110 protein-coding genes, 1 tRNA gene and 1 pseudogene (1 of these 112 running past the window's edge) are annotated in these 115,343 nt (G+C 54.5%); 58 read left to right on the plus strand and 54 right to left on the minus strand.

Annotation, left to right across the window (positions count from 1 at the left end; translation table 11 throughout):
* Nucleotides 1–273: 273 nt before the first annotated feature.
* From H7U06_RS00005 to apaG, 3 genes are all read right to left on the minus strand, one after another.
* Nucleotides 274–1,050 carry an enoyl-CoA hydratase gene (locus H7U06_RS00005; protein WP_175624200.1) on the minus strand — a complete coding sequence of 259 codons (777 nt, stop codon included), beginning with the start codon at nt 1,048–1,050 and terminating at the stop codon, nt 274–276.
* Between the two features lie 52 nt (nt 1,051–1,102).
* Nucleotides 1,103–2,284: a murein transglycosylase A gene (locus H7U06_RS00010; protein ID WP_175624201.1), complete on the minus strand. Its 1,182-nt coding sequence runs from the start codon at nt 2,282–2,284 to the stop codon at nt 1,103–1,105.
* Between the two features lie 157 nt (nt 2,285–2,441).
* On the minus strand, nt 2,442–2,816 hold the full coding sequence (gene apaG / locus H7U06_RS00015) for a Co2+/Mg2+ efflux protein ApaG (RefSeq protein WP_175624202.1): 375 nt from the start codon (nt 2,814–2,816) through the stop codon (nt 2,442–2,444).
* Nucleotides 2,817–2,986: 170 nt separating this feature from the next.
* Between apaG and rpe the strand changes: the two genes are divergently transcribed.
* The 6 genes from rpe to trpC all read left to right on the plus strand — a co-directional run bounded on the left by rpe (nt 2,987) and on the right by trpC (nt 8,498).
* Nucleotides 2,987–3,652: a ribulose-phosphate 3-epimerase gene (gene rpe, locus H7U06_RS00020; RefSeq protein ID WP_175624203.1), complete on the plus strand. Its 666-nt coding sequence runs from the start codon at nt 2,987–2,989 to the stop codon at nt 3,650–3,652.
* Between the two features lie 71 nt (nt 3,653–3,723).
* The gene (gph, locus tag H7U06_RS00025) at nt 3,724–4,350 is read left to right on the plus strand and encodes a phosphoglycolate phosphatase (protein ID WP_254873135.1); all 627 of its coding nucleotides are present in this window, start codon (nt 3,724–3,726) and stop codon (nt 4,348–4,350) included.
* A gap of 183 nt (nt 4,351–4,533) precedes the next feature.
* Entirely contained in the window at nt 4,534–6,030 is a 1,497-nt protein-coding gene (gene trpE / locus H7U06_RS00030) for an anthranilate synthase component I (RefSeq protein ID WP_175624204.1), read from the plus strand.
* The gene (locus H7U06_RS00035; protein WP_076592547.1) at nt 6,031–6,594 is read left to right on the plus strand and encodes an aminodeoxychorismate/anthranilate synthase component II; all 564 of its coding nucleotides are present in this window, start codon (nt 6,031–6,033) and stop codon (nt 6,592–6,594) included. It begins immediately after the preceding gene.
* 43 nt (nt 6,595–6,637) lie between these two features.
* Nucleotides 6,638–7,672 carry an anthranilate phosphoribosyltransferase gene (gene trpD, locus H7U06_RS00040; RefSeq protein WP_175624205.1) on the plus strand — a complete coding sequence of 345 codons (1,035 nt, stop codon included), beginning with the start codon at nt 6,638–6,640 and terminating at the stop codon, nt 7,670–7,672.
* 25 nt (nt 7,673–7,697) lie between these two features.
* Nucleotides 7,698–8,498 (plus strand): indole-3-glycerol phosphate synthase TrpC, encoded by an 801-nt coding sequence (trpC, locus tag H7U06_RS00045; RefSeq protein WP_175624206.1) that lies wholly within the window; start codon nt 7,698–7,700, stop codon nt 8,496–8,498.
* A 53-nt stretch (nt 8,499–8,551) separates the two neighbouring features.
* On the opposite strand, the gene H7U06_RS00050 is transcribed toward trpC, so the two are convergent.
* From H7U06_RS00050 to H7U06_RS00060, 3 genes are all read right to left on the minus strand, one after another.
* The gene (locus tag H7U06_RS00050) at nt 8,552–10,351 is read right to left on the minus strand and encodes a M61 family metallopeptidase (RefSeq protein WP_175624207.1); all 1,800 of its coding nucleotides are present in this window, start codon (nt 10,349–10,351) and stop codon (nt 8,552–8,554) included.
* A 142-nt stretch (nt 10,352–10,493) separates the two neighbouring features.
* Entirely contained in the window at nt 10,494–11,216 is a 723-nt protein-coding gene (locus H7U06_RS00055) for a DsbC family protein (protein WP_175624208.1), read from the minus strand.
* A gap of 43 nt (nt 11,217–11,259) precedes the next feature.
* Nucleotides 11,260–12,450 carry an FAD-dependent monooxygenase gene (locus H7U06_RS00060; RefSeq protein WP_175624209.1) on the minus strand — a complete coding sequence of 397 codons (1,191 nt, stop codon included), beginning with the start codon at nt 12,448–12,450 and terminating at the stop codon, nt 11,260–11,262.
* Between the two features lie 128 nt (nt 12,451–12,578).
* Between H7U06_RS00060 and H7U06_RS00065 the strand changes: the two genes are divergently transcribed.
* Nucleotides 12,579–12,654 (plus strand) — tRNA-Phe (locus tag H7U06_RS00065).
* A 152-nt stretch (nt 12,655–12,806) separates the two neighbouring features.
* On the opposite strand, the gene H7U06_RS00070 is transcribed toward H7U06_RS00065, so the two are convergent.
* Nucleotides 12,807–13,853, minus strand: a complete 1,047-nt coding sequence (locus H7U06_RS00070) for a GlxA family transcriptional regulator (RefSeq protein ID WP_175624210.1) — start codon at nt 13,851–13,853, stop codon at nt 12,807–12,809.
* Nucleotides 13,854–14,076: 223 nt separating this feature from the next.
* Here H7U06_RS00070 and H7U06_RS00075 point away from each other — a divergent pair, with 223 nt between their 5' ends.
* The 4 genes from H7U06_RS00075 (at nt 14,077) to H7U06_RS00090 (ending at nt 17,110) form a co-directional block, all read left to right on the plus strand.
* Entirely contained in the window at nt 14,077–15,183 is a 1,107-nt protein-coding gene (locus H7U06_RS00075) for an S-(hydroxymethyl)glutathione dehydrogenase/class III alcohol dehydrogenase (protein WP_175624211.1), read from the plus strand.
* 20 nt (nt 15,184–15,203) lie between these two features.
* On the plus strand, nt 15,204–16,055 hold the full coding sequence (gene fghA / locus H7U06_RS00080; protein ID WP_175624212.1) for an S-formylglutathione hydrolase: 852 nt from the start codon (nt 15,204–15,206) through the stop codon (nt 16,053–16,055).
* A gap of 178 nt (nt 16,056–16,233) precedes the next feature.
* Nucleotides 16,234–16,650 (plus strand): YidB family protein, encoded by a 417-nt coding sequence (locus H7U06_RS00085; protein WP_175624213.1) that lies wholly within the window; start codon nt 16,234–16,236, stop codon nt 16,648–16,650.
* A 145-nt stretch (nt 16,651–16,795) separates the two neighbouring features.
* Nucleotides 16,796–17,110, plus strand: a complete 315-nt coding sequence (locus H7U06_RS00090; RefSeq protein ID WP_175624214.1) for a PsiF family protein — start codon at nt 16,796–16,798, stop codon at nt 17,108–17,110.
* A gap of 101 nt (nt 17,111–17,211) precedes the next feature.
* Here H7U06_RS00090 and H7U06_RS00095 read toward each other — a convergent pair whose 3' ends face one another.
* Entirely contained in the window at nt 17,212–17,370 is a 159-nt protein-coding gene (locus H7U06_RS00095) for a hypothetical protein (protein WP_175624215.1), read from the minus strand.
* Nucleotides 17,371–17,808: 438 nt separating this feature from the next.
* Here H7U06_RS00095 and H7U06_RS00100 point away from each other — a divergent pair, with 438 nt between their 5' ends.
* The 7 genes from H7U06_RS00100 to prmC all read left to right on the plus strand — a co-directional run bounded on the left by H7U06_RS00100 (nt 17,809) and on the right by prmC (nt 26,284).
* Nucleotides 17,809–18,498, plus strand: coding sequence for a response regulator transcription factor (locus H7U06_RS00100; protein WP_011979443.1), 690 nt, complete (start codon nt 17,809–17,811; stop codon nt 18,496–18,498).
* Between the two features lie 31 nt (nt 18,499–18,529).
* A complete protein-coding gene (locus tag H7U06_RS00105) occupies nt 18,530–19,957 on the plus strand; it encodes a FecR domain-containing protein (RefSeq protein WP_175624216.1) in 1,428 nt (475 codons plus the stop codon).
* A 21-nt stretch (nt 19,958–19,978) separates the two neighbouring features.
* Nucleotides 19,979–22,348 carry a CHASE2 domain-containing protein gene (locus H7U06_RS00110; protein WP_175624217.1) on the plus strand — a complete coding sequence of 790 codons (2,370 nt, stop codon included), beginning with the start codon at nt 19,979–19,981 and terminating at the stop codon, nt 22,346–22,348.
* Nucleotides 22,349–22,430: 82 nt separating this feature from the next.
* Nucleotides 22,431–23,720 carry a glutamyl-tRNA reductase gene (hemA, locus tag H7U06_RS00115; RefSeq protein ID WP_175624218.1) on the plus strand — a complete coding sequence of 430 codons (1,290 nt, stop codon included), beginning with the start codon at nt 22,431–22,433 and terminating at the stop codon, nt 23,718–23,720.
* A gap of 105 nt (nt 23,721–23,825) precedes the next feature.
* Complete coding sequence (prfA, locus tag H7U06_RS00120; protein ID WP_175625166.1) at nt 23,826–24,908, plus strand: peptide chain release factor 1; 1,083 nt, start codon at nt 23,826–23,828, stop codon at nt 24,906–24,908.
* Nucleotides 24,909–24,965: 57 nt separating this feature from the next.
* Entirely contained in the window at nt 24,966–25,439 is a 474-nt protein-coding gene (locus H7U06_RS00125; RefSeq protein WP_175624219.1) for a disulfide bond formation protein B, read from the plus strand.
* A complete protein-coding gene (gene prmC / locus H7U06_RS00130; protein ID WP_175624220.1) occupies nt 25,439–26,284 on the plus strand; it encodes a peptide chain release factor N(5)-glutamine methyltransferase in 846 nt (281 codons plus the stop codon). Before H7U06_RS00125 ends, prmC begins: the two co-directional genes overlap by 1 nt.
* 11 nt (nt 26,285–26,295) lie before the next feature.
* Here prmC and H7U06_RS00135 read toward each other — a convergent pair whose 3' ends face one another.
* The 8 genes from H7U06_RS00135 to H7U06_RS00170 all read right to left on the minus strand — a co-directional run bounded on the left by H7U06_RS00135 (nt 26,296) and on the right by H7U06_RS00170 (nt 34,195).
* Entirely contained in the window at nt 26,296–26,814 is a 519-nt protein-coding gene (locus tag H7U06_RS00135) for a TlpA disulfide reductase family protein (RefSeq protein WP_175624221.1), read from the minus strand.
* 88 nt (nt 26,815–26,902) lie between these two features.
* Nucleotides 26,903–28,882: a M48 family metallopeptidase gene (locus tag H7U06_RS00140; RefSeq protein WP_175624222.1), complete on the minus strand. Its 1,980-nt coding sequence runs from the start codon at nt 28,880–28,882 to the stop codon at nt 26,903–26,905.
* A 47-nt stretch (nt 28,883–28,929) separates the two neighbouring features.
* Complete coding sequence (locus H7U06_RS00145; RefSeq protein WP_175624223.1) at nt 28,930–29,520, minus strand: LemA family protein; 591 nt, start codon at nt 29,518–29,520, stop codon at nt 28,930–28,932.
* A gap of 113 nt (nt 29,521–29,633) precedes the next feature.
* A complete protein-coding gene (locus tag H7U06_RS00150; protein WP_175624224.1) occupies nt 29,634–31,151 on the minus strand; it encodes a BCCT family transporter in 1,518 nt (505 codons plus the stop codon).
* An 81-nt stretch (nt 31,152–31,232) separates the two neighbouring features.
* The gene (locus tag H7U06_RS00155) at nt 31,233–31,892 is read right to left on the minus strand and encodes a BON domain-containing protein (RefSeq protein ID WP_175624225.1); all 660 of its coding nucleotides are present in this window, start codon (nt 31,890–31,892) and stop codon (nt 31,233–31,235) included.
* Complete coding sequence (locus H7U06_RS00160; protein WP_175625167.1) at nt 31,885–32,481, minus strand: phosphoheptose isomerase; 597 nt, start codon at nt 32,479–32,481, stop codon at nt 31,885–31,887. Before H7U06_RS00160 ends, H7U06_RS00155 begins: the two co-directional genes overlap by 8 nt.
* A 54-nt stretch (nt 32,482–32,535) precedes the next feature.
* Entirely contained in the window at nt 32,536–32,907 is a 372-nt protein-coding gene (locus tag H7U06_RS00165) for a YraN family protein (protein ID WP_175624226.1), read from the minus strand.
* Between the two features lie 7 nt (nt 32,908–32,914).
* On the minus strand, nt 32,915–34,195 hold the full coding sequence (locus H7U06_RS00170; RefSeq protein WP_175624227.1) for a penicillin-binding protein activator: 1,281 nt from the start codon (nt 34,193–34,195) through the stop codon (nt 32,915–32,917).
* 12 nt (nt 34,196–34,207) lie between these two features.
* On the opposite strand from H7U06_RS00170, the gene rsmI reads away from it, so the two are divergent.
* Nucleotides 34,208–35,131 (plus strand): 16S rRNA (cytidine(1402)-2'-O)-methyltransferase, encoded by a 924-nt coding sequence (gene rsmI, locus H7U06_RS00175; protein ID WP_175624228.1) that lies wholly within the window; start codon nt 34,208–34,210, stop codon nt 35,129–35,131.
* A 29-nt stretch (nt 35,132–35,160) separates the two neighbouring features.
* Here the strand turns inward: rsmI and H7U06_RS00180 are convergent, their stop codons facing one another.
* From H7U06_RS00180 to H7U06_RS00205, 6 genes are all read right to left on the minus strand, one after another.
* Nucleotides 35,161–36,180, minus strand: a complete 1,020-nt coding sequence (locus H7U06_RS00180; protein WP_175624229.1) for a septal ring lytic transglycosylase RlpA family protein — start codon at nt 36,178–36,180, stop codon at nt 35,161–35,163.
* A 64-nt stretch (nt 36,181–36,244) separates the two neighbouring features.
* Nucleotides 36,245–37,348 (minus strand): rod shape-determining protein RodA, encoded by a 1,104-nt coding sequence (rodA, locus tag H7U06_RS00185; protein WP_370458584.1) that lies wholly within the window; start codon nt 37,346–37,348, stop codon nt 36,245–36,247.
* Nucleotides 37,349–37,356: 8 nt separating this feature from the next.
* Nucleotides 37,357–39,264 carry a penicillin-binding protein 2 gene (mrdA, locus tag H7U06_RS00190; protein WP_175624231.1) on the minus strand — a complete coding sequence of 636 codons (1,908 nt, stop codon included), beginning with the start codon at nt 39,262–39,264 and terminating at the stop codon, nt 37,357–37,359.
* Between the two features lie 42 nt (nt 39,265–39,306).
* Nucleotides 39,307–39,822, minus strand: a complete 516-nt coding sequence (gene mreD, locus H7U06_RS00195; protein ID WP_175624232.1) for a rod shape-determining protein MreD — start codon at nt 39,820–39,822, stop codon at nt 39,307–39,309.
* Complete coding sequence (gene mreC, locus H7U06_RS00200; RefSeq protein ID WP_175624233.1) at nt 39,819–40,811, minus strand: rod shape-determining protein MreC; 993 nt, start codon at nt 40,809–40,811, stop codon at nt 39,819–39,821. Before mreC ends, mreD begins: the two co-directional genes overlap by 4 nt.
* A gap of 154 nt (nt 40,812–40,965) precedes the next feature.
* The gene (locus H7U06_RS00205) at nt 40,966–42,009 is read right to left on the minus strand and encodes a rod shape-determining protein (protein ID WP_011979422.1); all 1,044 of its coding nucleotides are present in this window, start codon (nt 42,007–42,009) and stop codon (nt 40,966–40,968) included.
* A 250-nt stretch (nt 42,010–42,259) separates the two neighbouring features.
* Between H7U06_RS00205 and gatC the strand changes: the two genes are divergently transcribed.
* The 3 genes from gatC to gatB all read left to right on the plus strand — a co-directional run bounded on the left by gatC (nt 42,260) and on the right by gatB (nt 45,623).
* The gene (gene gatC, locus H7U06_RS00210; protein ID WP_175624234.1) at nt 42,260–42,562 is read left to right on the plus strand and encodes an Asp-tRNA(Asn)/Glu-tRNA(Gln) amidotransferase subunit GatC; all 303 of its coding nucleotides are present in this window, start codon (nt 42,260–42,262) and stop codon (nt 42,560–42,562) included.
* Nucleotides 42,563–42,635: 73 nt separating this feature from the next.
* Nucleotides 42,636–44,093: an Asp-tRNA(Asn)/Glu-tRNA(Gln) amidotransferase subunit GatA gene (gene gatA, locus H7U06_RS00215; RefSeq protein ID WP_175624235.1), complete on the plus strand. Its 1,458-nt coding sequence runs from the start codon at nt 42,636–42,638 to the stop codon at nt 44,091–44,093.
* A 69-nt stretch (nt 44,094–44,162) separates the two neighbouring features.
* Nucleotides 44,163–45,623: an Asp-tRNA(Asn)/Glu-tRNA(Gln) amidotransferase subunit GatB gene (gene gatB / locus H7U06_RS00220; protein WP_175624236.1), complete on the plus strand. Its 1,461-nt coding sequence runs from the start codon at nt 44,163–44,165 to the stop codon at nt 45,621–45,623.
* 65 nt (nt 45,624–45,688) lie between these two features.
* Here the strand turns inward: gatB and H7U06_RS00225 are convergent, their stop codons facing one another.
* On the minus strand, nt 45,689–46,294 hold the full coding sequence (locus H7U06_RS00225) for a DUF4124 domain-containing protein (protein ID WP_175624237.1): 606 nt from the start codon (nt 46,292–46,294) through the stop codon (nt 45,689–45,691).
* A gap of 26 nt (nt 46,295–46,320) precedes the next feature.
* Nucleotides 46,321–46,986, minus strand: coding sequence for an orotate phosphoribosyltransferase (gene pyrE, locus H7U06_RS00230; RefSeq protein WP_124573154.1), 666 nt, complete (start codon nt 46,984–46,986; stop codon nt 46,321–46,323).
* 195 nt (nt 46,987–47,181) lie between these two features.
* Here pyrE and H7U06_RS00235 point away from each other — a divergent pair, with 195 nt between their 5' ends.
* From H7U06_RS00235 to H7U06_RS00245, 3 genes are all read left to right on the plus strand, one after another.
* Complete coding sequence (locus tag H7U06_RS00235; protein ID WP_175624238.1) at nt 47,182–47,964, plus strand: exodeoxyribonuclease III; 783 nt, start codon at nt 47,182–47,184, stop codon at nt 47,962–47,964.
* Nucleotides 47,965–48,143: 179 nt separating this feature from the next.
* Nucleotides 48,144–50,105, plus strand: a complete 1,962-nt coding sequence (locus H7U06_RS00240) for a PhoX family phosphatase (protein WP_175624239.1) — start codon at nt 48,144–48,146, stop codon at nt 50,103–50,105.
* Between the two features lie 155 nt (nt 50,106–50,260).
* On the plus strand, nt 50,261–51,415 hold the full coding sequence (locus tag H7U06_RS00245; RefSeq protein WP_175624240.1) for an MFS transporter: 1,155 nt from the start codon (nt 50,261–50,263) through the stop codon (nt 51,413–51,415).
* Nucleotides 51,416–51,419: 4 nt separating this feature from the next.
* On the opposite strand, the gene opgC is transcribed toward H7U06_RS00245, so the two are convergent.
* From opgC to H7U06_RS00265, 4 genes are all read right to left on the minus strand, one after another.
* Nucleotides 51,420–52,550 (minus strand): OpgC domain-containing protein, encoded by a 1,131-nt coding sequence (opgC, locus tag H7U06_RS00250; RefSeq protein WP_175624241.1) that lies wholly within the window; start codon nt 52,548–52,550, stop codon nt 51,420–51,422.
* 103 nt (nt 52,551–52,653) lie between these two features.
* Nucleotides 52,654–53,823 carry a putative sulfate/molybdate transporter gene (locus H7U06_RS00255; protein ID WP_175624242.1) on the minus strand — a complete coding sequence of 390 codons (1,170 nt, stop codon included), beginning with the start codon at nt 53,821–53,823 and terminating at the stop codon, nt 52,654–52,656.
* Nucleotides 53,824–53,841: 18 nt separating this feature from the next.
* Nucleotides 53,842–54,870: a DUF6352 family protein gene (locus tag H7U06_RS00260; RefSeq protein WP_175624243.1), complete on the minus strand. Its 1,029-nt coding sequence runs from the start codon at nt 54,868–54,870 to the stop codon at nt 53,842–53,844.
* Nucleotides 54,871–54,925: 55 nt separating this feature from the next.
* Nucleotides 54,926–55,507, minus strand: a complete 582-nt coding sequence (locus H7U06_RS00265) for an SAM-dependent methyltransferase (RefSeq protein WP_175624244.1) — start codon at nt 55,505–55,507, stop codon at nt 54,926–54,928.
* 191 nt (nt 55,508–55,698) lie between these two features.
* Between H7U06_RS00265 and H7U06_RS00270 the strand changes: the two genes are divergently transcribed.
* The gene (locus H7U06_RS00270; RefSeq protein WP_175624245.1) at nt 55,699–57,039 is read left to right on the plus strand and encodes an MFS transporter; all 1,341 of its coding nucleotides are present in this window, start codon (nt 55,699–55,701) and stop codon (nt 57,037–57,039) included.
* A gap of 3 nt (nt 57,040–57,042) precedes the next feature.
* Here the strand turns inward: H7U06_RS00270 and metW are convergent, their stop codons facing one another.
* Nucleotides 57,043–57,648: a methionine biosynthesis protein MetW gene (gene metW, locus H7U06_RS00275; protein WP_175624246.1), complete on the minus strand. Its 606-nt coding sequence runs from the start codon at nt 57,646–57,648 to the stop codon at nt 57,043–57,045.
* Entirely contained in the window at nt 57,645–58,802 is a 1,158-nt protein-coding gene (locus tag H7U06_RS00280; RefSeq protein ID WP_175624247.1) for a homoserine O-acetyltransferase, read from the minus strand. Before H7U06_RS00280 ends, metW begins: the two co-directional genes overlap by 4 nt.
* Before the next feature lie 470 nt (nt 58,803–59,272).
* On the opposite strand from H7U06_RS00280, the gene H7U06_RS00285 reads away from it, so the two are divergent.
* The 5 genes from H7U06_RS00285 (at nt 59,273) to H7U06_RS00305 (ending at nt 63,887) form a co-directional block, all read left to right on the plus strand.
* On the plus strand, nt 59,273–60,112 hold the full coding sequence (locus H7U06_RS00285; RefSeq protein ID WP_175624248.1) for a glycosyltransferase family 2 protein: 840 nt from the start codon (nt 59,273–59,275) through the stop codon (nt 60,110–60,112).
* Nucleotides 60,113–60,124: 12 nt separating this feature from the next.
* Nucleotides 60,125–61,420 carry an O-antigen ligase gene (locus H7U06_RS00290; protein ID WP_175624249.1) on the plus strand — a complete coding sequence of 432 codons (1,296 nt, stop codon included), beginning with the start codon at nt 60,125–60,127 and terminating at the stop codon, nt 61,418–61,420.
* Nucleotides 61,420–62,391: a glycosyltransferase gene (locus H7U06_RS00295; protein WP_175624250.1), complete on the plus strand. Its 972-nt coding sequence runs from the start codon at nt 61,420–61,422 to the stop codon at nt 62,389–62,391. Before H7U06_RS00290 ends, H7U06_RS00295 begins: the two co-directional genes overlap by 1 nt.
* Before the next feature lie 324 nt (nt 62,392–62,715).
* A complete protein-coding gene (locus tag H7U06_RS00300; RefSeq protein WP_175624251.1) occupies nt 62,716–63,306 on the plus strand; it encodes a chromate transporter in 591 nt (196 codons plus the stop codon).
* 20 nt (nt 63,307–63,326) lie between these two features.
* Nucleotides 63,327–63,887 carry a chromate transporter gene (locus tag H7U06_RS00305; RefSeq protein ID WP_175625168.1) on the plus strand — a complete coding sequence of 187 codons (561 nt, stop codon included), beginning with the start codon at nt 63,327–63,329 and terminating at the stop codon, nt 63,885–63,887.
* Between the two features lie 36 nt (nt 63,888–63,923).
* Here H7U06_RS00305 and ptsP read toward each other — a convergent pair whose 3' ends face one another.
* From ptsP to H7U06_RS00345, 8 genes are all read right to left on the minus strand, one after another.
* Nucleotides 63,924–65,672, minus strand: a complete 1,749-nt coding sequence (gene ptsP / locus H7U06_RS00310) for a phosphoenolpyruvate--protein phosphotransferase (protein ID WP_175624252.1) — start codon at nt 65,670–65,672, stop codon at nt 63,924–63,926.
* Nucleotides 65,673–65,753: 81 nt separating this feature from the next.
* Nucleotides 65,754–66,023, minus strand: coding sequence for an HPr family phosphocarrier protein (locus H7U06_RS00315; protein WP_175624253.1), 270 nt, complete (start codon nt 66,021–66,023; stop codon nt 65,754–65,756).
* A gap of 24 nt (nt 66,024–66,047) precedes the next feature.
* A complete protein-coding gene (locus tag H7U06_RS00320; RefSeq protein ID WP_175624254.1) occupies nt 66,048–66,455 on the minus strand; it encodes a PTS sugar transporter subunit IIA in 408 nt (135 codons plus the stop codon).
* Between the two features lie 63 nt (nt 66,456–66,518).
* Nucleotides 66,519–67,475 (minus strand): glutathione synthase, encoded by a 957-nt coding sequence (gene gshB / locus H7U06_RS00325; RefSeq protein ID WP_175624255.1) that lies wholly within the window; start codon nt 67,473–67,475, stop codon nt 66,519–66,521.
* Nucleotides 67,476–67,618: 143 nt separating this feature from the next.
* The gene (gene gshA, locus H7U06_RS00330; RefSeq protein WP_175624256.1) at nt 67,619–68,917 is read right to left on the minus strand and encodes a glutamate--cysteine ligase; all 1,299 of its coding nucleotides are present in this window, start codon (nt 68,915–68,917) and stop codon (nt 67,619–67,621) included.
* A gap of 227 nt (nt 68,918–69,144) precedes the next feature.
* Nucleotides 69,145–70,548, minus strand: coding sequence for an ammonium transporter (locus H7U06_RS00335; protein ID WP_175624257.1), 1,404 nt, complete (start codon nt 70,546–70,548; stop codon nt 69,145–69,147).
* A 10-nt stretch (nt 70,549–70,558) separates the two neighbouring features.
* On the minus strand, nt 70,559–70,897 hold the full coding sequence (gene glnK, locus H7U06_RS00340; RefSeq protein ID WP_011979395.1) for a P-II family nitrogen regulator: 339 nt from the start codon (nt 70,895–70,897) through the stop codon (nt 70,559–70,561).
* Nucleotides 70,898–70,923: 26 nt separating this feature from the next.
* The gene (locus H7U06_RS00345) at nt 70,924–71,664 is read right to left on the minus strand and encodes a TorF family putative porin (RefSeq protein WP_175624258.1); all 741 of its coding nucleotides are present in this window, start codon (nt 71,662–71,664) and stop codon (nt 70,924–70,926) included.
* 232 nt (nt 71,665–71,896) lie between these two features.
* On the opposite strand from H7U06_RS00345, the gene H7U06_RS00350 reads away from it, so the two are divergent.
* From H7U06_RS00350 to H7U06_RS16350, 4 genes and pseudogenes are all read left to right on the plus strand, one after another.
* Complete coding sequence (locus tag H7U06_RS00350; RefSeq protein WP_175624259.1) at nt 71,897–72,136, plus strand: accessory factor UbiK family protein; 240 nt, start codon at nt 71,897–71,899, stop codon at nt 72,134–72,136.
* Nucleotides 72,137–72,266: 130 nt separating this feature from the next.
* Complete coding sequence (locus H7U06_RS00355; RefSeq protein WP_175624260.1) at nt 72,267–72,641, plus strand: aminoacyl-tRNA synthetase; 375 nt, start codon at nt 72,267–72,269, stop codon at nt 72,639–72,641.
* A gap of 67 nt (nt 72,642–72,708) precedes the next feature.
* Nucleotides 72,709–73,170 carry a Rid family detoxifying hydrolase gene (locus H7U06_RS00360; RefSeq protein ID WP_217703418.1) on the plus strand — a complete coding sequence of 154 codons (462 nt, stop codon included), beginning with the start codon at nt 72,709–72,711 and terminating at the stop codon, nt 73,168–73,170.
* 101 nt (nt 73,171–73,271) lie between these two features.
* Nucleotides 73,272–74,787, plus strand: a pseudogene (locus H7U06_RS16350) (YifB family Mg chelatase-like AAA ATPase).
* Between the two features lie 152 nt (nt 74,788–74,939).
* On the opposite strand, the gene H7U06_RS00375 reads toward H7U06_RS16350, so the two are convergent.
* Genes H7U06_RS00375 through H7U06_RS00385 form a run of 3 tightly spaced genes read right to left on the minus strand, consistent with a single transcriptional unit; the run spans nt 74,940 to nt 76,326 of the window.
* Nucleotides 74,940–75,227 (minus strand): hypothetical protein, encoded by a 288-nt coding sequence (locus tag H7U06_RS00375; RefSeq protein ID WP_175624261.1) that lies wholly within the window; start codon nt 75,225–75,227, stop codon nt 74,940–74,942.
* A 38-nt stretch (nt 75,228–75,265) separates the two neighbouring features.
* Complete coding sequence (locus H7U06_RS00380; protein WP_124573109.1) at nt 75,266–75,511, minus strand: hypothetical protein; 246 nt, start codon at nt 75,509–75,511, stop codon at nt 75,266–75,268.
* 29 nt (nt 75,512–75,540) lie between these two features.
* Nucleotides 75,541–76,326: a 5'-3' exonuclease H3TH domain-containing protein gene (locus H7U06_RS00385; RefSeq protein WP_175624262.1), complete on the minus strand. Its 786-nt coding sequence runs from the start codon at nt 76,324–76,326 to the stop codon at nt 75,541–75,543.
* Nucleotides 76,327–76,674: 348 nt separating this feature from the next.
* Here H7U06_RS00385 and H7U06_RS00390 point away from each other — a divergent pair, with 348 nt between their 5' ends.
* From H7U06_RS00390 to H7U06_RS00435, 10 genes are all read left to right on the plus strand, one after another.
* Nucleotides 76,675–78,381, plus strand: a complete 1,707-nt coding sequence (locus H7U06_RS00390; RefSeq protein WP_175624263.1) for a methyl-accepting chemotaxis protein — start codon at nt 76,675–76,677, stop codon at nt 78,379–78,381.
* A 116-nt stretch (nt 78,382–78,497) separates the two neighbouring features.
* Nucleotides 78,498–79,052: a hypothetical protein gene (locus tag H7U06_RS00395; protein WP_175624264.1), complete on the plus strand. Its 555-nt coding sequence runs from the start codon at nt 78,498–78,500 to the stop codon at nt 79,050–79,052.
* A gap of 102 nt (nt 79,053–79,154) precedes the next feature.
* On the plus strand, nt 79,155–79,499 hold the full coding sequence (locus H7U06_RS00400) for a DUF1840 domain-containing protein (protein WP_175624265.1): 345 nt from the start codon (nt 79,155–79,157) through the stop codon (nt 79,497–79,499).
* 331 nt (nt 79,500–79,830) lie between these two features.
* Nucleotides 79,831–81,141: a 16S rRNA (cytosine(967)-C(5))-methyltransferase RsmB gene (rsmB, locus tag H7U06_RS00405; protein ID WP_175624266.1), complete on the plus strand. Its 1,311-nt coding sequence runs from the start codon at nt 79,831–79,833 to the stop codon at nt 81,139–81,141.
* Nucleotides 81,142–81,241: 100 nt separating this feature from the next.
* Nucleotides 81,242–81,781 (plus strand): DUF4390 domain-containing protein, encoded by a 540-nt coding sequence (locus H7U06_RS00410; protein ID WP_175625171.1) that lies wholly within the window; start codon nt 81,242–81,244, stop codon nt 81,779–81,781.
* Nucleotides 81,778–84,075, plus strand: a complete 2,298-nt coding sequence (locus tag H7U06_RS00415) for an ATP-binding protein (protein WP_175624267.1) — start codon at nt 81,778–81,780, stop codon at nt 84,073–84,075. The genes H7U06_RS00410 and H7U06_RS00415 overlap by 4 nt, the downstream gene beginning before the upstream one ends.
* Nucleotides 84,076–84,132: 57 nt before the next feature.
* Nucleotides 84,133–84,849: a response regulator gene (locus H7U06_RS00420; RefSeq protein WP_175624268.1), complete on the plus strand. Its 717-nt coding sequence runs from the start codon at nt 84,133–84,135 to the stop codon at nt 84,847–84,849.
* Entirely contained in the window at nt 84,846–85,223 is a 378-nt protein-coding gene (locus tag H7U06_RS00425; protein WP_175624269.1) for a GTPase, read from the plus strand. Before H7U06_RS00420 ends, H7U06_RS00425 begins: the two co-directional genes overlap by 4 nt.
* A 173-nt stretch (nt 85,224–85,396) precedes the next feature.
* Nucleotides 85,397–85,654 (plus strand): DUF3567 domain-containing protein, encoded by a 258-nt coding sequence (locus tag H7U06_RS00430; RefSeq protein WP_124573092.1) that lies wholly within the window; start codon nt 85,397–85,399, stop codon nt 85,652–85,654.
* 79 nt (nt 85,655–85,733) lie between these two features.
* Nucleotides 85,734–86,408, plus strand: a complete 675-nt coding sequence (locus H7U06_RS00435; protein ID WP_175624270.1) for a tRNA (guanosine(46)-N(7))-methyltransferase TrmB — start codon at nt 85,734–85,736, stop codon at nt 86,406–86,408.
* Between the two features lies 1 nt (nt 86,409).
* On the opposite strand, the gene phnN is transcribed toward H7U06_RS00435, so the two are convergent.
* On the minus strand, nt 86,410–87,792 hold the full coding sequence (phnN, locus tag H7U06_RS00440; protein ID WP_175624271.1) for a phosphonate metabolism protein/1,5-bisphosphokinase (PRPP-forming) PhnN: 1,383 nt from the start codon (nt 87,790–87,792) through the stop codon (nt 86,410–86,412).
* 233 nt (nt 87,793–88,025) lie between these two features.
* Here phnN and H7U06_RS00445 point away from each other — a divergent pair, with 233 nt between their 5' ends.
* Together H7U06_RS00445 and H7U06_RS00450 are read left to right on the plus strand one after the other, a co-directional pair.
* Entirely contained in the window at nt 88,026–88,685 is a 660-nt protein-coding gene (locus H7U06_RS00445; protein ID WP_175624272.1) for a hypothetical protein, read from the plus strand.
* 207 nt (nt 88,686–88,892) lie between these two features.
* Complete coding sequence (locus H7U06_RS00450) at nt 88,893–89,660, plus strand: class II glutamine amidotransferase (RefSeq protein WP_175624273.1); 768 nt, start codon at nt 88,893–88,895, stop codon at nt 89,658–89,660.
* A gap of 36 nt (nt 89,661–89,696) precedes the next feature.
* On the opposite strand, the gene metH is transcribed toward H7U06_RS00450, so the two are convergent.
* From metH to rocD, 3 genes are all read right to left on the minus strand, one after another.
* Nucleotides 89,697–93,455, minus strand: a complete 3,759-nt coding sequence (gene metH / locus H7U06_RS00455; protein WP_175624274.1) for a methionine synthase — start codon at nt 93,453–93,455, stop codon at nt 89,697–89,699.
* Nucleotides 93,456–93,650: 195 nt separating this feature from the next.
* A complete protein-coding gene (locus H7U06_RS00460) occupies nt 93,651–94,526 on the minus strand; it encodes a dimethylarginine dimethylaminohydrolase family protein (RefSeq protein ID WP_175624275.1) in 876 nt (291 codons plus the stop codon).
* Nucleotides 94,523–95,749 (minus strand): ornithine--oxo-acid transaminase, encoded by a 1,227-nt coding sequence (gene rocD / locus H7U06_RS00465; RefSeq protein WP_175624276.1) that lies wholly within the window; start codon nt 95,747–95,749, stop codon nt 94,523–94,525. The genes H7U06_RS00460 and rocD overlap by 4 nt, the downstream gene beginning before the upstream one ends.
* Before the next feature lie 131 nt (nt 95,750–95,880).
* Between rocD and H7U06_RS00470 the strand changes: the two genes are divergently transcribed.
* Complete coding sequence (locus H7U06_RS00470; protein WP_175624277.1) at nt 95,881–96,348, plus strand: Lrp/AsnC family transcriptional regulator; 468 nt, start codon at nt 95,881–95,883, stop codon at nt 96,346–96,348.
* Between the two features lie 3 nt (nt 96,349–96,351).
* Here H7U06_RS00470 and H7U06_RS00475 read toward each other — a convergent pair whose 3' ends face one another.
* The 3 genes from H7U06_RS00475 to def form a co-directional block, all read right to left on the minus strand.
* Nucleotides 96,352–96,765: a COG3650 family protein gene (locus H7U06_RS00475; protein ID WP_175624278.1), complete on the minus strand. Its 414-nt coding sequence runs from the start codon at nt 96,763–96,765 to the stop codon at nt 96,352–96,354.
* 42 nt (nt 96,766–96,807) lie between these two features.
* The gene (gene fmt, locus H7U06_RS00480) at nt 96,808–97,758 is read right to left on the minus strand and encodes a methionyl-tRNA formyltransferase (RefSeq protein WP_175624279.1); all 951 of its coding nucleotides are present in this window, start codon (nt 97,756–97,758) and stop codon (nt 96,808–96,810) included.
* 96 nt (nt 97,759–97,854) lie between these two features.
* The gene (gene def, locus H7U06_RS00485; protein ID WP_175624280.1) at nt 97,855–98,391 is read right to left on the minus strand and encodes a peptide deformylase; all 537 of its coding nucleotides are present in this window, start codon (nt 98,389–98,391) and stop codon (nt 97,855–97,857) included.
* A gap of 177 nt (nt 98,392–98,568) precedes the next feature.
* Here def and H7U06_RS00490 point away from each other — a divergent pair, with 177 nt between their 5' ends.
* The 6 genes from H7U06_RS00490 (at nt 98,569) to H7U06_RS00515 (ending at nt 105,487) form a co-directional block, all read left to right on the plus strand.
* Nucleotides 98,569–99,669 carry a LysM peptidoglycan-binding domain-containing protein gene (locus H7U06_RS00490; protein WP_175624281.1) on the plus strand — a complete coding sequence of 367 codons (1,101 nt, stop codon included), beginning with the start codon at nt 98,569–98,571 and terminating at the stop codon, nt 99,667–99,669.
* A 19-nt stretch (nt 99,670–99,688) separates the two neighbouring features.
* Nucleotides 99,689–100,807 carry a DNA-processing protein DprA gene (dprA, locus tag H7U06_RS00495; RefSeq protein ID WP_175624282.1) on the plus strand — a complete coding sequence of 373 codons (1,119 nt, stop codon included), beginning with the start codon at nt 99,689–99,691 and terminating at the stop codon, nt 100,805–100,807.
* A 226-nt stretch (nt 100,808–101,033) separates the two neighbouring features.
* Complete coding sequence (locus H7U06_RS00500) at nt 101,034–101,510, plus strand: DUF494 family protein (RefSeq protein ID WP_011979366.1); 477 nt, start codon at nt 101,034–101,036, stop codon at nt 101,508–101,510.
* Between the two features lie 226 nt (nt 101,511–101,736).
* Nucleotides 101,737–104,370: a DNA topoisomerase III gene (locus H7U06_RS00505; protein WP_175624283.1), complete on the plus strand. Its 2,634-nt coding sequence runs from the start codon at nt 101,737–101,739 to the stop codon at nt 104,368–104,370.
* 120 nt (nt 104,371–104,490) lie between these two features.
* Nucleotides 104,491–104,835, plus strand: a complete 345-nt coding sequence (locus H7U06_RS00510) for a DUF4870 domain-containing protein (RefSeq protein ID WP_175624284.1) — start codon at nt 104,491–104,493, stop codon at nt 104,833–104,835.
* A 73-nt stretch (nt 104,836–104,908) separates the two neighbouring features.
* Nucleotides 104,909–105,487 (plus strand): peroxiredoxin, encoded by a 579-nt coding sequence (locus H7U06_RS00515; protein WP_175624285.1) that lies wholly within the window; start codon nt 104,909–104,911, stop codon nt 105,485–105,487.
* On the opposite strand, the gene H7U06_RS00520 is transcribed toward H7U06_RS00515, so the two are convergent.
* The 5 genes from H7U06_RS00520 to H7U06_RS00540 form a co-directional block, all read right to left on the minus strand.
* A complete protein-coding gene (locus H7U06_RS00520) occupies nt 105,488–105,982 on the minus strand; it encodes a methylated-DNA--[protein]-cysteine S-methyltransferase (protein WP_175624286.1) in 495 nt (164 codons plus the stop codon).
* 28 nt (nt 105,983–106,010) lie between these two features.
* Nucleotides 106,011–107,513, minus strand: coding sequence for a DNA-3-methyladenine glycosylase 2 (locus tag H7U06_RS00525; RefSeq protein WP_175624287.1), 1,503 nt, complete (start codon nt 107,511–107,513; stop codon nt 106,011–106,013).
* A gap of 99 nt (nt 107,514–107,612) precedes the next feature.
* The gene (locus tag H7U06_RS00530) at nt 107,613–108,080 is read right to left on the minus strand and encodes a hypothetical protein (RefSeq protein WP_175624288.1); all 468 of its coding nucleotides are present in this window, start codon (nt 108,078–108,080) and stop codon (nt 107,613–107,615) included.
* Nucleotides 108,081–108,143: 63 nt separating this feature from the next.
* Nucleotides 108,144–108,395: a DUF1289 domain-containing protein gene (locus H7U06_RS00535; protein WP_175624289.1), complete on the minus strand. Its 252-nt coding sequence runs from the start codon at nt 108,393–108,395 to the stop codon at nt 108,144–108,146.
* 91 nt (nt 108,396–108,486) lie between these two features.
* Nucleotides 108,487–110,808 carry an FdhF/YdeP family oxidoreductase gene (locus H7U06_RS00540; RefSeq protein ID WP_254873099.1) on the minus strand — a complete coding sequence of 774 codons (2,322 nt, stop codon included), beginning with the start codon at nt 110,806–110,808 and terminating at the stop codon, nt 108,487–108,489.
* Between the two features lie 282 nt (nt 110,809–111,090).
* On the opposite strand from H7U06_RS00540, the gene H7U06_RS00545 reads away from it, so the two are divergent.
* Together H7U06_RS00545 and H7U06_RS00550 are read left to right on the plus strand one after the other, a co-directional pair.
* Entirely contained in the window at nt 111,091–112,563 is a 1,473-nt protein-coding gene (locus tag H7U06_RS00545; protein WP_175624291.1) for a PLP-dependent aminotransferase family protein, read from the plus strand.
* A gap of 168 nt (nt 112,564–112,731) precedes the next feature.
* A complete protein-coding gene (locus H7U06_RS00550) occupies nt 112,732–113,013 on the plus strand; it encodes a helix-turn-helix domain-containing protein (protein ID WP_175624292.1) in 282 nt (93 codons plus the stop codon).
* 3 nt (nt 113,014–113,016) lie between these two features.
* Here the strand turns inward: H7U06_RS00550 and H7U06_RS00555 are convergent, their stop codons facing one another.
* Entirely contained in the window at nt 113,017–113,481 is a 465-nt protein-coding gene (locus H7U06_RS00555; RefSeq protein WP_175624293.1) for a GNAT family N-acetyltransferase, read from the minus strand.
* Between the two features lie 494 nt (nt 113,482–113,975).
* On the opposite strand from H7U06_RS00555, the gene H7U06_RS00560 reads away from it, so the two are divergent.
* Nucleotides 113,976–115,124, plus strand: coding sequence for a TRAP transporter substrate-binding protein (locus H7U06_RS00560; RefSeq protein ID WP_175624294.1), 1,149 nt, complete (start codon nt 113,976–113,978; stop codon nt 115,122–115,124).
* Between the two features lie 114 nt (nt 115,125–115,238).
* Nucleotides 115,239–115,343: the 5' end (the start) of a TRAP transporter small permease subunit gene (locus H7U06_RS00565; RefSeq protein ID WP_175624295.1), read on the plus strand. 522 nt of this gene lie beyond the right edge of the window; 105 of the gene's 627 nt are visible here — the first part of the coding sequence; its start codon is at nt 115,239–115,241; the stop codon falls past the right edge of the window.

Below are 115,343 nucleotides of genomic sequence, written 5' to 3' on the forward strand. Positions count from 1 at the left end.
TTTTCGTCAACATCTTTTTGATTTTATTTTTAAAAGATTTTTTAACTAACTCTTCTAAAAACTACTTCAAAAAGACTCGCTTCTAAACCACCGAAACGACCTTCGAAAACCACCACTTCTACTCCCCATCACAACCACATTTCAGCTCGCTTACTGCGCGTTTCGCTGCGTGTTCTGCGACGGGAGCCGAACTATAGCAAAGCTTCTTTGGGGTTGGCAAGCGCTTTCCTGAAATAATTTTGAAATACTTCAAATTAGTTTTTTCAGGTGCTATTAACTGTTCTTGAAATGAGGTGCGCGCTTCTCTATAAACGCTTGCATACCTTCCTTCTGATCCGCAGTAGCAAAGGTGCTGTGGAATAAACGGCGCTCGAACTGCACACCTTCTGCCAGCGTCGTCTCGTATGCACGGTTAATAGACTCTTTGACCATCATCACCATAGGCAGAGACATATTGGCAATGACTGTAGCCGCCGCCAATGCTTCTTCATGCAACTTATCAGCAGCCACTACGCGCGAAACCAAACCCGCACGCTCTGCTTCCGCCGCATCCATCATGCGCGCCGTCAGGCACAGGTCCATCGCTTTCGCTTTCGATACTGCGCGCGGCAAACGCTGCGTACCGCCAGCACCAGGAATAATGCCGAGCTTGATTTCAGGCTGACCGAACTTGGCCGTGTCTGCGGCGATGATGAAATCGCACATCATTGCCAGTTCGCAACCACCGCCCAATGCATAACCGGCAACTGCGGCGATGACCGGTTTGCGCACACTGCGGATTTGCTCCCAGTTACGCGTGATGTAGTCGCCTTTATATACATCCATATATGTATAACTCGCCATCGCGCCGATATCGGCACCTGCGGCAAAGGCTTTTTCGCTGCCAGTAATGATGATGCAACCGATATCGTCATCACCATCGAAGGATTGCAAGGCCAGGCCCAGCTCATCCATTAGTTTGTCATTGAGCGCATTCAGCGCAGCAGGGCGATTCAAGGTGATCAGGCCTACCTTGCCGTGGATTTCGACCAGAATATTTTCGTATTGCATGGAATCGCTCCTTATATAAGTACGCTCAACTGCACTAAATACTATTCAGACATCACTTTGGTAATAGCACCCACATCGTACCGCGCTGCTTCATGCGACCTGCCTGCTCCCCCGCCTGCGCGCCGAAACCCCAGAAGAAGTCGGCACGCACTGCATTCTTGATCGCGCCGCCGGTATCCTGCGCCATCATCAGGCGTTGCAGTACGGCATTGCTGTTGGGCTGAGTGGTCGAGAGGAAGACCGGCGCGCCCATAGGTATATATTGGGGATCGATGGCAATCGAGCGCTGCGGCGTCAACGGCACACCCATCGCGCCTTTCGGCCCGACAGTCGGATCAGCGATCTTTTCTTCCTTGAAGAAAACATAGCTAGGATTCGCATTCAGCAATTCCTGTTGGCGGGTCGGATTGGCAATAACCCACGCTTTAATGCTTTGCGCCGAAGCCTGATCCAGCGTCATCTCACCTTTATCCACCAGGTAACGGCCTATGGATTTATACGGCTGACCATTCTGATCGGCATAGGCGACACGCACGGTTTCCTTGCCATCCGCCAGTTGCACGCGGCCGGAACCCTGGACTTGCAGGAAGAAAGCCTCAATAGGATCGTCCACCCACAGGATTTCCTTACCTGCCAGCGAATTCGATTGCGCCATTTCAGCACGCGACGGATAAGCCACTACCTTGTTACCAACCAGACGGCCCCGCAGACGCATACCTTTGAGCTCCGGATAGACGCTGGCCAGCTCAATAGTCAGGATATCGTCCGGCGTACGGTGCAAAGGTGTCTGGTATGGGCCGCCGCGTTTGCGTGAACCGCGCAGCAGCGGCTCATAGTAGCCGGTGACCAGGCCATTATCCGAACCGTCCGGATTACGTACTTCGTAGGGCGCGAAGTAAGTTTCAAAGTATTGGCGGATGGCTTCGCTATTTTTAGTGTCAACATTCGCAGCTGCAGTACACGCGTTCTTCCAGTTCACCCGACGTATCAGCACCGAGCACGATGCTGCATAAGCAGGCCATGCTTCGCGCAGATTATCCTGACGCCATCCCGGCAATGCCGCATAAGTAGTCGGGCGCAGAGTTGGCCCGATCTCGGTTTTCGGCAAATCGCCCGGAGTAACTGTCGGTTTAGGCGGCACCACGACCGGCTTTTCCGGCGGCGGCGGCAAGGTGGAACAGGAAACCAGGCCGAGCAAGAGGGATGCGAGTAAACTAAGACGGATAAATGACATAGGGGTGATAAGCAATGTGGCTACTATTGGTTGAAGCGGGAATCGCGCTGTTTTTACTGTTCTTTATAGTGTGGTGGACCATGTTCTCCGGCAGAAAGCCAACACAGCCACCAGCACAAAAGTCTTTACCGCCGACCGAAGACGAGAAAAAACAGGATTAATGCAGAGTACGCGGCAGGGACAACACAAACTCGGGGATCTTGGCCTCGAACTTTTCACCATCCTCGGCTACACAGAAGTAATCTCCAGCCATGGTGCCTTGCGGCGTCGCCATCGAGGTACCACTGGTGTACTCATACTGCTCACCCGGCTGCAACAAAGGCTGATTGCCGACCACACCCAGGCCACGCACTTCCTGTACATGGTTGTTTGCATCAGTAATCACCCAATGGCGCGAAATCAATTGCGCCGCGACCTGTCCTGTATTCCTGATCGTCACTGAATACGCAAATACATAATTGGAACGAGCGGGATCGGACTGCTCCTCCAGGTACTGCGTATTAATAGTCACGGTAAATTCATAAGATGCCATTTGATTCCTTTTGCGCTGCAAGTTCCCTTGCTTCTTGTATATGTCGTTGTTGCACCGCCATGCCCATATATATAGAGCAACAAGCCATTGCACACGAAATTCCCGGCGCATGCAAGGCAGGCGGGCGGAGTCACGGGTAAAATAGCGGCTTCTTTAGCAAAGTCACGACCATGCCTAACTACCGCATCGCCCCCAGTATTCTATCCGCCGATTTCGCCCGCCTTGGCGAAGAAGTACGCAATGTCGTCACTGCCGGCGCCGATATCATCCATTTCGACGTGATGGATAACCATTATGTGCCTAATCTGACCATTGGTCCGCTGGTCTGCGAAGCGATACGCCCGCATGTGCAAGTACCTATCGACGTGCACCTGATGGTCAAACCGGTTGATCGCATTATTCCCGACTTTGCCAAGGCAGGTGCTAATATCATCACCTTCCATCCGGAAGCGTCCGAGCATATCGACCGCACCCTGCAATTGATTCGTGATAACGGCTGTAAAGCTGGCCTGGTGTTCAATCCGGCAACGCCGTTGAATCACCTCGAACACGTCATGGATAAGCTGGACATCATCCTGATGATGTCGGTCAACCCAGGCTTCGGCGGCCAATCCTTCATTCCACATACGCTGAAGAAGATCGCAGCCGTACGCAAAATGATCGATGAATCCGGCCGCGACATCATGCTGGAAGTCGATGGCGGCATCAAAATCGACAACATCGCAGCTGCGGCCGAAGCAGGCGCAGATACCTTTGTCGCTGGCTCCGCTATTTTCGGCAAGCCGGATTACAAAGCCGTGATCGATGCGATGCGCAGCGAACTGGCGAAAGTCTGAGCTTGAACGCAGTGACTGAAAACCAACTGTTGCACGGCATACGTGGTGTCATTATCGATCTCGACGGCACCATGCTGCATACCGCGCAAGATCTGCACATTGCCGTCAATCGCATGCGGGCCGGACTCGGCCTGGCACCGCTGGACCTCGACACCGCCATCAGCTTTGTCGGCAAGGGCGCAGAAAACCTGGTGCGCAAGACCATAGGCGTCGATTTCTCGGAAAGCGAAGTCGAACTGCGCTTCAAGGAAGCAATGGCCTTGTTCGAGCAACATTACTTTGACGTCAATGGCGAATTTGCCACTGCGTATCCCGGCGTGCACGAAGGTTTGCAGGAAATGAAGCGCAAAGGTTTGCGCCTGGCCTGCGTCACCAACAAACCCATCGCTTTCACGCTACCACTGCTGAAGAAGACCGGCCTGCATGATTACTTTGAAATCATTTACGGCGGTGATTCCTTTGCGAAAAAGAAGCCCGACCCCATGCAATTGCTGCAAGTCTGCGCTGATTTTGACCTCGCACCGGAGCAAATAGTCGCCATCGGTGATTCGATCAACGACTCGCAAGCCGCACGGGCCGCGGGTTGCAGGGTACTCGCGGTACCGTATGGCTACAACCACGGGCAGGCTATACAAGACGTCGATTCGGATGGTATAGTTTCTTCGCTGCTGGAAGCAGCTCATCTAATTTCATCATAAACATCATGTTTCTCAACAAAAAACGACTCGCATCACCAGGCGCCCATGAGGCCTGGCTATGGCGACGCTGGCAAAACTGGTCTTAAACACCAATTGCCGCTGATCGTCTGCGCCCATTGCGCGATCAGCAACGTTTTTTGAACTACCACGCCGCTCGACTACAATAGCGGTCCGGAGAGAAACATGACTGAACTCGAATTCAAATCGTTGGCCGCGCAAGGCTACAACCGTATTCCACTGATCGCCGAAGCTTTCGCTGATCTGGAAACACCGCTCACGCTCTACCTGAAACTGGCGCAAACCCAGAATGGCGGGAAGAATTCCTTCCTGCTGGAATCTGTTGTCGGCGGCGAGCGTTTCGGTCGCTATTCCTTTATCGGCCTGCCTGCCAACACACTGATGCGCAGCTTCGGTACGCGCATAGAGGTTGTTAAAAATGGCGCTGTCATTGAAACCAAGGAAGGTAATCCGCTCGATTTCATCGCGGAATTCCAGGCACGCTACAAGGTAGCCATCCTGCCCGGCATGCCACGCTTCTGCGGCGGCCTGGCTGGTTACTTCGGTTACGACACGGTACGCCACGTCGAGAAACGCCTCGCGCATACGACACCGAAAGACGATCTGGGTCTGCCGGAAATCCAGTTGCTGCTGACGGAAGAGCTGGCTGTCATCGACAACCTGTCCGGCAAGCTGTACCTGATTGTATATGCCGACCCGACCCAGCCAGAAGCATTCAGCAAAGGTCGTCAACGCCTGAAAGACTTGCGCGCCATGTTGCATCGCGCGGTCGAATTGCCGATCACTACTGCGTCGGTACGCACTGAAACCGTACGCGAGTTCGACAAGGAATCGTATCTGGCCGCGGTTGCCAAAGCCAAGGAATACGTGATGGCAGGCGACCTGATGCAAGTGCAGATCGGCCAGCGCATCAAGAAACAATACGTCGATTCGCCGCTCACGCTGTACCGTGCGCTGCGTTCGCTGAATCCTTCGCCGTATATGTATTTCTACAATTTCGGCGATATGCAAATCGTCGGTTCGTCACCGGAAATCCTGGTGCGCAACGAAACCATTTCCGAAGAGAAGAAAAAAGTCACCATCCGTCCGCTGGCAGGTACCCGCCCACGTGGCGCGACGCCAGAGAAAGATGAAGCGCTGGCAAAAGAATTACTGGCTGATCCGAAAGAGATCGCCGAACACGTAATGCTGATCGACCTGGCACGTAATGACATAGGCCGCATCGCCGAAACCGGCAGTGTGCAAGTCACCGACAAGCTGGTCATCGAAAAATACTCGCACGTACAGCACATCGTTTCCAACGTCGAAGGCACATTGAAGTCCGGCCTGTCGAATCTGGACGTGCTGAAAGCAACCTTCCCGGCAGGTACCCTGTCCGGCGCGCCGAAAGTCCGCGCGATGGAAATCATCGACGAACTGGAACCAACCAAACGCGGCATCTATGGCGGCGCTTGCGGCTATCTGTCCTTCGGTGGCGAAATGGATCTGGCGATTGCGATCCGCACTGGCGTCATCAAGGATGGCATGCTGTATGTACAAGCGGCAGCAGGGATCGTCGCCGATTCGGTGCCCGAGATGGAATGGCAGGAAACCGAGAACAAGGCGCGCGCAGTGCTGAGAGCTGCGGAACAGGTACAAGACGGTTTGGACGGGGAGATTTAAATGTTACTGATGATCGATAACTACGACTCGTTCACCTACAACCTGGTGCAATACTTCGGCGAATTGGGCGAAGACGTGCACACCGTGCGTAACGACGAGATCACACTGGAACAAATCGCAGCGCTGAATCCTGAGCGCATCTGCATTTCACCTGGCCCTTGCACACCGCATGAAGCTGGCGTGTCCGTGCCTATCCTGCAGCAATTCGCAGGCAAGCTGCCTATCCTCGGCGTCTGCCTGGGGCATCAGGCTATCGGCGCGGCATTCGGCGGCAAAGTCGTGCGCGCGCAGCAAGTCATGCATGGCAAGACTTCGCAAATCACACATACCGGCGTCGGCGTCTTCAAGGATTTGCCATCGCCATACACTGTGATTCGCTATCACTCGCTGGCGATCGAACGCGCATCGCTGCCGGACTGCCTGGAAGTTACCGCATGGACTGACGACGGTGAAATCATGGGCGTGCGTCACAAGGAATTCGATATTCAGGGCGTGCAATTCCATCCGGAATCCATACTGTCCGAACACGGACATGCGCTGCTGAAAAACTTCCTCGTGCGCTGAGATGAATAGTGCCGCAAGTCATTTGAATACAGAAAGCACCGTCATGCCGATAACCGAACAAGAAGCTTTAATGCGCTGTATCGATCATCGTGAAATCTTCCACGATGAGATGCTGCATTTGTTCCGCAAGATCATGAGCGGTGAAATGTCGCCGGTCATGATCGCCGCATTGACAATGGGACTGCGCGTCAAGAAAGAAAGCATAGGCGAGATCGCAGCAGCGGCGCAGGTCATGCGTGAATTCTCGACCAAAGTACCGCTGACCGACACCACCAATCTGCTCGACATCGTCGGCACCGGTGGTGATGGCGCCAACACTTTCAATATTTCCACCGCATCGATGTTCGTTGCAGCCTCGGCTGGCGCACGCATCGCCAAGCATGGCGGCCGCAGCGTTTCCTCATCGTCAGGCAGCGCCGACGTACTGGAATCGCTGGGTGCGAATATCAACCTGAAGCCGGAACTGGTCGCCGAATCGATCGCGCAGACCGGCATAGGTTTTATGTTTGCGCCTAACCACCATGCTGCGATGAAGCACGCCGCACCGGTGCGCAAGGAACTCGGCGTACGGACCATTTTCAATATCCTCGGTCCGCTGACCAATCCTGCTGGTGCGCCTAACATCCTGATGGGTGTATTCCATCCTGATCTGGTCGGCATCCAGGTGCGTGTGTTGCAACGCCTGGGCGCGCAACATGCGATCGTGGTCTGGGGCCGCGACAATATGGATGAAGTATCGCTGGGCGCAGCCACCATGGTCGGCGAACTGGTCAACGGTGAAATCCGCGAATATGAAATCCATCCGGAAGACTTCGGCCTGCAGATGATCGCGAGCCGCAATCTGAAAGTAGCCGATTCGGTGGAATCCAAAGCCAAGATATTTGAAGCGCTGGACAATGTAGACAGTCCGGCGCGCGATATCGTAGCGCTGAATGCCGGTACCGCCCTGTATGCCGCTGGCGTCAGCAGCTCCATCGCTGATGGCCTGAGCAAGGCGCGTGCGGCGATTGCATCGGGTGCGGCACGTGCCAAGCTCGAACAATTTGTGCAGGTTACGCAAGCACTAGGCAAAGCGTAAGCTGCCATCCAAGGTAAAAGAAATCATGTCCGATATCCTGAACAAAATCCTAGCCGTCAAAGCTGACGAAGTCGCTGCTGCGAAAAAATACCGCAGCCTGGCCAGTCTGCGCGACGAAGTGGAAAGCAATAAAGAAGCACGCGCAGCGATACGCGGTTTTGAAGCCAGCCTTCGCGCCAAGATTGCAGCAGGACAGGCTGGCATCATTGCTGAAATCAAGAAAGCCTCGCCATCCAAAGGTGTGATACGTCCGGACTTCCATCCGGCCGAGATTGCTGCCAGCTATGAAAAGCACGGCGCAGCCTGCTTATCCGTATTGACCGATGTGCAGTTCTTCCAGGGTTCGTCCGAGTATCTGAAACAGGCGCGTGCCGCCTGTGCCTTGCCTGCGCTGCGCAAAGACTTCATCGTCGATCCATATCAACTGTATGAAGCGCGCTCATGGGGCGCGGATTGTATTTTGCTGATCGTGGCTGCACTGGATCATGGCTTGATGGCAGAGCTGGAAGCCTGCGCGCATGAACTGGGTATGAATGTTTTGGTGGAAGTACACAATGCAGAAGAATTAACGGCCGCGCTGAAACTGAAAACCAAGCTGCTCGGTGTCAACAACCGCAATCTGCGTACCTTTGAGACTTCCTTGCAAACAACGCTGGATTTGCTGCCGCGCATGTCGCCGGACAAGCTGGTCATTACCGAATCCGCGATCGTCACGCCTGACGATGTGAAAAAAATGCGTGACGCCGATGTCCACGCCTTCCTGGTTGGTGAAGCATTTATGCGTGCGCCGGATCCGGGTGTCGAACTGGGCCGCCTGTTTAACTAAGTAGCGTCCAAGTTCATTTCAGGTGCGCGAGCTACGCGCACCTGCCTTCCTTCTCAATCCTGTAGATTCAGCCATGCCTTGCGCAAGCGCTGGGCGCTTACCGGTTTGTCTGCACTTTTCAGATTGACCGCTGGCACATCCGACGCCGCCAGCGCAGCATTGAAGATCATCAATTCATCACGGCGGAAGGCATGTACATCTATCGCCTGACCAACGCGATAACGTCCCAGCAAACTATCCAGATTGGTCGCCGTTACGCGCAAACCATCGATGGCGACCAATACATCTCCGGCTGACAAACCAGCCTTGTGCGCTGCGCCGCCTTCATACACGCCGGCGATCTTGCAGTCATTGCCATCACGTACCGTGCGCATGCCCAGACCCGGTTTCCCATTCTTGCGCGCATCGGCGTAGTCGACACCGAACGGTGCCAGCAATTTGGCGAGCGGAATGTCTTCGGTGCCGCGTACCCAACGATCCAGTATCCGTTTCAGCTTGAGCCCGGTCACGCTGTCGAAAAGTGCATCGACTTCCTCTTCCGTTACACCGCGTCCCGCTTTGCCATCCTGATAGAAGTCACGACCGTACTGCTGCCATAAGGCCAACATCACATCATCCAGCGACTTCTTGCCCTTGGTTTGCTCACGTATGGTCAGGTCCAGCGCCAAGCCAACCAACGAGCCCTTGGTGTAATAGCTGACGATGGCATTCGGTGCATTCTCATCCTGGCGATAATATTTAACCCATGCGTCGAAGCTGGATTCCGCCACGCTTTGCTTGTGGCGTCCGCTGCCGCGCAATACGTTATTAATGGTTTTTGCCACCAGCTTCAGATAGGCCGCTTCATCTATCACGCCGCTACGCACCAGCATCAAATCATCGTAATAGCTGGTGAAGCCCTCGAACAACCAGAGCAAAGGCGTATAGCCTTCCTGCGTCAGATCGTACGGAGCGAACGCCGCTGGCTTGATGCGCTTGACGTTCCAGGTGTGGAAATATTCATGGCTGCACAAACCGAGGAAGGTGCGATAGCCGTCGGTCATTTCCTTCTGACCTTTCACCGGCAGATCGGCACGCGAACAAATCAATGCGGTTGAGGCACGGTGCTCCAGTCCGCCGTAGCCATCACCTACCACCATGGTCATGAAGACATAGCGATCCACTGGTGCTCTATGTGTCTTGGGTTCAAACAGCGAAATCTGCGCTTCACATATTTTTTGCAAGTCTGCACCCAGGCGCTGCAGATCCAGGTTCGGCACACGTCCGGTGAACACCATATCGTGCTGCACACCATGCGCCTTGAAACTCGCCAATGCAAAGGTGCCGAGCTCGACCGGGTGATCGATCAATTCATCGTAGTTCGATGCAATGTAGGAGCCAAAACCATAGCGCTTAGCTTTCAGTTGGCGCATCGCAGTCGCCACGCGCCATTTGGCATAGGCTTCGCCTTGCGGCTTTTGGATATCGACTTCATGCACGCGCTGTTCCTGACCATTCACTTGCAGGAAGACACTGGTGCCATTGAAGAAGCCGTGCGTCTGATCCAGGTGCGCGGTACGCACCGACAAATCCCATGCATAGACTTCGTAGTACACGGTCATTGGACCGGTGCAGACATCCGCCAGCCAGGTGTGCTTGTCCAGCTTGTTCAACGCAACTTCATAACCACCCGATTCAGCGCGGATGCGCACGATGTTCTTGGCGAACTCGCGGATCATGTAGCTGCCAGGTATCCACGCCGGCAAGGAAAAGCGCTGGCCCGCAGGATCAGGCTGGTTCACTGTCACGCTGACTGCGTACAAATGCGCGGCCAGATCTTTCGGGACGATGGTGTATTGGATTGCGTTTTTCATGCTGTGCCGCCGTTAAGTGTAAGTACGCTAGTTTAGCTGCATCTGCCGCAGCGCGCAGAAGAGGCGACTGCATTGCTCAGGATAACGCGCATACAAAAATGGCCACGCAAGCGTGGCCATCTGAGAGTCTGTAGCAGCGTGATTACTGTTTGATCGAAGACAATTTGACTTCCAGTGCCTTCGCATCAATCGCACCCGGGATGCGGGAGCCATCAGTGAAAATAATGGTCGGCGTACCGGTCACACCCATTCTTTGTCCCAATGCCAAAACCTTTTCATGCGGTGTCGTGCATTTATCGGAAGCAGGTGCCGGTGCTTTGCCATTCAGCATCCAGTCATCCCAGGCCTTGTTGCGATCTGCGGAACACCAGACATTGCGCGACTTGGCAATCGAGTCTGGCGACAGGATGTTGTACATAAAGGTATACACGGTAATGTCGTTGATGCCTTCCAGCGTCTGGCGGAAACGTTTGCAATAGCCGCAGTTCGGATCTTCAAACACGGCGATGACGCGCTTGCCATTGCCTTTGACCTGCTTCATCGCGAGTTCCAGCGGCAAATCGCTGAATGCGACCTTATTGATTTCTTCCAGGCGTGCCTTGGTGTAATCCTGATAGGTCTTGGTATCGACGATACGGCCTACGAATAAAAACTGCGCTTTGGCGTCGGTGTAGATAATGTCGCCGTTCACTTGCACTTCAAACAAGCCGGAATAGGGCGTTTTGCTCACAGCCACCACTTTGGCATCTTCGCCCAGACGTGGCTCGATTGCTTTACGTACTGCAGCTTCCTGTGCCGTTTCGGCAAAAGCAGAGACAAAAGCCAAGCCGAGCAATGCTGCTACGGCAGCCTTGAATAATTTCATATTGATTCCGTTTAAGATTTTTTAGCTGGAGTTACTGATACTTTTACAGGGACTTGCCCAGTGCGTGGCCTATCAGGCGCCTTTTTAAGACAGGCAACTGGTTCACCAAGTTCAAACCAAAATTACGCACCACACGTACAGGCTCCAGATCCGTGCCGAACAGGCGAGCCAGGCCATCCGTGGTTAATTGCATCAGCAGTATATCTTCCTTGCGGGCACGTGCATAACGTGACAACACGCGCGCATCGCCGCAATCTCTATGCTGTCCGCGTTCGCTGACCGCCTTGATCAAACCGGCAACATCTGCAAACCCAAGGTTCATGCCATGTCCGGCCAGCGGATGCACCACATGCGCGGCATCACCGATCAGGGCCACGCGCGGCGCGGTAATCGCATGCGGGCGCAGCAAGGACAATGGGAATGACTTCAGAGCTTCAGGTTGCAAAGGCGACAAGGTGCCCAGCTTGCTTCCTGCCAGTTTTGTCAGGCGCGCAGCAATTTGCGCTAGTGATTCTTTTAACAGAGTATCTGCCAGCCCATCCGGCGCCGACCACACCAGTGACACGCGCTGCCCCGGCAAAGGCAACAGGGCAATAATGCCTTCCGCCGCCGAGAACCATTGATAGGCAACGTCGTGATGCGGCATTTCGCAGGCAAAGTTGGAAACGATGGCACGCTGCCCATACGGACGATAATCAAAATCGATATTGCATTGTGCACGCACCCAGGACTGGCCACCATCGGCACCAACCACCAGCTCAGCACTCAGGGTATCGCCATTTACCAGCTGCACGTTTGCAGCTGTTTCATTCGTCTGCAAGGCAACGGCACGGCCACGTACCACATTCACATTGGAAGCAAACTTCAGGGCCGCATCCAGCGCCTGGTTCAGGTTACGGTCTTCGACTATCCAGGCCAGCGCACCAACACGCGCACCATAGGCATCGAAAGCCAGCTCACCGGCAGTGGCACCGTCGCCATTGACCACCATTGCATCGACCGGTGCCACACGTGACGCATCCAGCGCTTCCCAGACTTTGACTGAAGACAGCAAGGCATGCGCAATATGATTGACGGCATAAACACGCACATCCCAATCGTCCGCGGCCGCAGGGGCCTGGGCTGACGCCGGGCTTAACAAAGTAACCTTCAGTCCGGCCTGCGCAAAACCCAGCGCTGCCGCTTTACCGATAGCCCCGTCGCCGATAATACAAACGTCGCTTTGCACATGCATAAAGCTGGATATCCGTGAAAATAAGAGGGAGAAAACGATTTCAGTGCGCTCATTATAGCGGCTGCCAACAATTTAATTTGCATCTAGTGCTTGCAAATCCCAACAGCTTTGCTATACTTGCGCGCCTTGGCCTGGTAGCTCAGTCGGTAGAGCAGAGGATTGAAAATCCTTGTGTCGGTGGTTCGATTCCGCCCCGGGCCACCAAGAAAATCAAGCACTTAGCCCACCCTCTACGGTGGGCTTTTTGCTTTTTGGCATGTGCGTGCCATTTGCGCATTTTTTGATTTTTCAGTGCTTCGTGTAAAAAATCACCAGAATGGAAAAATATTTTTCCGTCCACAGCGAGTTGCGGCAGCTCATTTAAATTTGCCAACAGGGGCCGGCATTGCACCGGCGTTACCCTCATTAATCCCGGTCGTCGCAAAACGTTCGCGATACACCTTGGGCGTAATCCCGAGTCGCTTTTGAAATACGCGCCGCATGTGGTCATCATCAGTGAAACCGCTCAGCGCTGCGATTTTTTTGATCGGCAAAGCGACGTCGGCCAATAATTGCTTGGCCAATTCGAGGCGGCTCGCCTCTATGAATTCCTGCGAACTCTGCCCGACTTCCTGCTGGAATACGCGCGCAAAGTTGCGTACGCTCATCATCGCTTTTTGCGCCAGCGTCGTCGATGACAAGCGCTGATCAAGGTTTTCCAGAATCCAGTTCTGCACTTCACGAATATTCGGCCTTGCGGTTTTCTGGCTCAGCAAATGCGTACTGAATTGCGACTGGCCACCCGGACGTTTCAGATACACCACCATATCGGTCGCCACGTCGAGTGCCAGTTCACGACCAAAATCTTCTTCGACAAAAGCCAGCGCCAGATCGATCCCGGCAGTCACACCGGCCGAGGTCCACAAGTTACCGCTACGCACAAAGATCGCATTGGCATCAACTTCAATCGCCGGGAATTGCTCCTGCAACATTTGCGCCACGCTCCAGTGTGTCGTCGCGCGCTTGCCTTCCAGCACACCCGCCGAAGCCAAAAAGAAAGCACCTGAACATAGAGCCGCGAGACGATTGATTTGCGGATGAACTGCGACTACCCAGTCGACGATAGGTCCCGCATTTTCCAGTGCTCCCTGGATATTCCGTGCACCGACGATGATGGCGTCATCCGGTAGGGCCAGGCTGCTGACCGCTTTGGCCGCATGCAAGACCATCTGGGTATCTGATTGCACCGATCCAGCGCTGGTAGATACGAAGCGCACATCATAACCATTACCTTTGCGCTGCCGCTGCAGGTGCAGGTTGGCGTATTCGAATACCGACAACGGACCGATGGCTTCCAGTGCCTTGAAGCCCGGATAAATAATGATGTCGACAGTTCTGGGAGCGTGCGGTTTCAATGCATTCATGGCTTGTTGTTCGCAGTACAAATGCGCGGTGTGGATTATTGCCCGGGAGCAGAATGTGCTGCTGCACATCACGGCGGCACAGTGCATCGGCCATTAAATTCGAGTCATTATGGCAGCATTTTCGGCCATTCATGCATAGGCTTTCCCATATATCGGAGTTGATCAATGACAATCACTGACGTTCTTGTACCTGATTCTTTTACCGATAATAAAGAGGCAAAAAATGAAAACCAAAGCAGCCGTTGCGTGGAAAGCAGGCGCGCCATTAACCATTGAAGAAGTTGACCTGGCCGGACCGAAAGCCGGTGAAGTATTGGTCGAAATCAAAGCCACCGGCATATGCCATACCGATTACTACACACTGTCCGGCGCCGATCCGGAAGGTATCTTCCCCGCTATCCTCGGCCATGAAGGTGCCGGCGTCGTAGTCGATGTCGGCCCCGGCGTAACCACACTGAAGAAAGATGACCACGTCATTCCGCTGTACACACCGGAATGTCGCCAATGCAAATTCTGCCTGTCACGTAAAACCAATTTGTGCCAGGCCATTCGTTCGACGCAAGGGCGCGGCCTGATGCCGGATGCGACCAGCCGCTTTTCGCTCGATGGCAAGCCACTGTTCCATTACATGGGCACATCAACATTTTCGAATTACATTGTGGTACCAGAAATCGCACTGGCAAAGATACGCGAAGATGCACCGTTCGATAAAGCCTGCTACATCGGTTGCGGCGTCACCACCGGTGTTGGTGCGGTCGTGTTTTCGGCCAAGGTCGAGGCCGGTGCCAATGTCGTGGTATTCGGGCTCGGCGGCATCGGCCTGAATGTGATCCAGGCAGCAAAGATGGTTGGTGCCGACAAGATCATCGGCGTAGATATCAATCCGGGACGCATCGAAATGGCACGTAAATTCGGCATGACGCATTTCGTCAATCCGAAGGAAGTGGAAAACGTGATCGACCACATCGTGCAACTGACCGATGGCGGCGCAGACTATTCGTTTGAATGCATAGGCAATACCACCACCATGCGCCAGGCACTCGAATGCTGCCACAAGGGCTGGGGCCAATCTTTCATCATCGGTGTCGCTGCCGCCGGCCAGGAAATCAGCACACGTCCGTTCCAGCTGGTGACTGGTCGCGAATGGAAGGGTTCGGCATTCGGTGGTGCACGTGGTCGTACCGATGTACCGAAAATTGTCGACTGGTATATGGAAGGCAAACTGAATATCGACGACCTGATTACCCACACCTTGCCACTGGAGCGCATCAACGAAGGTTTCGACCTGATGAAAAGTGGTGAGTCCATCCGCTCTGTCGTCTTGTACTAAGTCACTGCGCGGAGGCGACAATGCTAGAACTGATCAGCGAACATGGCTGTTACGGTGGAGTGCAGCGTTTTTATCGGCACCAATCGACAGCGATCGGGCTACCGATGCGGTTTTCGATATTCCTGCCTGCACAAGCCAGCGCTGGTCGGGTTCCGGCATTGTTTTATCTGGCGGGTCTAACCTGCACCGAAGAAACCTTTGTCATCAAAGGCGGCGCGCAGCGCGTCGCCGCTGAACTCGGCATGATATTGATCGCACCTGACACCAGCCCGCGCGGTGCGGACGTACCAGGTGAAAGCGATAACTGGGATCTGGGCGTAGGTGCAGGCTTCTATGTCAACGCCACCGAAACGCTATGGCAACAGCATTACCAGATGTATAGCTATGTACTTGAGCTCTATGATCTGGTCATACAAGAATTCCCCATCAAAGCAGACAGCATAGGCATTACCGGCCACTCGATGGGTGGTCACGGCGCGCTGGTGATGGCGCTGCGAAATCCGGATCGTTTTCGCAGCGTGTCGGCGTTTGCACCGATATGTGCACCCAGCCATTGCCCATGGGGCATCAAGGCTTTTTCCGCTTATCTCGGTAACGATCAGCAGGCATGGCGCAGCTACGACGCCAGCGCACTGATACAGGATATGCATACGCCGTTCCCGGACGGCATCCTGATCGATCAGGGTTTAAGTGACCAATTCTTCCCGCATCAATTGCTGCCGGAGTCCTTCGAGACAGCCTGCAAGCAGGCGCAACAGCCCATCACCCTGCGGCGACACGCAGGCTATGACCACGGCTATTACTTCATTTCAACTTTCATCGAAAACCATCTGCGCTTTCATCATCAGAATTTGCAGTCAGATCGCGGATAAGCCACTCCTACCAGCACTATCCATGCCTTACCTCCAGGCAATTAACAATTGTTAATATGTAATCGACATGCCATCTTTTTGATTTAGTATGGCTGACGTGGGGCGCGGACTCGCGGCTCATTTCGTGCGGCCATGATGCCGACACGACGGACATGGTTTGCTATTTTCGGAGGGTGTGATGGGATTACTCGATCAACTGGCAGGGCAGGTAATGGGTTCGCTCGGTGCGCAAAAACAGGATCCGGTAGCGCAAGGCGATTTAATCAACAGCATCATGGCACTGGTGAATCAGGCGGGCGGCGTGCAAGGCTTGCTGGAGAAGCTGCAAAGCGGTGGCTTGGCCGAACAAGTCGCTTCATGGATAGGCACCGGTGAAAACCAGCCGGTATCCGGCGACCAGATCAAGGACGCACTGGGTGCCGACAACATCCAGCAAATCGCACAACAGGCGGGCCTGGCACCGGAGCATGCAACGACCGGCCTCGCCCAGCTCTTGCCGCAAATCATCGACCAGCTCACCCCTAATGGACAAGTCCCGCAAGGTGACTTGCTGGAGCAGGGTCTGGGTATGCTCAAAAGTAAATTTTTCGGCTGATTGAGATGTGCACGGCAGAATTTGTCGTGCGCAGCACAATACACGTCAACTGAATAGAGTTTCAGGTCGTTGTAGTTCAGGCAGCATGGTTGTACCCATAGCTATACTAATAAATGTTTCCGATTCCCTTACTTGAGAGGTTCCCATGAATAAAATTCTAGCGTTTCTCATCTCCGCCGCTTTCGCAGGTGCAGCATTTGCAGCAGATCCGGCACCCGCTGCTCCAGCCAAGGAAAAAACGGCGCAGCAAACCAAGATGACGACCTGCAACAAGGATGCCGAGGGTAAAAAGGGTGATGAACGCAAAGCATTCATGAAAGACTGCCTGAGCGGCAAACCAAAGGTCAGTGCAGCGCAACAGGCTCAGCGCGACAAAATGGCCAGCTGCAACACGGATGCCAAAGATATGAAGGGCGATCAGCGCAAAGCATTCATGAAGACTTGCCTCGCGAAGAAATAATCCCTGCACCCGTCATCTGACGGGCTAAATGACTATGGGCGGAACTGCATGCAGTCCCGCCCATTTTTTATTTCCGCTCAAGAATCAGTGATGCAATCAGCCTATATCGCAAACAGGATTTCGAGGAAGGTAACGGTTCCCAGCGTGACAAGCGGGGCGCCGACCACAAAAGCGGCAATCGGAGCCAGATCGCCATCAGCGTCTACTTTCTTAACGGTAGTATGAACAACGTCGGGTAGGTGAAAATCAGACAGTTTCATGATTGCCTCCGGTTGATTCCTACGTTAACTTTCTCAGAATTGCACTTCCAGTATAGGAAATAAACTGACGGAAACAAGCCGTTTTCTTATTCGGCAACATGCGTCGTCGTTAAAAATGTGAATCCGGCTGCGTCACAATTACGTATAAGAAGAAGACACACATTTTGCGTATGTCACAGAATTTAGTCGCTAAGCAGACGCCGTTTACTGCACTCTTACGCAATTTTTAGGTCTATTTTGCTAGAGCATCAAGGTAATTCACATCAGTTGCATGGGTCGGAAAAAGACTGACATGATGCAAAAAAACCATAAATGCGGAGTATTCCCTCCCGTATTTTGTGAAATATTGTCACATCGCAATCCTTGCAGACCCAGCGTGTGAATACTTTGTTAAATTAGAGCAACGAAATACAACCCGCTGTTCAAAGCGCCAAAATTATGCGAATTGCCGTACTTGATGATGACCGCAGCCAGACAGACTTAGTCTGTCAAGTGCTCAGCGCCGCCGGCCATTTCTGCCATCCCTTCCAAAGTGGCAAGGAACTGCTGAATCAATTGCGTCGTGAAAGCTTCGATATGTTAATTATCGATTGGCAGGTGCCGGATCTGAGCGGTGCCGACGTTTTGCGTTGGGCACGCGAAAAGCTGCCGACCAACCTGCCAGTACTGTTCATGACCAGCCGTTCGGGCGAAGACGATATCGTCGCAGGCCTGGCTGCCGGCGCCGACGATTACATGATCAAACCTATCCGTCGCGGCGAACTGCTGGCACGGGTGCAGGCATTGTTGCGCCGCGCCTATCCTAGCCAAAACCCGATCGAGCAAATCCAGTTCGGCAATTTCATTTTTGAGGCCCGTACCGGCCGCCTGACCATGTCCGGCGCACCGATCGAGGTCACGCAAAAAGAATTTGACTTGGCTTTGCTGTTCTTCCGCAACCTGGGTCGCCCGCTGTCGCGCGCCTATATTCTGGAGGCAGTGTGGGCACGTGATGTAGAAATTCCGTCGAGAACCATGGATACCCATGTATCCAGAGTCCGGAGCAAGTTACAATTGCGTCCAGAACATGGTTTTCGGTTGGCTCCGGTGTATAGCTACGGCTACCGCCTGGAGCAAATGACAGGCTAGTAAGCGCACCAGGGTTGCGCGGAGAACAAGCATGCGCATTACCCTTCAAAAATTGATGTTGGTTCTGGCACTCGCGATAGGGCAAAGCCCTATCGTATGGGCAGCTGCATCCGCGGCTGCGCCAGGCAGCATCACTATCCAGGCTTCCGGCATTACCTATTACGCGCAGGCTGGCGACACCCTGATGTCGATCGCACAGCGCCTGACCACCAAAACCGGCAACTGGGTCGCCCTCGGCACCATCAACCGTATCAACAAAGACAGCAACATCCCCATCGGTACCGGCATCATCATCCCGACCGAATTGCTGGCGGATGAACCGACCGACGCCATCGTGATTGCGCGCAATGGCAACATCACCGCTACCACTGCCGATGGCCGCACCATCACCATAGATATAGGCAGCAAAGTCGCCGAAGGCATGCGCATCACGACCGGCGCGAATAGTTTCCTGACGCTGGCACTGGCCGATGAATCACGCATCTCCGTACCGTCAAACAGCCATGTGTTGCTCGCCAAGCTGCGCAAGTCGCTCTACACCGGCAGCCCGCGTACTGAAGTGAAGTTATTGCGCGGCCGCGTGGTGTCACGTGTTTCCCCCCTTGATGGCAATAAGGGGCGCTTTGAAGTGCGCACCCCGGGCTCGGTCGCAGGCGTGCGCGGCACCCATTTCCGCGTCGGCCTGAATGGCGACAAGGTTGCCACTGAAGTACTGGATGGTCATGTCGCGGTCGGTACACTGCAGGCACCGGAAGCACGCATGCTGGATAGCGTGAAGGGCAATATCATCGCGAGCAATTCCGTCGGCCGCGCGATCGACCTGCTACCAGCCCCGCAATTAGCCAACATGCCGTATCGCCTGAATGGCAATGCGCAGTTCGCGATTACACCTGTCAAAGGTGCACGCGCCTACCACGTACAACTGGCACAGGATGCCGAAACCCTGCACATGCTGGCAGAGACCAAAGGCAACTCACCAGAGATCGTGCTGGAGAATATTCAGGAAGGCAATTACTTCGCGCAAATCTCGGCGATCGATGAGCTGGGTCTGGAGGGCATGCCGCGCACGCTCGCCGTCACCATCAAAAATCGCCTAGCACCGCTGAAGGAATCTGCGATCCAGGGTGCACCGTCGGTATCCAATAACTACAGCAAGGAACTGGAATTGCGCTGGGCCGGCACTGCCACGCAAAAGTACAATATCCAGGTTGCACGTGATCTGGAATTTACCTGGCTGCTTTTCAACAGCAATGTCACCGGCAATGAAGTCAAACTTCCACGCCCATCGTTTGGCACTTACTTCACCCGCGTACAAAGCGTGAATGCAGATGGCAGCAGCAATCCCTACTCGTCCGCACAAACCCTGATCGTTACCGATCAATGGATTATCAATGACGGCCATCCGTTGCGCAGCAAGGAAGCATCGCGCGATAGTGGCCGCTCGGCAGATCGCCAGTAAATACAAGCGCACACAGGACTAATGAAGATCCGCTGGCTTTCTCCATTCGTGCGGCGCCTGGCACTGCGCGAATGGCTGATGCTATTCATAGGCTTGCTGACACTGGCAATCGCATTGGGCTGGCAAAACGGGCTGGGGCGACTGGATCAGTCGCTCTATGATTTATTCCTCTCCATCGACGACAACAAACCGGTACGCGAAGACATCATCATCGTCGCCATCGATGATTACAGCCTCGCCGAACTCGGGCGCTGGCCGTGGTCACGTGATCTGCATACCGACCTGATCAACAAGCTCACCAAAGCCAGTCCACGTGCGATCGGGCTCGATGTCATTCTGTCGGAAACCTCTACCCAGCAAAGCGATCTACAACTGGCCACCGCGATTGCGCAAAACCAGCGCGTCGTCTTGCCGGTCGTCCTGACAAATGCAGGGCAGGGCCTGACTGCAGGCTTGCCGATACCGACCCTGGCCGCATCGGCTCGCGCACTCGGCCATATCAATCTCGAACACGATAGCGACGGCGTGGTGCGTAGCGTGTTCCTGCGCGAAGGCCAGAACGGCAAAAGCTGGCTGCACTTCTCAGCCTCACTCCTGAGCGTAGGCAGTGGCATGCAATACAGCGGCACCGGTGCCTTGCCAGTCGCACCGACCGCATCACTGATCGATACCTGGCAACGTGGTGATCAGCTCTACATCCCTTACGAAGGCGGCATAGGCTACTTCAAGTCGGTACCGTATGTGTCGGTACTGCGCGGTGAAGTGCCGGATGAATTTTTTACCGATAAATATGTGCTGGTCGGTGCCACCGCGCTTGGCATGGCAGACTCTTACCCGACGCCGGTGTCACGCAATTCGGGCGCCATGCCTGGTATAGAAATCAATGCGAATATCCTGGCCAGCTTGCTGGATGGTGAAGAGATCCATATCGCGTCGCCGTGGCAAACTGCGCTGTTCAATGCATTCCCGGTCTTCATGGCCTTGCTCGGCTATTTGCTGCTGTCGCCACGTTTCTCCTTATTCGCGACCGGTATCTGGATGCTGGTGACGCTCGTCACCAGCTACGTCGGATTACGCATGGGTCTCTGGATTGCACCCGCTGCTGCCGTCATCACGCTGATCATTTCGTATCCGCTGTGGAGCTGGCGTCGACTGGAAGCAGCGATTACCTATCTGGGGCAGGAATTTACCCGCCTCGATCAGGAGCCGCATTTACTGCCTGAAGAAAAAACCACTACAGCGGAAAACAAAGTAGCCGACGTCCTTGAACAACGCATCACCGCCATGAAGAACGCGGCACGACGTGTGCGCGATCTGCGCCAGTTCGTATCGGACAATCTGGATAACCTGCCGGATGCGACGCTGGTCACTTCCGTTGAAGGTCAGGTACTGCTGGCGAACAAACATGCGAACGACTATTACAGCTCGCTGGGTATCGACAATGTCCTGGGGCACAACATCCTCGACTTGCTGGCGCAGTTGAAAAACCCGCAGCCGGTCGACCAGGCCACCAATCTCTCGTTTGACTGGCCGGATTTGCTCGACATCCAGCGTTCGCAAACACTCAACAACGGCATCTCGGTACAGGATCACAAAGGACGCGACTTGCTGGTCAAAAGCAGCCCATGTAACTCGGCCGCCAATCTGTTGACCGGATGGATTGTCAGCGTGCTGGACATCTCCACCATACGCGCCGCCGAACGCAGCCGCGATGAAACCCTGCGCTTCCTGTCACACGATATGCGCGCGCCGCAGGCATCCATCCTGGCGCTGCTGGAACTGCAAAGTGAAACCTCATCCGCCTTGCCACAGGCCGAACTCTTTGCACGCATAGAAAAAGCGTCGCGCAAAACACTGGGCCTGGCGGATAACTTCGTGCAATTGGCACGCGCCGAATCGCATGAATACCGACTCGAAGAAGTCGACTTCCAGGACGTGCTGTTCGACGCCACAGATGAAATGTGGTCACTCGCGAAGAGCCGCCACATCAGTGTGGAAATGGAGATCAGCGACGGTGAATACCCGGTCAAGGTCGATCGCACGCTGATGACGCGCGCGCTGGCCAACCTGCTGTCCAACGCCATCAACTACAGCCCCGACCATACCAGCATCATCTGCTCGGTCTGGCTGGACCGCGACGGTCCGCAACCGCGCGTCGTATGCCGCATCCTGGATCACGGCTACGGCATCGCCGAGGCCGACCAGAGCAAGCTGTTCCTGCGCTTCCAACGTGTCGATTTACCGAACCAGCCGCGCCATGATGGCGTAGGCTTAGGATTGGTATTCGTTAAAACAGTCATCGAAAGGCATCAAGGTGATATAAGCTTCATTAGTCAGGCCGGGGTAGGGACCAGTTTCACCCTGATGTTGCCGGTCTGTCACGAAGTCTAGCTGCCCGGTGGCAACAGCCTCGTACCATAGTGCAACAAGCTATAATGTATCGCTATTCACTTATTGAATATTCGTGCCATAAATGCAACTCCTCGCCGTCGGCCTTAACCACACTACCGCGCCAGTCTCATTGCGCGAAAAGGTAGCCTTTCCCGCTGACCAGCTTGGTCAGGCGGTGGCTTCCGCACGTAGCTGGTATGGCCGCAGCGATGCCACGACATATACCGACGAAGCAGCGATCCTGTCGACCTGCAATCGCACCGAGTTATACGCTGCCAGCAATCTGCCGGGTGGTGTGAACGAAGCGATAGATATCACTGCACATTTCCTCGCCGATTATCACAAACTGCCCTACGCGGATCTGCGCCCGTATCTGTACGCGCTGCCGCAAGATAATGCCGTGCGTCACGCCTTCCGTGTCGCTTCCGGACTGGATTCCATGGTGCTCGGCGAACCGCAAATCCTCGGACAAATGAAAGATGCAGTGCGCCAGGCCGAAGCGGCTGGCGGACTCGGCACCTATCTGCACCAGATGTTCCAGCGCACCTTTGCAGTAGCGAAGGAAGTCCGCAGCACCACCGAGATCGGCGCGCATAGCGTCTCGATGGCGGCGGCATCGGTACGTTTATCGCAACGCATTTTCGACAAGATTTCAGAACAGAATGTGCTGTTCATCGGTGCCGGTGAAATGATCGAGCTCAGCGCGACCCACTTCGCGGCACAGAATCCGAAATCCGTCACCATCGCCAACCGCACACTGGAGCGTGGCGAAACCCTCGCACATCGCTTTAATGGCAAGGCAATTCGCCTGGCAGACTTGCCGGATCAACTGGCAACCTACGACATCGTCATTTCATCGACTGCATCATCCTTGCCCATCATCGGCCTCGGCATGGTGGAACGCGCAATCAAGGCACGTCGGCACAAACCGATGTTCATGGTTGACCTCGCGGTACCGCGTGATATTGAAGCCGAAGTCGGTCGCCTGGATGACGTCTTCCTCTACACCGTCGATGATCTCGGCACCTTTGTGCAAACCGGCGTCGAGAATCGCCAGGCAGCAGTCGCACAAGCCGAAGCCATCATCGAAACCCGCGTCCGTTCCTTTATGCACTGGATAGACTCGCGTGCAGTCGTACCGGTGATCCAGGACTTGCATGAGTCCAGCGAAAGCATGCGCATGATAGAACTGGAACGCGCACGCAAGCTGCTGGCCAAAGGTGAAGACATAGACGCCGTGCTCGAAGCCTTATCCAAAGGACTGACTGCGAAATTTCTGCATGGCCCGCAACAAGCCCTGAACAACGCGCAAGGTGATGAACGTGCCCGTCTCGCTGCCTTGCTGCCACAGCTGTTCCGCACCAAGCGCTAGCGACGCTCTTCCCGCCGGTCCGCCCTCGCGCTGACCAACACCTGCATGCTGTCCCTCACAGCGCTGCACATCGCCAAGATCAACCAAACCAGAATTAAAAATATGATGAAACCATCCATGCTCGCCAAGCTCGATCAATTGACCGAGAGACTGGACGAATTGAATGTGCTGCTGACGCAGGAAGATGCCACGTCCAATATGGACAACTACCGCAAGATGACGCGTGAACATGCGGAGCTGGGTCCATTGGTCGCCTTGTATGCCAGCTATCGGCAAGCTGAAAGCGACATCCAGGATGCACAAGGCATGTTGTCTGATCCGGATATGAAAGAATTTGCACAGGAAGAAATTGCCGCCGCCAAAACGCGCATGGAGCAGCTGGAACTCGATTTGCAGAAAATGCTGCTACCGAAAGATCCGAATGACGACCGCAATATCTTCCTCGAAATTCGTGCCGGTACCGGCGGCGATGAAGCGGCACTGTTTGCCGGCGATCTCTTGCGCATGTACACCCGCTTTGCCGAGCGCAATCGCTGGCAGATAGAAATGGTATCGGAATCGCCATCCGAAGTCGGTGGCTATAAGGAAGTCATCGTCCGCATCATCGGCTTCGGTGCGTATTCGAAGCTCAAATTTGAATCCGGCGGCCATCGCGTGCAACGCGTACCGGCTACCGAGACGCAAGGACGCATCCACACCTCGGCCTGTACCGTCGCCATCATGCCGGAAGCCGACGAAGTCGAGGACGTCAACATCAATCCGGCCGACTTGCGCATCGATACCTATCGCGCATCCGGTGCCGGTGGTCAGCACATCAACAAAACCGATTCCGCCGTCCGTATCACGCACATTCCGACTGGCATCGTGGTCGAATGCCAGGACGACCGTAGCCAGCACAAAAACAAGGCTTCAGCGCTGAAAGTGCTGGCGGCACGCATCAAGGATGTCCAGTTGCGCGAACAGCAATCGAAGGAAGCGGCAACGCGTAAATCGCTGATCGGTTCCGGCGACCGCAGCGAACGCATACGCACCTATAATTTCCCGCAAGGCCGCATGACTGACCATCGCATCAACCTGACTTTGTATAAACTCGACTTCATCATGGACGGCGATTTGACCGAACTGACGAATGCACTGGCAGCAGAGCACCAGGCAGAATTGCTGGCTACGCTCGCCGATGCGACCTGATGCAACTATTCCGCTGCAAGCCACTCTTAATGTGCATCCTTTTTTGAGAAACCAGCAATGAAAACCTCCAAACCCGTACTGCTCGCCGTCGCCTTTGTGTCGCTCGCCCTGCTGGCGGTCGCCATGTATCTGCAACATGTAGAAGGCATGCTGCCATGCCCGCTGTGCGTGATCCAGCGCTATGCCTTTGCAGCGATTGCCATCATCTGTCTGATCGCGGTCTACCTGCCACGCGGCGCGGGCAAGATCGCCACCGCGCTGGCGGCTCTGGCAGCAATCGCCGGTGCCGGTGTCGCTGGCTGGCACATCTATATCAAAGCCAATCCAACCGTATCCTGCGGCATCGATCCGCTGGAAACCTCGCTGAACACGATACCGACTGCCAAGCTGCTGCCTTTCCTGTTCCAGGCGGATGGCCTTTGCACCACCGAGTACGCACCGATACTCGGCCTGTCATTGCCACAATGGGCATTGGTCTGGTTTGCCGTGATCGCTACTTATCTGATTTACACCACCATCAAGAAGAACTAATGAGCGTCATGGATGCAAGCGTCGCGACCGGCACCACCATCGCTGCCATCATGCAGCGTGCGCCGCTTGCACAACTGGAAGCACGCATCCTGCTCGCACATGTCACGCAACTCTCGCGCGTGCAATTGATTACCCAGTCGGAGCGCGCGCTGACGGCTGATGAAGCACAACAGCTATCGCAACTATTTGCACGCCGCCTTGCCGGTGAACCTATCGCCTACCTGACCGGGGAACGCGAATTCTTTGGTTTGTCGTTTGACGTCAGCCCGGCCGTGCTCATCCCGCGTCCCGACACCGAATTGCTGGTTGAACTGGCCATCGAACATTTGCCATCTCAAGGTCGTGCACTGGACATGGGTACGGGTTCCGGTGCGATTGCGATTGCACTGGCACATGCACGCCCCGATGCCAGCGTCACCGCGCTGGATGTCAGTGCAGAAGCATTGGCCATTGCCACAAGTAATGCCCGCAAAAATCAGGTCAAGGCAGACTTCCTGCGTAGTGACTGGTTCAGTGCGGTGGAAGCGCAGCGCTTTGATTTAATCGTGTCGAATCCACCCTACATCGTCGCAGGCGATCCGCATTTATCCGAAGGTGATTTGCGCTTTGAACCGGTCGATGCACTGACCGATCATGGCAATGGCCTATCCGATCTGCACACCATCACGCGCGATGCCAGAGCCTATCTGGCACCCAGCGCATGGCTATTGATGGAGCATGGTTACGACCAGGCGGCAGCAGTACGCGAAGCACTGAGTGCACATGGTTACACCGAGGTGCAAAGCTGGCGCGATCTGGCAGGTATAGAGAGAGTCAGTGGCGGCAGATACCGCACGGATAAATAAAGCGAACTACGTCAAGCAGCCAGCGCTTTTTCCAGCAGCTTATGCAGGGCAGCGAAATCGGGTTCGCCGACGTAGCGCTTGATGACGTGGCCATCTTTGTCGACCACCAAAGTAGTCGGCGTCAGTTTGATATCACCAAATGACTTTGCCAGTTCACCCTGGGTATCGAGTGCGATCTGGAATGGCAGTTTGCGTGTCTCTACGAAATTCAATACATAGTTAGGTGGATCGTAAGCCATCGCCACCGCGATGAACTCCAGTCCGTTGTCCTTGTACTTGTTGTAGGTATCAACCATCTCCGGCATTTCCTTGACACAGGTCACACAGGAAGTCGCCCAAAAATTAATCATCACCACCTTGCCGCGCAAATCCTGCGAGGTAAATTTCTTGCCCTGCAAATTGGTAAAGGTCACATCCGGAATCGCATCCTTCTTGGAGACCGACATATAGCCGACCACTGCCAGCGCCACGATAACGAGGGCGGCCAGGATTTTGAGCCAGGTACGCTGAGGTGCGGCAGATGCTTGCATGATCGACAATCCGAAGAATTCAGTGTGCCTATTATAGTCAGGTCCTGCGCTGCATGTTTAATCGAAAATACCGACACATGCAGCAGGTTCAGGACAAGGATGCGGCAGGCCAGCCGGTATTCGTGTACACCGCAGCAACAGCTGGCGGCATCGGTGCTTCCAGTGCGGCGCATATCGCACGCAGCAGGTCGGCCAGGGGCAAGGGCAGCGGTGCCTGTTCACCTGCGATAGCCAGCAAGGATTTGATTAAAGCCGGATTAGCCAGTGGTGCCAGTTGATTCAGTTTATCCAGTGCCAGCTTGATGCTGCCGTAACTTAATGCCTCTATCCCGAGCACATCCTTTTCAGACAGCGCCAGCGTCGGTGATGCATGTGCAGCGCGCATGAATAATGAAGCGACCGCTTCTTTGCGCAAGGGCGCAGCCACATGCGCCAGCAAGGAAAATAAAACCAGGCACTCTGTCTTCAGTTCGTTGACACTCGCATACTTGATCCGCACGGCACGATTCGCTTGTGCCGCCAGGCGTCGTACCAATACCGTTTGCAAAACAAACTCATGCAGGCTCACACGTTTGTCACTCGCAATCATGCGCTGGAATTGCGCCAACATCGCGTCACGCCCAAGCAGTGACAGCTGGCGTAACGCAGGCATCATCAGGTCGAGCAAAGGCAAACGCGCATTTTCAGGCAATTGCCCGACGGCGGTAGCAAGCCGCTTTACCTGTGCAATCTGATGCGGCATATGTTCCCGCAAGGATGACAATTGCGGACTCTGCTCGTCGGCAGGGTTGAGCAAGAGCGCATACAGCAGCAACGGTGCTTCAGCCGGATCATGCGCGACCCTATCTATCTCCGGGCTCAAGCGGATCTGTGCGAGGGTGCCATCGCCATATGCATGCGCCGCCGTCACCGCGATGGCGGTACTGGCTTCCTGCAAGTCTGCACGTATCGCCGTCAATGGCGTGCTGGCATACGCAAGCGCAGGCAAGGCATCGGACGGCACCGGAAAGATACGCGCGTCTGGCACACGTAACTCCTGCTCATCCGGCATCTCCACATCACGACCATAGATACGGCGCAAGCGCTCCTGCAACGGTGGATGCGTAGCAAAAAACCCCGCCATCAAATGGGGCCGCACCGCACTGACGAATAGATGCGATAGCTGCTCCGCATTGCGGTGACCGATGTACGCACCGGAAAAACCCTTGTCACTCAAGGCTGCGATCTTGCGCAAGGCATTGCCAAGACCGTCCGGATTCCGTGTGAACTGGATGGCACTGGCATCGGCCAGATACTCACGCTGACGTGAGACAGCAAATTTGATGACACGGCCAAAAAACAAACCGATATAACCAATCACGAAGAATGCAAAACCAAAAATGAAAGCAATGATGCGAAACACTGTCAGCTTGAAACTGGACTCGATATCATCCGAGTTGTACCAGGCGAACTCCATCGCCTGACGGCCGAAGTCACCCACCATCTCGATACCGAAAGTCACACCGAGCAACTTCAGGTTCAGGCGCATATCACCATTCAGGATATGACTGAATTCATGCCCGACTACGCCCTGCAATTCATCACGAGTGAGACGTGTCAGCGCACCTTGCGTCAACACCACTACCGCTTCATTCGGGTTGTAGCCTGCGGCAAATGCATTGATGGATTCTTCTTTTCCCAATAGATAAACCTTGGGACAGGCAATGCCGGATGCAAGCGCCATTTCTTCCACAATATTGAGCAGGCGACGCTCATGCAGGTCTATCGTATTCGGTGATACATGACGACCACCGACCATGCGTGCAACCGCCTCACCGCCATCACGCAGATTGAATATCTCTATCATGGTGCCGCCGCAAATCAGCAGGACAGTGATGCAGGTATTGGTAAAGAAGAAGCCATGCGGATAATGATGAGCGCCGGTCAGCGGCTGGCCTTGCAGCAATATCCATAGCAAGGCCATCACGATATTCACCGCCAGCACGATGGCGACCACTGCCAGTGCAAATAGCAGCACCAGCATACGGCTCTGCCGTCTGGCGTGATCCTGTTGCTCGAAAAAATTCATTTCGGTTGAATACAGGACTTACATATATTCCGGACAGACATACAGCGTCAGAATGTGACCTTGATGGCTTTGCGCTCTTCCGGGCTCTCAGTCGACTCCAGCAATTCGGCCCTCCGGAAACCGAAGGAATTTGCGATCAGCGAACCCGGAAATTGCTGGATCGCGACGTTGTATGACATCACGCTGTCGTTATAGCCCTGGCGTGCGAAGGCGATGCGATTTTCGGTGCTGCTGAGCTCTTCACTCAACTGCATCATGGTGTGGTTCGCCTTGAGATCCGGATAGGCCTCGGACAGTGCAAAAAACTTGCCGAGGGTGGCGTCAAGCGCATTATCAGCGATCACCATATTTTTGAATGCAACGGCGTCTGCAGGACCGGCAGCAGCTTTCTTGTTCGCATCGACCGCATGATTGCGTGCAGCGATCACGGCCTCCAGTGTTTCGCGTTCATGCGCCATATAGGCTTTGGCAGTTTCGACCAGGTTCGGAATCAAATCATAGCGCCGCTTGAGTTGCACATCGATCTGGGAAAACGCATTCTCAAAGTAATTGCGCAAGGCGATGATGCGGTTATAGACACCGACACCCCAGAAGGCGACGATTGCAACGATAGCAAGTAAAACGAGCACTGCTGTCATGGTCTCTCCATAAGAAAAAGGCCGCGCGACTCGTTGCCGCGCGGCCTCAATATAGCATTGCAAAACGTTAAGTTGCCAGTAGTTAACAATTATTTCGCTAGGTCACCTGCCAGTCACTTACCCAGCAACTGGCGCATACGCTGACGCAGCTCCCTTTCCGCACGTTGTTCTTCTTTCCAGTCTTCGCGCACGGCGCGCCACAAGGAGAGCGCCATCAGCGCAACCACTATCGTGAATGGCAGGGCAAATACGATGGTCGCAGTCTGCAAGGCATCCAATCCGCCAGCCAGTAACAGACTGATCGCAATACCCGCGATCAGTGAACCCCAGATGATCTTGATACGGTTCGATGGATTAGCCTCACCACCCGTACTCATCATGCCCAGCACCAGGATCGCCGAATCACCCGAGGTGACAAAGAAAACCAGTACCAGCAAGGTGGCGACCACCGACATGATCAGGCCGAAAGGCAGTGCATCCAGCATGGTGAACAAAGCCATCGACAAATCTGCCTTGGCGGCCGCAGCTATCGGTACGGCCTGCCAGATTTCCATATGCAAGGCGGTGCCGCCAAAGACCGAGAACCAGATAAAGGCCGCGATCGATGGTGCTATCACGGTGCCAACGATGAATTCACGTATGGTGCGACCATGCGAAACCCGGGCGATGAAGAGACCGACAAAGGGCGACCATGATAACCACCACGCCCAGTAAAACACGGTCCATTCGCCTACCCACTCGCTGTCACGGAACGGCGTCATGCGCAAACTCATGCGCACCAGTTCGCTCATATAACTACCCAGCGTATTCGTGAAGGTGTCGATGATGACGACGGTCGGACCGAGCATGAACACCATCAGGGTCAGCAGTGCCGCCACCAGCATATTGATAGATGACAGCCATTTGACACCGCGTGCCACGCCACTCACGGCAGAGGTAACAAACAGGGCGGTCGCAAGTACGATAATGCCGACCTGCGTATATTTATTGACGCTAAAACCGAATACTGCAGCCAGGCCACCGTTGATCTGCATCGCACCCATACCGAGGGAAGTCGCAACACCAAAGGCAGTGGCAATCACCGCCAGACCATTGAACAGACCTGACATACGTTTGACCGGTTGCCACGGCAACGATTTGGTGGACTCGCTGATCAGCGCCACACCCTCGCGTCGGTATTGAAAGAAGGCGATGGTCAGAGCGACGATGCTATAGACCGCCCATGGATGCAAACCCCAATGGAAGAAGCTGTAACGCATCGCAGTATTCGCCGCCTCCGGCGTACGCGCAATGGTACCCGGCGGCCCCTGCGTGAAATGTGACAAGGGCTCGGCCACACCCCAGAACACCAAGCCTATGCCCATGCCGGCAGCAAATAACATGGCGAACCAGGCCGGCAATGAAAACTCCGGCTCGTCGTCATCCTTGCCCAGCTTCAGGTTGCCGTAGCGGCTGAAAGCAAGGAAGGCGGAAAACAGTACCAGCCCCAATACAACCCACAGGTAGAGCCAGCCAAAATTTTTGGTAATCGCGGCCATCGCGATATGGGAAATCGTGCCCAGTGAAGCCGGGGAAAATATGCCCCACAGGACGACAATCAAGATCAATCCGACAGGAAAAATCAGTTGCATCTTTTCTCTCCCAAAAAGAAAAGCCGCGCAGCAATTTGCTGCGCGGCTTTAATATACACCCCGCAAGAAACAGTGACAGATTTACTGTTTTTGCGCAGGTTGTGATTCCGGCGTAGTTGACAACATGCGATACTCTTCATCGCTAATGTATTCAAATACTTTGACGACCTTTTGCACGCCACTTACACCACGTGCGATATTCGCTGCCAGATCGCCTTCACGTTCCGTTACACGACCCATCAGATACACAATGCCACGTTCGGTCACGACTTTGATCGAATTCGCGTACAGCGTACGATTGTCAACGATAGAGGCCTTTACCTTGCCGGTGATCAGCGTATCGTTGGAACGCGAACCGAAACCGGATGCGCCGGAGACCGCCAATTCATTCACCACCGATTGCACACCTTCAATACGGGATGCTTCACGTGCAGCAGCTTCTTTCGCTGCTTCGCTCGGTACTTCACCGGTCAGCAAGACCTTGCGGTTGAAGCTGGTGACATTCACGTGACCTGCATCGCCGACCACTTTAGGAATCGCGATTTCACCTTTAACAGCGATCGATTTGTCTTCAGTCTGCGCACCCAGCGTACGACGATCGGTTGCCGCCAGCGTACCGGCGACCACACCACCGGCGATCACGCCGAAACAGCCTTGCAGGCTGAATACCATCGCACTGCCCAGCAATACCATCGCAACCGGACGTTTTACTGCGTGCATATAACGTTTCAAATCACTCATTCTCATCTCCTCCAAATAGTGCAACGTCGATGCCGTCACACAAACAATGTATCGTTAATAAATGTACTTCCTGTATCCGTGCTGTCCTGTCATGCGGCACGCAAATATGCACGTCCGCATCGGTCAATAATTTGGCGGTGGTACCACCGCTTTTGCCGGTCAGCGCCACTACGCGCATATCGCGCTCCAGTGCTGCTTCAATCGCGGCGTTGACGTTGGCAGAGTTACCGGAAGTAGACAAAGCCAGCAAGACATCACCCGGCTGTCCATATGCCTGAACTTGCTTGCTGAAAATTTCCTGATAGCTGTAATCGTTACCGATAGCGGTCAGGATGGAAGTATCGGTTGTCAGTGCCATCACTGGCAGCGGTAAACGTTCACGTTCGAAACGACCGACCAACTGCGCGGAAAAATGTTGGCAATCTGCAGCCGAACCGCCATTGCCGCAAGCAAGAATCTTGTTTCCATTAGACAGGGCGCCGAACATTAGTTCCACTGCCTGTTCAATTGGACGTGCTAATGCGGATGCGGATTGGATTTTGAGCTCGGCACTTTCGTGGAAGTGACTGAGTATGCGTTGATTAATCATGGTGTGGGAATTATAGAGCAGTCCATCGCCAAGAGTGGCGCAAGACATGGGATTTCAGGCTTCAATTGCATTCTTCAGCCATGTCATCTCTTTGTCATCAAAAGCGATGACATCGAAACGACAGGGCGGCGGCATGCTGTGACCTTGCAGGTAAATCTGTGCTGCGATAATTAGTCGTTTCTGCTTGGCACTACCGACGCTGGCGGCCGCACCGCCAAATTTGGAATTGCTACGCATACGGACCTCGACAAACACCAGCACTTTTCCGTCTTGCATGATGAGGTCGATTTCACCGCCCTTGCAGCGAAAATTCCGTTCCAGCAGTCGCAAGCCCTGCTGCTGCAAATAGGCCAATGCCTGATCTTCTCCTATTTGCCCGGTGATTTGCTGCGCGGTACGTGGGTGCAGAAAGGCAGGCATGCGCATCAATGACCTACTGCGCTTCGAGTGGCTGCACCATACCTTCACGATAAGTTGCAGCTTGCAGTACACGCTCAAAATAAGGAGCACCACGGCCAAAGCGAACTGTCAGCTTGCCGGTTACGCCATCCAGGCTGAACTCGGTTTGTTTGATCGCGATATTCGCCGCGACACGGTAAGCATCTATACCCAAGGCATACAGGCGCTCGACATCCGGGCTGCTGCGTTGGCCGCTTGCCTTGGCCAGTCGTGGATAAGCCATCACGGCGGCATGATCCGGCTGCAATTGCCAGGGCATGTCTACCAGGCGCACTCCTTCGAGGTCGGTCAGGCGATCTGCACTCGCCCAGTCATCAAGTGCAAACGGATTCAATTGCGAAACGCCGTACATCGTGACTTCGCCGCCTATAGCCAGGCGCAGCTGGATCGCTTGCGCCGCATCGAGTCCGACAAAAATCAGCGCAGGCTTTTCTGCCTGTATGCGTTTCTTCAGTTGAACCAGCGCATTCGCATTCATGAAGCCACCAGTCATGGTCAACTCCAGTACTTCTGCCGTCATGCCGAGCTGGCTCCATTGCGCGGCGAAGGCACTGACTGCACGACGTTGCCACGCCACATTGGTAGACAGCGCGAATGCTTTCTGGCGTGCGCGGTTCTTGCCGACCCAGTTCGCCACCTGGCGCGCTTCATCTTCTATCGACAGGCCCATGACCAGCATATTGGTCGGCACCTTCACTTCGGCTTCACCTGCAGCGTTCAATTGCGTCAGGGCGATGGTCGGCTTGGTGACTGCGTGATTTTGTACGATGGCGGTCGCACCACTGCGTGTCAGCGGGCCAACCACGATGTCATTATTAGCGGCCGCTTCGGTGTATCCGCTCAGTACATCCTGTGCGGCGTCGCCGGTTTCTATGAAATTGACGACGATATTGCCCGGCTCATGCTGATAAGCTGCGATGAAACCGGCACGTACTGCGTCCGACACTTGCGCCAGCGACTCGGAGCGGCGCGGCAGCAACAATCCAATGCGGGTTGGTGGCAGGCGTGTGGTGATAACAGGTACTTCGATCGGTTCAACGATAGGATCATCGAGCGGCGCACTCATCGCTTCCGGCAAAGCCAGGTCGGTTTGCGCCAGCTGCATCCTGTCCAGCGATGACCGCTGGGACTGAATGCCGGTTACACTGGCAGAACTGTCAGCGGCAATGTCGGCAGTTGTGTTTGCCAGCACAGGCGAGCACAATCCGCTGATGAAGCTTGCCAGCACGAACATTCTCGCTAAATTTCCCAACATCCGACTCTCCCAATGACTGAAACAAGCAACAGCCTTTCCACTATCTTGCCGATTATGCACGATGTGTCCAACCAGACCTATCCTCCGGCAACATTATATGTGGTGGCTACCCCGATCGGAAATGCAGGCGATATATCGTTGCGCGCTTTGCACACTTTATCGATAGTCGATGCTGTTGCTTGCGAAGATACGCGCAATACCGGCCATCTGCTGACACGTTACGGCTTGTCCAAGAACCTGATCGCCGCACATCAGCACAACGAGCGGGAAGTGGCAGATAAACTCATCAGCCGCCTGCAGGCTGGCGAACGCATCGCACTGGTGTCTGACGCCGGCACACCGGCCGTCTCGGATCCCGGTGCACGCATCGTCGATGCGGTACGCAACGCAGGTTTACGGGTGATACCACTGCCAGGTGCCTCTGCCGCGGTTACTGCGCTGTCTGCCAGCGGTTTGCTGAATGACCAGTTTTACTTTGTCGGCTTCCTGCCGGCCAAAGCCAAACAGCGTGAAAGCGTGCTGTTCAGCTTGCAGGCCGTGGCCGCGACCATGGTGTTTTACGAAGCACCACACCGGATTACTGAAACGGTGGCAGCATTGGCTGCAGCTTTCGAGCCGACCCGCCACATTGTTTTCGCACGTGAACTGACCAAGCTGTTCGAAGAAACCCACAGATGCACGCTGGCCGAAGCAGTGGCCTGGATCAATGCCGACGCCAACCGGCAAAAAGGCGAATTCGTCGTCCTGTTGGAAGGCGCGCCGAGTGCGGGTGATCAGGATCAAATCGAAGCCGAACGCATACTCGGCATCTTGCTGCAGGAATGTTCGGTGAAACAGGCCGCAGCGCTAGCCGCACAAATCACTGGCCAGAAAAAGAATTCTCTGTACGAGCGCGCTTTACAGATGCGCGACGCCAGCGACCAGGACGAGACCTGACTCGGGCTCAGCCTATCCCGATTGTTTGATCAGCGCTGTACGATAAATGGCTTATTGACGCCGCTTTGCTGTACTTGCAGAGCGGCCGCTGCAGCCTCGTCACGACTGGCAAACGGTCCGCTGTACAAACGATACAGATTGTTCGATGGCTCAACTTTCAATTGCGGCAAGCTGTTCCCCACATCCTGCACCAGGCGAGCTCGCAACGCTTCTGCATTCGCCATTTGTGAATAAGCACCGAATTGCAAATAGAAACCTGTAGGCAATACCGCCGTTGACTGTTGTGCAGCTGCTTCTGTTGCTACTGACGCACTGTTTTGCATCACAGGTGCTGCCAGTGCAACCGCCTCTACCGTCGGCGCCTGCACCGGCGATGCATCGGAAGCGACGCTGGCCGCGCCTTTATTCGCATTAATGCGTTCTATATCAGCCGCGAGCAGGCGTTCCACTTCCAGCTCGGCACTGCCGTGCCCGATGTAACCCAGCTTCAGCGCTGCAGTGTATGACAAATCTATGACGCGGCTTGAATGGAAAGGTCCACGGTCATTGACGCGCACGATGACCTGCTTGCCATTGCTCAAATTGGTAACGCGCGCATACGAAGGAATAGGCAAGGTCGGATGCGCCGCCGTCATCTGGTACATATCGTATGGCTCGCCGGAAGAAGTTTTTTGTCCGTGGAATTTTTTGCCATACCAGCTGCCACGCCCACGCTGCTTGAACGGGCGCTCATCGGCGATAGGGACGTATTGCTTGCCGAACACGACATAAGGCTTGTTACCGCGATTGGCATACGGCTCTATCCGTGGCTCGGCGTCAGGCAGGTTTTCCAGGCCATCAGGAATATCGTCACCCGGGCCGTCATCCTTGTAATAACCACCACGACCGGAACCGGCAGGCGGCAAGACAGGTGTAGTCGAGGAACGGGTGGCAGAGCTGCCGGACGCCGATTTTCCGGCGGATGGTGTAGTAAGCGGTGTAGTACTGCAACCGGCTAAAGCGACGATAGTAGAAATCGCCAGGACTTGTAATACGGTGCGAAATTGCATCGTTTGCTCCTGATGATGACCGCATTGCGCATGCTGCGTGCAATGCAGTCGATAAACGGTGGCATCAGCTTTGCATTAACTTCCTGTGCCGCTGAATGCTCATCAAAATGCCGACGCCCAATCCGAGCGTGACAAAGGCGGTGCCGCCATAACTGAAAAAGGGCAAAGGTACGCCGACGACCGGAAGAATACCACTGACCATGCCCATATTCACAAATGCGTAAGTAAAGAAGATCAGCGTAATCGCACCCGCCAGCAAACGGCTGAACAGGGTCGGTGCATTCGCTGCGATGATCATGCTGCGTCCGATTAGCAACAAATACAGGAACAGCAGCACACAGTTGCCGATCAAACCAAACTCTTCCGAGAACACCGCGAAGATGAAATCGGTAGTGCGCTCAGGAATGAATTCAAGGTGGGCCTGCGTACCATTCAGCCACCCCTTACCAGTGATGCCACCAGAACCTATCGCTATGGTCGACTGGATGATGTGAAAACCCTTGCCCAGCGGATCAGTGGTCGGATCTATCAGTGTCAACACCCGTCCGCGCTGGTAATCGTGCAACATCGACCACACGACAGGCAAACTTGCCCCCACCGCAACCGCAGCTGCAACCAATACCTTCCACGACAAACCGGCGAGGAAAATGACATAGAAACCAGCTGCCAGCACCAGCAGCGCAGTACCCAGATCGGGCTGGCGCATGATCAGGCCGACTGGCGCAATCAGCATCAGGCCTGCCACCAGGAATTCACGCCAGCGTGTCACGCCTTCGCGTTTCTGGAAGAACCAGGCCAGCATCATGGGCATCGCGATTTTCATGATTTCGGACGGCTGCACGACTACGCCAAGATCGACCCAGCGCCGCGCACCATTACGTATCAGGCCAAACTGCGCCACGGCAAGCAAGAGCACGATGCCGGTGATATACAAAGGCACGGCAAAACGCATCAGCGTCTGCGGTGGAATCGCAGCGGCGACCCACATCACGGCAAACGCAATCGCGATGTTGCGCACATGATCTTCCACACGACCAGGGAAATCGATACCGGCCGAATACAGGGTGACGGTACCCACGGTAAGTATCATGCAGACGATCAGCATCAACGGCACATCAAACATCTGGATGTAGGGCTGGACGATTTGCCCGACGGAGCGTCGATTCATCTCATTACTCATTCGACGAATTCCTCCTTCGGCTCATTCTTCGGTTTAGGCGCAGGCTTGTCGTCCGGGCGCTTGCCGAGCAGATAGAAGTCCATCGCCTTCTTCGCAATCGGTGCCGCCGCTGCGCCACCGAAACCACCATTTTCGACGATCAGTGCCAGTGCTATGCGCGGATTGTCGGCAGGTGCAAATGCGGTGTACAGCGCATGGTCATGATGACGATCGGAAATCTTGCTGGCGTCGTATTTCTCGTTTTTCTTGATCGCGATCACTTGCGCAGTACCGGTCTTGCCAGCTGATACATATTCAGCCCGGGCAAAAGCACGTGCACCAGTACCTTCCTTGTTGACGCCCACCATCGCATTCTTGATAACGTCGATATTCTCCTGCTTCAGCGGTATGCGGTAGCTTTCCTTCGGCACGGTCAGCGTACGCTGGCGCGTAGTGCCGTTTTCCAGCATCTTCACCAGATGCGGCTTCATCACGACACCGTTATTGGCCAGGACTGCAGTCGCATGTGCCAGTTGTAAAGGTGTGAAGGAGTTATAACCCTGACCGATACCAATGGAAATCGTTTCACCGGCATACCATTTCTTTTGTTCAGGCTTGCGATAAGCCGCCGCCTTCCATGCGGTAGACGGCAACACGCCGGTGCGTTCGAAACGCAAATCGATGCCGGTCTTTTGACCAAAACCAAACGGTTTCATGAAGTCATGGATCGCATCGACGCCGAGGTCGTTCGCCAACATGTAGTAATAGGTGTCGCAGGATTGCACGATGGATTTGTACATATCGACAAAACCGTGCCCGCCTTCTTTATCGTCGCGGAATTTATGGTTACCAAACCAGAAATAACCCGGATCGGAAATCGCATCCGACGGCTTGCGTTTCCCCAGTTCCAGGGCTGCCAGCGCCATGAATGGTTTGTAGGTCGAGCCTGGTGGATAAGCACCGGACAAAGGACGATTCAGCAAAGGATGGTCAGGCGAGTTATTCAGCATGTCCCAGTTTTGCTGATCAATCCCCTCCACAAACAGGTTGGGATCAAAGGTCGGCATCGAAACATACGCCAGGATGTCGCCGGTAGATGGCTCAATTGCAATCAATGCACCGCGACGATCACCAAAAGCCTGTTCCACCACCTTCTGCAATTCGATATCGATAGACAGGATCAGGTTATCGCCCGGTGTCGCAGCGGTACGCGACAAGGTCCGGATAGGACGACCACCGGCCGACACTTCCACTTCTTCGTAACCGGTGCGACCGTGCAGCTTGTCTTCGTAACTCTTTTCTACGCCTTCCTTGCCGATGTGCTCAGTGCCGCGGTAGTTGGTCGCGTCATCACCCTCATCGATTTCCTTGGCTTCACGCTGATTGATACGACCGATATAACCGATGACATGTGAAGCAACCGAACCGAGCGGATACTGACGGAACAGGCGCGCCTGGATTTCAACGCCGGGGAAGCGATAACGCTGTGCTGAAAAACGTGCCACTTCTTCATCCGTCAAACGCACGCGGATAGGTGAGCTGCCAAGCTTGCGTGATTCTTCCTGCAGCTTTTTGAAACGACGCCTGTCCTTGGGCTGGATATCGACCAGCGTCGCCAGCTCATCAATCAGCGTTTCAAGATCACCGTTGATTTTCGAGGGCGTGATTTCCAGCGTATAAGCGGAGTAGTTACGCGCCAGCACCACGCCATTGCGATCCACGATCAGGCCGCGATTCGGTACCACTGGCACGATGGAGATGCGATTGTCTTCTGCCTGTGCGACGTAATCGTTGTGTTTGTATACCTGTAACCAGATAAAGCGCGCCAGCAGACAGCCGAACAAAATGAACACCACAAAGCCCGCGACCGACAGCCGCAGGCGGAAGAGTTGTAGTTCGCGTTCGGTATTTTTTAATTCAGTCATGCGGGTTCAAATACCGGCTAAACATCAGGTCAGGGCAACCGCTTACAGCGGGCGCGTATCGTCGCGATTAATTGCGCGACGTTGAGGTGCCAGCAGAATCCAGGTCACCACCGGCCACATCAGGGCAGCCACGGCGCTCTCGGCAAAATACAGCCAGCCCGGGAAATTCCCGCCGACAAACAGACGCACGATGAGCTCGATGATCTGCGTCATCAACAACAACAGGAAGACATGCAAGGCTTGTGTCCCCATCGGAAACCACAGCACACGGCGGTGGATCATGATCGCGATGTAAGACAACAAGGTGTATGCCAATGCATTCTCGCCCAGCACCGCCGCATCATGTACGTCCATCAGGATGCCCATCGCGAAAGCGACGCCTATGCCCACCTTGCGTGGTTGATGCATGCTCCAGAACACCAGCAGCAATGCCACAAAATCAGGCACACCTATCCATTGTCCCCACGGCAGCAGATTCAGCAAAAATGCCACGATCAGGCTCAGCGCAATAAACGCCGGGCTCGCAGGCAACAATATGTAATGAGGCTGGTGGTTCATCGCGGTGCACTCGCTGGCTGCGCTGGTGGAGGAGGCGCGGGTTGTAGATCTATACCCCTGCCCGAAGTTCCATTGGTACGACTGGCAGCGTGACGCAAAATGCCGGCCTGCTTCGCATTCTTGTCTTTCGCATCATCCGGTGCGCGCGGCGCCAGTTTGTTTTCCGTTAACAGAATCAATAAATGACGGTTACGATCTATCCCTGCGCTGGGCTGGCAGATGATGCGCGCAAACGAATCAACCGATTTGTTTTCCACCTGCGCCACCGTCGCAACGGCCAGGCCGGGCGGATAAATGCCGTCGATACCCGAAGTCACCAATACATCGCCCTTCTGGATATCTGCATTGGTCGGCATGAAGCGCAAATCAAGCACATTGGACTGACCACGACCATAAGCAACACTGCGCAAACCGTTACGCACCACCTGCACCGGGATCGCCTGGTTCTTGTCTGTCAACAAGGTGATTTCTGAACTGAAAGGGAATACCCGTGTTACCTGCCCGACCACACCAACATGATCTATCACCGGCTGACCAAGCGCGACGCCATGCTGGGTGCCACGATCAAGCACAATCTTGCGGGTAAATGGGTCACGCGTGTCATACAGGATTTCGCCAAGTACGGACTTGACCGGGAGGCGCTCGCTGGTACCCAGCAATTCACGCAACTGGGTATTTTCAGCCAGCAGTTGCTGACCTTGCTGCAAATTGCGCGCGTTGAGAATTTGCTGTTGCTTGAGCTTTTCGTTTTCCTTCTTGATATCGGAAAGCGAAGTGAAATAATCGCCGACGTAATAAAGCGCGTCACGCGGGGCAAGGGCGACTACCTGCAGTGGATAGAGTGCTGTCGAGATGACCTGGCGCACCACTGCGAGTGAGCGCATATGTGAATCCACTCCCAGCAGCACCAACGCAATCAAGGCGAAGAACACCATCTTTGCACGTGCCGAGGCACCTTGTTTGAAGAGTGGTGGTGGGCTGTATTCCATGTATTACTTGTTGGCGAACCTGCCGAGGATATCCACAACAAACTGCGCTGCCGGAACATTGCGTCCGGCAGCGGCAGCCTGTGTTTCAAAATATTGTGCTTTCATGACATTGTTCATGTCAGCCAGTCGAATGGGTAATGCGGTTAGAGGGCGATTACTCGTAAGAGAAAATCGAACCCAGCTTATCCATGCGCTCCAGCGCCATGCCAGAACCGCGCACCACGCAAGTCAACGGGTCTTCCGCCACGATCACAGGCAAGCCCGTTTCTTCCATCAGCAGACGGTCCAGGTCGCGCAGCAAAGCGCCACCACCGGTCAGCATCATGCCTTTTTCAGCAATATCGGCACCCAGCTCTGGCGGAGTTTGTTCCAGCGCGTTCTTCACGGCGGAAACGATGTTGTTCAGCGGATCGGTCAGTGCTTCCAGGATTTCGTTGCTGGAGATGGTGAACGAACGTGGAATACCTTCGGACAGGTTACGGCCCTTGACTTCCATTTCACGCACTTCGGAGCCCGGGAAAGCCGAACCGATCTCTTTTTTGATGGCTTCAGCGGTTTGTTCGCCGATCAGCATGCCGTAGTTGCGGCGGATGTAGTTGACGATCGCTTCGTCGAATTTATCGCCACCGACGCGGATCGAGCCTTTGTAGACCATGCCGCCCAGCGAAATGATGCCGACTTCAGTGGTACCGCCACCGATATCGACCACCATCGAACCGGTTGCGTCGGATACCGGCAAACCGGCACCAATCGCTGCAGCCATTGGCTCTTCGATCAGATAAACCTGTGCTGCACCTGCGCCCAGCGCCGATTCACGGATCGCACGACGTTCCACCTGGGTGGAGCCGCAAGGTACGCAAATGATGATACGAGGGGAAGGTTTGAAGAGTTTGGTGTCGTGCACCATGCGGATGAACTGCTTGAGCATTTGCTCGGTAACGGTAAAGTCAGCAATCACACCGTCTTTCATCGGGCGGATCGCCTCGATATTGCCCGGCACCTTGCCCAGCATCTGCTTGGCTTCCTTACCGACGGCCATAATGGTTTTTTTGCCATTTGGGCCGCCTTGCTGGCGAATTGCCACTACCGAAGGCTCATCCAGCACGATACCTGCACTGCGAACATATATCAGGGTATTGGCGGTACCCAAGTCGATTGCCAGATCATTCGAAAAATAACTACGTAAAAATCCAAACATGAATTGTCCTGGTGCGCAGCAGTGGTGCGCTTAAGTAAAAAAAGGGGTTTATGGCCGCGGCGACCCCAATATCGGCGCCAGCAAGGCATTAACCCGATATTCTACCTTATAATTTACCTTAAATTAGTCGTCTAAAAAGGCAAAAATATCCGCCGGATGGGCTATTTTGCAAAGCTTTTGCCAACACTAGAAGACTTTTGCATCTTCCGATTTTCTTAACATTGAACAGCGGCACGACCGCAATCCGACCATGTCCCTCGAACTTTCCGATGTCAAACGCCTATCAACGCTCGCCCAGATCGAACTGACCGCCGAGCAATCCGCGCAAACGCTGGACAAGCTGAATGGCATTTTTTCGCTGGTTGAACAGCTGCGTGCCGTCGACACCACCGGCATCGAACCATTGAATCACCCGATCGCTGCGATGCAGCCCGACCTCGCGCTGCGCCTGCGCGAAGACGTCGTCAGCGAGCCGAACCGCCGCGACGACTACCAGGCCGTCGCCCCTGCGACCCAGGACGGCCTCTACCTGGTACCGAAAGTCATTGAATAAGTCGCGCATTATTTAATACAGATAGGCGCGCGGGCAGCATCCTGCCCCTCTAACCGAACACCAGAAATTCACTATGCATACCAAGACCTTAAAAGAATTATCCGCACTGCTGCATACCAAACAGATCTCCGCGACCGAACTCGCGCAACTGTTCCTAGCCCGTATTGCGCAAAGCGACCTGAATGCATTCCTGCACGTTGATCCGGCACTGACGCTGAAAGAAGCAGCGCTTGCCGACCAGCGTCTGGCCAGCGGCGATACCACCGCATTGACCGGCATCCCGATTGCGCACAAGGATATTTTTGTGACGCGCGACTGGCGCTCAACTGCCGGTTCCAAGATGCTGGAGAACTACGTCAGCCCGTTCGACGCAACCGTAGTCGAACAATTCCGCCAGGCTGGCATGGTGCATCTGGGTAAGCTGAACTGCGATGAATTCGCGATGGGTTCGTCGAATGAAAATTCCTACTTCGGCGCAGTCAAAAATCCGTGGGACAAGACCGCAATTCCTGGTGGCTCATCCGGCGGTTCTGCTGCTGCGATTGCAGCGCGCCTGACACCAGCATCGACTGCCACCGACACCGGTGGCTCGATCCGTCAACCGGCAGCACTGTGCGGCGTCACCGGTATCAAACCTACCTACGGCAGCGTCTCGCGCTTCGGCATGATTGCATTTGCTTCGTCGCTGGATCAGGGCGGACCGATTGCAAAAACAGCGGAAGATTGCGGCTTGCTGCTCAACGCGATGACCGGTTTCGACCCACGCGACTCGACCAGTATCGAACGTGCGAAAGAAGATTTCACGCGCGACCTGAACCAGCCATTGCAAGGTTTGAAAATCGGTCTGCCACGCGAATACTTTGGCGAAGGGTTGGCCGCGGATGTAGAACAAGCAGTACGTGCAGCGCTGAAAGAATACGAAAAACTGGGCGCAACTCTGGTCGATATTTCGCTGCCGAAAACTGAATTGTCGATCCCGACCTACTACGTGATCGCACCAGCGGAAGCATCGTCCAACCTGAGCCGTTTTGATGGCGTACGTTACGGCTATCGCGCACAGGATTACAGCGACTTGTCCGACATGTATCGCAAGACCCGCGCTGAAGGTTTCGGCGAAGAAGTCAAACGCCGCATCCTGGTTGGTGCATATGTACTGTCGCACGGTTACTACGACGCTTACTATTTGCAAGCACAAAAAATCCGTCGCCTGATCGCACAGGATTTCCAGCAGGCATTTACCCAATGCGACGTCATCATGGGACCTGTATGCCCGACCGTGGCCTGGGATCTCGGTGACAAAGCAGACGATCCTATCGCCAACTACCTGGCCGACATCTTCACGCTCTCGACCAGCCTGGCAGGCTTGCCTGGCATGTCTATCCCTTGCGGCTTTGGTCAGGGTGAAAAGAATTCCAAACGTCCGGTCGGCCTGCAAATCATCGGCAATTATTTTGCTGAAGCGAAGCTGCTCAACGTCGCGCATCAATACCAGCAAGCGACCGACTGGCACTTGCGCCAGCCTGCTGAATAAGCATCAAATACATCGCGAAGAATAATTAATCCGCTCAGTTAATACGCTAACAAGCGAGTAAGGAAATATATGCAGTGGGAAGTGGTAATCGGTCTGGAAACGCACACGCAGTTGACGACCCAGACAAAAATTTTCAGCGGCTCGCCGACCCAGTTCGGCGCTGAAGCTAACACGCAAACATCGCCAGTCGACCTGGCCTTGCCAGGTGCATTGCCGGTCATGAATCGTGGCGCAGTTGAACGCGCGATTCAATTCGGTCTCGCCATCGGCGCGACCGTCGCACCGCACTCGGTGTTTGCACGTAAAAACTATTTCTATCCGGATCTGCCGAAGGGCTATCAGATCAGCCAGATGGACTTGCCTATCGTACAAGGCGGCCGCGTTTCCTTCGCACTCGAAGTCGACGGCAAAACAGAAATCCGCTCGGTACAACTGACACGCGCGCATCTGGAAGAAGACGCAGGCAAATCGCTGCACGAAGACTATCAGGGCATGACCGGCATCGATCTGAACCGTGCTGGCACACCGCTGCTCGAAATCGTTACCGAACCGGATATGCGTAGCGCTGCTGAAGCGGTTGCCTATGCCAAAGCCTTGCACACACTGGTGACCTGGCTCGGCATCTGCGACGGCAATATGCAGGAAGGTTCGTTCCGCTGCGACGCCAACGTCTCAGTGCGTCCGGTCGGCCAAAAAGAATTCGGCACCCGTTGCGAAATCAAAAACCTGAATTCCTTCCGCTTCCTCGAAGACGCGATCAACTACGAAGTGCGTCGCCAGATCGAATTGATCGAAGATGGCGGCCGCGTAGTACAAGCCACCCGCCTGTACGATCCGGACAAAAAAGAAACCCGCGAAATGCGCAGCAAGGAAGACGCACATGACTATCGCTACTTCCCCGATCCTGACTTGCCACCACTGGTCGTCAGCGCTGAGTGGATCGCACGTGTGAAAGCGGCGATGCCTGAATTGCCGGGCGCGATGCGTGAACGCTTTGTACAAGACTACAGCTTGTCGGAATATGATGCTGCCGTACTGACGCAATCGAAAGCAATGGCGAACTACTTTGAAGCCGTGGTCACAGCTGCAAGCAAGGAACAAGCCAAGCCTGCTGCCAACTGGCTGATGGGCGATGTGGCGTCGACGCTGAACCGTGAAGGCATAGAGATAGCCGCCGCACCGGTCGCAGCTGCACAACTCGCACTGCTGCTGCAACGCATCGCGGACGGCACGATCTCGAACAAGATTGCGAAAGAAGTATTCGGAGCCATGTGGGAAGCCAAATCGGACAGCGCCAAACTGGCAGATGACATCATCGAATCCAAAGGCCTGAAGCAAATCTCCGACAGCGGTGCACTGGAAAAACTGGTCGACGATGTATTGGCAGCCAATGCCAAATCAGTCGAGGAATTCCGCGCTGGTAAAGAGCAGGCCATCAATGCATTGATGGGTCAGGCGATGAAAGCCAGCAAGGGCAAAGCGAATCCGGCACAGCTGACTGAATTGCTGAAGAAAAAGCTGACTGCTTAAATCGGTCTACCCATAAAAAACGCGCTCCGTAAAACGAGCGCGTTTTTATTTTGTACAGACATCAATTACGGTGCCAATGCGGCCTTTGTAATCTCGCGATAACGCCGCAAAGTCAGATCATATTTTTCATTCATCTGCGCCAGCTCAGCCTCGCTGTCCTTGATGTGTTTCTTCAGGTCCTGCACCTTTTGTTGCAGACGATCCTGTTTGGCTTGCATGGCTGGTGAGAGCGCACCTTGTTGCTGTTTCTCCAGGCCGGCAGCCTGTTCTTTTTCGGTACTATGCAAGGCAGCCTTGTACTGCGTGATTTGTATACTGACGAGGTCAGTGTCACGCTTGCGGGCTGCGGCTATATCGTCTTCGCTGCGATAGCGCGCCGAGAGGGCGCGGTCGCTTCTCTTTTGTTCTGCAGCTGCAGCCTGCTCGGCTTTTATCCGCTCCTGTTGCAATTCCAGTGCGCGCTTTTGCTCGGCGGTAAGTGGTGCTGCATAGTCCTTATGCTTGCTGCCATTGTTGCTGTACTCACGTACCGGACGGTCTGCGCATTCCGGAATCGGGCGGTCGGAGGAGAGTGTTTTACCGGATGCATCCTTGCACATGTAAATCTTTGCCTGTGCACTTGCCGCCATCAACATCGAGAGAAAAAACAGTGTCTTGACTGCACCTTTCATTTCACTCCCCGCGGAAAAAAGTCTTGTTATGCCACGCCGTACCTCTTGCGGTAAGCCGCGACAGCTTCTTTGTATTTCGCCTGTTCGGAATCCGCACCGGCATTCGACAGGTATTCAAACAAATCCGACAAATTGCCTATCGACACCACTGGCATGCCGTAGGTATTACTGACTTCCTGCACCGCCGAATGCGCGGACAATGCGTTGTCTGCACCCGAGCGCTCCATACGATCCAGCGCAATCAATACTGCACATGGTGTCGCACCGGCCGCACGTATCATGTCGACCGATTCACGCACCGAGGTACCGGCCGAAATCACGTCGTCAATGATCACGACACGCCCTTGCAACTTGGCGCCCACCATCGTTCCGCCTTCGCCATGATCCTTGGCTTCCTTACGGTTAAACGCAAACGATACGTCGCGTCCCTTGTTCGCTAGCGCCACCGCAGTCGCCGATGCCAGCGTGATGCCTTTGTAGGCCGGGCCAAACAACATATCGAATTCGATACCCGAATCGATCAGGGTTTGTGCATAAAACTCTGCCAGCGTCGCCAGCGTACCGCCCTGGTTAAACAAGCCTGCGTTAAAGAAATAGGGCGATGTGCGACCAGCCTTGGTCACAAACTCGCCGAAACGCAATACGCCGGTTTCAACCGAAAATTTGATGAATTCTTGCCGTAAATTGTTCAAAACGACTCCATAACGGATAAAAGTGACGAAAATTGTCGTTATTTGCTCGACTAAGGCCACATTTTAAAGCGTTATCGGGTCTGCATGCCTGTAAATGCAAAGGATATGCCTGCCCGCACCCGCCGCCAGGGCTGAAGACAAGCCGCCAGGCTGCGAATCGGTTATCCTGATCGCCTCATTTTTTAGAACGACGCTATGTTGAAAATTGTCTCCGCCAACCTGAATGGCATACGCTCAGCCGCCAAAAAAGGCTTTTTTACCTGGATGGCCAAACACGACGCCGACTTTATCTGTGTGCAGGAGCTGAAGGCCCAGGCACCGGACATGACGCCTGAATTCCTGACGCCACCGGGCTATACCGGCTATTTCCACTATGCCGAGAAAAAAGGCTATTCCGGTGCCGGCGTGTACTGCAAAACCGTACCGGACAATGTGCAGATCGGTTTCGGTTGCGCCGAATTCGACGCCGAAGGCCGCTATGTGCAATGCGATTTTGGCAAGTTGAGCGTGATTTCGGTGTATTGCCCATCCGGCTCATCCGGTGAAGAACGACAACAGGCCAAATTCCGCTTCATGGATGTATTCCTGCCGCACTTGCTGGAACTGAAAGCGCAAGGGCGCGACTTTGTGATCTGCGGCGACTGGAATATTGCGCACAATGAAATCGACCTGAAGAATTTCAAAGGCAATCGCAAGAACTCCGGCTTCCTGCCAGAAGAACGTGCATGGCTGTCACGCGTATTTGATGAAGTCGAGCTGGTCGACGTGTACCGCCGCCTGCATCCGAATACCACTGACGAGTGCTACACATGGTGGAGCAACCGCGGCCAGGCATATGCAAAGAACGTAGGCTGGCGTATTGATTACCAGGTAGCAACACCGGCACTGGCAGAGACCGCACGTAGCGCCGCCATCTATAAAGATGAACGCTTCAGCGATCACGCGCCGTTGACGATCGATTACGACTGGAAACAGTGATGGCATGACCGCTTTTCACGAAGCGGTCATAAAGCATTTTTATAATCCCCGACTACGCGGGGATCGCACGACAATTTCCTAAGACTCATTTCAACCCTCTCCATGCATGCGGATAGTGTTGACAGGGGTTAAGCTTGCGGCCACCGGCGCATCGCAACTCAACCATCCTGGAAATAGCCATGTCCGATCAGCCACATCCATCACGAAGACTAGCTCTTAAGTTCCTCGCCAGCGCACCTTTGTTGCCGCTGGGCGCATCATCCGCTTTCCTGACTGCCTGCAGCACAGCTGCTCCATCCGCCGCCAAAGAATACGTCGCCACCAGCTTCACGCCTATGGCTGCACCATCGCTGGCTGATGCAGCCGCGATGGCCACTACTACAGTCGGTTCCACCCTGAATGTGCACTACGGCGACAACTCGGTACAGAGCTATGGCCTCGCTTATCAACCTTTCTTCATCACCGGCCAAGCAGTACCGGATGGCAAGGGTGGCACTGTCATCAGCGGTGGCTACTACGACATCAATAACAAGCCCATCATCGATCGTTCGGTCGCAGGCAAGGAAAGACAATTTTTCTCCGACTCGCCGGACGGCACTTCGCTGCTCGCGCTGCCAAATGCGAACGTCGCCAATATCAAAGGCAAGGCCGTGTTCGGTGTCGTGCAATTTGAATACACCACACGCGACCAGGCGGGTGCAGCCAGCGGCAAGAACAATGCATACGGCACCTTGCCATCACCGATAGCGGTACTGACACTCAACCAGGATCAAAGCAACGGCAAACTCTCGCTGGTCAAATATCACAACGTTGATACCTCCTCGGTACATGGCTTGTGGATCACTTGCGGTGCCAGCCTGTCGCCGTGGAACACGCATCTGTCGAGTGAAGAGTACGAGCCCGATGCGCAATTCATCAACGACAATCCGTTCTTCAAAACTTTCAGCAAGAATTTGTTTGACGATGAAAACAAAGCCAATCCCTACCACTATGGTCATCTGCCAGAAATAACAGTGCATGCAGATGGCAGCGGCAGCATCAAGAAGCATTTTTGCCTCGGCCGCATCTCGCACGAACTGATACAAGTGATGCCGGACAATCGCACGGTATTGATGGGCGATGACTACACCAATGGTGGCTTGTTCATGTTCGTCGCTGACAAAGAAAAAGACCTGTCAGCCGGCACCTTGTATGTCGCCAAAGTCGGCGCAGGTTTCTCGGTCGATCCGGCTGCACCTGGTGCAGCACTGAGCTGGATTAAGTTGGGTCATGCCAGCAGCGCAGAAATCGAAAAGCTGGCGAACACCTTGAAACCGTCCGACATCATGCACAGCGTTAAAACAGATCCGAACGACGCCAGCTACACCAAGCTATACGCCGACGGTATCGCGAACTGGGTCAAGCTCAAACCAGGCATGGAAAAAGCTGCCGCCTTCCTCGAAACACATCGCTACGCCAACCTGGTCGGTGCCAGCATGGGCTTCACCAAGATGGAAGGGACAACTGTCAACATCAAGGACAAGATCGCCTACTCTGCCTTGCAAAACATCCAGAACTCGATGGTGAAAAGCGATCCAGCATGGAATCCTGCAAGTAACATCAGCGTCAACAAGGCTATCGTGGCTGGCGGCGTATACGCGCACAAACTGACGGGTGGACAACGCGATACCAGCGACACAGCGATAGTCAGCGAATGGGTACCAGTACAAACCCGTGCCCTGCTAATTGGTGAAGACATCGCTGCGGATGCATTAGGCAATCTGGCCAATCCGGACAAGATTGCGAATCCGGACAACCTGAAGTTCTCCGAAAAAATGCGCACGCTCTTCATCGGTGAAGACAGCAGCACACACGTCAACAACTTCCTGTGGGCCTACAACGTAGACACTAAAAAACTGGCGCGCATCATGTCCGTACCAGCAGGTGCCGAATCCACCGGTCTGCACGCGGTTGATGAAATCAATGGCTGGACTTACATCATGAGCAACTTCCAGCACGCTGGTGACTGGAGTGGCAAATTGCACAGCAAGGTCAAGGACAAGCTGGATCCCTTGATCAAGGCTAACTACAACGACAGATTCAGCGCGGCAGTTGGTTACCTGACAGCAGATCTTATGCAGCCCAAGCTATCCAAAGCTTGAGCCCGATTGGGATAAGTAGTCTTGCATAAATAACAGGCGCTGCTATTGCGCCTGTTTCTACATCCGCCGCACGCGATCCGTCCGAACACAATACAATTCAGCATTGCGTGCAAACGCAAGCATCCTGCTTGGTTCCGCTTAGTTCTTCTTATTCGATGTCCACTGAATCCCTTTCATCTGCCGCACCCCGCTTTGCCCGTTTGGGTTCTGCTGCCACGCCCTTTCTCTTCATACTGCTGGGTGTGATCTATGCATCCTGGGCAGCACGCATACCGGCGATCCGCGATGCCTTGCAATTGAATCCGGCGCAACTGGGTATGGTCTTGCTGGGCGGCGGTTTTGGCGCAGTCGCTTCGTTCCCGCTGGCGGCATGGCTGGTCGGGCGCTTCGGCGGCCGACGCGCGGCATGGTATTCAGGACTCGCACTCATCATCGTATTGCCCGCATTGGCACTGGCACCCAGCATGACGTGGCTGGTGATCGTCGCAGTGGCACTGGGTGCAGGCTCCGGTTGCTTCGATGTTGCGATTAATGCGATCGGTACCGAGCAGGAAAAACAGGCGGGGCGTTCGACCATGTCGCTGCTGCATGCGTGGTTCAGTGTGGGCGCTGTCAGCGGTGCCTTGTTCGGCAGCCTGATGGCAGGCATAGGGATTACACCCACCGTCCACTTCATAATTACCGCGCTTGCATTGCTCCTGCCCTTGTACCTCGCTTATCAGGCATTACCTGCGGATCAGATAGAACATGTCAGTAGCAAACAATACTTTGCGATTGCGCATGGCCCGCTAGTGGCACTCGGCATCATCGGTTTCTGTGGCGCAGTGGCAGAAGGTTCGATCGCCGACTGGAGCGGGGTGTTCATGAAAGATCGCATGGGTGCGCATGACGGCGTGGCACCTCTGGCTTACGCCGGTTTCGCGGCACTGATGCTGGCCGCACGCCTGGTATGCGATCGTTTCAAGGACAGATACGGCGCACGACGTGTGGTTGCGATCGGTGCTTCATTCGCTGCATGCGGCATCTTTATTGCCGTCGCGGCTATCAACATTCCACTGACCATATTCGGCTTCGCCATGGCAGGTGCTGGCTTCGCTTCCGTCTTTCCGTTTGTCTTCAGCTCGGCCGGACGACATGGTGCTACCGCATTGGCGGCAGTCGCCACGTTCAGTTACAGCGGCGGTCTGATCGGCCCGCCAGTAATCGGCTTCCTGGCACAGGGGTGGGGCATGCAAGTTGCACTCGGCCTGATCGGTATCATGGCGATTGCGATTGCGATCTCAGCCAGCCGTGCACGCTGGCTCGAATAGTTCATCAACGTCTGGATACTCGCTGTCGGCTCCTGAAGCGCGAAGAAGCGGCAGCCGACAGATACAGCAAGACCAGTCCGCCACTCAGCAAGATCTCATCCATCCAGTCGAAACGTTCATCGAATGCATCGCCGATGATGGCGAGTGTGAGCAGCACCAAAATCAGATGCGCACAGAACACCGGCAATGACGCAGCGCCCATCGTTTCCAGAAATTTAAAGCGGGGAAGGTCTACACGTTTGGCACTGCCTATGTGCATGACGATTACCAGCAGTGCCATAAAATTAAGCAGACGCAATGGCCCGAGGTGCCATTTATCCAGCCACAGATTCAGTGTTTCATTGCCGGGGAACGGTATCTGCCCGACCGCATGACGCCAGACGAAAAACATGAGCGCCAGCGCGACAGCAGTCCAAACCAGACGTGGTGCAAATGCCTTACGTCGTTGCAAAACACCGTCCGCATCGAGCGAACCCAGCCATAAACCAAATACCCACAACAATTGCCAGGCAAAGGTTTCGAAAGATCCGGTCTCACGGAATGGAACCGGCAAACCGGTGACTGCAACCAGCATGCTGTACAGAAACGAAGACAGGCCGAACTGCGCAGCCAGCCACAAGGCTATGCTCACGATAAAGATGCCACGCCAGCCATGTCGCATGCCATGCGCGAGTATCCACGGACTGATCAGCAGCAACATCACATACAGCGGCAGGATGTCCAGCAAGGGCGGGTTGTAAATCAATAACATGCCACCCAGCAAACCCGTCAGCGGATTTTCCAGATAGTAGCCAATCAGGTTTTTCAGGCCGGGCTGATCGAACTTCAATCCTAATGCCGCAATCAAGGTGAACAGCAGGAGCAGGCAAGTGACGTGACAAGCGTAAACCGTCAGCGTGCGTCTGAAGAAAGCCCGGCGCATGGCATCCACACCATCATGTAAGGCCTTGCTGGTGTATATCATGCCCGCCATGAAAGCAGACAGCATGACAAAGCCTTCCGCCGCTGACACATAGCCTAGTGTCTGTCCGAAGCCGATACTGAAACGGGTAGGCAGGTGGGTGGAAAACATCATGACCAACATCAAGCCGCGCAAGGCATCGAGCTGCCAGCGGCGCTGTATTACAGTATTCATGGATAAGCAGCGGGCATATGCTGGCAAGTAACAGCAATACCCTGTTCGTTCAGGCAAGAACGACGGTAGACCTATGTATGCAACAAAGGTTCGTGCGGATTGTTTACATCCGCATACGACCGCGTTGCTGCAGGTGATGCAGGACCACGCCGACCACGAAGCCAGCACCGACATTCCACATGCACAAGGCGGCGGTCAGCAGCACCACGACGCGGGCGCCACGATCCACCGGAAAGACGCTGCTACCCAGCGCCAATTGCGCACCGGTAAGAAACAGAATGACACCCAGCACCGCTGTGGGAAACAGCTTGAACAGCACTTCCACTGAATCGCTGAAGAAAAATGCCAGCACCAGCAACACTGTACCCAGGATGACTACCGCGCCACCGGTTCGCGCACCGAATGCAATATGTCCGGCCATACCACCTGCACCATGGCACATGGGCACACCACCGACCGATGCACTGAACAAATTCATGAAACCGGTTGAGATCGATACGCTGCGCTCGGTTACGGGTCGATGCGGAAACAAGCGGTTATTTTCTTCCTTAATGGCGATCACGGCATTGCCCAGGGTCAAGGGAATTTGCGGCAATGCGAGCAAAACCGCACCCACAAAGAATTGATTCCATGACAGATCAGTCAGAGCGAATGTTGGCAGATGAAAACCTATATTGCTTAGTGCCAGTGCGGTCAGCAATTCCGGATTTTGTACTACGCCGACTGCGGCACCAAAGGCCAGCAAGACAAACATGGCGGGGATCTTCTTATTCCCCATCAACAGCAAGGTGCCGCTACCACCTATTACCGCAATCAGCCAATCGGTCTGCATCATCGTCACGCCTTGCAACATGAAGCCAAAGCCCAGGCCGAACACGATACCGATGATGACCGGTGGCGGCACTAATCGCGCCACGCGCGAGACCAGGCCCGTCACGCCGAGCAATAGCCAGATGACACCTGTCACCAGCGTTGCACTATATACTGCGGCCGGAGTCACCACGGCAGTCTGCACCGCCTGCAAAGCCGCGACTGCGCCTATGGCTTTCATAGGCTGCACCGGGAATGGCGTTTTGTAATACAGCCCGCACACCAGCATGCAAACGCCGAATGCAAACAACACGCCAAACGGATTCATTTTCAGCACGCCAATATAAGCAGCGATGAACGGAATCAGCGTACCCAGATCACCAAAAGCACCAGCCCACTCCATGCGGTCATAGCGATTATGCGGTGCGCTGTCGGTCAGCGGCGTATTACTGGATGCGCTCATATAGCCGGTCGATGAAAATCAGGAGATTGATGCCAGCGGCAGGTTCAACAATAGATTTTGCGGCTTGATGCGCAACAACTCTTCTGCATTCATCGCACAAGCCATATACACAGGACGACCAGCGACATCAGCACGAACCACGGCCGGATCAACGAAGTCGAGCTGGAACAGCGACAGGATGCGGCGATTGCGCTCCTCTTCCAATTCCACCCCTGCATACAAATCATTCAGGATAGCGCTGGCTTCTGCATCCAGGCCTATATGCCAGGCCCAGTGCTTGGCTTCGATCGCACGCAAAGGTCGCACGACGACGGAAACGCCATAGAAGTGCTGTATCCATTTCTCCACCACGCGACAGAATGCGGTTAAAGCGGCACGACCATAGGCAAAGCTGATGACCGTATCGTGTCGCTCATTGCGCGCCCAATAGGTATCGGCGTTTTCCTGATCCAGCACATCCAGTTCGACACGGCGTGGTTTGGTATTGGCCTCTATCAGCAAGCGACCGATATCACCGTAATTGCCGCCTGTCGCGTGCAACTCGACGGTGTCGGCATCGGCCAGCATCACGGCACCATTTTCTATCGCCACTTTTTGTTTGCGGAAAAACAGTTCGGCAGCGCGGACTTGCAAGGCTTCTTCGCTGCCATCCAGCATGCCCTGCACGATCAACTGCGTCAGTTGATCAATGAAAACCGGCGGCACATTGATACTGCCTGCACGGAACAGATCGAGATACGCCGCTTCCAGCGTCGGTGCTGCCAGCAAGCGATCACGCCATGCCAGCAGGATGCGATAGTTATCCTGCGCATCAGCATCCTGCAAGGCGCTGATCTCTGCGTCCGTGACAACACGACGCGGCTCGGCCAGCAAAGCGGCATGCAATGCACGTTCTTGCGCACAAGATTCATCTATCGGCGCCACTTCCGGCCGGTGCCACCAGGCACGCAACAGCTCATCGCTTAAGAGCAAGCGACCGTCGACATCACGCCGAGTCAGTTGGTAGCCGGAATGCGGCCAGAAGTTCTGCCGGAACGGGGCCGCCATTATTTACATACCCTCAGATCGTCTGTCGTCAGCTCACAGTGCACACGGCTCTCCATCACAACAAATCATCCGGCGGCTCATCACCGGCCAATACACCATAGTTGAACGGCAAACCTTCACCCTTGCGGATCAACTCATCGGCCGTTTCATACACATTGGGGCAACCCGTTTCCGCAATCAGCGCCTGCACAATGGCGACTTTCCAGGCGTCGACACCTGCTGACTGGAATTCGCAAATCAGGTAACCCTTCTGATCGCCATACCAGTCCACCAGCAAACCCGACAATTCATCTTCATCGCCAATTACCAATGGCAAACGCTTGGCCGCACCGACCCGCTTGCCCTTGGCTGCGGCGACACGTTTTTGGATCGCAGCTTTGACGCGACGTTTGATCAGCGCATGATCGACCGGTTGCGCCTCATCGAAAGTCCAGACGCGTGCCTGGATCTGGGATTTCGGCGCATGCGCGGCGCGTGCCAGGAATTTACCGGACGACGAGCGCACCAGCGCGGTTGCACCCTGCTTCATGCGCTCCGCCGGCTTGCCATCAACGCGCTCGACTGCAGATGCATAAATCCATGGCTGGCGTGCGAGCAGGCTTTTTTCTTTGCCTTGTTTAATGGTGATGATCAGCATAGGAATAATTGCATCGGTATAGGGAAGGCTCCCATGATAAACCGTCGTTAGCCGTTACAGCGGAAAAACACCGTCATCCCCGCATTCTGGCGACAGGTATCGCTGCATCGCTTGCTGCCCGGGCACTCTTGTGTCAGCATCTCAGCCTGTTGGCGCAGTGGCGCCACTCCCTTCAATCAAGGTAAGAAAAGATGATTTTTCGCAACAGCGATGTAGCCCGGCGTTCATGGTCAGACACGTTCAAGGTCTATCTCGAAACCGCCACCTTGCGCATGCTGTTGCTGGGATTTTCTGCCGGTTTGCCCCTTATGCTGGTACTCGGCACACTCAGCTTCTGGCTGCGCGAGGCTGGCATCGATCGCAGCACCATCGGTTACCTGAGCTGGGTCGGCCTGGCCTATGCGTTCAAATGGGTATGGGCACCTCTGGTCGACCGCGTACCGATCCCGCTGCTGACCCGCTGGATGGGACGTCGCCGTAGCTGGCTGCTGCTGTCGCAACTGGCGATCATGGCCGGACTGGTCGGCATGGCACTGAATGACCCACATGTCGCGCTGAAACCGGTGGTCTGGTGCGCGCTCATGGTGGCCTTCGGCTCTGCCACGCAAGATATTTCCCTCGACGCGTTCCGTATTGAATCGGCGGATACCGACCGCCAGGCAGCGCTGGCTGCCAGCTACCAGACCGGCTATCGCCTCGCGATGATCTGGGCCGGTGCCGGTGTCCTGTGGATCGCAGCACGCGCAGAAGTAGTCGGCAACGGCAGTTACCAGCCGGGCGCCTGGCGCGTAGCCTACTTCGCGATGGCAGTTTCCATGCTAGTTGGTGTCATCACTGTATTGTTCTCCGCTGAACCGGCGCGACGCATCCTGCCACCAGCCAAGAATGTTGCAGCATGGCTGGATGATGTATTGATAGGGCCGTTCCGCGAATTCATCGTGCGCTACCGCTGGCAGGCACTACTGATCCTGGCTCTGATCGCCACTTACCGCATCAGCGATGTGGTGATGGGCATTATGGCGAATCCGTTTTATGTGGATATGGGATACAGCAAGGATGAGGTTGCGGCCGTCACCAAGATCTTTGGCATCATCATGACGCTGGTGGGCGCTTTCATAGGCGGGGCATTGTCGATGCGCTTTGGCATGATGCGCATACTGGCGTTAGGTGCGATCCTGAGCTCTGCCAGCAATCTGTTGTTTGTCTGGCTCTCCGGCCACGGCCATGATGTGCAGGCGCTGGTGCTGGTGATTTCAGCTGACAACCTGGCCAGCGGCATCGCCAGTGCGGCCTTCATTGCCTATCTGTCCAGCCTGACCAATATCAGTTACTCGGCCACGCAATATGCATTGTTCAGTTCGATGATGTTGCTACTGCCGAAATTCATTGCCGGTTATTCCGGTGCATATGTCGATAGCTTTGGCTATGCCAGCTTCTTCACTGGTACCGCCTTGCTTGGCTTGCCGGTCATCGTCCTGCTGTGGTTTGCGGCGCGCACAGCACCAAAAACCACAACATCGCAGGACAGTTAAGCCTTATTGTTTTTTCCGCAGGCGGAAGACGGCAAGGCTGCCGCGCCAGTTACGCATAAAGCTGACTGGTTCGCCTTCACTCAAGGCGACACATTCAACGACCTCCAGCCCGACTTCATTCGCCAGTTCTTCAAAGTCATTGATGGTCGCGCAACGCAGGTTGGGCGTGTCATACCATTCGTAAGGCAGGCTTTTCGATACCGGCATGCGCCCGCGCAGCAAGGCAATCCGATGCGGCCAGTAGGCAAAGTTAGGGAAAGATACGATAGCCTCACGACCGACACGCGAGATGTCACGCAGCACGCCTTCGACGTCCTTCATCATCTGCAAGGCAGACAGGCACAAGACCGTATCGAATGCATTATCGGCAAAAATCGCCAGACCTGCTTCCAGATCGCGCTGGATCACGGAGACACCTCGGTCGATACAAAGTGGAATTTCCTTGTCGTCGATCTCTATGCCATAGCCGCTGCATTGCTTGTCTGATTGCAGGTAGTCCAGCATAACGCCATCGCCGCAACCCAGATCCAGCACCTTGGTGCCAGGATTGATCCAGTGTGCGATAAACGCGAGGTCGGGACGCAGGGCGCTTAATTGTTGGAAGTTCATGCGCTTGCTCCTGCTTTCAGACTGCCGCCATCAATTTCTTCATACGCCCGTGCAAAGTAAGAACGCACGACATTCATATAACGCTGATCGTCGAGCAGGAAAGCGTCATGCCCGTGCGGCGCATCGATCTCGGCATAGGTGACAGTGCGATTATTGTTAACCAGAGCCTGCACCATTTCATGGCTACGCTCAGGCGAGAAACGCCAGTCTGTCGTGAACGACACCAGCAGGAACTTCGCACGTGTGCGTTCCAGGGTCTTGGTCAGGTCGCCACCGAAATCCTTGGCCGGATCAAAGTAATCCAGCGCTTTGGTAATCAGCAAGTACGTATTCGCATCGAAGTAAGTCGAGAACTTGTCGCCCTGATAGCGCAGGTAAGACTCAATCTCGAAGTCAATACCGAAACCGAACTGATACGAACCGGAGCGCAAGTCACGGCCAAACTTGGCCGCCATATCGTCATCCGACAAATAAGTGATGTGACCCAGCATGCGTGCTACGCGCAAGCCATTTTTAGGCACCACCCCGTGCGCATAGAAATCACCGCCATGATAATCAGGGTCAGTCAGGATCGCTTGCCGCGCTACATCATCGAAAGCGATGTTTTGTGCGGTCAGTTTCGGCGTGGAGGCGATCACCACACAATGACGCAAACGTTCCGGGAACAGAATGCTCCAGGCCAGCGCCTGCATGCCGCCCAGCGAACCGCCCATCACAGCTGCAAATTGCTTGATACCCAATTCATCGGCCAGGCGCGCCTGCGACTGTACCCAGTCCTCCACTGTCACGACCGGGAAATGCGCACCGTACTGTTTGCCGGTCGCCGGATTGATATGCATAGGGCCGGTAGAGCCAAAGCAGGAGCCGAGGTTGTTGACGCCTATGACAAAGTATTTATTCGTATCCAGCGGCTTGCCCGGTCCGACCATATTGCCCCCCCAGCCGGTAGTACCCGCGTCTTCGCTATAGGTACCCGCCACGTGGTGCGAAGCATTCAGCGCGTGGCAAACCAGCACCGCGTTGGAACGGTCGGCATTCAGCGTGCCGTAGGTTTCATACACCAGCGTGTAGTCGGTAATTTCCGCGCCGCTCTGCAAGGGCAGCGGCTTCGCGAAAAACATGGATTGCGGTGCAACGATTCCGATTGAGGTCATGTTATCTATTCAGGAGAAGGGCGCGCAGCTACGGCACTGGTTTCTCTGGCATTAAAAAAAACAAAAGCCCGAAAGCGATCCGCTTATCGGGCTAAATTCGAGACTCAGTTGCGAGCACGCTTTAGCCGTATTTATTATGCGCCCGCAAGCTGATGTCAAATCGGCGCAATGCCATAAGAATAAACAAGTCGCCCCGCTCCGTCAAACGGGGGGCGATTCCCTAAAACGGAAAACAAAACCAACATCCCGCAACATTCACTGCAATAATGGCTGGATCTATACCAAAACTGACACAAATATAATGGCAAGAATGCAACATAGTGTTTCATTCCTGCAGTCCAATAGCCCTATAATCACGGGCACTTCAGGATACTAGGCACTATCTATAGGTCAACCACCTACCTGATAATGTGACGACATTAGTCACCTGCTGGCCAGTAACGAATTTTGGATCGAAATAGGTTAATTGCATGGAAAACAAAACAGCGCTGCATGCTATTCCGGCCGGGAATAGACAAAACAACAAAGCGCATGCGACCCCAACTCTGACGATCGCCATACTTACCAAGAACGAGGCACATCGCATTGCGGCCTGCTTGCAAAGCGCCTCATTTGCGGACCAATGCATCGTAGTTGACAGCGGCAGCACGGATAACACACGTGAAATTGCCCAGGCTGCAGGTGCGGAAGTATTTAACTATCCGGATTGGCAGGGCTTTGCCTTGCAACGTAACCGCCTGATCAAGCACTCGACTTGCGACTACATCTTCTTCCTTGATGCAGATGAAGTCATTACGCCCGAACTACGAATGGAATTACAGGCGGTCGTCCAATCCGGCGTACGCGCAGTATGGAAAATCCAATGGCGCATGGTGGCTTTTGGGCATGAACTGAAATACTTCCGTTCGCAATCCAAGGTAGAACGCATGTTCCGTCGGGACATGTTGCAAGAATACGTAGGCGTAGTACATGAACAAGCCGTGCTCACCGTTGAACCTACGCCCCGCCTGGTGCTAAAAGCACGTCTGCTGCATCACTCACGTGAAACCGTATATGGAAGCCTGGAGAAACTTGCACAGTACTCCATGCTCGGTGCAGCCAAGCGAGCCGAAAAAGGCAAGCGCGGAGGTGTATTGCGTGGCCTGGCTTCCGGCATGTCCATGTTTTTGCGGCTATATATAGGTCAACTGGGCTTCCTCTGCGGTGGCGCAGGTTTCCTTTACTGTTTCTTTGTAGGACTCGAGGGTTTCTTCCGCTACGCAGCACTTGAGTACGATCGCGATACATTGCGTACCGATGTCGTTCGTTGATCAAGACTGCGCATGAGTATTCACACCCACGATTCTCGCAATCCTCATTTCTTTAAAAATGCCAGCTTTTACATATTGGCAGGGCTCATCGCGTTAGGACCATTAAATTCCAAGATACTTGGGGCTGCATGGTTATTCTTTTGGGTCTTTGGATTCTGGATTGCATTTAAAGCACGCAACACGCCATCACATACAAGTTCCATCGCAGCTACGGTAACCTCAACCTGGTTCAAAAGCTGCGTTCTGGCCTTGGCACTAACAGGTATTTGCATACTCCTTTCGCGACAAGGAAGCGATACACTCAATGCTCCAATGCGGATACTTTTAGCCGCCACAGCTGCATTTTTTCTGGCTCGTCGAGGCGCAATATCTTCTTATCTGCGCCGCATCTTATTGCATGCTATCGCTCTGGCTTGCCTGCTGGCTTTTGCATGGACAGTTTTCCTGATGTTTCAAGACCCAAACGTGGTCGTCAGAAACTCTCTGGCAACCAATGCCATTCCATGGGCGGTAGTCATCAGCTTCTACACGGCCTTGTTACTGCCGGCTGCACTCTCCGAACAAGATTCTATGGTTCGGCGTCGGCTGTGGCTTTTTGGTGTCGGCTGCGGCATAGGAGCGATATTGCTATCGCAGTCCCGCGGTGCCTTCCTGATTATTCCATGGTGCTGCCTGGTATACGCTTGGTTCTGGTATCGCAATGGTACGCACCATGCCAGCATCCACCGTGCGTTCTTGATGTTGTTCGGGGCAGTCGCCATTGTGCTGGCCAGTGCCTGGTTCATGCCTGGCGACGTGTTGCGCATGCATCAGGCAGTACATGACATAAGCGAGGCCCGGACAAGCGAAAACTACAATACATCCATGGGCGCGCGACTCTATCTTTGGGGGATGGCAGTAGAAGGTATACGCGAATCACCCTGGATAGGTATAGGCAGCATTGAACGCATGCGACGTATCAAACATGCAGGCGAAGGAGAAAGCGCAGAAGTACAGGCAAAATTGCATGAAGTTCGTTCGCTCGGCCACGTCCATAACCAGTATCTGCATAGTGCGCTGGATGGTGGCGTAATAGGACTCGCATCGTTCCTGGCACTCCTGATAGGCATGGCAGTCGCCATTTTCCACATGCGACGAGCGGCACCCATCGCGGCATGGCAATTGGGGGGGGTGCTTTTCATGCATGCAACGGCCAGCCTGACCAATGTGAATTTTGCGCATAATTACTATGCGACAGCCCTTGCGCTGGCAGTGGTACTGCCACTACTCACTGCCTCCCATAACGCGACCAAGACAAGAAGTTCCTGATGCATATATTAATCATCAATCGCAGCCCCATACCGGTATACGCCTATGGCGGCACAGAACGTGTGATTTGGGATCTGGGGCGCGCACTGGTAAAAGCGGGGCACCGCGTCAGCTATTTGGTTCCATCTGGTTCACATTGTGATTTCGCACCTGTAATACCACTGCGGGAAGACCTTTCCTGGGAACAGCAAATCCCTGATGGAATTGACATCGTGCATTTTCAATTCAATCCGGGCGTCACTATCAATGCGCCACATTTGATGACACAGCACGGCAATTCACAGGAAAACGTCCCGCTGCCACTCAATACCGTTTTTGTATCGCGCAATCATGCACAACGCCACGGCTCCGAAGCGTTTGTCTACAACGGGCTGGACTGGTCAGGCTATGGCAATGTGGACTGGCAACAAAGCCGCGACTATTTCCATTTCCTGGGGAAGGCGGCATGGCGCGTCAAGAATGTACAGGGCGCCATCGATGTAACGGGTGACGCGGGAGTGCCCTTGGCCGTGCTGGGTGGCGATAGGCTGAACCTGAAACGCGGCTTTCGCTATACCTGGTCGCGTCGTGTTTCTTTCCATGGCATGGTGGGCGGCGCAGAAAAATTCCGTTTGCTTAACGGATCACGTGGTTTGGTGTTTCCGGTTTTATGGCACGAGCCATTTGGCCTGGCGGTCATTGAGAGCATGTATTTCGGCGCGCCCGTATTCGCCACGCCATATGGTGCATTACCGGAAATCGTCACGCCGGAATGCGGTGTGCTTGCAGCAAGCCGCACGGCACTGGCAGAAGGGGTCGCCTCCGGCAAGTTTGATCCACAGGCTAGTCACGCCCGAGCACTTGTTTTCAATGCAGATACGATGGCTGCCGATTACCTCGCGGTCTATAAGAAGATATGTGGCGGAGCAAGCCTGCACACTACTCCACCCGTATTGCAAGGCGAAATCAAGCACTTGCCCTGGACGAAATAAGCCGCAAACTAAACCAGCCTGGCTTTAGATTAGAAAAAGTATCGAAGAAAGCGCCAGTGAAATGGCAATAAACATCGTCTTGCCCGGATGTTTTTCTATGAGATAGTTCATACGCTGGGAGGTGAAATTTCGGCAAAGCGCAGTGTAAGGTAGCGCAGACCTTACGCCTATCCCATAAATGTGGGTACTTCTCTCAAAAGTACACAATTCCTGGACCTATACTGCCGACTGCCTGCACGCTTGATTTGCTACAAATCACCCGATCATCCCGAGTTTCATTAACATTTCCTCCTAATCCTCGTCATTTGAATGAAAGAAGTATTCATGGACAGTAAGAGCATCAGGGTCGAGCACATCTCACCGAATTCCGGTCCCAAATCCCTCGCTGATCTCTTTTTCTCCTTCACGCTACTCGCACTACAAGGTTTCGGCGGGGTACTAGCCATCGTCCAACGCGAATTGGTGGAAAAGAAGAAATGGCTGACGCCGGAACAGTTCGTCGAAGACTGGGCGGTCGCGCAAATCATGCCGGGACCGAATGTCGTGAATATGTCCATCATCGTCGGTGGTCGTCACTTTGGCTTGCCCGGTGCGATGGCGGCGCTCAGTGGCATGCTCTTGCTGCCCTTGATGCTAATACTGACGATCGCGATTATCTACGCACCGTTCGCGCATTATCCGCCGGTGGTAGATGCCTTGCGCGCGATGGGTGCCGTTGCTGCCGGCCTGATACTCGCCACTGGCGTCAAACTGGCACGCGCCTTGAAAAGCAATCCGCTCGGACCACGCTTGTGCATCTTGCTCGGCGCACTTTGCTTCAGTGGTGTCGCACTATTACGCCTGCCTTTGGTTTATCCATTGTTTGGCCTGGGTCTGGTCAGCTGTATGTTCGCGTACAGAAAGCTGGCTCCGTGAGCACGACTTTGCATTTATCCATGCAAAGCAGCGATTGGCTGCAACTGTTCCTGCATTACGTCTCCCTGTCTTTGCTCTCACTTGGAGGTGCAATTGCAGCGGCACCGGAGATGCATCGCTTCCTGGTAGATGAACAGCATTGGCTGACCGACGCGCAGTTCAGCACATCGATCACGATCGCGCAGGCGGCTCCCGGCCCGAATGTATTATTCGTCGCGCTGATGGGGTGGAATATAGGTTTGAATGCAGGTGATATGAGCACTGGATTGCTAGGCATGGCGCTCTGCATGGTCGGGATACTGCTGCCCAGTACTACCTTTACTTATCTGGCGACACGCTGGGTGCATCGCAATCGTGAATTGCGCTCCGTGCGCGCATTCAAACTGGGAATGGCACCTGTGGTGGTTGGTCTGGTGTTTGCAACCGGCTGGATACTTGCCAGCGCACATAGCCAGCCATCTGAAGACTGGCCGCTGTGGTTGATTACGGTTGTCACCATGTTGCTGATGCTGAATACGCGCATCCACATCCTGTGGCTGCTGGCAGCGGGTGCCTTGATTGGTGCTCTGGGCTGGATATAAAGAAAACGGGCAGTCGCAACTGCCCGTGTACGTGGATTACAAAGCCCGCAGTTTTTCTACCGCTTCACTGATCGCTTTCGGCTCGAAGAGTCGGGCAATTTTTTTTGTTACTGGCTCGAGCACGGTCAGGTCGCTGTTGAGGATTTCATTCTTCACCGCCAGCAACTGCGATGGATGCATCGAAAATTCACGCAAACCCATACCCAGCAAGAGACGCGTCATACTCGTATCGCCCGCCATTTCGCCGCATACCGAAATCGGCACACCTGCTTTAGCCGCAATGGCAATCGTGCTCGACAACAAATACAAGACAGCAGGATGCAAGGGATTGTACAGATGTGCGACTTCATGATCGACGCGATCTATCGCCAGCGTGTACTGGATCAAGTCATTGGTACCCAGCGACAGGAAATCCATGCGCTTGATGAATAAAGGCAGGGTCAATGCTGCGGCGGGGATTTCGATCATCGCACCGACCGGAAGCTCCGGATCGAATTTGATTTTTTCTTCGCGTAACTGCTTCTTGGCCTGCTCTATCATCAACAGGGTCTGATCGATTTCAAATGCATGTGCCAGCATGGGCACCAGCAGTTTGACCGGACCAAAAGCTGATGCGCGCAAAATCGCTCGCAGCTGAGTCAGGAACATTTGCGGTTCAGACAGACAGAAGCGGATAGCGCGCAAACCCAGCGCCGGATTCAGTGCAGTCTGCTCAGCAAAGTCGAGCGGCTTGTCAGCGCCGATGTCCAGTGTACGTATCGTGACCGGACGCCCTTTCATCGCGATGACAGCACGTTTATAGGATTCGAATTGTTCGTCTTCCGATGGCAGTTGATTCGCGTGGCCGGTGCGGCCCATGAAGAGGAACTCGGAACGGAACAAACCGATACCGTGCGCGCCCGCATCCATCGCGTGTGCGCAGTCATCCGGAAATTCGATGTTCGCCAGCAGGGTGATCGGTGTGCCATCCAGAGTCAGCGATGGCGTTTTTTTCAGCTTACCCAGTTTCTTGCGATCACGTATCTGGCGCGCCTGTTTCTCGCGATACTGATCCAGCACCACCGGCGTCGGATCAACCACAACCACACCGGCATCGCCATCAATGATCAGCCAGTCTCCTTGCACGATCAGCTCGGACGCGTTCGAGACGCCGACTGTCGCCGGGATATCCAGGCTGCGTGCAACGATGGCGGTATGTGAGTTTTGTCCGCCGACGTCAGTGATGAAACCACTAAAGGCACGATTACGAAATTGCAGCATATCGGCTGGCGAGATATCGTGCGCGACGACGATCATGCTGGCACTACCTTCACTGCCATCCGACTTCGGCAAAAGATTGGCGCTGCCGGTCAATACCTTGAGCACGCGCTCGCCGACTTGCTGGATGTCGGCACGACGCTCGCGCAGGTAAGGATCTTCGATTTCTTCAAATTGCGCAGACAGTTCTTCGATCTGCGTGACCAACGCCCATTCAGCGTTGTAATAGCGCGAGCGAATAATCTCCAGTGGCATTTCCGAAATCATCGGATCGGAAAGTATCAATGCATGCACATCGATAAATGCGCCAAGCTCGGCAGGTGCATCCTGCGGCAGCTCATTCCAGATGGCCTGTAACTCTGCGTGGACCGCAGCGATGGCTGATTGCAGGCGCGATACTTCGGCTTCGACCTGGTCGTCGGCAATGAGGTAATGCTGTACGTCGAGCGCTGCCGGCGCAAGCAGATGTGCGCGGCCGATTGCTATGCCGCGCGATACTGGAATGCCGTGTAGCGTGAATGAAGTCATCGGTTCGGTCCGAAGCTAGGGAGCAACAAAATGGAAATAAGGCCACTCTGTGCAAGCAAGGTGCTTGCCAAGTGTATCGGCTTATTCGCCTTCGCCGAATTTATCCTGTATTAGCAGCTCGAGCGCATTAAAACACTCTTGCTCATCCGGACCATTGGTTTCCAGCGTCACCTTGGCACCCTTGCCAGCTGCCAGCATCATCACGCCCATGATGGACTTGGCATTGACGCGGCGTTTGTTGCGCGTCATCCAGACTTCGCTTTTGTATTTCGCTGCCAGTTGTGTGAGTTTGGCTGATGCGCGTGCATGCAAGCCGAGTTTGTTGATAATTTCGATTTCTTGTTCGATCATTTTTCTTATAGATTTGGGTTCAAATTAATTCGGCGAAAGTCGTACGCGGTTGTCTACCCTGACCGCGCCGCCCTGGCCACCCGCCAGCGCCATTTCCACTACTACATCCAGTGTATCTTGCCGATACGTAATTGCGCGCAACAGCATAGGCAAACTGATACCTGCAATGACGGCTACATTGTCGACATTGCACAAACCCAAAGTACAGTTGGACGGCGTACCGCCCATGACATCTGTAATCACCAGCACACCGGAGCCATCATCCAGACCGGCAATGGCTTTTTTTGCCAGGCGCTCAACTTCACCTGTGTCCTGATCAGCGTTGACATCAACTGCGTCAAGGCGCTCCGGACGCGTGCGGAATACATGAGTCGCAGCCGAGATGAAGGCTTGTCCCAGCGGCGCATGCGTCAATAACAAAATACCGACCATCTATTTAATCCGAACCTTTTTCACGCCGGAATTTACCCGGCAAGCGCAAATTCTATCAATTACTCAGGAATTCCAGCTTGCTACGTTCTTTTCCAGTGCATCAATAAACATTCCGGCAACATCAAAGCCGGTTTGCTGCTTGATTTCCTGGAAGCAAGTAGGGCTGGTCACATTTAATTCAGTCATGTAACTACCAATTGCGTCCAATCCTACCAGTAACAAGCCTCTTTTTAGCAAAAGTGGCGCCAAAGCCTCACCGATTTCACGGTCGCGCGCCGAAATTTCACGCGCCACGCCGATGCCACCTACCGCCAGGTTACCGCGTATTTCCGACCCTTGCGGGATGCGCGCCAGGCAGTACGGCACAACTTGTCCGCCGATCAACAGGATGCGCTTGTCGCCATCGGTGATTTCCGGAATGTAACGCTGCACCATGATGGTACGGCTGCCGTTGTCGGACAGGGTTTCGATGATGGAACCCAGGTTCAGCGCATCGTCCTTGACGCGGAAGATCCCCGCACCACCCATGCCGTCCAGCGGCTTGAGGATGATGTCGCGATGCTCTTCATGGAAGGCACGCACCCGCGTCGCATCTGCGGTGACCAGCGTCGGCGCGATGTATTGGGGAAATTGGGCAATCGCCAGTTTTTCATTGAAGCTGCGGATGGCTTCCGGCTTGTTGAAGACGCGCGCGCCTTGTTGCTGCGCCAGCTCCAGCAAATAAGTCGCGTAGATGTATTCCATATTGAATGGCGGATCGGTACGCTCAAGGATGGCATCAAAGCCGGTCAGCTCCTGCGCCACTGGCGCCTCCTGGCGATACCAGTCTTCCTGTCCGCCACCGGTCAGGATTACACGCGAGATGTTGGCGACGACCTTGCCGCCTTCGAACGCCATATCCTTGTGCTGGAAGACAAAGATGCTATGTCCACGCCGGGCCGCTTCGGCCATCATCGCGTAAGTAGAGTCCTTATAGATCTTGAAACCAGCGAGCGGATCCGCGGCAAAGGCTATTTTCATTCAACACATCCTGAAAAGCGCGCTGCCCGATTGCGGCGGGCAAGCATGTTATTGGTAGGCACTGCAAAGGGCTTAATTGTGACACCAAGTCGGATTTTTCACCGAAAGTGAAATCGCCACCGGTGAGGGTGGCGATTCGGGTCTTAATATACTTCCGGATTGGGGTCGGTTTTCTCCATCTCCAGCGATGCTGCCAGCAACGCCAGGCGCGCCACCACGCCGTACATATAGAAGCGGTTAGGCGCGACAGTACCCGGTTTGGCCTGGTAATCCGGCAATGCATGCTGGTGGGCAAATGCCAACGGTACAAAGTGTGCACCCGGCGCATTCAGGTTTTCGTGATTGCCACGCTCGGAATGGACGCGATAGAAACCGCCAACCACATAACGATCTATCATGTACACCACCGGCTCGGCGACCGATTCGTTGATACGTTCGAACGTCGGCACACCTTCCTGCAAAATGACATCTGTCACTTCCAGGCCATCTTTCACCACCGCCATCTTGTTGCGCTGCTTGCGGTTCAGGTCCTTGACCTCGCTCGCATCGTGCACGGTCATGATGCCCATGCCGTAAGTACCGGCATCGGCCTTGATGATCACAAACGGTTTTTCCTTGATACCGTATTCCTTGTACTTTTTGCGCATCTTGGCCAGCAGGGTGTCGACATTCGACGCCAGGCAATCTTCGCCGGTATTGTCATTGAAGTTGATGCCTTCGCATTTCATGAAGAATGGATTCAGCATCCATGGATCGACATCAATCAGCTTGGCGAATTTTTTGACCACTTCGTCATAGGCGGCAAAGTGATTGGTCTTGCGTCGCACCGCCCAGCCTGCGTGCAAAGGCGGCAGCAGGTTTTGCTCGTTCACGTTTTCCAGTATCGCCGGCAAGCCGGATGACAGGTCATTGTTGAGCAGGATGGTGCAAGGATCGAAGTTTTTCAGGCCGACGCGGCGACCATTCTGCGAACGTTCCAGCGGTTCCAGCGTCAGTGTGGTTCCGTCCGGCAGTTCGATCGGCGTCGGTCCGGTCACATCCGGTGACAGCGAGCCGAGGCGCACATTCAAACCGGTCTGACGGAAGATCTGCATCAGACGCGCGACGTTCTGCAGGTAGAAGGTATTGCGGGTATGGCCTTCCGGTACCAGCAGCAAATTCTTGGCATCCGGACAATATTTCTCGATAGCCGCCATCGCCGCCTGCACTGCCAGCGGCAACATTTCCGGCGAAAGATTGTTAAAACCACCAGGAAACAGATTGGTATCGACTGGTGCCAGCTTGAAACCGGCATTGCGCAAATCGACTGAGCAGTAGAACGGCGGGGTATGTTCTTGCCACTCCAGCCTGAACCAGCGCTCAATGGCAGGGGTAGCGGTCAGGATTTTCTTTTCAAGATCGAGCAGCGGACCGTTCAAAGCCGTGACGAGATGCGGAACCATATAAACCTTATGTGCTGAAACTATCGTTAATTGAAGCTGATTCTAACGGGAAATGCCGCTTGCGTCGTCCGCATTGCAGGCGGATTTGCTCAATTTGGAACACGTAGATTAGGGCTGGAAAGCGTTTTTAAAGACCCAAAACGCTCCGGCAAATGAAAAAAGCGCCCCGCGAGGGGGCGCTTTCTTTGGTGCCCCGCTTGCGCAGGGCCATCACGTTACAACTGTTATCAGGAGTGATAAGCCGTTTCACCGTGGCTGGTGATGTCCAGGCCTTCGCGTTCTGCTTCATCCGAAACACGCAGACCGATGACCAGATCAACCAGTTTGTAGATGATGAAGGCAACCACAGCCGTCCACACTACGGTGATCAGCACAGCTTTGAACTGCACCATCACTTGGTGAGCGATCGAGAAGTCTGCTGCACCGGTACCACCCAGCGATGGAGCAGCCAGAACACCCGTCAGGATCGCACCGACAATACCGCCCACACCGTGTACACCGAATACGTCGAACGCATCATCCGCACCCAGCAGGCGTTTCAGACCGCTCACACCCCATACGCAGACTGCACCAACGATCAGGCCGAGGACGATGGAGCCCATAGGACCGACGAAACCGGCTGCAGGTGTGATACCAACCAGGCCAGCAACTGCACCGGAAGCAGCACCCAGCATCGAAGCCTTGCCTTTGAGCATGGACTCTGTGGTGATCCAGGCCAGGGTAGCAGCGCCGGTTGCCAGGATGGTGTTGATGAATGCCAGGCCAGCAATCGGGTTTGCACCCAGCGCGGAACCAGCATTGAAACCGAACCAGCCCACCCACAGCAGCGAAGCACCAACCATGGTCAATGTCAGCGAATGCGGTGGCATCGCTTCTTTGCCGAAACCGATACGTTTGCCGACCATGTACGCACCAACCAGGCCAGCTACACCAGCATTGATGTGAACCACGGTACCGCCAGCGAAGTCGAGTGCGCCGTCAGCGAACAACAGGCCGGTAGGAGCCCACACCATGTGTGCAACCGGGATGTAGCTGAACGTGAACCACAGGATGCTGAAAGCCAGCACTGCAGCAAACTTCATACGCTCGGCGAAAGCACCAACGATCAGTGCGCAAGTGATAGCCGCGAAAGTCGATTGGAAGGCAATAAACACATACTCAGGAATCGAGCCGGACAGGGTGTCTGGTTTGACGCCATTGAGGAAGAGCTTGCCGAAGGTACCGACAAAGGAGCCACCATCCGCGAACACCAGGCTGTAGCCATACAGGCACCACAGTACGGTGATGGTCGAGAAGATCACGAAGACCTGCATCAACACGGACAACATGTTTTTCGAACGACCAAGGCCGCCGTAGAACAATGCGAGGCCAGGGATGGTCATCAGGATAACCAGCATCGTCGATGTCAACATCCAGGCGGTATCACCCGTATTGAGCACCACTTCTGGCGCCGGAGCAGCTGGTGCTGCAGCAGGAGCCGCTTGCGTTTCGGTCACAACCACAACCGCTTCCGCGGCTGGCGCTGCAGCCGGAGCTGCTGCGTCTTCAGCCATTGCAGGAGCCGAGAATCCGACTGCCAGCAACAGAGCACCTGCAGCAAGGGCACTTGTGAACATTTTTTTGATACTCATCTCATTCCCCTTAAAGTGCTTCTTTACCGGTTTCACCGGTGCGGATGCGGACGACTTGTTGCAGGTCATAGACAAAAATCTTGCCGTCACCGATTTTGCCGGTTCTTGCCGCAGTCTCGATTGCCTCGATCACGCGATCAACGATCGCATCATCAACAGCCGCTTCGATTTTTGTCTTAGGCAAGAAATCAACGACATACTCAGCACCGCGATACAACTCGGTGTGACCTTTTTGGCGACCGAAACCTTTAACTTCGGTAACGGTGATACCTTGCACGCCAATCGCAGACAAGGCTTCCCGCACTTCATCCAGCTTGAAGGGCTTGATAATGGCAGTAATCAGTTTCATGGGAACCTCTTACGTTATTTTTAAAATTAGAATGCTTTGGAGATCGACAAAACAGCTGTGGTATCGCCCAATTTTTTGGTCTTGCCACCGTTGTTAGTCAGCGAGTAGAAACTTTTGTCAGCATCGGTACCAACGACTGCCAGACCAATGGTCGCAAAGCCAAAGTCACGAGCGAGGCTTACCTTGTAATCGGTGTAGCTAGCATTTTCTACATTCTTCACTTTTTGATGTCCGACATGGAAACCCAAAGTGGTTTTATCCATTACTTCGAAATTTGCGTTCAGCTCAAGGTAATTGGAATTCTTGGAATCCGGAGCACCGAAGAAGTCAGACACTGCATGGCTATATTTCAGCGTGAACCATTTGTAGCCAACCGAACCGTATACTTCTGTTGTGTTGTACTTTTTACCGCCAACGATTTGCGCGCCTGGGTAGTAGTAGTACAGAACACCGACATCGGCTGCTACGTCAGGTGTAATATTGAATTTGTAACCACCGTACAGATCCATTTCGATCGAACCATCGGTAAACGAATTGCCACTTACATTCGAGTTCCAGTTACCGACGTAGAAACCGCTGGAGTGTGCGTAGTCGAAACCGCCTTGTACAGCAGGTTGTTTAAAGGTTTGGGAAATACCACGGAAACGATAGTCGCTGACTACAGAAAGGTTGCCAGTAAACGAATGTTCTGGAATAACGTCTTCTGCGTGCGCCAGGCTACCGGCGAATGCACCCATTACAGCAACCGCGATAATCAGTTTTTTCATGATGTTCCCTTTAAAGTTTTGAAAGTAGAAACCAAACATTGGTTGTCTTCGATACATATTTAGCAGGACTCATGCCAGCCTTTTTCATGCTGGTTGTACTATCATTTTTATCGTTTACAGTTGCCGACAGGTACATATCTCCTTCAGAAACATCGAAATATGCACTTTTATAGCACGCTCGCACACGAATCGCACCGTTATGGTGCTAAATATTTTTAAATCAGAGGATCACATGGAAAAGCCTAATTTCTTTAACGAGATGCAAGACAAGATCAACCAGGTGCTGGAAAACTCCCCGGCCAAAGATATCGAAAAAAACGTGAAGGCAATGATGACCCAGGGCTTTTCCAAGCTGGACCTGGTCACGCGTGAAGAATTCGACGTGCAGGCACAAGTACTGGCCAATACCCGCGCCAAACTTGAAGCGCTGGAAGCACAGGTAGCAATACTGGAAGCACAGTTGAAAAAGTAAGGTCGCAGAAGCACACTATATATATGTCGCACTCGATTTAGACCGGCCACCCGCCAGTCCTTATCGTTTGCGTCAGGCAGTATCGATTCAAAGTCGGCATCGGCATCCAATCAAAAACGAGGAGCAAGCCATGCGTATGAGCGATGAAGAATACTTCCGTAGCTGCGTCTCCAAAGAACGCCAACTGGCCCATTTGCTGGGCTGCCACAACGTAGAAGAGTTCTACGAGAATGCCGGTTCACTGTGGGACAACGGCAGACAACTCCCAAAATGGACGCGCGACTGGCAAGCCTGCGGCCCCTTGATTGCTACATATGAGTTAGCAATCACTTACAAGCAAAGTCCTTCTGATCCTCATGGTAAAGCCATACACATAGGCGATACCGTGGTCCACATTTCCGATCACCCGAACAAAGAGCGCGCCTTGATGTTTGCCATCGTCAAGGCAACTATCGCTCATCTGGAGCATGCCAGGCATCACAAGCAACACGCGTTGCACGGTTAGCCATGGCAGCATGCACCGCACTGCCGGTGTATCTACTACGAAGGAAATCACTAGGGGGAGTCACACTATGAAGGCTTATACACGCTGCTACACGCTTGCATCCATTTCATTGGCCGTACTTTTGACTGGCTGCGCGATGCCGCAGCAAGGTGGCAAACAAATACTCTCGACTAACAATATCTACCCGGCAGTCGGGCCATATTCACAGATGGTGGAACACAGCGGCACTATCTATCTGTCTGGCGTACTGCCACTGAACATGGCCGGTAACGCCATCCAGGGCAGCACCATAGAAGAACAGACCAAAGCGGTGCTTGATCACATCGGTGCCAAATTGAAGTCGCAAGGACTTAGCCATGACGATGTCCTGATGAGCACCGTCTACATGAAAGACCTGAACGATTTTGCGAACATGAACCGCGTATATGGTGAGTACTTCAAAAAGAATCCACCAGCCCGCGCTACCGTACAGGTCGCACGACTTCCCCGTGATGTCCTCATAGAAATAGCCGTCATCGCCAAGCGATAGACGGAAGCCGACCAGGCCAGCTCGTCCTGGCCCACAGCAAGCATCGGGAGCGCAGGCTCCCGATCGCAACAGAACCACTTCCCACCCATACAAGAGCAATCATGAGTTTGGCGGTATTAAGAAGTCGCGGTTTGAGCGGCATGCAGGCACCGGAAGTCACGGTAGAAGTTCATCTGGCTAACGGCCTCCCTTCTTTCACCATCGTTGGCTTACCCGAAACCGAGGTTAAGGAATCCAAGGATCGCGTCCGCGCTGCGCTGCAAAATGCAGGCTTCGAATTTCCGGCACGCCGCATTACCGTCAACCTGGCTCCTGCAGATCTGCCCAAGGAATCCGGTCGCTTCGATCTCCCTATCGCCCTCGGCATCCTCGCCGCTTCGCAGCAAATGCCTGCTGATACCTTGGAACGATACGAGTTTGCCGGTGAGCTATCGCTATCCGGTGAACTACGCCCGATACGCGGCGCACTTGCCATGACTTATGCGATGCACCATCGTGGTGATCAGAATCGCCAACAACGTGCATTTATCCTGCCGCGCATGAACGCGGATGAAGCCGCTCTGGTTGCAGATGTCACCATCCTGCCCGCCGATTCGCTGTTGCAAGTATGCGCACATTTTGCCGCACATGATCCTGATGCACGCCTGCAACGTCATGTAGCCACACCAGTCACAGCCTTGCCTGACTATCCGGATCTGGCCGAAGTAAAAGGACAAGCTCAGGCCAAGCGCGCACTGGAAGTGGCTGCTGCTGGCGGTCATAGCGTGTTAATGGTCGGGCCGCCCGGCACCGGCAAGTCCATGCTGGCGAAGCGTTTCGCAGGTATCCTGCCACCGATGACGGATGAAGAAGCGCTGGAATCCGCCGCCGTGCCAAACAAATTGCTTGGCGTAAAACGAGTAATGCCGAAGGGGAGCAAGTAGCTCATGAAGATCCTCCATCAGTCGTAGATGCAACTAGTGACTGTAAAGGTTAACAGCTTATTGCTGGCGCCTGTGGACAACAGACACTTGAAATGACCTTATACCTGAATTTCATCGTTCAGTACTGGAAGTTTTACGCGAACCGCTGGAGTCTGGCCACATCACGATTTCGCGTGCAGCGCGGCAGGCTGATTTCCCCGCACAGTTTCAATTGATAGCAGCGATGAATCCCTGTCCTTGTGGCTATCTCGGACACACGTCAAATCGATGCCGCTGCACACCCGATCTGATCGCACGTTATCAGGGAAAAATTTCCGGCCCCTTGCTCGACCGCATCGATATGCAAATCCAGGTCGGCGCACTGCCACATGAAGACTTGCTCAAGCAGGCTGATGGCGAATCATCTGCCGGTATTGCCATGCGCGTCGCACAGGCGGCAGCGACGCAACTCGTACGTCAGGGAAAACCCAATCATGCCTTAACGGGAAACGAGATCGAACTGCACTGCCAGCCGGATAACAGCGGCGAACAATTACTGCGCACCGCGATGAGTCACCTCAACTGGTCGGCGCGTGCTTATCATCGTGTCTTGAAAGTGGCGCGCACCATCGCCGACCTGGGCAATGAAAGCACTATCAGCAAACCGCATGTGGCAGAAGCGATTCAATATCGCAGAGCCTTGCGTGAGCAATGAGTCCCGAGCAAACACTGACATGTCACTGGCATGATCATTGCTAAACCATCACTGCCGAATTGAAAGCGGTAGTTGCACGTGATGACATTGCCGGTCGATATTTTTCCCTTTTATCGATCGGCAATCGAGCGTTTCCGATCTTTAGCAACGCATCAACGCGCGTCGACTATCTCCGGCTCACCATTCGGATAAGGATGCAGGCAATAGACTTTGCCGGTCTTGCCCTGCATATGGGCTTGCGGCCACTTGCCGCGTATTTTGTAGAGGACGTCGCCAGCAAACAGGAGCGGGCCCTCGATTACCTTGGCATTCTTCAAACCGCTTTTTTGCAGACATGCTTGTTGCGTGCTTTTATATAGAGCATCCCACGCATCTGGTGATGAGGCATGAGCAGATACATTGAGAAAAGCAAATGCTGCAAATACAAGGATGTGACGCATAGCGATTTCCTTCTCAGGTATGCAACAGGTCAGCAAACTTATTCGACCGGGATGATTTTGGTTTCATACATTTTAGCCAGCGGCTTTTTCGCTTTGGCCCACGCCACTGCTTGTTGCGCTTCGGCCAGACTCATGGTCGAGGCCTTGTCCTTGCTGCGTATGAAGGAGACTCCCTCAAAGACGCCTTCCTTGCTTTTCATCAGTTTGGCATAGACCGGCAAGTCTTTCTCCTGCGGGCCCGTTTTGCGTTGTTCGATAAAATAAAGTTGTTCTTTATCAGTCATAAGATTCTTTAAATAGTGGCGAGAGAGGCTTAACCCAGCTTGCTGCTGTCGAAGGCCAGCATATTCCAGGTCACACCCATGCGTACATCGTCTTTCAGTGCGACCAGCTGACGCGACATATACAGCTGATCCTTATCCTTGCGCAGCTTTTCACCCAGGGTGTTTTTAAGGATGCCGGCACCCGCCATGATGCGATCGATATTGCCGTAACTTTGCAATAGCTTGGCGGCAGTTTTCACACCCACTTTGGACACACCAGGAATGCTGTCCGATACATCGCCCATCAGGGCCAGCAAATCGGTGAGCATTTCCGGCGGCACACCGAACTTGGCTTCCACCCATTTGCTGTCGTGCCATTCACCCTTGAAGTGATCCCAGATTACCGCGCCATGTTCTATCAACGTGTGCAAATCTTTATCAGTAGACGCAATGATCGCTTCGCCACGGCCTTCACCCAGCCAGCGCAGCACGCCAGTCGCGATGACATCATCCGCCTCCACTTCGGGAACCGACACCACATGCAGACCCAGCTCCGCCAGCTGGACATAAAAATCAGGCAGGCGCTCCTTCAATGCATCCGGCATAGGCGCGCGATTTTCACGATAGCGCGCGTACAAATCATGGCGCCAGGTATGCCCACCAAAATCAAAAGCAGGCAAGACATGCGTAGGTTGATGCGCCGTCAGCAACTTGCGAAAGGAGGCGACAGAATGGCGCAAGGCGGTATCTGCCTTGATGGCTTCATCCTCTTCCATATTCGCTTCATAGACGCGCCGCACTATATTCAGGCCATCTATCGCAAGCAGTTTTCCCATTAGTCCCAACCTTATGCAAACATGCGCCGAAATATGCCAACGCGGGTAAAGATGGTCATTTTACAAGCCTTTCTCCGACTCACTAAACCCTTGAATTGCCATTGTCACAAGCAAAATGCAACTGATATGTCGCATATTTGATGAAATCTGAAAAAACATAATGTTTCCACATGGAAATATTGCTCATTTCCGTCGATAATATCGTCCGATTCACTGCAAAGCCGTGCCATCTTCCGGCTACGCCAGCTTCTTGCACACCCATGGCAAGACAGTCGCAAGCAATCCATAAGCTTCAACGTACGTCGCGCAGCTTCGTTATTCCACCCTGCCGTATCTTTGGAACAGACCATGAAAATCACAAACTTGAAAATCAGTACGCGTCTCAGCCTCGGCTTCGCCCTACTGCTCACCTTGATGGTCGTCATGACCGTCGTCGGCATCCTGCGCCTGCAGCAAGTCGGCACCTCAACACAAGTCATGGCTGATACCATGCTGCCGAAAGAACGTCTGGCGCAGGAATGGTTGTCTGCCGTCGACGTCAACGGTGCGCGCACACTCGCGTCCGTGAAGACGACCAGCGCCGAAGATCAAGCTTTTTTCCAAAAGCAAATGGAAGCGACCAGCACACGCGCCAGCGAACTGCAGAAAATCATAGAAGGCATGGTCAAGACGCCGGAAGACAAGCGTCTGATCGAAGCAGTAGCCGTCGCGCGTAATAGCTACCGCGACATCCGCCAAACCGTACTCAAAACCAAGGCCAGTGGCCAGATCGCAGAAGCCCAGGCCATGATCAACGAAAAAATGCTGCCTGCGATGGAAGCGTATAGCAAGTCCATCGATGCAGTTCTGCAAAACGAAAAGAAAATGATCGATGAAGCCGGTGCCAGCATCCAGGCCGCCTTCCTGTCTGGCCGCAGCCTGCTGATCGGTTTGCTGGTCGCAGCAGTTGCGCTCGGCGTGTTCTTTGCGTGGCGCCTGGCCATCAGCATTACACGTCCGTTGAACCGCGCCGTCACAGTGGCACGCACGGTCGCTTCCGGTGATTTGTCGGCCAGGATAGATGTCGCATCGAATGACGAAACCGGTCAGCTGATGCAAGCGCTGAAAGACATGACGCAAAGCCTGAACAAAACCGTGACCGAAGTGCGCAGCGGCACCGAAACCATCGCCACTGCATCACGTCAGATCGCATCCGGCAATCTGGATCTGTCGTCGCGTACCGAAGAACAAGCCAGTTCACTCGGTGAAACCGCAGCTTCTATGGGTCAGCTGACATCGACTGTGCGCCAGAATGCGGACAACGCACGCCAGGCCAATAGCTTGGCTATGTCAGCTTCGGATGTCGCAATCAAAGGTGGCTCGGTAGTCTCCGAAGTTGTCGACACCATGGAATCCATCAATGAATCGGCACGCAAGATCGTCGACATCATCAGTGTCATCGATGGCATCGCATTCCAGACCAACATCCTCGCGTTGAATGCCGCGGTCGAAGCTGCACGCGCAGGTGAGCAAGGCCGCGGCTTTGCTGTTGTCGCAACTGAAGTACGCAATCTGGCGCAACGCTCGGCTGCTGCTGCCAAGGAAATCAAAGTACTGATCGGTGACTCGGTAGGCAAAGTCGAAGCAGGCAGCAAACTAGTCAATGAAGCAGGCAGCACGATGGGTGAAATCGTCGATAGCGTTAAACGCGTGACCGACATCATGGCTGAAATCATGGCCGCCAGTCAGGAACAAAGCTCGGGCATCGACCAGGTCAATCAAGCCATCGGTCAAATGGACCAGGTCACACAACAAAATGCTGCGCTGGTTGAAGAAGCAGCGGCTGCCGCTGAATCGCTGCAAGACCAGGCCAGCAACCTGGCGCGCGTGGTTAGCCAGTTCAAACTGGATGGCAATCAGGTTTCCCTGACCAATACACTGGATGACATCCCGCTGGTACGCAGCAACACCCCTGCAATCCGTACGGCCGCCGCCAAACCATTGTTGTCCAATCCGGCACACGCACCGAAACGCGAAAAAGCCACCGCCGGTGCCGATGACTGGGAAGAGTTTTAATCAGGCATCAGTCAGCCATATCAGGCCAGCCTAGCGCTGGCCTTTTTTATTGCGGCCATCTGCGGTGTACCATAAGCATCCATTTGTCCTCATACGCGCCCCTACTGTTTACGCTCATGAAATCTGCCAGCCGCTCTGTTTTCAGCATCGCACTGCTCAGTACCTGTTTGCTGCTCGCTGCCTGCTCACCCAAATTTGATTGGCGCGAGATCCGCAGCAACGACGCGCCGTACGCAGTCGCCATGCCGAGCAAACCAAATACGGTGACACGTCAGATCGATTTGAATGGCAGCCAGGTGGCGATGACGATGACGGTGTCTACAGTGGATGGCGTCACTTTCGCAGTAGGGACTGCAGAGTTGCCGGATGCAACGCAGGCGCAAGTTTCATTGAACTCTATGAAAACTGCACTGGTCAAAAATATAGTCGGCACCATCAAGGAAGAAAAAGTGCTGACGATGCCGCACGGCACGGCAGGCGGACAGTTGGCCATAACGGAAATACAGGCGCTCGGCGCTGCCGGAGCAAACGGAGATGATCAGGTAAGGGTGTTGTTTGCCCGGTTCGTAGCAAAAGATAAACGGGTGTACCAACTGGTCGTTACTGGTGCAGAAAAAGTCGTTAAACGTGAATTGGCGGATACTTTCTTTACGTCCTTTAAATTGAACTAAAAACCAACTTAAAACATCACTCAACACCCAGCATAACTTCGCTACAACACTTGCAGAAATCGTGCTAAGGTTTAAGCGTCGTTCACTTCAAGGAGGCTGCTCATGTTAATCACGTTCAAATCCAAAGCCGCAGCCGAGGTACTGATGTATGAAGAGCATGCAAAACGCATACTCGACCTTCTGCACAAAGACCACAAACGTGGCGTCATTACTGCAGCAGAAACCGCAAATGCCATCAAATTGCTGGAGCAGGAAATCACCGAAAGCAAAGCCCACTTCGCCTCGGAAGCAGTACAACGCGATGTCGTCGCACATCATGGCGAAAACGGCGACGACAACGAACACGAGCAACCGGAACCAGTACGCTTCTCCTCGCGCGCCTATCCTTTACTGGAAATGTTGCGTGCAGCCCGCGCCGAAAACCAGGACATCGTCTGGGGCGTATAGCCCGCATGGCGCAAATATAGCCTTCTAAATCTTCCTTCCAGGCAAACCCTGGTTTCCGACAGCAGACGCGGAGCAGTTTGCAGCAGAAAACTGCCTCCGCGCTTGCGTCCAAGCCAGGACTGACACCGCTTTGGCAGCACTGGAATACCTCGTTTATCCCTGATATTCCCGATTTTTTTCGATTTATCTGCCCCGCAAGCGCGTTTCGTGCGCTCGCACCGCTACAATCACGTCATTGAAAAATTCAGGAACCGGTGAGCATCGGTTCTGGCTGGACCATGCAACGCAGGCAAGTCATGCGCGTACGCATCAGCTTTAACGAAAAGATAACGTGACCACCATCAATTTAAAGCCCGATTCCCTAGCCTTCAGTTTGCATGGTGCGGCACAAGCCGTCGCTGCCGTCGGCCGCGGTGTTGCGCTGCCACAAGCACTCGCGCAAATCTTTGCGCAAACCCATGCCATACCGCAAGCGCGCGGCGCGATCCAGGACCTTTCTTACTACAGCATGCGCCATATCGGCCGTGCCGAATCATTGCTCAATGCAATGACGACCAAACCAACTGAGCCTGCCGTTTTGCATGGTCTGCTGTGCTGTGCACTGGCCCTGGTATCGGATACGCAGGAAGCTGAACCGCGTTACAGCGATTTCACGGTGGTCGATCAGGCTGTGACCGCTGCTGCGGCAGATCCCGACATGGCGCATGCCAAAGGGATGGTCAATGCGGTATTGCGCCGTTTCCTGCGTGAACGCGATGCATTAATGAAGAGTGCGGCGGGCAAACAGTTTGCACGCTGGAACTACCCGGACTGGTGGATAGATCGCATGCGTTCGGCTTATCCGGAAACCTGGCAGGCCATACTTGAAGCAGGTAATGCTGCGCCGCCACTGACCTTGCGTGTGAATCGTCGCAAGACGACAGTGGACGACTACCTCGCGATGTTGGCGACACAATCCGTGCTCGCTACCCGGGTCGGCACGGACGCCGTCAAGCTGGCGCAGCCGACGCCAGTCAACCTGATCCCGGGCTTCAATGAAGGCTTGGTCTCTGTACAGGATGCCGCCGCCCAGTTGGCTGCTCCGTTGCTGGACTTGCGCGACGGCATGCGGGTACTCGATGCCTGTGCGGCACCTGGCGGCAAAAGTGGGCATATTCTGGAAAGCGCGGATGTCGAACTGGTCGCGCTGGATAACGAAGCGCGCCGCGTGCCGCGCATCGCGGAAAACCTTGAGCGCCTGCAATTACAGGCCCAGCTGTTGACCGGCGACGCCAGCAGCACCGACTGGTGGGACGGCAAGCCGTTTGACCGCATCCTGGCTGATGTACCGTGCACCGCCTCCGGCATCGTGCGTCGTCATCCGGACATACGCTGGCTGCGCCGCAAGGGAGATACAACACAGCTGGCGGCAATTTCTGCCAAAATTCTCGACAACCTTTGGCAGATGCTGCAAGCGGATGGTAAATTGCTGTTTGTCACCTGTTCGCTGTGGCCTCAGGAATCGGAAGCGCAGGCAGCAGCATTTGCCGCACGCAATAATGCAACCCGCTTACCCGCACCCGGCCAGTTGTTGCCAACGGCAAATGCGGATAATGACCACGACGGTTTGTTTTATGCATTGTTTCAAAAAACCGTATCCTGAACGATTAACGCTGCAACCTAACTTATCAGGCAGTTGAGCTGCCCTCCGAAGACGCGTGAAACGAAAACTTTTCTTACCCCTTTACTGGCTGTGCGCCATTATGTTGCTGGCGTTCTCGCTGCAACATAGCAATGCACAGGCGGCGGAAGGCATAGAAATCGTAGAAGCGCATCTGGAAGACAGCACGGAAGGTTATCGCCTCGCAGCAACCTACTCGTTTGATTTGAGCCGGGGCCTGGAAGATGCGTTGACACGCGGTATCCCTCTCTACTTCACCACCGAAATTGAAATCAACAAACCGCGCTGGTACTGGTTCGATGCCAAGGAAGTAAGCGAAAGCCAGACCATACGCATTTCCTACAACGTCCTGACGCGCCAGTATCACGCCGCCATCACTGGCCGGCTGCAACAAAGTTTCGCCTCACTGGATGACGCCCTGTCTATGGTGCGCCGTCCGAATCGCTGGGTCATCGCCGATCGCAACACGCTGAAAGTAGGCCAGACCTACGAAGTCGCGGTGCGCATGCAACTGGATGTGGCGCAATTACCCAAACCGTTCCAGGTCCACGCGATGAACAGTAGCGACTGGCGACTGTCGTCGAACTGGAAACGCTTCACCTATACGGCGGAACGCCAGTGACCCGACTACTTCGGTATCTGCTGGTTGTCGGCGGGGCGGTAGTCAGTATTCTGTTGTTCCTGCTCGCGTCGGCATCTGAAAATTCCAACCTGTTTGAACAAAACTATCCGTGGCTGCTGATCCTGAATGCAGTCGTGGCCGGTGCTTTGCTGCTGCTGGTCATCCTGCTACTTGTACGATTGTACAAACGCTACAAACGCGGCAAATTCGGCTCCAAGCTGATGGCGCGGCTGGTGCTGCTGTTCGCCGTCATTGGCATCTTGCCAGGTGCGGTGATTTACACGGTCTCGGTGCAATTCGTCTCGCGCTCCATCGAATCCTGGTTTGACGTAAGGGTGGAATCAGCGCTGGAATCCGGCCTCAACCTCGGTCGTGCCGCGCTCGACTCGTCACTCAGTGATTTGCAAACCAAAGCGCGCAATATGGCGCTGGAACTCTCCGACCTGTCGGATGCGATGCAGATCACCCAACTCTCACGCATGCGTGACCAGAACCTGCAGCAGGAAGCGGTAATCGTCACCAGCAACGGCCAGATGATCGCCAGCTCCGGCTCGCAACTCAGTTCCTTGCTGCCGGATCTGCCTACCGCCGCCATGTTGCGTCAGGCACGCCAGACCCGTTATTACGCGGTCATCGAAGGCAATAACGAATTCCAGGACGAGACCGGCAACAGCAAACCACGCACCAATACCAATCCGGTCGCCAACAATGCCAACAGCATGTATTTGCGCGTCGTGGTTGAAATCCCGACTTCCAGCAAAGCCTTGCTGCTGCAAACCGATACCCGCTACCTGCAATTGCGCCAACCGGTACCTGAGCAACTGGCGACCAATGCGGAAGCCCTGCGTCTCGCCTACAGCGAATATCAGGAGCGTTACCTGGCGCGTACCGGCTTGCGCAAGATTTACATCGTCACCCTTACGCTGACCCTGCTGCTGGCGATCTTCGGTGCGATCGCCGCTGCGTTCCTGATCGCCAGCGACCTGGCCAAACCACTGCTGTTGCTGGCGGAAGGCACCAAGGCGGTGGCCGAAGGCAATCTGTCGCCGCGACCTATCGTGGCGTCCAAGGATGAGCTCGGCACCCTGACGCAATCGTTTAATACCATGACTCGCCAGCTGGCCGATGCACGCGCCTCGGTCGAGAAGAACCGCTCCGAACTGGAAAATGCCAAAGGCTATCTGGAATCGGTGCTGGCGAATATGTCAGCCGGGGTGATGGTGCTGGACCGCAACTTCAGATTAGTCACCTGTAACGAATCCGTAGAGCGCATACTGCAGCACGACTTTGCCCAACACATAGGCAAACCACTGAAGGACATAGACGGTCTCAGCACCTTCGCACAGGTGATCACGCAATCCTTCTCCGAACAAAGTGCACAATCGGCCGCCGGTCGCGCCGGTGGTGAAAGCCTGCACTGGCAGCATCAAATCGATGTGCCGCGCCGCATGGGTGGGCCGGAAACCGAAAACGATATCTCGCTGCTGGCGCGCGGTTCACGCCTGCCGGGTGCACGCGAGGGTAGCTATGTGGTCGTGTTCGATGATATTTCCGACGTCATCTCGGCACAGCGCTCGATTGCATGGGGTGAAGTCGCACGTCGCCTCGCCCATGAGATCAAAAATCCGCTGACGCCTATCCAGCTTTCGGCAGAGCGCTTACACATGAAACTGGAAGGCAAGCTGGAAGAAGCCGATGCCAAGGTGCTGGAACGCAGTACCGAAACAATTGTGAATCAGGTCACGGCCATGAAGCGCATGGTGGACGACTTCCGCGATTACGCGAAAACCCCACCCGCAGTATTGTCTTCACTTGATCTGAACGCATTGATCGAAGAAATCCTGCACCTCTATCTCAACGGCGACGGCGGCGATATCATCCATGCGTCACTGGCACAGGACTTGCCACTGATCATGGGCGATCCGACGCAGCTGCGCCAGGTCATTCACAACCTGCTGCAGAATGCGCAGGACGCGGTGGCTGATCGTGGTGAGCAGGCAGCAGCGCCACGCATAGATATCATTACCGAGGAAATCCATTACCGCAGTTCCGACGGCGCCGTCAGCAATGCAGTACAACTGACCATCACCGACAATGGCCCTGGTTTCACGCCGAAAATCCTGGCGCATGCGTTCGAGCCGTACATCACGTCGAAACCACGTGGCACCGGACTCGGGCTGGCCATGGTCAAAAAAATTATCGAGGAACACGGCGGTCGCATAGATATTCAGAACCGCAGCGATACGAACGGTGCGAAAGTAGCTATTTTGCTGTTAAAGTTATCCTCCGAATGAAAGCTGAAATAAAACACAGCGCATTAGGGGGGCAATCAAGATGAGGGAGGGAAACAGATGGCAAATATTCTAGTTGTTGACGACGAGATGGGCATACGCGAATTGCTCTCGGAAATCCTGGGGGATGAAGGGCATGTCGTGGCAACCGCAGAGAATGCCCAGCAGGCGCGTGAACTGCGTGCCGCTGCCAAACCGGATCTGGTCTTGCTGGATATCTGGATGCCTGACACGGACGGTGTCACCCTGCTCAAGGAATGGCAACGCGATGGCATGCTGACGATGCCGGTCATCATGATGTCGGGTCATGCGACGATAGATACCGCCGTCGAAGCAACCCGCATCGGCGCACTCAACTTCCTCGAAAAACCGATTTCACTGCAAAAATTATTAAAGGCGGTACAGCAAGGCCTGACCCGCGGCCAGGAAGTCACGCGCATAGCCAGCATGCCGGTACGCGCACCGATCGCCCCCGCCGATCATCATCACACTCCGCTGGACAAAGCACTGCCTGCCACCTCCAGCCAGATGTATCCGCCTATCGCCAGTGCGCCGCTGATGTCAGCCGACACGCAATTCTTTACCGCTTCGTTTGAACTGCCTTTACGCGAAGCACGCGATGCCTTTGAACGTGCCTACTTCGAGCATCACCTCGGCCAGGAAGGCGGCAGCATGACCCGCGTCGCAGAAAAAACCGGTCTGGAACGCACGCACTTGTACCGCAAGCTCAAGCAACTCGGCGTCGAACCAGGCAAGATTGCAAAAAAAGGGGTATGACGCTTACCTCGCTCGTGCTGGGCGGACGCGCCGCCAACCGCGAAGCTACGATCCATAGCCGTATAGACGCCACGCAAGACACTGCCATCATCCTCGAAGGTTTGCCCGACGGGCACAGCGCCCTCGATGACTTGCCCGCTGCCACACAGCTCCTGAAAATCGCCCGTATCGCCCCCGGCTGCATGCACTGCACCGGCAACCTGATCATGCGCGTCACACTCAACCGCATCCTGCGCGACAAACCGGCACGTCTCTACATCAGCGTCGCCAACACCGAACATCTGGAGCAATTGCGCCTATTCCTGACGCAAGCACCGTATGACGCCTGGCTCACCCTGAGCGAAGACATAGATTGCAGCCAGGCAACGAACTGAGACCCTGTTTTGCCTGAATTGTTAACATTTCTTTCCCGCACTTAATTTCTTTTCTTACAGTCCGTTACCAACTTATGGGCGGAATCCCTGTCCAACACTTGAAATTGCTCCGAACAACGCCATTTCCCTATCAACGCGATGATTTCTTCATTGCAATAGCGACAGGAGATTATATGAACGTGATCTACAACAGCGAGCAATACAGCGTCGTAGAATTCGGTGCTGATGACGGGCAGGACGCCCTGCGCTTTGGCGGCTATGAAATCATGGATAAGCCAGCCAAACGTGAGATATTCATAGCCGGTGCTTCGGCCGAGTCCTTCCGCAAAAATGTCCGCGATTTGATCGCCACCGAACCCAGCGTCGAAGAAATCGATGAGTTTCTGGCCAATTACGATGTCTACATGAGCCAGGCACTGACGATACACTAAGCCGCTTTTACCATGCCTGCATAGCCCTTTGCGGACTATGCAGGCATAATTTCGCCTTCTCCCACAGCGCTTCATCGCGATGTACGCGAACTCCCATTTCATCACCAGCAGCCAGACCGAGGCACACGCGCAATTGCAAACGCAGGTAGAGCGCCATGCGCAGCATCCGTTTCGCAAGCCCATCACGGACTACAATCGCAGCGCGTTTGACGACAGTATTGCGCGCTGGCAAGCCGCTGGCAGCAAACCGTTGATACTGGACGCGGGCTGCGGTGTCGGCTTATCCACCTTCAACCTGGCACAGCAGTACCCTGATCATTTTGTAATCGGCGTCGATCAATCCGAGGACCGCATTACGCGCAACACACAATGGCCGGATGCAATACCGGAGAACTGCCTGCGGGTCCGCGCGGACCTGGTCGATTACTGGCGTCTATTAATGGACAGCGGCATACGTCCGCAGCGTCATTACATCCTGTATCCGAATCCGTGGCCCAAGATAGGACATTTGACACGACGCTGGCATGGCCATGCGATCTTTCCGACCGTGGTTGCGCTGGGTGGTACGTTGGAATGCCGCAGTAACTGGCAGATTTATATCGAAGAATTCGCTACCGCTTTACATATGTTGACGCAGCAGGAAGTCGCTTGTGAAAGTTACGCTCCCGATCACTGCATCACACCATTCGAGCAAAAATATCTCGCGTCCGGGCATGGCTTGTGGCGTTGCCGGATACAACTGGCAGGCGGTTAGACTATTTACGCTCGCGCAGTATATCGAGCAACTTATGTCCGGCCACATCCAGCGGGCCGCTATTATCCAGTCGTATCACTTGCCCCTGTGTCGATGGCACGAACTCCTTAGCGCGCTTGAGTCGCTTCAACAAAGCCGGGCCTTCTTCGCGCTGGCGCGCTTCCAGGCGTTCACGCAATATATTTTCATTCGCCTCTATCCAGACCACAATCGCATCCGGAAACGCCTGCAGCAATTGCGGCACATAGGCGCGCGAGCCATTGATCACGACATCGCGCCCGGCTTTCAGGTCGGCTTCTATGCCGCGCCGTACGCCGTAACATAAATCATTTGCCTGCCACACCATCGCGAACTGACCACTGGCAGCCAGCCGCCAGAAAGTTGGCGTATCCACTGCCTCGTGTTCTTCATTCCCTTGCGTCGCACGCGTAATGGTTCTTTGCACGAATACCAGTTGCTCGTCATTGGCACACTGTTCGCGCACCCAATTCAGCAAACTATCCTTGCCTACACCCGACGGACCGACACAGAAAAATATGCGTCCGCTGATCGGTAAACTCGCACGCTCGGATTGTGCAGAAAAGGGGATGCGCTGCCACTCGACAAATGGTGCGCCCGGGTGTTCTTCACGCGCTATCGTCAATGCATCTATCGTCAGCGGTGCGCTCGCAGCCGCAACGGCAAAGTGCTGTTCCGCCGCCTTGCGTATCGTGTAAATCACATCCGCATCGGCATGCATCAAAGCATCCGTCAGTGTCATATGGAAACGGAAGAATTCCTCGGTATATGGATAGCCCCAGCGCTGCAATAAAGTGCTTTGGCGCGCCGTCAGCCCCGCCTGCCGACGCTTGGCCAGCTCAGGCTCGGTCAAAGGTGCCCGCAATAAATCGAAGTAAGTAACGCAACGCATCGCCAGTCCGCCTATCTCATCCAGCGGCCCATTCACCTGCAAAGCCAGGAAATCCATCAATGGTCGTACCCGTACTTCTTCCAGCACGATCGCTTTCTGGGTAGTACAAAAGGCGCGCGCCATCTGCAACAGATGCTCTTCGGTAAAACCTTCAAACAGGCGAAAGGGCGCTTTCAGCGTCGCATGGAAACCATAGCGACGGGCATCAGCGGTCAGGCTGGCGAGTAAAAGTCTGGGTATGCCTGGAATTTGGACTTGCTCGACCGCCTCGGGACTGGCGTGGTGTCGCCCCAGCCAGCTGCTACCAGCCTGGGCCCACGGCGAGTCGTTTGCAGGCGTATAGTAAAGGGCATAGCGCGTCATGTTTACAGATGATACTCGCACGCCGGGCACAGGGCTGCCCAAATCACCGTCAGCCCGTGCGCCCTGCACGAAACCGGTACTGCCGTGCATCAGCAAATCCCGAGTGCGCATACGTCACCTGTATATGGGTTAGTTGCAGCCATGCTAGTCGCCGATTGTGACCGGACTTTGACATGAGCGGAATCTCACTCCATGCCGTGCAATAAATGCTACAGCGCGGATTACGGTCAACGCTTCCCAAGAAAACTCTATTTCCGGGAGCGCTGCTTTTGCGACAAGGATGACTAGGTAATATGCCTGATCCAAATTACAACTAGCCTTCCTTATACCAAACGGAGCTTGTCATGACAGCAAAACGCTTACTCCATCTGGCACTCATCAGCCTCGTCATCACACTGGTGGGATGCTCAACAACGCCTATCCCTGCGAAGATCAAATCGCAAATGAGCACCAGCCAGGCCATCGTTGCTTATTTCGGTAATGGTGAGACAGCGCAAAGCTGCAACTGCATATCTGAAGTCGATGCTAACTACTCTGCAACACCGGTTCCCAATGGCTATTACCGTGTCCTACTCGGGCGCAATGCCGAGGGTCTGTTCCTGATCCAGGATTTTTATCAAAAAAATAAGCGCGCGCAGTCCTCACCCGTGTGGGTCAAAGAACCCAATGATCTCTTCAACTTCAATAGCAATGTCATCATAGGCTCCGCGACGCTGTACTACCCTGACGGCAAGATACTGGAAGTATTTTCCAATACCGACCGGGATAGCAGAAACGGGGAAGGCTTCTATAAAACCGGGCAACGCGCGACCAAGTACGTCGATGATAATACCGGCACCCAGTTTGAATTCTGGTATCAGTCCGGCAAACCGGCGGCCAAATACACGCGATCAGCATCTGGTGAGCTGACCTATGCAGAAGCCTGGGATGAAAGCGGCAATAAAGCCGAAGACATTGATGCCATCATCAATGAAATCACCAAGAAAATGGATACCGAATCCTGATCATCCATGCCGTCAGCGAACCTCACAAGCAAGCGCGACCATACCATCCGCTCGAACCGGTGTTTTTGTGTGAAAATTGAGCCCATGTGTCACTGCGTCGCGTTTCTCAATATCAGCATGTCGCCCCGCAAAGTTGCGGGCGATTCCAGCTATCCCTTGTATCCCACAAGCTTTTGAGCCGGCAGACCACCCTAACTAAGGAAGAAAATGTGCCAGCTACTCGGAATGAATTGCAATGTCCCGACTGACATTGTGTTCAGCTTCACCGGCTTCGCCACGCGCGGCGGTCGTACCGATGTCCATAACGATGGTTGGGGCATCGCATTTTTCGAAGGTGCGGGCGTGCGCCACTTTGTCGATCATCAGGCTGCTGTAGAGTCCCCGGTCGCTGACCTGATCCGCCGCTACCCGATTAAATCGAAGAATGTCATCGCGCATATCCGCAAGGCGACGCAAGGCCGTGTCGCACTGGAAAATTGCCATCCTTTCGTGCGCGAATTATGGGGCCGTTACTTTGTGTTCGCCCACAATGGCGACCTGAAGGACTTCAATCCGGAATTGAACGGCCCTTACCAGCCGGTCGGCACCACCGACAGTGAAGCTGCATTCTGCTACATCCTGCAAGAGCTGCGTCGTCGCTTTGATGATGCTTTGCCTATGCTGCCGCAATTGACGGCCGCCATCGCCGAACTGACCAAAGAGATCTCGCAATACGGCACATTCAACATGATGCTGTCGGATGGCTCTGCGCTGTTCGCGCATTGCTCGACCAATCTGCACTACATCGTGCGCCAGCATCCGTTTGCGGAAGCAAGCTTGTGCGATGAAGATGTGAAAGTGAATTTTTCGGAAGTGACGACGCCGAATGATCGCGTCGCCATTATCGTGACGGAACCGCTGACCACGAATGAAACATGGACGGCGTTCAAAAGCGGGGAACTGAAAGTATTTATCGACGGTGCGCCGCTGGCCTGAACGGGTTTAAACCGTTTCAGCCAGCGACGGTCTGCATCAGGACAGGTTAGGTGCGAGCCAGCGCTCTACATCTTCTTTCGCTACACCGCGACGTTGCGCCATATCGCTGACCTGGTCGTCACCTATCTTGCCGACCACAAAGTACTTCGCTTCCGGATGTGCAAAGTAGAAACCCGATACCGCGGCGCCCGGGAACATCGCGTAGGAGTCGGTCAGCATCATGCCTATCTCTTCTGCCTGCAAGGTGTCGAACATTTCCCTCTTGACGGTGTGTTCAGGGCAAGCAGGATAACCAGGAGCAGGGCGGATACCGCTGTACTCTTCCTTGATCAGCGCTTCATTCGCCAATTTTTCATCCGGCGCATAACCCCACAAGTCTTTACGCACACGTTCGTGCAAATGCTCGGCAAAGGCTTCCGCCAGACGGTCCGCCAGCGACTTCAGCATGATGGATGAATAGTCGTCATGCGCATCTTCGAAACGTTTTTCATACTTCTCGATACCCAGGCCAGCGGTCACCGCAAACAAACCAATGTAGTCGGCAACACCGGATGACTTGGGCGCAATGAAATCAGCCAGACACTGGTTGGGGCGTGCGACACCATCGATCACCGGCTTCACGGTTTGCTGGCGCACACCATAGTAGGTGAACGCAACTTGTGTGCGGGTCTCATCGGTATAGATTTCGATATCGTCGTCATTCACTGAATTGGCCGGCAACAGTGCAATCACACCATTCGCCTGCAACCAGCGACCTTCGATGACTTTCTTCAGCAAGGCCTGGCCTTCGGCAAATACCTTGGTCGCCGCCTCGCCCACCACTTCATCCTTCAGGATGGCCGGATACGGACCCGCCAGATCCCAGGTCTGGAAGAACGGGCCCCAGTCTATGTACTGCGCGATGGTCGCCAGATCCACATTTTTGAAGACACGACGGCCGATGAATTTTGGTTTGACCGGTGCAAACTTACCGGTGAATTCCAGCTTCATCTTGTTCGCACGCGCTTGTTCCAGCGTCAGCATAGGCACGGCTTTTTTATTGGCGTGTTGTTCGCGTATGCGTTCGTAATCCGCTGCGATCTCGGCGATATAGGCGTCACGCTGTTCCGGTGTCAGCAACGATTGCGCAACCGAGACCGAACGCGAGGCATCCGGCACATACACAACCGGGCCGTCATAGTTGTGTGCGATCTTGACCGCAGTATGTGCGCGGCTGGTGGTTGCACCACCGATCAGCAAAGGCATCTTCAAACCACGGAAATATTCGTCGCGCTGCATTTCTTTCGCGACATAAGCCATCTCTTCCAGTGACGGTGTGATCAGGCCGGAGAGACCGATGATGTCGGCGTTCTCTTCCTTGGCCTTGGCCAGGATTTCGGAGCACGGCACCATCACGCCCATGTTCACGACTTCAAAGTTATTACATTGCAGCACGACCGACACAATGTTTTTGCCGATATCGTGCACATCGCCCTTGACGGTCGCGATGACGATCTTGCCTTTTGGTTTGCTGACGATGCCGGTCTGTTCCTGCAGCAAACGCTTTTCTTCTTCGATGAACGGAATCAGATGCGCGACCGCCTGCTTCATCACGCGCGCCGATTTCACCACCTGCGGCAAGAACATCTTGCCCTGCCCGAACAGGTCGCCGACGATGTTCATGCCATCCATCAGCGGACCTTCGATCACATGAATAGGACGACCGCCATTCGTCAACAATTGCTGACGCGCTTCTTCGGTGTCTTCCACGATCCATTGCGTAATGCCCTGTACCAGCGCATGTGCGAGGCGCTCCTGCACGGTACCGTTACGCCATTCCAGCGTGGCTTCTTCCTTCTTGTCACCAGCCTTCAGCGTCGCCGCAATTTCAATCATGCGTTCGGTCGCATCTTCGCGGCGATTCAGCACCACATCTTCGACACGTTCGCGCAATTCTGCCGGCAAGTTGTCATAGACGCCGACCATACCTGCATTGACGATACCCATCGTCATGCCGGCCTTGATCGCGTGATACAGGAACACTGTGTGTATCGCTTCACGTGCCGGATCGTTACCGCGGAAGCTGAAACTGACGTTGGATACACCGCCACTGATTTTTGCGTGCGGCAGGTTTTCCTTGATCCAGCGTACCGAGTTGATGAAATCAACTGCATAGTTATTGTGTTCTTCGATACCGGTCGCGATCGCGAAAATGTTCGGATCAAAGATGATGTCTTCCGGCGGGAAATCCACTTCATTCACCAGCAGCCAATATGCTCGTTCGCAGATTTCTATCTTGCGCTCAAAAGTATCGGCCTGACCGCGTTCATCAAACGCCATGACGATGACCGCGGCACCGTAGCGACGGCACAGCTTGGCTTCATGCAGGAATTTCTCTTCGCCTTCCTTCATCGAAATCGAGTTGACGATGGCTTTGCCCTGCACGCATTTCAAACCCGCTTCGATCACCGACCATTTCGACGAGTCGATCATGATAGGCACGCGTGCGATATCCGGTTCAGAGGCGACCAGGTTCAGGAAACGCGACATCGCAGCCTGCGAATCCAGCATCGCTTCATCCATATTGATATCGATGATTTGCGCGCCGTTCTCAACCTGCTGGCGTGCGACTGCCAAGGCTTCATCGTATTGCTCGTTGATGATGAGGCGTGCGAATGCTTTCGAGCCGGTGACATTGGTACGTTCACCGACGTTGACGAACAAGGACTGGTCATCAATGATAAAAGGCTCGAGGCCGGACAGCTTCAGGGTCGGCTCTACCGTCGGGATCACGCGTGGCGCGATGGTCTTCACAGTCTCGGCGATCGCCTTGATATGGTCAGGTGTAGTACCGCAGCAACCACCGGCTACGTTGACGAAACCACTCTCCGCGAAATCTTTCAGCAACGATGAGGTCACATCCGGCGTTTCATCGAAGCCGGTATCGCTCATAGGATTAGGCAAACCCGCATTCGGATAGATACAAACATAAGTGTCCGCTATCTTCGATAACTCTTCCGCATACGGACGCATCAGCGCCGCACCGAGTGCGCAGTTCAGACCGACCGTCAGCGGCTTCGCATGGCGAATGGAATGCCAGAACGCAGGCACAGTCTGGCCGGACAGGATACGGCCCGAAGCATCGGTCACCGTACCGGAAATCATGATGGGCAAACGCTTGCCGGATTCTTCGAAGAACTGGTCGATCGCAAACAATGCAGCCTTGCAGTTCAGCGTATCGAAAATGGTTTCGACCAGCAGCACGTCAGCACCGCCTTCGACCAGACCACGGGTCTGATCCAGATACGCAGCAACCAGTTGATCAAAGGTGACGTTACGCGCAGCAGGATCGTTCACATCAGGTGAAATCGACGCAGTCTTCGGTGTAGGTCCGAGTGCACCCGCGACAAAGCGCGGCTTGTCCGGTGTCGAATACTTGTCGCAGGCAGCACGCGCCAGGCGCGCTGAAGCCACGTTCATTTCATAGGCCAGATGACCCATGTGGTAATCGTCTTGCGCAACGGTGGTCGCACCGAAGGTATTCGATTCGATCAGGTCGGCACCGGCGGCCAGGTATTGTTCATGGATCTGGCTGATGACGTCCGGACGTGTCAGCGACAGCAATTCATTATTGCCTTTGACGAACAGCTCCTTGCCCGGCACCGCGAAGTCAGCGAAACGCGTACCGCGATAATCCGCTTCCGTCAGCTTGTATTGCTGAATCATGGTTCCCATCGCGCCATCCAGGATCAGGATGCGGCGCGCCATCAGGTCGCGCAGGAGAACTTCGGTAGGGCAGAGTGCGTCGCGTTTCATCTTTAATTCTTTATCTATTCGTTATCGGTTCAGCCACATAAAGACAAAAACCCGGACACAGGCTGCGCCGGGTTGTACGTGTATGAAAACTAAGGACAAATTATACGCCAAAGCCCCGCTCCCCAGTCGCTTCCGGGGCTAGCTGCCATGCTTTACTTGGCATTTCCGCAACAGGCCGTATGGGCTACGGGAGGACTAAAGGGCAGCAGTTGCCTCCACTACGTGGCCAGAGCCGGAATGCAAAGTACGTGGCTCGTTCATTTTAAGGGTCAGGCATTTAGCCGCGCCACCTGCCTTCATGAACTCGGTCAGCGCAATTTGCTGCACGGTGTAGCCCCAGCGTTCCAGTTGCGCACACAGGGCTGGTGAAGCCTGGTTCAGGAATACATGTTTACCACTGTTGACTGCGTTGCAAGCAAAGCTGAGTGCATCCTGCTGCGTCACTGCATAACGTTTGTGCGCAGGAACACGCGCCGCGATGCGCTCTTGCGCAGCAGCATCAAACGCGCCGGGGTAGTACAACAGATAACCGCCCTGCAAAGGACAGAAGCAGGTGTCCAGATGATAGAAGCGCGGATCGGCCAGCTTCAGCGGCTGCACCTCTATCTCCAGCATGTCGGCAATGACAGCAGCACAGCCTATATCCGAGCGATGGCCATGACCCAGCCACAAGAGTTCACTGCCACGATCCAGCAAGGCATCACCCGCACCTTCGAATGGCAAACTCGCAGGCATGCGCAACACCTGCAAACCGCGCGCCGCAAACCAGGCCGCGAAGTGCGCTTCTTCCGCTTGCCGCTCCACATGCTTGAACGCTGACAAAATCACTTTATCGTCGAGTACCAGTCCGCCGTTTGCAGTGAACACCATATCCGGCACGCCGGCTGCAGACGGCATGCAGTCGACCCGCGCCACGCTGCGCAGCGCGTGCACCAGTTCCTGCCATTGTCCCTGCGCCGTCAGACGATCGCCATGTGCGACATTGCCTTCCATCCAGGGATTGATGATGTAAGCGACTTCGAAGTGCTCAGGTGCGCACATCAGGAAGGTATCCTGCGTGATTGTTGTCATGTGCAAACCTCCATATGTGTGGTCGGAAACGTTGCGAATACGTACTCGATGATGTGCAAGGCAGCATCGACCTCATCCGCGCTGATAATCAGTGGCGGAGCGAAGCGCACCACGGTGTGATGCGTTTCTTTCGATAGGACGCCGTTCTCCATCAGGCGTTCACAAAAAGTACGCGCCGAGATCAAATCGGGATCCAGTTCCAGTCCTATCAACAACCCCTTGCCGCGCACACTGCGCACTGCCGGATGCCGTATCGCACGCAAACCTGCGCGCAACTGCTGACCGCGCAGCTCCGCCGCCTCTATCAATTCGCCATCGCGCAATAACGACAAGGCCGCGTAAGCAACCGCCGCGGACAAAGCATTCCCACCGAAGGTGCTGCCATGGTCGCCAGGCGTAAACACATCCATCACATCGCTGCGCGCGAGGAAAGCCGAGACTGGCAACAGCCCACCGCCAAGTGCCTTGCCGAGGATCAGGCCATCCGGCCGTATGCCTTCATGGTCGCAAGCCAGCAAACGCCCGCTGCGACCCAGCCCGGTTTGCACTTCATCGCAAATCAGCAAGACATTACGACGCGTACAGATCTCGCGGCATTGCGCGAGGTAGCCATCCGGCGGCACGATGATGCCGCCTTCGCCCTGTATCGGCTCAACCAGAAAAGCTGCGGTGCGTGATGTGATCGCTGCTTCCAGTGCCGCTGCATCGCCATAAGGAATAATCACGAAGCCACCGTCGAACGGGCCGAAACCGTCGCGATATTGCGCTTCCGAAGAAAAGCCGACGATGGTGGTGCTGCGTCCGGCAAAATTACCGGCACAGACAATAATTTGCGCCTGTTGATCCGGCACGCCCTTGACCTGATAGGCCCATTTGCGTGCCGCTTTCAATGAGGTCTCGACCGCCTCGGTACCGCTGTTCATGGGCAGCGCCTTGGCCATACCCGTCATCTCGCACAGCAGTTGCAGGAACTTGCCTAGCTGATCGCTGTAGAAGGCACGTGAGGTCACAGCCAATTGCCCGGCCTGATGCGTAAGTGCAGTGACCAGTGCCGGATGGCTATGGCCAAAACTGACGGCAGAGTAGGCCGACATCATGTCCATATAGCGCTTGCCGTCTTCATCCCATAACCAGACGCCGCGTCCCCTGCTTAATACCACCGGCAGCGGTGCGTAGTTATGTGCGCAGTAGCGATCTTCGAGTGCAATGCGTGGGCTGCTCACGATGGCCTCCTCAAGGAAACAGGACGGGGCAATGACGACTACATGGTAAGGCTTATTTAGTGAAATATTTCTGCGTTTTTGAACGCAAATTAGGTATAAAGTGAACGTATCTTGCACGCAAGGAGGGATTTATGGAGAAATTCGACCGTTATGATCGTATCCTGCTGCAAACCCTGCAAAACAAGGGGCGCGCTTCCAATGTGGAGCTATCCGAGCAGGTGAACCTGTCGCCGCCGCAATGCTATCGACGCGTGCAAAGGCTGGAACAGGAAGGGGTGATACGCGGCTATAGCGCGCAAGTTGATGCAGCAGCACTCGGGCTGGGCGTGACAGCTTTCGTGAACCTCAACATCGCGCGTGAGCAATTCAAGCAAGTGCGCGAACTGGAAAAGGCGATCCGGCAATTTCCGGAAATCCTCGAGTGTTACACCATCTCCGGTGACTTCGATTATTTGCTGAAGGTGGTGGCGGTGGATCTCAAGTCACTGTCGTCTTTCCTGACCGACCGGCTGATGCAAGTACCCGGCGTCGCTGGTGTACGCTCGATGGTGTGCCTGGAAGAGATCAAACCCGCCAGCCCTTTACCGCTGCCGGATTAACTCTTACTCCATCAAGCGACCGCGTTCGCCGCAACCTTGCAGTTTGCGCTCGCCTATCGTGACCTCAGCCGTCCACGGATATTGAGCGCCCGACATATTGTCGATACAGACTTGCTGCAGCATGCGGATCTCGATAGTCGTATGTTCGTTGCGGGCTTTGTAAGTACGCGTGCTGTCCTCGTTTCCGAATTCCGAATACGGAAAGTATTCAGCTGTTTCACCCAGGCTCTCGAAACGTACCTTGCCGGAGTCTGCAGTGAATTTCCAGAATGGCTCATTGCCATGCGCCCACCAGATCACCACATTCGCCATCAGGAGGTTGCGTTCCGGCGCAGATTCCGGCGTTCTCTCCTTGATGGCATCCGGACTTTGGCAGGCTGCCAGGAATAACGTCAATAAGATCAGACCACGTCGCATCGCATAGCTCCAGTCTTTGCAGATCAAACAGAGTGTATGAACTTACTGGAAGCGCTTGTCTTCCAGCGTAAAACCTTTGAGGAACTCAACTGCCGACAAACGTTTGCCGCCCGGTTTCTGCAGCTCGGTGACACGCAAGGCGCCATCGCCACAGGCAACGATGACACCATCATGCGGATTGGCTGCGATCACCTGCCCAGGTGGCAATTGATTCGATGCCGGCACAGCTTGCGCATGCCAGAACTTGATGAGGGTACCGTCGCAGGTCGCAGCAGCTCCGGGGAAGGGATTGAAGGCGCGTATCTTACGCGCCAGTTGCTCCGCGGGTTGCGTGAAATCCAGCGTCGCTTCCTCTTTCAAAATCTTCGCCGCATAGTTCGCGCCATCCGGCTGCGGCACCGCATGCAAATCGCCTTGCTCCATCTCGCGCAAAGTCTGCACAATCATCTCACCACCCAGCGTCGCCAACTTGTCATGCAGGCTGGCAGTCGTGTCATCAACTGCAATCGGCAAGCGTTGCATCGCCAGCATAGGTCCGGTATCCAGCCCCAGCTCCATCTTCATGATGGTGACGCCGGTTTCTGCATCGCCACTTTCTATCGCACGATGGATAGGCGCAGCACCGCGCCAGCGCGGTAGCAGGGAGGCGTGGATGTTAATGCAACCACGTGGTGGAATATCGAGTATCGATTGCGGCAGGATCAGGCCATAAGCCGCCACTACCATCACATCATGCGGCGTGGCCTTGAGCAGTGCGTGTGCTTCTGCTGCCACCTCGGGATATTTGCCATCCAGGCGCAGGGAGACTGGTTGCGCCACCGGAATGTCATGCGCCAGCGCAAATTGCTTGACCGCGGATGCGTGCAATTGCATGCCGCGACCGGCAGGGCGATCCGGCTGTGTGAGCACCAGCGGGATTTCAAAGCCTGCAGCGTGCAAAGCCTTAAGGGCGACTGCCGCGAATTCCGGCGTGCCGGCAAAAATGATTTTCATGGGATGGATTGTAGTACGGGCAGCGCCGGATGCGAACCCGGGCGTACCTAATGATATTAACGAGGGGAACTGCAGGCCCGATGGGCCTGCCAGTGATCAGCGCTGTGCAACGCGCTGTTTATTGGCGCGGTTCAACTCGCGCTCTTCCTTGATCATCTTGGCTTTGATGCGATTGCGCTTGAGCGGCGACAGGTATTCGACAAAAACCTTGCCCTTGAGGTGATCCATTTCGTGCTGGATACACACTGCCAACAAGCCATCTGCCTGCAACTCGAAGGGCTGGCCGTCCGCATCAAAAGCCCGCACTTTGACTTCGGCATGACGCTCGACGCCATCGTAGACGCCAGGTACCGACAGGCAACCTTCGTCGTAAACCTTCATTTCCGGGCTGGCCCAGATGATTTCCGGATTGATGTAGGCGCGCAGTTCGGTACGGGATTCCGAGGTATCGATCACGATGACCTGTTCATGCACGTCGACTTGCGAAGCGGCCAGGCCCACGCCCGGCGCGTCGTACATGGTCTCTGCCATGTCTGCGACCAGGGTTTTGATGCGTTCATCGAACACGGTGACTGGCTTCGCAACTTTATGCAGCCGTGGATCGGGATAACGCAAGATATTTAATATGGACATACGTGCTTTTGCGCAACATGGCGACTGGTTGAGAGCGTGGTTCTTCTTGCTACTTCAATGATTTATGTGCAGAATTTGATTCAATTTGGCAAGTTTTTTGACGAATTCCTTGATTCGTTATTAACATGCAGCAGCGCGGTAATGGCGTCACAATTGGTCAAGCTCACCGGACAAACCATGAAAAATTTTAGCACAGCTGCACTCTTCCTAGCATTTGTCTCAGCCGTCATACCCGTCAGCGCACTTTCCCAAACAGCAACAAACAGCACTCCGGGCACTGCCCGTTGCGCTTTCTTGCCAAATGCACCAGATCAGCACGTGGTAGTACGCGGCGATACCTTGTGGGACATTTCTGGAAAATTCCTGCAGCGGCCGTGGTGCTGGCCACAGGTCTGGGACATGAATCGTGACCAGATACGCAATCCGCACTGGATCTATCCTGGCCAAATCGTCTATTTCGACCGGGTTGCCGGCAAACTGCGCCTCGGCAAAGGCGTAGGCACAGACAATAGTGGTGCGCCTACCGTGCGCCTGTCGCCGCAAGTTCGTTCGACCGACGCGGCATCGGATGCCATCACCACCGTCTCCTTCAAATCAATAGAACAATTCCTGACCAAACCGCTGATAGTGGAGCTGAACGAGCTGAAGGATGCACCACGCATAGTCGCCACACAGGAAGGCCACGTCTTCCTGGCGAATGGCGACAAAGCTTATGTACGCGGCGACCTGCAAGGCAAAACCAGTTTTGAAGCCTTCCGCCCGGGCAAGCCACTCAAAGACCCGGTCACCAAGCAAATCATCGGCTATGAAGCCATGTACCTCGGCACACTCAAGGTGCAACGCGTCAGCAAGATCGATACCGAACCGCATACGCTGACTGTACTGACAGCGAAAGAAGAAATGGGCGTCGGCGACCGCCTGGTCCCGACCGAACCGACACCGTTCATCAATTACGCGCCACATGTACCGGCACAACAAACTGATGCGCGCATCATCTCGGTCTATGGCGGCGTATCGCAAGCCGGACAAAACCAAATCGTCGCCATCAATCGCGGCAGCAAGGATGGCATCGATATCGGTACCGTACTGGATCTGCGCCGCCTCGGTATGATGGTACCGGACCGTACCACCGGCAATGGCCGCGGCCTGATCAAGCTGCCGGATGAGCAATACGGCGAGCTCTTCATCTTCCGCGTATTCAATGGCATTTCCTACGGCCTGGTGATGCAGGTGCAGGATACGGTGCAAGTCGGCGACATCGCCACCTCACCGGAATAAACCACAGGACACGCCACGCATGCCCGCCCCGGACGATCTCGCAGACTGGCTCAGGCTGGAGCAGACGCCCGGTGTCGGAGCCGAAACCGCACGCAAGCTGCTATCAGTATTCGGCCTGCCGCATAACATCTTCAACAGCAGCCTCGCCGCACTGCAGGACATCACCGGCAGTCGCATCGCCCATATACTGCTGGCACCACCGTCCGACACCATACTGGCGCAGATAGCACGCACCCAGGAATGGGCAGCGCATAGCGAGAACCACGTCTATACACTGGGCGATCCGGATTATCCGAAGGCACTACTGGAGATCCACGATCCGCCCATCCTGCTATATGCCAAAGGTCGCGTTGATCTACTTTCCCAACCTTCATTCGCCATCGTCGGCAGTCGCAACGCCAGCGCACAAGGCAACAGCAACGCCGAGCAATTCGCCGCTGCACTCAGCAACTCCGGCCTGACCATTATTTCCGGTCTCGCGCTCGGCATAGATACCGCCGCACATCAGGGTGCACTACAGGCACTCTCACAAAACCCGCAAGCTGGTTCCACCCTCGCCGTCATCGGCACCGGCGCCGACATCGTCTACCCGGCACGCAATCGCAAACTTGCGCACCAGATCGCCGAACATGGCTGCATCCTCAGTGAATATCCACTCGGCATGCCGGCGATCGCTTCCAACTTCCCGCGCCGCAATCGCATCATCAGCGGACTCGCTCGCGGCGTGCTGGTAGTCGAAGCCGCCTTGCAATCCGGCTCATTGATTACCGCGCGCATGGCGGCAGAGCAGGGCCGCGACATGTTTGCCATACCCGGCTCGATACACTCACCGCTAGCCAAGGGTTGTCACCTGTTAATCAAGCAGGGTGCGAAGCTGGTGGAGTCAGCACAGGACATACTGGAAGAACTGGAATATGCAAATGCGCCTGTGCCGCAACGTTCCATTTGCGAACCACCGGACGACGACGCACCTTACGCGCACGTGTTGCAGCATATGGGCTACGACGCGGTAGATGCCGATACGCTGGCGCAACGTTGCCAGCTCGACATGGCAGAATTGCACGCCCACCTGCTGGCGCTGGAGCTGGACGGACACGCGGAAATGCTGCCGGGCGGATGGTATCGCCGCATTGCCTGAACGATATCTACGATTTCAATTTGTTATCAGTCACTAACAAAAAATTCGTCCGCTATAGTCAGCATCATTTTTAATGGTATGCTTGTCCTCAGTAAGCGCTGTTTTTGATCTGCCGCTGTCGTAACACCTCTTTGTAGTGTGTGTTGTGTAAAGAGCGTGATTCATACGCATCCGATCCTGACGGCACCAAATGGTGACGTCTTAACCCAAGCGCTACGGTGAAGCCATGTTTGACGTCCTAGTCTATCTGTACGAAACCTATTACCGGCCTGATGCCTGCCCGGACTCAGAGGCGCTGGTAAAGAAACTATCCGCTATCGGCTTTGAAGAAGAAGAGATCGCGAAGGCTCTCGGTTGGCTGACTGCGCTGGCTGAGACCACCAACGAACTCTCCGACTCCTATCCGCATCAGACGGCGTTCTCCTTCGGCATCCGCATCTACGCAACGCAGGAAATGGATGTGCTGGGCACACCTGCGGTCGGCTTCATCCAATTCCTCGAATCGGCCAAGCTGATCAATCCGGTGCAACGCGAGATCGTCATCGAACGCGCACTGGCAGCCGGTGAATCGCCGATCTCTCTCGAAAAGCTGAAAGTCATCGTGCTCATGGTGTTGTGGAGCCAGGGCAAGGAACCGGATGGCCTGATTTTCGATGAGCTCTTCGTTGACGACGAAGATGCACCACCACGGATGTTGCACTAAGCTGCAGGCCGAGCAGGCATGTCCACCCACACCGGACATGCCTCTTCAACAACATCTGTTTTGTCTCCCGCTTGCGGATTTCCCAGCAACGCGCTTATCATTGGCCGCTTGACGGCTATGCAATTATTATATTAGGCGGCTTTTTCATGGGAAATTGCCTCTGCGATATGCTGCAAGCCGTGTACCGCACATTAAGAGATGTGCCACTTTCGAGACCCTATTTACTATGACAAAGACCCTCATCATTGCCGAGAAGCCATCCGTCGCGAACGATATCGCGAAGACGCTCGGCGGCTTTACCAAGCACGATGAGTACTTTGAATCCGACGAATACGTCCTTTCCTCCGCGGTCGGCCATCTGGTCGAAATCACCGTCCCGGAAGAATATGACGTCAAACGCGGCAAATGGACCTTCACCCATTTGCCGATGATTCCGCCGCATTTCGCACTCAATCCCATCGCCAAGACTGAATCACGCCTGAAAGTGCTGAACAAGCTCATCAAGCGCAAGGATGTCACCGGCCTCATCAACGCATGTGACGCCGGGCGCGAAGGGGAATTGATTTTCCGCCTGATTGCGCAATACACGAAGGCCAAGCAACCGATCAAGCGCCTGTGGTTACAGTCGATGACACCGGCCGCGATTCGTGAAGCGTTCAAAAACCTGCGCAGCGATGAAGAAATGCTGCCGCTGGCCGATGCCGCCCGCTGCCGCAGCGAAGCTGACTGGCTGATCGGTATCAACGGTACCCGCGCCATGACCGCTTTCAACTCGAAAGAAGGCGGCTTCTACCTGACCACCGTTGGCCGCGTCCAAACACCAACGCTGTCCATCGTGGTGGAGCGCGAAGAAAAGATTAAGAAGTTCGTCCCACGTGATTACTGGGAAGTGCGCGCGGAGTTCATCTGCGCTGCCGGTATCTACCAGGGTCGCTGGCTGGACACCGCCTTCAAGAAGGATGAAACCGATCCGGAACGTCGCGCCGAGCGCCTGTGGAGCAAGGCTGCGGCCGAATCCATCGTTGCCGCCTGCCGCGGCAAACAAGGCAATGTCACCGAAGAGTCGAAACCGACCACCTCGATGGCACCGGCCCTGTTCGACCTGACCAGCCTGCAACGTGAAGCCAATGCGCGCTTCGGCTTCTCCGCCAAAAACACGCTGGGCCTGGCGCAGGCATTGTATGAAAAGCACAAGGTCCTGACTTACCCGCGTACTGATTCGCGCCACCTGCCGGAAGATTACCTGCCGACCGTGTTGCAGACGCTGGACGTGATTGCAGAAAACAATAACTACCATCAGTTCGCGAAACAAATCACGGACAACAAATGGGTCAAGCCGAACAAACGGATTTTCGACAACACGAAAATCAGTGATCACTTTGCGATCATCCCGACCACCCAAGCACCGAAGAATTTGTCGGAGCCGGAACAAAAACTGTACGACCTGGTGACACGTCGCTTCATGGCGATCTTCTTCCCGGCCGCAGAGTTCCAGGTCACCACACGCTTTACCGAAGTCTCCGGCCATCAGTTCAAAACTGAAGGCAAAGTCATGACCAATCCGGGCTGGCTCGCGGTCTACGGCAAAGAAGTCATCGACGAAAAAGATCCGGAAAACAGCGGCACGCTGGTACCGGTCGCCAAAGGCGAGAAAGTCAAAACCGAATCGGTGGTTGCCAACGGCCTCGTCACCAAACCGCCAGCACGCTACTCTGAAGCGACGCTGCTGTCGGCAATGGAAGGCGCAGGCAAGTTGATCGACAACGACGGCTTGCGCGATGCAATGGCGGGCAAAGGCCTGGGCACACCAGCAACGCGCGCGGCCATCATCGAAGGTTTGCTGAACGAAAAATACTTGCTGCGCGAAGGCCGGGAAATGATCCCGACCGCGAAGGCATTCCAGTTGATGACCTTGTTGCGTGGCCTCGGCGTGAATGAACTGACCGCACCGGAATTGACCGGTGAATGGGAATACAAGCTGTCGGAGATGGAACGCGGCAAAATCAGCCGTGAACAATTCATGCGTGAAATCGCGCAAATGACGCAAGTCATCGTCAAGCGCGCCAAGGAATACGACAACGACACCATCCCCGGCGATTACGCGACACTGAAAACGCCATGTCCGAATTGCGGCAGTGTAGTAAAAGAAAACTACCGTCGTTTCGCCTGTACCAAGTGCGAATTCTCGATGAGCAAAACGCCGGGCGGCCGTCAGTTTGAAATCGATGAAGTCGAAGAATTGCTGGCCAATAAAACGATAGGACCGCTGCAAGGCTTCCGTTCGAAAATGGGACGTCCATTCGCTGCTGTACTGAAAATTTCGCGCGACGAAGAAATCAAAAACTACAAACTGGAATTTGACTTCGGCCAGAACGACGACGATGAAAACGCGGAAGCAGTTGACTTCAGCGGCCAGACTTCACTCGGCCCATGCCCGAAATGCGCAGGCGGTGTCTACGAATTGCCACTGTCTTATGTCTGCGAAAACTCGGTAGCCAAACCGAAGACTTGTGATTTCCGCAGCGGCCGCATCATCCTGCAACAGGAAATTCTGCCGGAACAAATGAGCAAGCTGCTCAATGAAGGCAAGACCGATTTGTTGCCTGGCTTTGTCTCGCAACGTACACGTCGTGCGTTCAAGGCATACCTGGTACGCGGCAAGGATGGCAAAACCAGCTTTGAATTTGAACCGCGCAAGGAAAAAGCGCCAGCCAAAGGCAAGGCTGCAGCCAATGCAGACGACGCGGCAGACGCAACTGCAGAAGTAGCAGCCAAACCGGCGAAGAAGGCAGCGGCCAAACCCGCAGCCAAGAAAGCCGTAGCGAAAAAGAAAGCACCGGCAAAAAAAGCTGCGGCCTGATAAGGCAGCGTACAGCGCGTCGCTCCCCGATGCGCTGTACAATCTTTGCATCACAGGTAAGCGAACACGTATCACACGGCCTTGATCGTTAATCTTGTATCAGCTACCGAGGGGAATACCATGGATCAACTCGAACCACGCGTCCCAAGCAAAGACGAATGCAATATCGCGATGCTGGCCCACCTGCTCGGCATCTTTACCGGCTTCCTCGGCGCACTCATCATCTGGATCCTGAAGAAAGATGATTCCGCCTACATCTCCAACCAGTCCAAGGAAGCACTGAACTTCCAGATCACCATCACCATCGGTTTTGTCATCGCATGGGTGCTGGCCTTCATCCTGATCGGCTTCATCTTCATACCGGTGCTGCTGGTACTTAACCTGATCTTTTGCATTATCGCCGCGATGGCGGCATCCAAAGGCCAGGACTATCGCTATCCGCTGACACTGCGTCTGGTGCAATAAACTTCGCATTCATCTCCTGAAGGGCAGCGCAACTCGCAAGAGCGCTGCCCTTCATTTTTCTTATTACGACGCCATGGCTGACAATCTGCTCAACCCTCCCTCTGACCTGCCGGTACCACAAAATGACGGTGCCTGTGATCACCTGCGCGGCATGCAAGTGCCTGCCATCGGCTTGCGGGCAACATCGGGCGTAACCGTGAATCTGGCGCAAGAGGGTGCGCCATGGGTGGTGGTGTATTGCTATCCGCGCACCGGCAGACCCGGGCAGGAATTGCCCGGCGGAGCCGATGCATGGAATGCGATACCGGGTGCACGTGGCTGTTCGCCGCAGTCCTGCGCATATCGTGATCACTACAGCGAATTACAGGCGCTGGGGGCGACCGTGTACGGTTTGAGTACGCAAGACAGTGATTATCAAAAGGAAGCGACAGAGCGCCTGGAATTGCCGTTCCCGTTGCTCAGCGATGCACAGCTCGCGTTCGCTAACGCCTTGCGTTTGCCTACCTTCAGCTTTGCCGGACTGGACCTGATCAAACGGCTGACCCTGATCATCCGCGCCGGACGGATAGAAGAAGTGTTCTATCCGGTCTTCCCGTCCGACTCGGATGCCGGACATGTGGTGGCCTGGCTCAGCGCGCACCAGGACAAATAATCAATTAACAGCGACGCCTTCCAGCGCCAGCAGGAAGCGTTTGCGTTCCACGCCACCAGCGTAGCCGGTCACAGCACCGGACGAACCGATGACACGATGGCAGGGTACGATAATCGATACCGGATTCTTGCCTATCGCCGACCCCACTGCGCGCAAAGCCTTGGGGTTACCCAGCTTTTGCGCGTGCTGTGCATAGCTGACGCTGGCACCAAACGGAATTGCACTCAGTTCTTGCCACACCGAACGCTGGAAAGCAGTACCACTCATATCGAGCGCCACATCAAACTCGGTACGCTGACCGGAAAAATACTCATCCAGTTGCTGCGCCGTGGCCTGCAAATGCTTCCATGCCGGCGAAGCCGTTGACGCCTGTTGCCAGCCATCCTTGCCCTTGAAGTGCTTGTGCTCTTCAAAATAAATACCGCTCAGGCCTTGCTCCGTCGCTGCCAGCAACAGACGTCCGACCGGACTTGGGTGTTCTATATAAAAAATCATGATGCTTCCTTTGTCTCTATCGCTACGATCAGCTTAGTGAGTTCCACAACAACAGCGCGGTATACGCACGCCACGGTGACCAGTTAGCAGCACGCGCCAGCAACTCTTTCTCCGTCAGTCGCGCACCGCCTGCCACTTCCACCGCCGCCTTTTGCAAACCCAGGTCGCCAGCCGGGAAGGCATTTGGAAAGCGCAAGGCGCGCATCGCCACATACTGCGCCGTCCATTCGCCTATGCCGCGTACGGTTTTCAGGCTGGTCACGCATTCTTCCAGCGAGGCACCTGGTTTCATCTGCAAACCACCTTCCGCCGCAAACAGCGCCAGGCTTTGTATCGCCAGCGCACGGGCACCGGGCATACCCAGGCCAGCGATATCAGACACGCTGGCTTGTGCCAGTCTTTCCGCTGTCGGGAAGTGGCGGTTGATACCAATGAACGGCGTCTCGGCAGGCTCGCCAAAAGCATGCACCAGGCGTCCGGATACCGTGGTTGCGCCAGCCACACTCACTTGCTGCCCCAGCACCGCACGTATCGCCAGTTCAAAGGTATCGAAGGTGCCGGGCACGCGCATGCCCGGCACCGCCCTGATTTGCGCCGCCAACAATGGATCGGCAGACAGATGGGCGGCTATTACTTCCGGATTCGCATCGAGGTCGAACTGTTTGCGCACACGTGCCAGCATAGGCATCAATACGGGCGCAAGATTAGCGGGTAGCGATAATTCCAGTTGTTTGCGTGCGGGCAGATGCTTCACGCGCAACCAGCCAGCTACGCCATTCAGCATCACGCTGCGTGCGTAGGAGCGTGTACCGGGCGTTTCCTCGATTACCCCTTCGACACCGGGTATCGCACGTCCGGCCAGATAGTCCAGCATCGCTTCCCATGCATATGGCGGGCGGTAAGCAAGACGTAACGTAATCGCATCCTGCCCGTTTGCAGGCGTCACACCTGCGGCACGCCGTATGCTGGTCGGTGCCATGCCGTAGCGTGCCAGGAAGAGTGCATTGAAGCGGCGTATGCTGCCGAAGCCTGCCGCATAGGCCACATCACTCATGGCCAGGTTAGTTTCCTGCAGCAATTTCTTGGCGAATAACAAGCGTTGCGTCTGCGCCAGCTCAACCGGCGTCACGCCGAAATGTTCAAGCAAGACACGCCGCAGTTGTCGTGACGACAAACCCACCTCTGCCGACAATCTTTCCGTATCACCATCATTCAGCGCACCTGCCGCTATCCTTTGCCATACCGCATATGCCAGGTTTTGCTGCAAGGCGTAGGGTGCCAGCTCCGGCCTACAGCGCAGACAGGGACGAAAGCCCGCGGCCTCAGCCGCAGCGGCGGTGCTGAAGTAAGTACACGAAGATTCACGCGGAGTTTTAACCGAGCAGACAGGGCGGCAATAGATGCCGGTCGTTTTTATTCCAACAAAAAACACGCCATCGAAGCGCGCATCCTTGGCCGCCAATGCGCGATAGCAACTCGCCGGAACCAGCAGCGGCGTGTGTTTTGAAGAGTCGGGAGTGAGCGTATCCATGGCGTATTTATACGCGTCGGACGGGATAGCGTCTAGCCGTTTTCGGACAATATCCCCGGCAGGATATTTCCATGCGGCGGTGGCCGCATGGGGCAGGAATTACTTATCAGCGCCGGCCTGCTTTTGCATCTGGAAGGCCAGCGAGATATGGGCAAACTCGATCAGGATGTCCTGTGTGCCGCCATTGAAAGTGCTAAATGAATTACCGGTACGCACCACCAGTCGTGGCGGAAACAACCAGCTGAGAAAAGGGATGCCTATCATCTTCGCACTGCGTACATCGCGCCATTCGACCTGTCGGTTATACAACCAGGTTTGCGTGATGCCCTTGTCATCGATGGTGATGGTTGAGCGCAGGAACCAGTAATAGCTGACCACCAACATGACAGCTGCGCCAAACAACAGGACTTTGACACTCAGGCCATACTCCAGCAAAGGAAAGCGTCGCGTGATGTCGATCGCATAAACAAACAGGCTGATCGAAAAAACACTGGCCAAAATCTTGAACCACAAACTGTAGGCCGGGCCAGTGACGGTTTTTTCCGGCTTGTAAAAATTCATTGTCATATTATTACTGCTCGATTCATGGGCGTGGCGGCATCATCGCACATCTGCCCGCTACAGTCGAAATTAGCGTGCAGCGGGACCTCGCAACGCGGTCCGGCGCGCGATGATGTCGCGCCAGATTTGTCGTCTGCCGTCATCGTCTATCGCGCCCCAGACCGTGATCTCGTCTATGGTGCGCATACAGCCGCTGCAATAAGTTGTGCGCGGGTCGACCCGGCAGATGCCTATGCAGGGCGAGGGCAAAGACGTCGCATCGATATCGAGGTAAGAAATCAGGACGTCGAGATCTTCAGGGTGCGCAGGTTTTCGGCGCATGGGACGGATACCGGAGAATGACAGATAGCCGCAAGTATAAACGGCTGCCGACCACTAAGGGCGGGCAGCCGTCTGAATGATGCAATACCGCTTAGGCGGCGAGTGCGACCGGCATCGAAGGACGCAGCAAGACCGGTATCGATTTCGAGGTTGGCGTATTGCAGACATCGCCGACGCTATTGAGCGGCACCAGCGGATTGGTCTCCGGATAGTAGGCACCGATACAACCGCGTGGAATATCGTATTCCACCAGCAGGAAGCGATTCGCATGACGTTCTATGCCATCGTCCCACACGGTGCTCATATCCACCCATTCACCGGCCTTGTAGCCCAGCATCTGCAAATCTTCCGGATTGATAAAGACTACACGACGCTGACCGAAGACACCGCGATAACGATCATCCATCGCATAGATGGTCGTGTTGTACTGATCATGCGAACGGGTCGTCATCAATGTCATCAGCTGTGCACCGTGTTGCTGCTTGGCGCGGCGGATAGGCGTGTCTTGCTGGATGTTGTGCACGATGAAATTCGCTTTGCCGGTATCGGTCAGCCACTCACGTTCACGCGACGCCACACGCAGGTGGAAGCCACCTGGTTTCGCAATGCGTTCATTGTAGTTTTCAAAACCGTCGAGCACCTGCTCGATCGCATCACGCACCAGCGAGTAGTCAGCCGCATAAGCAAGCCAGTCGACTTTCTCCGAACCCAGTGTCGCATGTGCGATGTTGGCGACGATGGCGGTTTCCGACATCAGGTTTTTCGACGCTGGTGTGTTCATGCCGTAAGAGATGTGCACCATGCTCATCGAATCTTCCACCGTCACACCTTGCGCCACACCGTTTTGCTTGTCGATCTCGGTACGACCCAGCGTAGGCAGGATCAGTGCATCGGCACCATGTACCAGATGGCTGCGATTCAGTTTGGTGGTGATATGCACGGTCAGGTTGCACGAACGCAGCGCGTCAAAGGTACGCGGAGTATCCGGCGTCGCCATCACAAAGTTACCGCCCAGGCCGATGAATACTTTTACATGGCCTTCCAGCATTTCATGGATGGTTTCAACCACGTCGTAGCCGTGTTCGCGTGGTGGCTCGAAGTTGAATACTTTGCCCAGGCTGCTCAGGAATTCCTGCGATGGTTTTTCTTCGATGCCGACGGTGCGATTACCCTGTACATTCGAATGGCCACGCACCGGGCACAGGCCCGCGCCTTCGCGACCGATATTCCCGCGCATCATCATCAGGTTGGACAGCATGTGCACGGTCTGCACCGAGTTTTTGTGCTGGGTAATACCCATGCCCCAGGTTGCGATCACACGTTTGCCATTGACATAGATGCGGCTCAGTTTTTCGATATCGTCACGCGACACGCCGGACTCATCAACCAGCTCCTGCCAGTCCTGCATGCGCAAGTCGGCGGCGAAGGTGTCAAAACCTGCGCAGTGCTCTGCGATGAAGGCGGTATCCAATACGCGCTCGGTACCGAGTGCAAGCGCTTCGTCATCCAGCTCCAGCGTGCGTTTGGCCACGCCTTTGATCAAAGCGAAGTCACCACCCAGTTTGGGCTGGATGAAGGTCGAGGCAATCTTGGTGCTCGACAAGGTCAGCATTTCCACCACGCTTTGCGGATCGGCAAAACGTTCGAGCCCACGTTCACGCAAAGGATTGATGGAAACGATCACTGCACCACGCTTCGAGCATTCACGTAATTCACCCAGCATACGTGGATGATTGGTCGCAGGATTTTGACCAAAGATCAGCAACGTATCAGCATGTTCAAAGTCATCCAGCGTTACAGTACCTTTGCCGATGCCTACGGTAGATGGCAGGCCACGGCTGGTTGCTTCGTGACACATATTCGAACAGTCAGGGAAGTTGTTGGTGCCGAACATGCGCACAAACAATTGATACACGAAAGCCGCTTCATTACCGGCACGACCCGAAGTATAGAAAGCAGCCTGGTGCGGATTGTCCAGTTGATGCAGATGCGATGCGATCAGGTTATACGCATCAGCCCAGCTGACAGGCACGTACTTGTCAGTCTTGGCGTCATAGCGCATAGGGTCGGTCAGGCGACCGTGTTGCTCCAGCTCGTAGTCGGATTGCTCGAGCAGTGCTGCTACTGTGTTCTTTTCAAAGAAGGCAGGCGTCACACGTTTGCTGGTCGCTTCCGCAGCAACGGCCTTCACGCCATTTTCACAAAACTCAAATGTCGACGCATGCTGACGATCGGGCCAGGCACAGCCTGGGCAATCAAAACCTTCAGGCTGGTTTTGTTTGAACAGCGTACGATATTTACCGCCAGCGACTTTTTCCTTGATCATATTGATGGCGACATACTTCACCGCTCCCCAACCACCGGCCGGATGATCATAGGTTTCTATAGTGCCTTGCGACTTCGACTTTTCCACGTTTGCTTTCCTTTTCGCGGGCCCACCGCCATGCAGATAAGTCATGCATGATCACCTTGTGTGCCACGTACATGCAGCTTAGAACCGCTGTGATTTTGAAGAGCGTACACATTGAATGAAATAAAAAGAGTACAGTTTGAGTAGCGACAAATCTGTGCTTTATTCGGCGCGTTAAGGAAACGTAAATCCATCTGGAATGCCGCATAAACACTAGGATATTTTGCAAACGTATATGTCTCATTACAGGCGAAAAAATTAACATGACAAGCAGCAGGGGCATTTGTGAAGCTGTATGAAAAGCTGGCAAAAGATATTGAAGAGCTGATCGAGAACGGCGTGTTCCGACCAGGTGAACGCTTGCCGTCTATACGCCAGACCAGTCAGCATCACCGCCTCAGCATCACGACTGTCGTGCATGCATTCCTGCTGCTCGAAAGCAAAGGCGTGATCGAAAGTCATCCGCAATCCGGCTACTTCGTGCGCGTGCCGCCGCAATCGGCAAATGGCAAAGTGCCGCAGGAATTGCGCACTTCACAACCGCTGGCTATCTCGTCACAGGTTGACGTCAGTCATCTGGTGCTATCGACGCTGCGTTCGATCACCAACGATGCGGTACCGCTAGGCTCACCTTACCCCGACCCTAGTTTGTTCCCGTCAGAAAAAATCAATCGCTATGCATACGGCATCACCCGTCGACAAACCAAGTGGGGCGTCACCGATGCTTTACCGCCCGGCCATCCCGACCTGATACGGCAAATCGCCAGACGCTATCTGGAAAACGGCAGCGCTATCGATCCGAATGAAATCGTCGTTACTGTCGGCGCTACCGAAGCGATCAATCTTTGTCTGCAAGCGGTCGGCAAGGCCGGCGATATCGTCGCCGTTGAATCACCTACCTTCTATGCGATGTTGCACGCGATCGAACGTATGGGTATGCGTGCGATAGAAGTCGCTACTCATCCGCGTGAAGGTATAGACCTGGCAGCACTGGAAGAAATACTCGACCAGCATGAGATCGCCGCCTGCATGGTCATGCCCAACTTCCAGAACCCGCTCGGCTTCCAGATGCCGGATGAAAAGAAACGTGCGCTGGTCGAACTGATTACCAAGCGCCAGGTGCCTGTCATAGAGAACGATGTCTACAACGAGCTGTACTACGGTGACACGCATCCGACTTCACTCAAGTCCTACGACACCGAAGGTCTGGTCTTGCACTGCGCATCATTCTCGAAGAGTCTGACCTCTGCTTACCGCATAGGCTGGGCGATGCCGGGACGTTATCGCGACCAGGTAGAGAAACTGAAATTCCTGAACACGCTGACCACACCAACCATCCCGCAGCTGGCGATAGCCGAGTATCTGGAACATGACGGCTACGAACATCATCTGCGCCACATTCGCAAAATCTACGCGCAGCAAGCCAACATCATGCGCGCCGCAGTCAAGCGCTTCTTCCCGGAAGGCACGCAGACCTCGGAGCCCAAGGGCGGTTATGTGCTGTGGGTAGAGCTGCCACCGCAAGTCGATTCGATGAAGCTGTATGAGCTGGCCTTGCAGGCCGGCATCACCATCGGTCCCGGCTATATGTTCTCGACCACCAACGGTTATAACAACTTCATCCGCTTGAACTATAGCTATCCGTGGTCAGCCAGCATAGAAGATGCACTCAAAACGGTAGGCAAACTGGCCGGCGATTGCATACGGCAGGCAGAACGTGCGCTTGCTGCGCGCACGCGTGAAAACTATAATACTTAGAACTCATTTCATAAGTATCCGTGAGATGTGTTCTACATCAGTAACACGGCAGGTCAGATACTGCCGTGCGCATGACGCTCCACAGAGAGCGCAGCGGAGACGGGATGTCCAATACAATACAAGCAGGCCGGACATCAGCACTAGTGCATTAAAAGGAAGCCTCTCATCATGGCGAACGCAACAGCGCAACACGAGGACGATCTGGATCCGATCAAAGTCACCATCCTGCGGCATTTATGGGAAGCGTCGCAAGAGAGTGATGGTAAAGCGTGGTCGCTGGCCAAACTCAGCAAGCGCACATGCGTACCCATGAGCACCTTGCGCCGTACGCTGAGCGAATTTGAAGATGCTGGCATCGTTGAAGTGACGAATCATGAAGACGGTCGCATCTTTGCGGCACTCAATGACACCGGCATAGAAATCTTCCCCACGCTGTTCAGCACGCAATAGACATTACTGTTCAGCAGCATCCGGTAGCAACTGCCACGTCCACATCTGGCCATCCTCCGCATCGTCGAACACAGCTGCAAACTGGAAACCGAATTTCTTCAGTATCGCGTTCGATGCATTCTCTTCATTCGCCGTATGTGCGATCACAGTCAGCTGCGGCTGCGCTGTTTTTGCGATCTGCAGTAATTGCTGCACCATCGCAGTAGCAACGCCTTGTCCTTCATGATCAGGAAAGGTGAGATAACCTATCTCTACCTTGCCATCCTGCGGCGGTGCCTTGAATGCGCATGCCCCCACCAGCTTGCGATCCCGCTGCGCGAGATAGCCCAGCCACGGCGGAGTGTAGCCCGCATCTGCATACAAACGTGTAGTCGCAGCACACACTTGTCGTGCGATGTCGCTTAATACGCCGACCTTACCCATCGGTTTTCCGTGCACATTAATTTGAATCAAATCGATATCAGACATGGCTGGGATTCCGCTCACTGTTTGTAAGCGTCACGTAAGAAAAAACACAGCGACGATCACGCGTTGAAAAATATTTGAGGTATTTAATCAGAATAACTGCAGCGCCACAAACGCGCCTTTGTTACATCGAAACGCTCGCCATCTTGGTGCATGTAAGTTCCGTGCAAGCTTTCGTTTGTCACTTTCCAGAGTTGGAAAAATCGCGTGTTTTCCCTATGAAACAGACTCTGGTTTTCAACTAAAAATTTCACCGGAAAGCAGCAAAAAAAATATCTCCGGCATCCGTCATCTACATTTAACACATACGATTTTTTAATGGTGAATTTTAAAAATCGCGCGAAAAATAAGCGCTTACTTGTTGCGATGCAACTTGACATATGCATACGAAAGCGCATTCTACGCACGTCAGTACTGCCGCCATTAAAAATCAATGGATGCTACCTGTCGGTTGATGAATCAAAGTGATTTCTAAAAAATATAAAAGGAGATACACAATGAAGAAGAGCCACAAGCAGAATCAGACGACTACCTCCTCCCGCCGCAAATTCCTGGGGACCGCAACAACCGCAAGCGCAGCAGCCGCACTTAGCTTCCCGATGATTTCGACAGCACAGACTGTCACCCAGATGCGCTTCCAAAGCACCTGGCCTAGTAAAGATATTTTCCACGAATACGCACAAGACTTCGCCAAGAAGGTCAATGACATGACCGGTGGTGAACTCAAGATTGAAGTTTTACCAGCAGGCGCCGTAGTGCCAGCCTTCGGCCTGTTGGATGCGGTATCGAAAGGCACACTCGACGGCGGCCACGGTGTGATGGGTTACAACTACGGCAAACAAAGTGCAATCGCGTTGTGGACATCCGGCCCGGTATTCGGCATGGATGCGAACATGGTACTGGCGTGGCATAAATACGGCGGCGGCAAGGAACTGCTGGAGAAACTGTATACCTCCATCGGTGCCAACGTCACTTCCTTCCTGACTGGCCCTATGCCGACCCAGCCACTGGGTTGGTTCAAAAAGCCGATCACAAAGAAAGAAGACCTGCAAGGCCTGAAGTTCCGTACCAACGGCCTCGCGATTGATCTGTTTACCGCGATGGGCGCAGCGGTGAATGCCTTGCCAGGTGGCGAGATCGTACCTGCCATGGACCGCGGCCTGCTGGATGGCGCTGAGTTCAACAACGCCAGCTCGGATCGTGTCCTCGGCTTCCCTGACGTTTCCAAAGTCTGCATGCTGCAAAGCTTCCATCAAAGCTCCGAGCAGTTCGAGATCACCTTCAATAAAACCAAGTACGAAGGACTGCCGCCGAAGATGAAAGCCATCATCGCGAATGCGGTGGAAGCTTCGTCAGCAGATATGTCATGGAAAGCCATCGACCGCTATTCGAAAGATTATCGCGAGATGCAAACCAAGGATGGCGTCAAATTCTACAAAACGCCGGACGCCATACTGCAAACCCAACTCTCCATCTGGGATGACGTCGTCGCCAAGAAAGGGGCCGACAACGCATTGTTCAAGGAAGTAGAGAAATCACAAAGAACCTTCGCCGAACGTGCCATGAAGTGGGACATGGACACCAATAACAACAGGCGCATGGCATACAACCACTACTTCGCCCGCACCGCTCCGAAGAAAGCCTAAGCGGCATCGATCGCGTTTTCTACGACACCATCCAGGACATCGGATGGTGTTTTATTAAGCGCAGACAAACGTCGCAGCTGCGGCTACATCCCCTGTCTTTGAATCGGAGCCTTTATGCAGAACCTTTTATTTTTCATCGACAAGGTCAGCAGTTGGGTAGGTCAATTATTTTCCTGGCTTATCGTTATTTTGACCTTTCTCATTTCGTGGGAAGTGTTC

It is taken from the genome of Herminiimonas sp. Marseille-P9896, assembly GCF_903993245.1.
GTDB classification, from domain to species: domain Bacteria; phylum Pseudomonadota; class Gammaproteobacteria; order Burkholderiales; family Burkholderiaceae_D; genus Oxalicibacterium; species Oxalicibacterium contaminans.

What these genes read in the sequence shown, in the direction of transcription:
- H7U06_RS00005 (WP_175624200.1), bottom strand. Translation starts at nt 1,050, where the DNA reads ATGCAATACGAAAATATTCTGGTCGAAATCCACGGCAAGGTAGGCCTG.
- H7U06_RS00010 (WP_175624201.1), bottom strand. Translation starts at nt 2,284, where the DNA reads ATGTCATTTATCCGTCTTAGTTTACTCGCATCCCTCTTGCTCGGCCTG.
- apaG (WP_175624202.1), bottom strand. Translation starts at nt 2,816, where the DNA reads ATGGCATCTTATGAATTTACCGTGACTATTAATACGCAGTACCTGGAG.
- rpe (WP_175624203.1), top strand. Translation starts at nt 2,987, where the DNA reads ATGCCTAACTACCGCATCGCCCCCAGTATTCTATCCGCCGATTTCGCC.
- gph (WP_254873135.1), top strand. Translation starts at nt 3,724, where the DNA reads ATGCTGCATACCGCGCAAGATCTGCACATTGCCGTCAATCGCATGCGG.
- trpE (WP_175624204.1), top strand. Translation starts at nt 4,534, where the DNA reads ATGACTGAACTCGAATTCAAATCGTTGGCCGCGCAAGGCTACAACCGT.
- H7U06_RS00035 (WP_076592547.1), top strand. Translation starts at nt 6,031, where the DNA reads ATGTTACTGATGATCGATAACTACGACTCGTTCACCTACAACCTGGTG.
- trpD (WP_175624205.1), top strand. Translation starts at nt 6,638, where the DNA reads ATGCCGATAACCGAACAAGAAGCTTTAATGCGCTGTATCGATCATCGT.
- trpC (WP_175624206.1), top strand. Translation starts at nt 7,698, where the DNA reads ATGTCCGATATCCTGAACAAAATCCTAGCCGTCAAAGCTGACGAAGTC.
- H7U06_RS00050 (WP_175624207.1), bottom strand. Translation starts at nt 10,351, where the DNA reads ATGAAAAACGCAATCCAATACACCATCGTCCCGAAAGATCTGGCCGCG.
- H7U06_RS00055 (WP_175624208.1), bottom strand. Translation starts at nt 11,216, where the DNA reads ATGAAATTATTCAAGGCTGCCGTAGCAGCATTGCTCGGCTTGGCTTTT.
- H7U06_RS00060 (WP_175624209.1), bottom strand. Translation starts at nt 12,450, where the DNA reads ATGCATGTGCAAAGCGACGTTTGTATTATCGGCGACGGGGCTATCGGT.
- H7U06_RS00070 (WP_175624210.1), bottom strand. Translation starts at nt 13,853, where the DNA reads ATGAATGCATTGAAACCGCACGCTCCCAGAACTGTCGACATCATTATT.
- H7U06_RS00075 (WP_175624211.1), top strand. Translation starts at nt 14,077, where the DNA reads ATGAAAACCAAAGCAGCCGTTGCGTGGAAAGCAGGCGCGCCATTAACC.
- fghA (WP_175624212.1), top strand. Translation starts at nt 15,204, where the DNA reads ATGCTAGAACTGATCAGCGAACATGGCTGTTACGGTGGAGTGCAGCGT.
- H7U06_RS00085 (WP_175624213.1), top strand. Translation starts at nt 16,234, where the DNA reads ATGGGATTACTCGATCAACTGGCAGGGCAGGTAATGGGTTCGCTCGGT.
- H7U06_RS00090 (WP_175624214.1), top strand. Translation starts at nt 16,796, where the DNA reads ATGAATAAAATTCTAGCGTTTCTCATCTCCGCCGCTTTCGCAGGTGCA.
- H7U06_RS00095 (WP_175624215.1), bottom strand. Translation starts at nt 17,370, where the DNA reads ATGAAACTGTCTGATTTTCACCTACCCGACGTTGTTCATACTACCGTT.
- H7U06_RS00100 (WP_011979443.1), top strand. Translation starts at nt 17,809, where the DNA reads ATGCGAATTGCCGTACTTGATGATGACCGCAGCCAGACAGACTTAGTC.
- H7U06_RS00105 (WP_175624216.1), top strand. Translation starts at nt 18,530, where the DNA reads ATGCGCATTACCCTTCAAAAATTGATGTTGGTTCTGGCACTCGCGATA.
- H7U06_RS00110 (WP_175624217.1), top strand. Translation starts at nt 19,979, where the DNA reads ATGAAGATCCGCTGGCTTTCTCCATTCGTGCGGCGCCTGGCACTGCGC.
- hemA (WP_175624218.1), top strand. Translation starts at nt 22,431, where the DNA reads ATGCAACTCCTCGCCGTCGGCCTTAACCACACTACCGCGCCAGTCTCA.
- prfA (WP_175625166.1), top strand. Translation starts at nt 23,826, where the DNA reads ATGAAACCATCCATGCTCGCCAAGCTCGATCAATTGACCGAGAGACTG.
- H7U06_RS00125 (WP_175624219.1), top strand. Translation starts at nt 24,966, where the DNA reads ATGAAAACCTCCAAACCCGTACTGCTCGCCGTCGCCTTTGTGTCGCTC.
- prmC (WP_175624220.1), top strand. Translation starts at nt 25,439, where the DNA reads ATGAGCGTCATGGATGCAAGCGTCGCGACCGGCACCACCATCGCTGCC.
- H7U06_RS00135 (WP_175624221.1), bottom strand. Translation starts at nt 26,814, where the DNA reads ATGCAAGCATCTGCCGCACCTCAGCGTACCTGGCTCAAAATCCTGGCC.
- H7U06_RS00140 (WP_175624222.1), bottom strand. Translation starts at nt 28,882, where the DNA reads ATGAATTTTTTCGAGCAACAGGATCACGCCAGACGGCAGAGCCGTATG.
- H7U06_RS00145 (WP_175624223.1), bottom strand. Translation starts at nt 29,520, where the DNA reads ATGACAGCAGTGCTCGTTTTACTTGCTATCGTTGCAATCGTCGCCTTC.
- H7U06_RS00150 (WP_175624224.1), bottom strand. Translation starts at nt 31,151, where the DNA reads ATGCAACTGATTTTTCCTGTCGGATTGATCTTGATTGTCGTCCTGTGG.
- H7U06_RS00155 (WP_175624225.1), bottom strand. Translation starts at nt 31,892, where the DNA reads ATGAGTGATTTGAAACGTTATATGCACGCAGTAAAACGTCCGGTTGCG.
- H7U06_RS00160 (WP_175625167.1), bottom strand. Translation starts at nt 32,481, where the DNA reads ATGATTAATCAACGCATACTCAGTCACTTCCACGAAAGTGCCGAGCTC.
- H7U06_RS00165 (WP_175624226.1), bottom strand. Translation starts at nt 32,907, where the DNA reads ATGCGCATGCCTGCCTTTCTGCACCCACGTACCGCGCAGCAAATCACC.
- H7U06_RS00170 (WP_175624227.1), bottom strand. Translation starts at nt 34,195, where the DNA reads ATGTTGGGAAATTTAGCGAGAATGTTCGTGCTGGCAAGCTTCATCAGC.
- rsmI (WP_175624228.1), top strand. Translation starts at nt 34,208, where the DNA reads ATGACTGAAACAAGCAACAGCCTTTCCACTATCTTGCCGATTATGCAC.
- H7U06_RS00180 (WP_175624229.1), bottom strand. Translation starts at nt 36,180, where the DNA reads ATGCAATTTCGCACCGTATTACAAGTCCTGGCGATTTCTACTATCGTC.
- rodA (WP_370458584.1), bottom strand. Translation starts at nt 37,348, where the DNA reads ATGAATCGACGCTCCGTCGGGCAAATCGTCCAGCCCTACATCCAGATG.
- mrdA (WP_175624231.1), bottom strand. Translation starts at nt 39,264, where the DNA reads ATGACTGAATTAAAAAATACCGAACGCGAACTACAACTCTTCCGCCTG.
- mreD (WP_175624232.1), bottom strand. Translation starts at nt 39,822, where the DNA reads ATGAACCACCAGCCTCATTACATATTGTTGCCTGCGAGCCCGGCGTTT.
- mreC (WP_175624233.1), bottom strand. Translation starts at nt 40,811, where the DNA reads ATGGAATACAGCCCACCACCACTCTTCAAACAAGGTGCCTCGGCACGT.
- H7U06_RS00205 (WP_011979422.1), bottom strand. Translation starts at nt 42,009, where the DNA reads ATGTTTGGATTTTTACGTAGTTATTTTTCGAATGATCTGGCAATCGAC.
- gatC (WP_175624234.1), top strand. Translation starts at nt 42,260, where the DNA reads ATGTCCCTCGAACTTTCCGATGTCAAACGCCTATCAACGCTCGCCCAG.
- gatA (WP_175624235.1), top strand. Translation starts at nt 42,636, where the DNA reads ATGCATACCAAGACCTTAAAAGAATTATCCGCACTGCTGCATACCAAA.
- gatB (WP_175624236.1), top strand. Translation starts at nt 44,163, where the DNA reads ATGCAGTGGGAAGTGGTAATCGGTCTGGAAACGCACACGCAGTTGACG.
- H7U06_RS00225 (WP_175624237.1), bottom strand. Translation starts at nt 46,294, where the DNA reads ATGAAAGGTGCAGTCAAGACACTGTTTTTTCTCTCGATGTTGATGGCG.
- H7U06_RS00235 (WP_175624238.1), top strand. Translation starts at nt 47,182, where the DNA reads ATGTTGAAAATTGTCTCCGCCAACCTGAATGGCATACGCTCAGCCGCC.
- H7U06_RS00240 (WP_175624239.1), top strand. Translation starts at nt 48,144, where the DNA reads ATGTCCGATCAGCCACATCCATCACGAAGACTAGCTCTTAAGTTCCTC.
- H7U06_RS00245 (WP_175624240.1), top strand. Translation starts at nt 50,261, where the DNA reads ATGTCCACTGAATCCCTTTCATCTGCCGCACCCCGCTTTGCCCGTTTG.
- opgC (WP_175624241.1), bottom strand. Translation starts at nt 52,550, where the DNA reads ATGAATACTGTAATACAGCGCCGCTGGCAGCTCGATGCCTTGCGCGGC.
- H7U06_RS00255 (WP_175624242.1), bottom strand. Translation starts at nt 53,823, where the DNA reads ATGAGCGCATCCAGTAATACGCCGCTGACCGACAGCGCACCGCATAAT.
- H7U06_RS00260 (WP_175624243.1), bottom strand. Translation starts at nt 54,870, where the DNA reads ATGGCGGCCCCGTTCCGGCAGAACTTCTGGCCGCATTCCGGCTACCAA.
- H7U06_RS00265 (WP_175624244.1), bottom strand. Translation starts at nt 55,507, where the DNA reads ATGCTGATCATCACCATTAAACAAGGCAAAGAAAAAAGCCTGCTCGCA.
- H7U06_RS00270 (WP_175624245.1), top strand. Translation starts at nt 55,699, where the DNA reads ATGATTTTTCGCAACAGCGATGTAGCCCGGCGTTCATGGTCAGACACG.
- metW (WP_175624246.1), bottom strand. Translation starts at nt 57,648, where the DNA reads ATGAACTTCCAACAATTAAGCGCCCTGCGTCCCGACCTCGCGTTTATC.
- H7U06_RS00280 (WP_175624247.1), bottom strand. Translation starts at nt 58,802, where the DNA reads ATGACCTCAATCGGAATCGTTGCACCGCAATCCATGTTTTTCGCGAAG.
- H7U06_RS00285 (WP_175624248.1), top strand. Translation starts at nt 59,273, where the DNA reads ATGGAAAACAAAACAGCGCTGCATGCTATTCCGGCCGGGAATAGACAA.
- H7U06_RS00290 (WP_175624249.1), top strand. Translation starts at nt 60,125, where the DNA reads ATGAGTATTCACACCCACGATTCTCGCAATCCTCATTTCTTTAAAAAT.
- H7U06_RS00295 (WP_175624250.1), top strand. Translation starts at nt 61,420, where the DNA reads ATGCATATATTAATCATCAATCGCAGCCCCATACCGGTATACGCCTAT.
- H7U06_RS00300 (WP_175624251.1), top strand. Translation starts at nt 62,716, where the DNA reads ATGGACAGTAAGAGCATCAGGGTCGAGCACATCTCACCGAATTCCGGT.
- H7U06_RS00305 (WP_175625168.1), top strand. Translation starts at nt 63,327, where the DNA reads ATGCAAAGCAGCGATTGGCTGCAACTGTTCCTGCATTACGTCTCCCTG.
- ptsP (WP_175624252.1), bottom strand. Translation starts at nt 65,672, where the DNA reads ATGACTTCATTCACGCTACACGGCATTCCAGTATCGCGCGGCATAGCA.
- H7U06_RS00315 (WP_175624253.1), bottom strand. Translation starts at nt 66,023, where the DNA reads ATGATCGAACAAGAAATCGAAATTATCAACAAACTCGGCTTGCATGCA.
- H7U06_RS00320 (WP_175624254.1), bottom strand. Translation starts at nt 66,455, where the DNA reads ATGGTCGGTATTTTGTTATTGACGCATGCGCCGCTGGGACAAGCCTTC.
- gshB (WP_175624255.1), bottom strand. Translation starts at nt 67,475, where the DNA reads ATGAAAATAGCCTTTGCCGCGGATCCGCTCGCTGGTTTCAAGATCTAT.
- gshA (WP_175624256.1), bottom strand. Translation starts at nt 68,917, where the DNA reads ATGGTTCCGCATCTCGTCACGGCTTTGAACGGTCCGCTGCTCGATCTT.
- H7U06_RS00335 (WP_175624257.1), bottom strand. Translation starts at nt 70,548, where the DNA reads ATGAGTATCAAAAAAATGTTCACAAGTGCCCTTGCTGCAGGTGCTCTG.
- glnK (WP_011979395.1), bottom strand. Translation starts at nt 70,897, where the DNA reads ATGAAACTGATTACTGCCATTATCAAGCCCTTCAAGCTGGATGAAGTG.
- H7U06_RS00345 (WP_175624258.1), bottom strand. Translation starts at nt 71,664, where the DNA reads ATGAAAAAACTGATTATCGCGGTTGCTGTAATGGGTGCATTCGCCGGT.
- H7U06_RS00350 (WP_175624259.1), top strand. Translation starts at nt 71,897, where the DNA reads ATGGAAAAGCCTAATTTCTTTAACGAGATGCAAGACAAGATCAACCAG.
- H7U06_RS00355 (WP_175624260.1), top strand. Translation starts at nt 72,267, where the DNA reads ATGCGTATGAGCGATGAAGAATACTTCCGTAGCTGCGTCTCCAAAGAA.
- H7U06_RS00360 (WP_217703418.1), top strand. Translation starts at nt 72,709, where the DNA reads ATGAAGGCTTATACACGCTGCTACACGCTTGCATCCATTTCATTGGCC.
- H7U06_RS00375 (WP_175624261.1), bottom strand. Translation starts at nt 75,227, where the DNA reads ATGCGTCACATCCTTGTATTTGCAGCATTTGCTTTTCTCAATGTATCT.
- H7U06_RS00380 (WP_124573109.1), bottom strand. Translation starts at nt 75,511, where the DNA reads ATGACTGATAAAGAACAACTTTATTTTATCGAACAACGCAAAACGGGC.
- H7U06_RS00385 (WP_175624262.1), bottom strand. Translation starts at nt 76,326, where the DNA reads ATGGGAAAACTGCTTGCGATAGATGGCCTGAATATAGTGCGGCGCGTC.
- H7U06_RS00390 (WP_175624263.1), top strand. Translation starts at nt 76,675, where the DNA reads ATGAAAATCACAAACTTGAAAATCAGTACGCGTCTCAGCCTCGGCTTC.
- H7U06_RS00395 (WP_175624264.1), top strand. Translation starts at nt 78,498, where the DNA reads ATGAAATCTGCCAGCCGCTCTGTTTTCAGCATCGCACTGCTCAGTACC.
- H7U06_RS00400 (WP_175624265.1), top strand. Translation starts at nt 79,155, where the DNA reads ATGTTAATCACGTTCAAATCCAAAGCCGCAGCCGAGGTACTGATGTAT.
- H7U06_RS00410 (WP_175625171.1), top strand. Translation starts at nt 81,242, where the DNA reads ATGTTGCTGGCGTTCTCGCTGCAACATAGCAATGCACAGGCGGCGGAA.
- H7U06_RS00420 (WP_175624268.1), top strand. Translation starts at nt 84,133, where the DNA reads ATGGCAAATATTCTAGTTGTTGACGACGAGATGGGCATACGCGAATTG.
- H7U06_RS00425 (WP_175624269.1), top strand. Translation starts at nt 84,846, where the DNA reads ATGACGCTTACCTCGCTCGTGCTGGGCGGACGCGCCGCCAACCGCGAA.
- H7U06_RS00430 (WP_124573092.1), top strand. Translation starts at nt 85,397, where the DNA reads ATGAACGTGATCTACAACAGCGAGCAATACAGCGTCGTAGAATTCGGT.
- H7U06_RS00435 (WP_175624270.1), top strand. Translation starts at nt 85,734, where the DNA reads ATGTACGCGAACTCCCATTTCATCACCAGCAGCCAGACCGAGGCACAC.
- phnN (WP_175624271.1), bottom strand. Translation starts at nt 87,792, where the DNA reads ATGCGCACTCGGGATTTGCTGATGCACGGCAGTACCGGTTTCGTGCAG.
- H7U06_RS00445 (WP_175624272.1), top strand. Translation starts at nt 88,026, where the DNA reads ATGACAGCAAAACGCTTACTCCATCTGGCACTCATCAGCCTCGTCATC.
- H7U06_RS00450 (WP_175624273.1), top strand. Translation starts at nt 88,893, where the DNA reads ATGTGCCAGCTACTCGGAATGAATTGCAATGTCCCGACTGACATTGTG.
- metH (WP_175624274.1), bottom strand. Translation starts at nt 93,455, where the DNA reads ATGAAACGCGACGCACTCTGCCCTACCGAAGTTCTCCTGCGCGACCTG.
- H7U06_RS00460 (WP_175624275.1), bottom strand. Translation starts at nt 94,526, where the DNA reads ATGACAACAATCACGCAGGATACCTTCCTGATGTGCGCACCTGAGCAC.
- H7U06_RS00470 (WP_175624277.1), top strand. Translation starts at nt 95,881, where the DNA reads ATGGAGAAATTCGACCGTTATGATCGTATCCTGCTGCAAACCCTGCAA.
- H7U06_RS00475 (WP_175624278.1), bottom strand. Translation starts at nt 96,765, where the DNA reads ATGCGACGTGGTCTGATCTTATTGACGTTATTCCTGGCAGCCTGCCAA.
- fmt (WP_175624279.1), bottom strand. Translation starts at nt 97,758, where the DNA reads ATGAAAATCATTTTTGCCGGCACGCCGGAATTCGCGGCAGTCGCCCTT.
- def (WP_175624280.1), bottom strand. Translation starts at nt 98,391, where the DNA reads ATGTCCATATTAAATATCTTGCGTTATCCCGATCCACGGCTGCATAAA.
- H7U06_RS00490 (WP_175624281.1), top strand. Translation starts at nt 98,569, where the DNA reads ATGAAAAATTTTAGCACAGCTGCACTCTTCCTAGCATTTGTCTCAGCC.
- dprA (WP_175624282.1), top strand. Translation starts at nt 99,689, where the DNA reads ATGCCCGCCCCGGACGATCTCGCAGACTGGCTCAGGCTGGAGCAGACG.
- H7U06_RS00500 (WP_011979366.1), top strand. Translation starts at nt 101,034, where the DNA reads ATGTTTGACGTCCTAGTCTATCTGTACGAAACCTATTACCGGCCTGAT.
- H7U06_RS00505 (WP_175624283.1), top strand. Translation starts at nt 101,737, where the DNA reads ATGACAAAGACCCTCATCATTGCCGAGAAGCCATCCGTCGCGAACGAT.
- H7U06_RS00510 (WP_175624284.1), top strand. Translation starts at nt 104,491, where the DNA reads ATGGATCAACTCGAACCACGCGTCCCAAGCAAAGACGAATGCAATATC.
- H7U06_RS00515 (WP_175624285.1), top strand. Translation starts at nt 104,909, where the DNA reads ATGGCTGACAATCTGCTCAACCCTCCCTCTGACCTGCCGGTACCACAA.
- H7U06_RS00520 (WP_175624286.1), bottom strand. Translation starts at nt 105,982, where the DNA reads ATGATTTTTTATATAGAACACCCAAGTCCGGTCGGACGTCTGTTGCTG.
- H7U06_RS00525 (WP_175624287.1), bottom strand. Translation starts at nt 107,513, where the DNA reads ATGGATACGCTCACTCCCGACTCTTCAAAACACACGCCGCTGCTGGTT.
- H7U06_RS00530 (WP_175624288.1), bottom strand. Translation starts at nt 108,080, where the DNA reads ATGACAATGAATTTTTACAAGCCGGAAAAAACCGTCACTGGCCCGGCC.
- H7U06_RS00535 (WP_175624289.1), bottom strand. Translation starts at nt 108,395, where the DNA reads ATGCGCCGAAAACCTGCGCACCCTGAAGATCTCGACGTCCTGATTTCT.
- H7U06_RS00550 (WP_175624292.1), top strand. Translation starts at nt 112,732, where the DNA reads ATGGCGAACGCAACAGCGCAACACGAGGACGATCTGGATCCGATCAAA.
- H7U06_RS00555 (WP_175624293.1), bottom strand. Translation starts at nt 113,481, where the DNA reads ATGTCTGATATCGATTTGATTCAAATTAATGTGCACGGAAAACCGATG.
- H7U06_RS00560 (WP_175624294.1), top strand. Translation starts at nt 113,976, where the DNA reads ATGAAGAAGAGCCACAAGCAGAATCAGACGACTACCTCCTCCCGCCGC.